We start from the raw sequence: 115343 nt of genomic DNA, 5'->3' as shown, positions 1-115343 counted from the left end.
TCATGATCGACCGCGGCGATTACTGGCAGTGCGGTTATTCGATTCCAAAAGACAGCCTCGACGCGCTCAAAGCGCGCGGCATCCCGCCTTTTCTGGATTTGCTGACTGAAGTCTCACCGTTTGAGCGTGAGCGTCTGGGCGAAGACATTCAGAGCTGGGACGACGTGCGCCTGCTGGTGATCCGCATCGACCGCCTCAGAGAATGGGCTAAACCCGGCCTGTTATGCATCGGCGACGCCGCCCACGCGATGTCCCCGATTGGCGGCGTCGGCGTAAATCTGGCGATTCAGGATGCCGTCGCGACCGCAAATATTGTCGCGCAACCGCTGAAAGCCGGGCGTCTGACGCTCCGTCACCTGAAACGCATCCAGCGGCGACGGACATTCCCGACGTGGGCAACGCAGACGTTACAGATTATGATCAGTAAGGCCGGGCAAAAACCCCGCAAGCGCGCCCCTTCCCGGCTTGAAAGCTGGCTACGGGGGAGGAAGTTCATTCCCTTCCTGTTCGGACGGCTGATCGGAGTCGGGTTTTATCGGGAGATCCCGAAGTTATGAGCGTGAGACGCACAATGCGTTTGCAAGCGGACTGAGTAGGTTTCGGTTTTTCAATTGCGGTGATCGCTCAGCGGCTCGCGCCGAAACCGACCAAAAGGGGAAAGTGCTTTTCTCCTTTTGGATTTCCCCACGCTTTTTCAACACGCGCTCCGCTCGCTGGCACTGTTTTAGTAACGCCTCTTATTGCCGCGAAAACTTGCCGCCAGACGGTGCCTTCGTTTCGGTGTTCGAGCCTTGGGTCCCGAAACTCTCACTCAGCAAGCTTTCAAAAATCACGCCGTATGAGCACCGCAAAAACCGCCTGGTGATGTCGGTCATACATCACAAATATCAATCCTCTCCCCTATTTCATCACCGATAATTGACAAGCGTCATTACGCCGGAACGGTTAATTGTTCAAAGTGCCCGCCTTTCACTTGGATCCAAATTTAATCTCGGGGAATACATGTATGACAGAGTTATTGATAGGTCTGGTGGTGGCCGTGTTTGTCGGGCGGTACATCATCAAGGGGTATTCACCCACCGGCGTACTGATGGTTGGCGGGTTAATACTGCTGATTATCAGTGCGTTAATGGGCCACAGCGTGTTGCCGGAAGGCACGAAGAGCACCGGCTGGAACGCCACGGACATCGTGGAATACGTCAAAATCCTGCTGATGAGCCGCGGTGGCGATCTCGGGATGATGATCATGATGCTGTGCGGTTTCGCGGCGTACATGACGCACATCGGCGCTAACGACGTAGTGGTCAAACTCGCATCACGTCCGCTACAGATGATTAACTCGCCATACATTCTGATGGTCGCGGCCTATATTCTGGCGTGTCTGATGTCGCTGGCGGTGTCTTCCGCGACCGGTCTCGGCGTACTGCTGATGGCGACGCTGTTCCCGATTATGGTGAATGTCGGCATCAGCCGCGGCGCGGCGGCTGCGATTTGTGCGTCGCCGGCGGCCATTATTCTTTCCCCGACCTCAGGCGATGTGGTGCTGGCGGCGCAGGCGGCCAACATGCCGCTGGTCGATTTTGCCTTCAAAGTCACCCTGCCGATTTCGATTGCCGCTATTGTGGCGATGGCCGTCGCGCATTTCTTCTGGCAGCGTTATCTGGATAAACGCGATACCGCCGTGGTAGATAGCGTGGATTCCAGCAAAGATGACGTCATTGAAACCAACGCCCCGGCGTTTTACGCCATTTTGCCTTTCACGCCGATTATCGGGGTGCTGATTTTTGACGGTAAATGGGGCCCGAATCTGCATATCATTACTATCCTGGTGATCTGCATGGTGCTGACTGCACTGATTGAAACAGTAAGAAACCGCAACGGGAAAGCCGTGTTTGCCGGGCTGGACGTCGCGTATCGCGGTATGGCGGATGCGTTTGCCAACGTCGTGATGCTGCTGGTTGCGGCTGGCGTTTTCGCGCAGGGTCTGAGCACCGTCGGCTTTATCAGCAGCCTGATCGGGCTGGCGCAAAACTTTGGTTCTGGCAGCATTATTATGATGCTGGTGCTGGTCACCATCACCGTCCTTGCGGCCATGACCACCGGCTCGGGCAATGCGTCGTTTTATGCGTTCGTGGAACTTATCCCGAAACTGGCGGCGAAAATGGGCATCAACCCGGGATATCTGGTGATCCCGATGTTACAGGCGTCCAACCTTGGTCGCACCATTTCACCGGTCTCCGGCGTCGTGGTCGCCGTGGCAGGTATGGCAAAAATCTCCCCGTTCGAAGTGGTAAAGCGCACCTCCGTGCCGGTTCTCGTGGGGCTGATAGTGGTTATTGTCGCCACAGAAATTCTGGTTCCGGTTCACTAATTCCCCTCCTTTTCTAATGCTGAAATCATTTGCGCTCTATCAAGGCGGCAACTGAGCAAATCCCCGGAAGCATACAAAAGTATGTGACCGGGGTGCGCGAAGGAAGCCAACGCCGAGACAGCGTGAAGGATGAAAGTATTGATCACATAAATACGATATGGGCTAATACCAACTCAGGTTAAGCTACTGCGCCTTGAAGGTCGGGGAAAAAGCCCCGTCTGAGTGATGGCGAAATCCGCGTAATATAGGCTTTTTATGTCGAATAATCCGGGCTACAAACGAATCGGCGGGTGGTTACTGGCCCCGATGGCGTATCTGATTGTCACGCTGCTGAGCGTTGTATTAATGCTGTTCCTGTTTTCAATGGCCATATTTATGCCGGAATCACGCGAATATTTAATCACCAATTCGCAGGCCTTTACGCTGCAATGGTATTTCTCCTTGGTAACCACGTTAGCGATGGGGTTATTTACCGTTGCGGTTCTCTGGCAATTTTGTAAGCGTGCCAGAGCGTTACCAAAAATGTATATTATCTGGTTGTTGTGTACGGTATTGCTGGCGGTAAAAGCCTTTGCATTCTCGCCGGTTACCGATGATCTGGCCGTGCGTAACTTACTGTTACCCTTATTGGCTGCTGCGGTGTTTGTGCCTTATTTCAAGCGCTCACTGCGGGTGAAAGAAACCTTCACGGAATAACCCTGAAGTTTTAATGTTTATTATGTCCGGGCAATTGTCATGACCTCTTACTTATTACTGTTTGTCGGCACCATGCTGGTGAATAACTTTGTTCTGGTGAAGTTCCTCGGACTTTGCCCGTTTATGGGCGTGTCCAAAAAACTGGAATCCGCCATCGGCATGGGCCTGGCGACCACGTTCGTGATCACCTTGTCGAATATCTGTTCGTGGATGGTCAACACCTTCATTCTGATGCCGCTGGGCCTGGTGTACCTGCGCACCATGGCGTTTATCCTGGTGATCGCTGTCGTCGTACAGTTCACCGAAATGGTCGTGCGTAAAACCAGCCCGTCGCTGTATCGCCTGCTGGGTATTTTCCTGCCGCTTATCACTACCAACTGCGCCGTGCTCGGCGTGGCGCTGCTTAACATCAACCAGCAGCTGAATTTCATGCAGTCCGCGCTCTACGGTTTTGCCGCCTCACTCGGTTTCTCGCTGGTGATGGTGCTGTTCGCCGCCATTCGTGAGCGCCTGGTTGTCGCTGACGTGCCTGCACCGTTCAAAGGTTCTTCGATTGCGCTGGTCACGGCGGGCCTGATGTCACTGGCCTTTATGGGCTTTACGGGTCTGGTGAAATTCTGATGTTTGAATTATGGGTAGCGATTGGTGCGCTGACCGCACTGGCTCTGGTGTTTGGCCTGCTGCTGGGTTACGCCTCGCGTCGTTTTGCCGTGGAAGGCAACCCGGTTGTCGATCAGATTGACGATATCCTGCCGCAAAGCCAGTGTGCGCAATGCGGTTATCCCGGTTGTAAACCTTACGCCGAAGCCGTGGCCAATGGCGACAACATCAACAAATGTGTGCCGGGCGGCGAAGCGGTCATGCTCAAGCTGGCCACCCTGCTCAACGTCGAGCCGCAGCCGATGGGCGAAGACGTCGCCGCCGCCGTGCCGGTGCGCAAAGTGGCGTATATCGACGAAAGCAACTGTATCGGCTGCACCAAATGCATTCAGGCCTGCCCGGTCGATGCGATTGTGGGCGCAACCCGTGCCGTGCATACCGTGATTACCGATTTATGTACCGGCTGTGACCTGTGCGTCGCACCGTGCCCGACGGACTGCATCGAAATGCTGCCGATCAAAACCACCACCGCAAACTGGAAGTGGGATTTGCAATCCATTCCGGTTCAGGTCATCCATGCGGAGTAACATGTTTAATCTGTTTGCCGCGCTCAAAAAAGACAAAGTCTGGGACTTCGACGGTGGTATTCATCCGCCGGAAATGAAGACGCAGTCGAGCCACGTTCCGCTGCGCAACGTGCCGTTGCCTGAGCGCTTTATCATTCCCCTTCAGCAGCATCTTGGCCCGGAGGGCGAGCTGTGTGTGAAAGCCGGTGACCGGGTTTTAAAGGGCCAGCCGCTGACGACAGGCCGTGGCCGCACCGTGCCGGTACACGCGCCGACGTCTGGCGTGATCACCGCCATCGAACCACATATCACCGCGCACCCTTCCGGCCTGAAAGAACTCTGCGTTCTGATTGAAGCCGACGGGCAAGACACCTGGTGCGAACGCAACATTGTGGCCGATTACCGCCAGCTTTCTGCCGGAGAGCTGAACCAGCGCATCAGCCAGGCCGGTATCGCCGGATTGGGCGGCGCAGGTTTCCCGACCGCCAGCAAACTCGCAGGCGGCCTGACGTCCACGCGCACGCTGATCCTCAACGCCGCCGAATGCGAACCCTACATCACTGCCGATGACCGGCTGATGCAGGAACACGCGGATCAGATCCTCGAAGGCACGCGCATTCTCTGTCATATGCTCAGCCCGGAACGCGTTCTCATCGGCATCGAAGACAATAAACCGGAAGCCATTGCGGCGTTTAAAACTGCGATTAAAGCTACGGCTCAGCAGGATCTGGCTAACGGTATCCGCTTCGAACTGCGCGTGGTGCCGACCAAGTATCCGTCCGGCGGAGCCAAACAGCTGACCAAAATTCTGACCGGCCTCGAAGTGCCGAAAGGTCATCACTCGTCGTCAATCGGCGTGCTGATGCAAAACGTCGGGACGGTTTACGCGATCAAACGCGCGATCCTCGACGGCGAACCGCTGATCGAACGTGTCGTGACGCTGACCGGTGAAGCGATGGCGAAACCCGGTAACGTCTGGGCACGTCTGGGTACGCCGGTTTCGCATCTGATGCAGGAAGGCGCGTTACAGCCGCAGGGCGATAAAAAGATGGTGATCATGGGCGGGCCGCTGATGGGCTTTACCCTGCCGTCGCTCGATGTGCCGGTCGTTAAGATCTCCAACTGCCTGCTGGCTCCGTCCGAATCGGAACTTGGCCAGCCTGAGCCGGAAGAAGCCTGTATCCGTTGCAGCCTGTGCGCGGAAGCCTGTCCGGCCGGTTTACTGCCGCAGCAGCTTTACTGGTTCAGCCGCGGCGAAGAACACGAAAAAGCGCGCAACCATAACCTGTTCGATTGCATCGAATGCGGCGCCTGTGCTTACGTCTGCCCGAGCAACATTCCGCTGGTGCAGTATTATCGTCAGGAAAAGGCCGAAATCCGTGCCATCGACAGCGAAACCGCCCGTGCGACCGAAGCCAAAGCGCGTTTCGAAGCCAAACAGGCGCGTATGGAACGTGACAAAATCGCCCGCGAAGAGAAACACCAGAAAGCCGCCGTTAAGCTGAGCGAAACGCCGGTGGACGACGCCCCGGTCGCCGGAGCCGCGGCTGAAACGGCGGAAGTGGATCCGCGTCAGGCCGCACTGGCCGCCGCCATTGCCCGCGCCAAAGCCAAAAAAGCGGCTGCCGCGCAGGAAATCCCGGTCGCGTCTGAACCGGTGCCTGAAACGCCGCCGACCGCAGAAGACGATCGCAAAGCCGCCGTGGCTGCCGCTATCGCCCGGGTAAAAGCGAAGAAAGCGGGAAATGGCGTGGTGGTGGAAGCCACCGACAGCGAGCTCAATGTGACTCCGCCAGCACCGGCAGAAGACGACCGCAAGGCCGCCGTAGCCGCAGCGATTGCCCGCGTGAAAGCGAAGAAAGCCGCCGCCGCTCAGGCCAATACTGACGAAGGCGTGACAACGTCACCGGCTGAACCTTCTGCTGACGACAAGCGTAAAGCCGCTGTCGCCGCCGCCATTGCCCGTGCGAAAGCTAAAAAAGCGGCGGCGCAGAGTGACGCCGAAGAGTCCGCTGCGGACAACGACGCATCTTCAGAACCAGACACAACACAACAAGAAAGCGATCCACGCAAAGCCGCCGTGGCTGCTGCGATCGCCCGAGTTAAGGCCCGTAAAGCCGCTCAGACAATGTCGAACGAGGAATAGATGGCCTTCAGGATCGCAAGTTCACCTTTTACACATAACCGCCAAAATACCAGCACCATCATGATGATGGTGATTCTGGCGTGTATTCCGGGTCTGATCGCTCAGATTTGGTTTTTCGGCTACGGAACACTGGTTCAGCTCGCCCTGGCTATCGTGATTGCTTTACTGGCGGAAGGTGCCGTTTTGCAACTGCGCAAACAGCCGGTAAAAAAACGTCTGGGCGATAACAGCGCCCTGCTGACGGCTATTTTGATCGGCATCAGCCTGCCGCCGCTCGGCCCGTGGTGGATGGTGGTGCTTGGCACGTTTTTCGCCATCATCATCGCCAAACAGCTGTATGGCGGTCTGGGGCAAAACCCGTTTAACCCGGCAATGGTGGGTTATGTTGTGCTGCTGATTTCGTTCCCGGTGCAGATGACCACCTGGCTGCCGCCGGACGCGCTGCAACATCATCACATCAGCTTCACCGATACGCTGCTGACCATTTTCACCGGCCACAGCGGGCAGGATCTGACCGCCTATCAGTTGCAAATGAACGTGGATGGCGTGACGCAGGCGACGCCGCTGGATGCCTTTAAAACCGGCTTACGCTCCGGGCATACAGCCGATCAAATTCTGGCAACACCGCTGTTTGGCGGCACGCTGGCGGGTCTGGGCTGGCAGTGGATTAACCTCGGTTTTCTGGCCGGTGGCCTGTTCCTGATGTGGCGTAAGATCATCAGCTGGCACATTCCGGTGGCAATGCTCGGTATGCTGGCGTTCTGCGCCGCCATCGCGTGGGGGCTGGCACCGGAAAGCTATTCTTCACCGCTGGTCGGCCTGTTCTCCGGTGCGACCATGCTCGGTGCCTTCTTTATCGCCACCGACCCGGTGACGGCATCCACCACGCCAAAAGGCCGTCTGGTTTTCGGTGCATTAATTGGTTTACTGGTGTGGCTTATCCGCACGTACGGCGGGTATCCTGACGGCGTGGCCTTTGCCGTTTTACTGGCCAACATTACCGTGCCGCTGATTGACCACTACACTCAACCACGTGTTTACGGGCATCGCTGAGGAAGAATTATGTTAGCTACAATGCGACGCCACGGCCTGATTCTGGCTTTCTTTGGCGCACTGATGACCGGCATGACCGCCATCGTAAACCTGCTGACCAAGCCAACGATTGAACATCAGGCGCTGTTACAGCAAAAAACGCTGTTTGATCAGGTGATCCCGGCCAGCGTTTACGATAACAACATGCAGAACGAATGTTACAACGTCACCGATGAATCACTCGGTACCGCTACGCCGCACCGCCTGTACCTGGCGCGCAAAGGCGGTGAACCGGTGGCTGCCGTGGTGGAAACTACCGCGCCAGACGGTTATTCCGGTGCAATCCAGCTGCTGGTTGCCGCTGATTTTCATGGCAAAGTCTACGGTTCCCGCGTGCTCGAACAACATGAAACGCCGGGGCTGGGTGACAAAATTGAAGTGCGTATTTCTGACTGGATCAAGCATTTCGCCAACGAAACCGTTAACGGCCCCAGCGACCCGCGCTGGGCTGTGAAGAAAGATGGCGGCGTGTTTGATCAGTTTACCGGCGCGACCATTACCCCGCGCGCTGTCGTGCGCTCGGTGAAACGCACGGCGTTATTTATCGGGACGGTGCCGTCTCAGCTTTCCCACCTCACCCCTTGTGGAGCCCGTGATGAGTGAAGCCAGAAAGATAATCGTTCAGGGTCTGTGGACCAATAACTCCTCGCTGGTCCAGCTGCTGGGGCTTTGCCCGCTGCTGGCCGTGACGTCCACGGCGACTAACGCCTTAGGTTTGGGGCTGGCAACCACGCTGGTGCTGACCTGTACTAACGGCATGATTTCCGCGTTCCGTAAGTGGATCCCGGATGAAATCCGTATTCCGATTTACGTGCTGATCATCGCATCGGTGGTCAGTACCGTTGAAATGCTGATCAATGCGTATGCCTTTGGTTTGTATCAGGCGCTGGGGATTTTCATCCCGCTGATTGTTACCAACTGTGTGGTGGTCGGACGTGCGGAAGCCTGCGCCGCGAACAGTCCGGTGCATCTGGCGGCGCTGGACGGCGCCATGACCGGCCTCGGGGCGACGTGCGCAATGTTCGTCCTCGGTTCGATGCGTGAAATTCTCGGCAGCGGCGTGTTGTTTAACGGCGCAGATTTGCTGCTCGGCGGCTGGGCGAAAGTGCTGCGCGTTGAAGTGATTCATTTGGATAACCCGTTCCTGCTGGCGATGCTGCCGCCGGGCGCGTTTATCGGTTTGGGCCTGCTGCTGGCGGCTAAATACCTGATTGATCAGCGCATGAAAGCGCGAAAAGCGGTGCAACACGTTGCCGCCGAAGACAGTTTGCCAAAGGGAAGTGTTCATGAATAAGGAAAAGCGCATTGAAATCCTCAGCCGTTTGCGGGACAACAACCCGCATCCCACAACCGAACTGGTGTACACCACGCCGTTCGAGCTGCTGATTTCGGTGTTACTTTCCGCGCAGGCCACGGACGTCAGCGTGAACAAAGCGACCGCGAAACTTTATCCGGTCGCGAACACGCCGGAGTCCGTTCTGGCGCTCGGCGTGGACGGTGTGAAGGAATACATCAAAACCATCGGCCTGTTTAATTCGAAAGCCGAAAACGTCATTAAAACCTGCCGGATTTTGCTGGAAAAACACAACGGCGAAGTACCGGAAGACCGCGCCGCGCTGGAAGCCCTGCCGGGCGTCGGGCGTAAAACCGCCAACGTGGTGCTCAATACCGCTTTCGGCTGGCCCACCATTGCCGTCGATACGCATATTTTCCGCGTCTGTAACCGGACGAAATTCGCGCCAGGTAAGACCGTCGATGACGTGGAAGAGAAATTACTGAAAGTGGTGCCGAAGGAATTTATGCTCGACTGCCATCACTGGCTGATTTTGCACGGTCGCTATACCTGTATTGCGAGGAAGCCGCGGTGCGGATCGTGTTTGATTGAAGATTTGTGTGAGAGTAAAGAGAAGGTTTATGCGGAGTGAAAGGGAGTGCCGCTGCGCGGTTCCTTTTCCCGGTGTTACTCAGCCTGCGGCCTCACCCTTCCGACCTCCCCCTTCGCAGGGGGAGGAGAAAGTCAAAATCAAATAAACGACTTCGCCTGCTTGAGCACCACATCACACGCTTTGGTTTTCACTTTCTCTTTCACCTGCGTCAGCCCGCTGCCGAGATTATTCAGGTCAACGCTCTGATCTTTACCGGTTTTCAGCAACCCGCCCAGCCCCTGCTGGTAGTCCTTGCTTTCAGCACCAGACGCGCTCTGGATCCCCAGTTTGTTCAGCAGCTGATCTTTCACGTTTTCGGTGCTGGCTTTAGAAAGTACGTTGTTTTTCACGCAATACTGCAATACACCGGCGACGTTGGTCGCGCTGGTGGAGGTCAGCGCTTTATCGCCGCCGTTGAGCAGTGAAGTCAGTGATGATGTGGTTCCCGTCCCTGAGGTTGTTCCCGCACTGTTCAGCCCGTCGGTGGCGGCCTGTTGCAGTTGTCCCAGCAGGTTATTTGATGCCTGTGCGGAGGCTGCCACTAACAGGCTGCCCGCGACGATGGTCAGAACGCCAGCTTTTAATGCTTTCATGTGCTACTCCATTCATTTCACTTATATATTGCGGGAAAGCTTGGTCTTAAATGATGAATTCATCAATAGGAAAATCGGAGAGAAACCGGCAATGCCGGTTTTATTTGATCGTCGACGGGGGGGCAAGCGGTTGTTGCTGCGTCAGCCACAGACCGGCGGCGGTAAAAAAATGCTGCGCCAGCGCCGTCGCCCTGCCCGGTTCGGCCACCACCAATGCTGCGTGGCGGGTCATAGGGGTGATGTCCAGCGGGCAGCGTTTAAGTGCCGGATGCATCTCGTCTATCAGATGCCCGCTCGGCACTAACGCACAGCCGATGCCGACAAACACGCCCTGCATCAGCTGAAATATCGAGGTACTTTCCAGACGCGGATGCAGTTCGAGTCCGGCCTGACGGAAGAAATTATCCAGATAGCGGCGGAAATAACGGCTCGGCTCGGACAGACACAAAGGCAACGCCGCGGCCTGTTCGGCGGTCATCAACCCGACATTGTCCAGTTCGGGGAAATGGTCCGGGTGATACACCACGTCCACGCCGCCATCATCAAGCGACACCAGCTGGAAACGCAGTTCGTTGAGGGTCGAAAATTCGAAAAAGCCGATGCCGACATCCACGGAATGGCTGCTCAGCGCTTCAATCAGCTGATCGGCGCTGACTTCCGAGACGCGGTAATCCAGCCCCGGATGCGCCTGGCTCACCGCTTTAATCAGCCGCGCCAGCGAAACGCTGCACTGTGGCATAACGCCGATGCGTAACGTCCCGCTCATGCCCTGCTTGAGGGATTCCACCTCCAGCTTCAGGCCTTCGTAAACCGCCACTATTTCGCGCGCCCAGCTCAGCACACGCAGGCCTTCGGCGGTGAATCCTTCGAAATTGTTGCCCCGGTTGATCAGGTTCAGCCCGAGTTCTTTTTCAAGATTTTTGAGCCGCATCGACAGCGTCGGCTGGCTGACAAAACTGGCTTCCGCCGCCCGCCCGAAATGACGTTCCCGTTCAAGATTGCAGAGATAAATAAGCTGTTTGATGTCCATTTTATTGAATATTCATTGAGTTACAGTGATTAATTCAGAACACAATGTGAACGGAATTGCCCGCGAAAAGCCACGTCCCGGATTACGCATACCGCATGATATCCCACATTCACGAAATTTGTTTTTCGGGATACGCGGGAAATCATGCCGGAATCACATTTACTTATCTTATAACTCGCAGATTATTCATACAGGCAGATTATTCAATAAAGACCGGGCGCTTTTCGCGAAGGGACTTCAGCCCTTCCCGCACAAGAATCAGCGCCATTTTTCCGTCGTGACCGGTGACCTGTGTTCCGGTGTCGTGACGGATGGCGTCGATAAAGGCTTCGGCTTCGCGCACGTAGGCTTCCTGATATAACTTCGTCCAGGACGGCATGGATTGCGCCTGAATGGTTTTGTCTTGCGTCACCACTTCAACATTATTGCTGTTCTGCCGGCCAACTTTGACAATGCCATGCGTGCCGAGAATTTCCGCGCGGGCATCGTAGCCGTAACGGACGTACTGCGCGCCGTCGATCATGCCGATGATGCCGTTGGTGAACTGCATCATGACGGCGCAGGTATCGTAATAGTCGGGGTATTCCGCGGCTTTTTCCGGTGACCGGAAATTATGGCCGATGACGTGGATCATGCTCACTTCGGCTCCGGCGTACCACCTGAGCGTATCGAGATCGTGGCTATTCACTTCAGCAACCGGCCCGCCACTTTTGGAAATATCGAACATCCACTCTTTAGGCTCGCTCGGCCCATGGGTCAGTGATTTTAGTAACGTCACTTCGCCGACAGTTTTATTTTCAATCACCTCCTTGCCCGTTTTAAAATTCTCATCAAAACGGCGCATAAAACCTAATTGTAATTTGACGTTATATTCCCGACATGCGTCGATCATGTCGTTGCATTCTTCTTCCGTTCCGGCCATCGGCTTTTCGCAGAATATATGTTTTCCGGCTTTCGCGGCGGCAACCACAATATCGCGGTGTAAATGCGTCGGTGTCACCACCACAATGGCATCAATATTTGCGTTTTTCAGGGCTTCGCGATAATCGGTATATTGATATTCCATCTGAAGTTCTTTCTGTACTTCCGCCAGATTCCCCTCGTCGGGATCGCATATTGCAATTAACCGGGCATGACGAAGATTACCGTTATAATTCCGGGCATGAATCATCCCCGCGCGGCCACAACCAATCAGACACACATTAATCATTTTATTCATTTTCAGCCTCAGTCAGGGCATATTTCGTTATTTACCGGCCTGTATCACAGGCCAGTTTTCTGAATACTATTTGGCAGCGAGAAGTTCATTAACGATTTTTATTCCGGCAGAGCTGCCCAGACGCGTTGCGCCTGCATCAATCATGGCAAGCGCGTCGCTCAGCGTGCGAATTCCACCCGCAGCTTTAACCTGAACGTGTTCGCCCGCGTGTTCTTTCATTAATTTGACGTGTTCAGCCGTTGCGCCCGCCGTGCCGAATCCTGTGGAGGTTTTAACAAAGCCCGGTTTCACTTCAGCAGCGATTTTGGCGACCTGAATAATTTCATCTGTCGTCAGGTAACAGGTTTCGAAAATGACTTTCGACACAATCCCGGCTTTATTGGCGACAGCCACCAGCGCCGCCATTTCTTCTCTGATATAAGCGTAGTCATGCTCTTTGACTTTGCCGACATTCAGCAGGTAATCGAATTCCTGCGCGCCATTATTAACGGCGTCCTGTGCTTCAAACACTTTGGCGGCAATGGTCATCTGCCCCAGCGGGAAACCAATCGCCGCGCCGGTCAGCACGGATGAACCTTCCAGCATTTGACGGCAGATGGCGACTGGCCAGGAGTTGATAGCAACAGACGCAAAACCGTATTCCTTCGCTTCATCACACAGTTTTTGGAAATCTTCTTTGGTCGCATACGCATGCAGATTGGTATGGTCAAAGAATGCGGCCAGTTTTTCAGCAGAGTATTTCATTTTCTATTCCTTAATCAGGTTTCAGTATTCAGGGAGTTGCCTGCCGGCAAATAAATTTATGGATTACGACAAAAAGGGATTCAGCCAGCTTCTTCCACCAGCGTAGATAAATACTGGCTTAGTATTTCGCTGGCCTCTTTTTCCTGTTCGCCTTCGCAGAGTAAAGTAATTGCTGAATTATGAACGATGCCGAGTTTCATCAGTGCCAGCATACTTCTGCCATCGGCCTCTTTTTCTTTATTCACCAGCCTGACATTACAGTCGAATTTTTTCGCCATTTTCGAAAATGTTGCGCAGGGACGACTGTGAAATCCCATGGGATTAATAAAGCGTATTTTCGATGCAATCATAACGTTCTGCCTCCTTATTAATGTTTTTAAACAGCCAGCGCGGATTTATTAAATTTCGCCTTTCGGTATAATCCGTAAATAATTCCACCGGTCAGTCCGCCGCTGAGAATAGCAATTACCCAAAGTAAACCGTGCGTGACGAGCGGAAGAATAATCAGCCCGCCGTGCGGGGCTGGCACCGCGACTTTAAAGAAGAAGGTCAGCGTGGCACCGATCGAGGCGCTCAGCATGAGTATCGGGATCACACGCAGCGGATCTTTTGCAGCAAAGGGAATCGCGCCCTCGGCAATAAACGTCGCACTGAGAATAAAGTTCACCAGCCCGGCGGCCTGCTCCTCTTTTTCGAAATACTTTCTGAACATCACAGTCGCAAAGGCAATCACCAGCGGCGGCACCATGCTGGCGGTCATGACGCCGGCCATAAATAATGCGTTGCCCTGCTCGGCCAGCAACATCGTTCCCGTCACATACGCAGCTTTGTTCACCGGGCCACCGAGGTCAAACGCGCTCATACAGCCAATCACAATGCCGAGCAATAACGGGTTCGCGTGTTCCAGCCCGGCCAGCCACACCATCATGCCTTTATTTAAAGCCGCGATGGTCGAACCGGCAGAAAGCATGAAGACGCCGACCACCAGAACACCAATCAGCGGCATCAGGAAGATAGACTTGAAACCTTCCAGCGAACGGGGAAATGAACGGGTGATATGCAGCATCCATTTCATGAAATAACCGGCGAAAAAGCCCGCGATAATGCCACCAAGAAAGCCCGCGCCGATATCGGTCGCCAGCAGGCCGCCGACGAATCCGGCTACAAAACCAGGGCGGTTGGAAATCGAGTACGCGATAAACGCGGTGAAGACCGGCACCATTAATGAAAACGAGAGTTTACCGAGTTTAAACAGGCTGGCGGCAATCGGGTTATATTGCGCGCTGGTCGGGTCAAATGAGTAAATCCCCCAGAAGAAGGAAATGGCGATTAACACACCGCCTGCGACCACAAACGGCAACATGTTCGACACGCCGTTCATCAGGGAAATATAGACTGACCGCCCCGCGCCCTGGCGCTCTGCTTTTTCGGCGGCAGGTTTTTCATTATCAGGCGTTGCGGTTTGTTCGTGCCGGTAAACGGCTTCTTCACCGGCCATCGCCCGGGCCACCAGTTCAGTGGCTTTTTTAACGCCGTGGCCGACCGATGCGCGGATTAACGGCTTACCGTCGAATCGTGTCATTTCCACCGCCTTGTCGGACGCCAGAATCACCATATCGGCCCGGGCGATTTCTTCTGCCGTCAGCGCGTTTTCAATGCCCACGGCCCCGTTGGTTTCAACGCGGATCCCCGCACCGGCTTTTTTTGCGGCATTTGTCAGCGCGGCTTCCGCCATAAACGTATGGGCGATCCCCGTCGGACATCCCGTTACTGCGACAAAAAACTTTTCTCTGGTCGACATGATTCTGGCTCCATAAGGGTGATTTCTCCGGCCTGTCATTTACTGCTGATTTACTCTGTTAATTATCGTTTACTATCGATATCAGTTAAATGCAGGCCAGAGCAGAATGTGAAGAGGTTAATCAACGTAACGGGTCATAATTTCAATGACCTGCGCTACATCCTTTGCCGCAGCAATCGGGTCACGGAAATCATCTTCCATAATCGCGCCAGCAAGTTTCATCAGGATCCTGATGTGTTCATCACCCGCGCTTTCTTCCGGAACGGCAATCATGAAGACGTACTGCGCCCGGTCATTTTCTTCGGCATCCCATAACACCGGCTTCACCAGTCGTGCAAAAGCGATAACCGGCAATGTAACCGCGTCACTCTTGCCGTGCGGGATTGCGAAGTCGTGGCCGACTGCCGTTGAGAACTCAACTTCTCTTTTACGGATGGCCGCCATGAAGTGATCGAAACCGCCCGGTTTCAGGCACCCGGTCGCTTCTATCTTTTTGCCCATCTGCCGCAGAACGTCGTCTTTATCCTGAACATCCAGATCCAACATCACGGTGTCTTCTGAAAAAATCCTCATACTGGCTTTCCCTTTTGCTGTTAATTATCGTTTGTTATCGTTTATACGTATATCAAGAGCAAAGCGATAATAAACGATTGACATCGCTAATTGCATGACTAAACTCACAAGAATTCACATTGAGTCGATTTTTTGATCAACACCCCGTTTAGCAAAAGACGCTCCGTCCTGTAACCATTGAGAGGCTGTTATGAAAGCAATTCAGTTATTTGCCAAAGGTGAACTCCGTTTAACCGATCTGCCTGAACCCGAAATCGCGCCAGACGAAGTGCTGCTGGCTTGTAAAGTCGGGGCGATTTGCGGTACCGATTTGCGGATGTTCGCCAACGGCCATCGCCAGTCACCACAGGCGCTAACGCTGGGGCATGAATTATCGGGCATCATTGAGAAAACCGGGGCGAACGTCAGCCCTGAATGGCGTGTGGGAATGCGCGTGGCGGTTGCCCCTAACTACGGGTGCGGCACCTGCGACAGCTGCATCAGCGGCAATACGCAAACCTGCAAGGAATTCCAGGCGTTGGGTATTCAGAAAAACGGCGCGTTCGCCCGTTATGTGGTGATCCCCGCCCGCGCCGTGCAGCAGGGAAATATCGTGGCGTTGCCGGATCACGTTTCGTTTGAAGAAGGCGCGCTGATTGAGCCTTTCTCCTGTGTTTATAATGCCTTTGAGCGCTGTCATACCCGCGTCGGCGATACGGTTCTGGTGATTGGCGCGGGGCCAATTGGCCTGATGCACGCCATGTTGCATAAAGCGGCGGGTGCCGGAAAAGTGCTGATCAGCGACATCAACCCGGAACGGCTGGCGATGGCGTGTCATTTTGATGCGGATTTTGTGCCCGTGAGCGGTACCGATACGCTGGCGGACGTCATGCGTATTACGCAAAATCGCGGCTGTGACGTGGTGATTACGGCGGCGTCGAGTGCGGAAATTCAGTCGCTGGCGTTTGAACTGACGGCGCTGAATGGCCGCGTGCTGTTCTTCGGCGGTTTGCCGCACGGTAAAGAAATGGTCAGCCTGAATACCAACATTATTCATTACCGGCAGATCACGGTGACGGGCATGAGCGGGCAGAATTTACGTCAGTATCGGGAAAGCCTGAGAATGATTTCCAATGGACTGATAAATCTGAAAGAAATCTTGACTCACAAGTACACTCTTGAACAATATGACGAGGCTTTCAGCGCCGCCCGTTCAGGGCAGGCGCTGAAAGTGGCCTTCGTTTTATAACCCGCCGGACACTGAGAAAAATCATGAACGATCATTCGGAAGATAAAGTTTTTTCACTCGAACGCCAGCAGGCCATTCTGGCGTTTGTGGAGGAAAACAAGAAAGCCACGGTCGCCGAACTTTGCCAGATCTTTAAAGTCTCGACTTCCACGATCCGTAATGATCTTCGTGAAATGGAAAAGAACATGCTGGTCACGCGGACGCACGGCGGCGTGCTGATCCGCAGTAAAACCGGCGTGGAGATGATGTCCACCGAAAAAGAAGTCTGCAATCATGATGCGAAAGTCATGGTTGCACAGCTCGCACTTGAGCAGATTGAAGACGGCGATACGCTGTTGCTCGATACCGGCACCACCACGCTGGAACTGGCGAAAATTCTGGGTGAACGCCAGCAACTGACGGTGATCACCAATGATCTAAAAATTGCCCTGACGCTGGAAGATTCGCCGGGCGTGGTAAATCTGTTCTTTATTGGCGGCGCGGTGCGCAAGCAACTTCATTGCGTGATCCCGTTTAGTAACGACAACAGTTTGTCTGATCTGATCATCGATAAAGCCATTATGGGCACCAACGGTTTTACGCTAAAAAATGGCGCGACAACCCCAGATGTGCGTCAGGCCGCGTTTAAAAAGAAGATGATTGCCTGTTCGACCAGCGTGATTTTGCTGGCAGATTCAACCAAAATCGGCCGTGACGCATTCGCCAAATTTGCCGATATCTCCGATATCCATATTTTCATCACTGACAGCATTAAAGATGACGTGCGCTCAGGGCTGGAAGCACAGGGAATGCTGGTCTGCGACGGCTCAGCGAAAAACCGCGGGTAATATTGCTATTGGGTAATCCTCCTAATTGTGCCATGCCGTTGAGCGCGAAACCGGCAGACATCAGGTTTTACGACTACGCTTAAAAACTGACACAAACAAAGGAGCACTAAAATGTCATCTCAAGAATTCGATAATGATGCAAATCGTCTGGCTGATAAGGTTGAAAACAAAGCGAACGAGTTTGCTGGCGAAGCGCAGAAGCAATTTGGGGACTTTGTGGACTCACCAAAACATCAGCTGAAAGGCGCGGCGCGAAAATACTCTGCTCAGGCAAGTGATGCAGTTTCAGATGTTGCAGAAAAGATTAAAGAAAATCCGCTGTCAGGATTGATCGCCGCTGGCGCTATCGGCGTTGTGCTCGGTTTGCTGCTTGGCCGCAAATAAGCCTTACGGTTATCCCGTGTTAAGCTTCAGCAAAAGAAAGCCCGTCGGGCTTTCTTTGTTTTATTGCCTCGTGAATCCCCCGCCGGTTCCCTCCCTTACGACGACGTCAGCCCGATAACACCGTGTACGCCCATATAAATTCCGACAACGCCAATCAGTACGCTTGAAAAATACGGTGCGCGCCGGGCAAGCGTATTGAATCCGCTCCAGCGTTTGGCAACCTGACGGACACTCACCGCCGCCCCCACACCCACGGTCACCAGCGTTAACGCCAGCCCGAGGCTGAAACAGACCACCAGCGCGGCACCCAGCGCCAGCGCTTTCAGCTGAATGCAAATCAGCAGCACGGTAATCGCCGCCGGACACGGGATCAGCCCGCCGGTCAGGCCGAAGAACAGAATCTGCCAGTTGGTGACTTTCTGGGTCGCAAACCGCCGCGCGATATCCCCCGCATGCGCCCTTTCGTGTGCGTCCTGATATTCCTGCGCTGCGACGTTAACGTGAAACCCTGTCAGGCTCGCCGGTTTGGCGTGAATCGCATGAGGTACGCTGGCCGCCTGAAGAATTCCGTGACCGTGATGGTGGTCATGTGGATGATCGTGAGGGTGATCATGAGCGCCGTGATCATGGGTATGCAGCACGCCGTTTTGCTGCTGTTTCCATGCGCTTTCTCCGCGATAAGTGCGCCAGAACATCCATGTGGCCGTCCCGACGATAATCATAGCCGAAATCAGCTGAAGCCAGGGTTCCGCCGATTCGGCAGTAAAACGGTGACTGATAACCATCCCGCCAAACGCAATCAGCCAGACGATGGCGGTATGCGAAACCGTAGCCGCCAGCCCCAGCATCACAGCCTGCCGGACAGTCCCTTTGATCGCGATGATGAATGCCGCCATCATCGTTTTCGAATGCCCCGGCTCCAGGCCGTGCAAAACCCCTAACAATATAGCGCTGGGAATAAATACCCAGGCATTCCCCTGCTGCAACAATGTGGCAAAGTCGTTCATCTTTATCATTCTCAATGGAAGTGGCGCAGACGATTGTACTCCCCCCCAGTATCATATACTACCCCCCAGTATCCTGAGGATGTTATGCTGTCCGCGTATTCACGGCCATCAGGGAGTTAACATGTCACATACCATTCGCGATAAACAGAAGCTGAAAGCGCGTACCAGCAAGATTCAGGGACAGGTTGTGGCATTAAATAAAATGCTGGATGAACCGCACGAATGTTCAGCGGTTTTGCAGCAGATTGCGGCAATCCGGGGCGCGGTCAACGGGCTGATGCGCGAAGTGATCAGGGGACATCTGACCGATCATCTGGTGCATGAAGAAGATGTGGCGAAGCGCGAGGCCGATCTGGATGTCGTGCTGAATGTGCTGAATTCTTACGTGAAGTGAATTGCGCCCATGAAAAAAGGGGCCAAAGCCCCTTTTCATTAGTGTCTGTCAGTCTTTATTTTCTGACCTGTTTGGTCGCAAAACCTTTGTTCAGCTTACGCCAGTACACCAGCCAGGTGATCAACGCGCACACCACGTAGAATACCAGGAAGACTTTCATCGCGCCCGCCGGTGAACCGGTCAGTGCCAGAGACGTCCCGAAGGCTTTCGGAATGAAGAAGCCACCGATCGCACCAATCGAAGAGATAAAGCCCAGTGCCGCCGCCGTGTCCGTGACGGCTTCACGCAGCGCTTCGTCGTCGGTTGCACCGCGCGCTTTCGCCTGATCGGTGGTGATTTTACGGAAGATCACCGCAATCATCTGGTAAGTCGAACCACTCCCCAGACCGGCCGTCAGGAACAGCACCATGAAGACGGCGAAGAAGGCCGGGAAGTGACCACCCGCGCCGTTCACCGGCAGGGTCAGGAACAGCAAACCGGCGAAAACAGCCATCAGAATGTAGTTCACCAGCGTCACGCGGATACCGCCCAGACGGTCAGACAGCATGCCGCCCGCAGAACGAGCCAGTGCGCCAACAAACGGACCGAAGAACGCGTACGAAATGATGTTTATTTCCGGGAACTGGGTTTTGGTCAGCATCGCAAAACCGGCAGAGAAGCCGATGAACGAGCCGAATGTCGCCAGATACAGCACGCTCATGATCCACAGGTGACCGCGCTTGAGTACCGGCAGTTGCTGGCGGATAGACGCTTTAGACGTCGCCAGGTCATTCATGCCAAACCATGCGGCAATCGTGCCGATAATCAGGAACGGTACCCAGATCCACGCCGCATTTTGCAGCCACATGTCAGCACCGTTCGCCAGCGTTTGTTTGTCACTGAACGCAGCAAACACGCCGAGAGAAATCACCAGCGGAGCAACCAGCTGCATTACGCTGACGCCCAGATTACCCAGACCGCCGTTAATACCCAGTGCGCCGCCCTGCTTCGTTTTCGGGAAGAAGAAGCTGATGTTGGACATGCTTGACGCGAAGTTTGCGCCGCCGAAACCGCACAGCAGTGCGATAATCAGGAACGTGTTGTAAGACGTGCTGACGTCCTGCACCGCGAAGCCCAGCCATGCGCACGGCAGAACCAGGAAGATGGTGCTGAGCGCCGTCCAGCGACGGCCGCCAAACAGCGGGATCATGAACGAGTACGGAACGCGCAGCAGTGCGCCGGAAACGGAAGGAATGGCGGTCAGCATGAACAGCTGATCGGTGGTGAAGTTAAAGCCGACTTTGTTCAGGTTTACCGACACCAGGCTGAACAGCATCCAGACGCAGAAACCCAGTAACAGACAAGGCACTGAAATCCAGAGATTCCGGCTCGCCACTTTATGCCCGGTTTTTTCCCAAAATGCCGGATCTTCCGGCCGCCATTCCTGTAGCAGGCGTGACGGCTTTTCCCTTGATGGAGCAGATGTTTGTGACATAAGTACCTCGTGTAGCAGCGCGTTATCGTTGTAATGACTGAGTTGTGTCGCACACACTAGGTAGAGCACCGCTTCCGCATGTTGATGCAAATCAACGCAACGGCAGGTGAAAAAAGGCGAAAAAAAGACCACGGATCCTTTGTGAGTATCGGGCGGGTTTCAGATAAAGTGCTAAGATTCATTGCGTTGGTCATTCAATCTCCCTTGAATTATCAGGGGCATCACTCCGATGGAAATAAAGGAGTAATCACAAAGAGGTATAGGGAAACTCCCCCTGATCATAAAAAATGCCACTCCGTAATTATATCGTTTCAGCTTTTCACGGTATTCACCGCTTCCGACACAGATCCAGGAACCCAGTTATGTTTAAACGCGCTTTGCCTTCTCTGTCGCTGGTCAGCCAGATCACCATGCTGATGCTGCTGCTCGGCCTGCTGGGCATTGGCGGAATGAGCATGGCCGCGTGGATGGCGGGAAGTATTGAAGGTAACGCCCACGCCATTAATAAAGCCGGTTCACTGCGCATGCAGAGTTACCGGTTATTGTCCGAAGTGCCGCTGAACGGCAAAAGCGCCGCGTATATCCGCCAGATGGAAATTGACCAGAACAGCGCCGATTTATTGCAGGCCGTCGAGCGTGAAAATCTCCAGCCGCAATTTTTTGCCCTGCGCCATTACTGGCAGACCACTTTGCGCGATCAGGTTCTGACGGCGAAACATCCGCAGGACGTCTCCGCGAATATGGCAGTGTTTGTCAGCCAGCTCGATACGCTTGTCGCCGAGCTGGAACATAAAACCGAATACCATTTACAGCAGATTGCGCTGATCCAGCGCGGTCTGGTGGCTTTCACCCTGATCCTGCTGGCGCTGACCATCTGGTTCCTGCGCCGCCATCTGCTGACGCCGTGGCGCAGCCTGCTTTCTCAGGCCAGCGCGATCACCGCCGGTGACTTCACCCGCCGCTATGAACGCAAACGCGTGGCGACCGGCAATGCGCATAACGAGATGGATATACTCGGTGATTCGCTCAACAGCATGTCGGTGGCGCTGGGTGAAATGGTCGATAACCTGGCGCAGCGCGTGGCGGAGAAAACCGCCGATCTGCAACAAAAAAACCGGGTGCTGGATTACCTGTACCGCGTCAGCCGCCAGCTGCACACCAGCGCACCGCTGGAAATGCGGATGCAGCCGGTGCTGAAAGAGTTGCAATCATTGACGCCGCTCAGTGGCGTGCAGGTGCGGCAATACGAAAATAACGGCGCGGAAGTGTTTAATGAATTCAGTCATGCGTCACCACGCCACCCGGTCAGCCCGAAAGTGGGCGAACATGCGGGCGAAACCGGGGAATCCCTGAGCTGGAGCCTGCGCGATGAGCGCGAAAACTACGGCGTTCTGCTGGCGCAGCTGCCGCCGGGGCAACATCTTAATGACGATCAGCAACAGCTGGTGAATACGCTGCTTGAACAGCTCACCAGTACATTAATGCTGGCGCGACAGGCTGAAGATCAGCAGCAGCTGATGCTGATGGAAGAACGTTCGGCCATCGCCCGCGAGCTACACGATTCACTGGCACAGTCACTCTCCTGCCTGAAAATTCAGGTGGCCTGTTTGCAGATGCATCAGGAAAGATTGTGTGAGGAGGATGCGGCGCTGTTACAGCAGATGCGCGAGGAACTGAGCACCGCGTACCGACAGCTGCGCGAACTGCTGACGACGTTCCGCCTGACGCTCAACACACCCGGCCTGCGGGCTGCACTGCAACATACGGTGGACGAATTCTCGCGCCGTATGGGGCTGGCGATAGATTTCGATTACCAGATACCGCCGCGATCGGTTCCGGCGAATCAGGGCATCCACCTGTTACACATCGCCCGCGAGGCGCTGAACAATGCCTATAAACACGCGAAAGCGACGCAGGTTTCCCTTTCGCTGCACGCCAGCAAAGGCGAAATCACCATGAGCATCTGCGACAACGGCGAAGGTATTTCCCCGGACGCAGAACGGCAAAATCATTACGGCCTGATCATCATGCAGGATCGCGCCAGCACATTACACGGCCAATGTCGGGTTGCCCGACGTCCGGACGGTGGCACAGAAGTCACGGTCCGTTTCCGTCCGGAAGCGTTACCCATTAATCCCCAGGAGCAAGTATGAACGACATCACCCCTTCCACCATTTTGCTGATTGACGATCATCCTATGCTGCGCAACGGCGTGAAACAGCTGATTGCGCTCGACGCCAGCCTGCAAGTCATTGGCGAAGCCAGCAACGGCGAACAGGGTGTCGAACTGGCGAAACAGCTCGACCCGGACCTGATCCTGCTGGATCTGAATATGCCCGGTATGAACGGGCTGGATACGCTCGACAACATGCGTCAGACCTCACTGTCTGGCCGCGTGGTGGTGTTCAGCGTATCCAATCATGAAGATGACGTGGTGACGGCGTTAAAACGCGGCGCGGACGGCTATCTGCTCAAAGACATGGAGCCGGAAGATTTACTGGCCGCCCTGCACAACGCCGCCGCGGGCAAAATGGTGCTGAGCGAAGCGCTGACGCCGGTGCTGGCGGCAAGTTTGCGTGAAAGCCGTCCGAGCGGCGATCGCGATATCCAGTCCCTGACGCCACGCGAACGCGACATCATCAAGCTGATTGCCGAAGGTTTGCCGAACAAGATGATTGCCCGTCGCCTGAACATCACCGAAAGCACAGTGAAAGTTCACGTGAAGCATTTGCTGAAAAAGATGAAGCTGAAATCCCGCGTCGAAGCGGCAGTTTGGGTATTGCAGAGTAACGTGATTTAACGTTTAGAAATTCAGCCCCGCGTCATCGCCGTATTGCGGTTGCGCCGTCAGCGGTGGGGAAACGGTCAGCGTGATCCAGTTTGACGTTACTTTCTGCGATTTACTGTCTTCCACCGTCACCGATAAACGGTAGCTGTTGGTGGCGCCCGGCGAATTGTCCCATTGCGGCACGATCACGCTCCAGCCTTCCGCGTTACGGTTATTAGCCGGCGGTGTCAGGCTCAGCGCCTGCGTATCGCCCTGCCAGCTCAGCGCGACAACGGAATTGAGCGCTCGCAGTTGCAGTTTCAGCGGCACCGTTTCGCCCGCTTGCAATGACCACGGCGGCGTCGCCAGATATACCGACAGGGTTTTCCGCTGTTTAAACTCCATCACCGGCATGTTATTGCGATCGACCCTATCAAACCGGCTGCCGCGCAGTGAACGCGCTGCGGCTACGTTGCGCGATGACAACTGCTGATCCAGCGGCACGCCCAGACGATAATTGAGCGTCAGTTTCACCACATCCTGATTATCGCCATCCTGTCCGGCCTGATGTTCTGCCATCACGGTCACCAGCGGCACCGGCGTGTAATTCAGCCCGAACGAAACCGCCGAAGGATTGCTCTGGCGCGTACCGTTGCCGAACAAATCCACCTGATTGCCAAAATACTGCTCGTAGCTCAGCGATGCCCCAAGCTGGCGGTAAAACGGCAAATAGCCTTTGGTGGTGATGTCGTAACCGCGCGCCTGACGCCGCAGTTGTGCAGACGTGCTGCTGTCCGCGCGATACGAGGTCAGCGGATGGTAATAGTTGGTGGAAAATCGCAGATAATCCGTCCAGGCTTCCGCGCCCAAACTTCCGCGTGTCAGCTGATGGTCGAAATCATTATCGATAAACGCGTTATAGCCAAGCATCCACGCGCCGGTATTAAAACGCTGGCCCAGACCGAAATTCCCCACCGTGGCATCCGCCGCGCTTTGCAGACCGATCTGGCTGTAGACCAGATTATTCTCTGAATTGTACAGCGGGCTGAAAAGCTGGCCGGAGCTGCCATCCAGATTATGACCGGTGACATCCAGCGTCGTGCTGACAGTGCCCAGCGGCGAAAGCAAACTGCTGGTTTCTTTTTGCACCAGTTTGGCGGCCTGGCTGAGCGCAATATTTTCCGCCTGCAAACGCAGCGGATCGTCGCTGTCTGATGTGGTCGTGCCGAGTTCTTTCAGCGTGGTGGCGAGCTGTTTTTCCGTCGCGCTCGGCGCATTGTCATTTTTAATGTACTGACTGCCGAGGCTGGGTAACACATTGGATTGCCGGATGTTTCCGGTATTGAAGGCGGACTGTTCATCACCCGCAGGCAGGAAACCGGAGAGATCATACGAAAGCCCCCGGGTGCCGGAAGCAACTTCAGAAGGGTCTGCCGTCAGCGCAGAGGCACTTCCAGCATAGAAAGCCAATCCCCCTGCCACGAGCAGAAAGAAGCAGGTTGAGCCCGCATAACGCTTCAATAAATAGGAAAAAAAATCTGTGACCTTTGTCATGCCTTACACATTTTAAACGTAAGGTTTGATCTTACCTGACAAACGACATATTTCAACCTTCATGCCATGAATGGCCACATAACCCTTTTCATAAAGTGGAATTATGCGGGGGTATTCCCTGCAATATGTACGGTTGAAATCCACGCACATCACAAAAAAACGTCTAAAATTACAACATTAAAAACCATTAGCACACATTTCATAACATTTTTAACAAATTAACCATTTATCTTTACAGGTCATTTTCATTTATCCTTAGCAGGTTAACGATTTATTCCGGTGCCACCCGACTGCTTTTGCAGAGCGCACCTGAATTCTGACCGGCATTTTTAATGGCAGCCGTCAGGCCGTAAAAAATGCTTCTGCACGCGTCCCTCTCCCCTTTTCTTCCGCCCGGAAGACGACGGGATGTGCGCCATTTATAGCTGCATACTGCTACATAAAAAACAGGGAACATCAATGAGCAAAAAAACGTTACCGGGCGTCACCCGCAGGCAAATTCTCTCGTTCACGGCAGCCTCCGCAGTATTGGGCGCGGCCAAGGCCGCAAACGCGGTAACCCTCAAAGGAACCCCCGTGTGGAGCCCCTTTGACGCCAGCCCGCCTCCGCAAATTGATATCGATGGCTGGGCGTTCTTCACCGACGCCGAAGCCGCCGCCATGGAAGCCATTGTTGACCGACTGGTACCCGCCGACAATCTGAGCGTCGGAGGTAAAGACGCCGGATGCGCAGTGTTTATCGACCGCCAGCTGGCCGGTTTCTACGGCACCTACGCCCGCCTTTACATGGAAGGCCCGTTCCAGGACGGCACACCGGAACAGGGCGACCAGTCTCCATTAGTTCCTCAGCAGCGATATCGTCTCGGCCTGACCGCGCTGGATAAATATACCCGGTCTCAGCACCAGAAGTTGTTCAAAGACTTGCCAGGTGACCAGCAGGATCAAATTCTGTCCGGTCTGGAAAACGGAAAAATTGCTCTCGATGGGATCGATTCCAAACTGTTCTTCGCCATTGCGCTCAAGAACACCATGGAAGGTTTTTTCGCTGATCCGATTTATGGCGGTAACCGCAACATGGTGTCGTGGAAAATGCTGGGCTTCCCCGGCGCACGCTACGATTACCGCGAATATGTCGGCAAACATAACCAGAAACTCGATCTGGAACCGCTGAGCATTTCAGGCGGCGACGCATGGAAAATGAAGAGCTAAGGGCAGAAAAACATTATGGCAAAGAAATTACCTAAAACCGACGTGGTGGTTATCGGGCTCGGCTGGGCCGGCTCGATCATCGCCAATGAACTGTGTGACGAAGGTCTCAACGTTGTGGCTATCGAACGCGGCCCGTGGCGTGATACGGCGCGCGATTTTAACGTAGCCACCGTCGCCGACGAACTGCGTTACAACTCCCGCCAGGAACTGATGTTACGCACGCGTCAGAACACTATTACTATCCGTAACAACCCGGCACAAACCGCCTTACCGATGCGTGAATGGGGCTCATTCCATCCGGGCAACGGCACCGGCGGCGCAGGCAACCACTGGGCGGGCATTACTTTCCGCTTCCAGCCGGACGAATTCCGCCTTAAAAGCCATCTGACCGAACGTTACGGCGCAAAAGCCATTCCTGAAGAACTGGTGTTGCAGGACTGGGGAACCGACTGGGAAGAAATGGAGCCGCACTACGCCTCGTTTGAACGCATCGCCGGGGTTTCCGGTAAAGCCAGCAACGTGAACGGCGAGCATCGCGATGGCGGTAACCCGTATGAAGGCATGCGCTCGATTGAATATCCGACCCGCCCGATGGATCAACCTTACGGCCCGACGCTGTTTGCCGAAGCCGCGCGCAACATGGGCTACAAAGCATTCCCGGTCCCCTCTTCGCTGATTTCCGAGCCTTACACCAACCCGCTCGGCGTCAAAATGGGGCCGTGTACATTCTGCGGTTTCTGCACCAACTACGGTTGCGCCAACTACTCCAAAGCCAGCGCCATCACTACCGTATTGCCGGCGCTGATCCGCAAAGAGAATTTCGAAGCCCGCACCAACTGTGAAGTGATGCAGGTGCTGAAAGATTCCACCGGCAAACGCGCGACGGGCGTGGTTTACATCGACTCTTCCGGCGACGAATGGGAACAGCCTGCCGATCTGGTGATCGTCAGCGCCTTCACCTTTGAAAACGTCCGCCTGATGCTGCTTTCCGGCATCGGTAAACCTTATGATCCGGTCACGTTAGAGGGCACTACCGGCCGTAATTACGCGTATCAGACGGCCAACGGCGTGCAACTGTTCTTCGATGACAAGAACTTCAACCCGTTCATCGGCGCAGGTGCGGTCGGGATGGGCATTGATGACTTTAACAACGATAACTTCGACCACAGTGGCCTCGGATTTTTCGGCGGCGGCAGTATCCGCGTCACGCCAATCGGTGGCGCGCCCATCGGCTACCGCCCTGTTCCGCCGGGAACGCCGAAATGGGGTTCCGAGTGGAAAAAAGCCACCGTGGCCAACTATCTCAGTTCGATGTCTATCGGTTGTGAGGCCAGCAGCTACACCACCAAAACCAACTATCTTTCACTCGATCCGAACTACAAAGACCGTCTGGGTCGCCCGCTGCTGCGTGTCACATTCGATTTCCCGGAAAACGATCTGAAAATGGCGGCGTATTGCACCGGTAAAGTGGCAGAAATTGCGAAAGCGATGAACCCGCGTCAGCTGGTTGCCAACCCGATGAAAGGCCACTGGAACGGTACGCCGTATCAGTCGTCTCACGTCGTCGGCGGATTTGTGATGGGTGCAGATCCGTCCACCAGTTCCGTGAACAAACACCTGCAAGTCTGGGACGTGCCGAACCTGTTTGTGGTCGGCGCATCGGCCTTCCCGCAGAACCCGGGATACAACCCGACCGGCACCGTCGGCGCACTGGCGTTTAAAGCCGCTCATGCGATCCGTAACTATTACCTGAAAAAACCGGGAGAGATGATCGCATGAAAAAGTTAACGTCATTCTCACTCGGCTTGCTGGCACTCAGCGTTTCCGGCCTGACGCACGCCGCCGGTGACGGCTCTTTCGAGCAGGTTGAACGGGGGCGCTATCTGGCCACCGTCGGCGACTGCGCGGCCTGTCATACCGCCTCAACGCCAGATGCCAAACCGTTCGCCGGTGGTGTGCCGATCGAAACGCCGTTTGGCCGTTTAGTCGGTGCCAACATCACGCCGGATCCGGAAACGGGTATCGGTAAATGGTCTTTCGACGACTTCCAGCGCGCGATGTCCGAAGGCGTGGGCCACGGCGGTAAACGTCTGTACGGCGCGATGCCGTTCACGGCGTATACCAAAGTGACCCGCGAAGATAACGCCGCCATCTGGGCGTATCTGCAAACCCTGCAACCGGTGCATCACGAAGTGGAAACCAATCAGTTGCCGTTCCCGTTCAACGTGCGCGCCAGCCTGATGGGCTGGAACTGGCTGAACTTCAAAAAAGGCGAATTCAAACCGCAGATGGATAAATCCGCGGAATGGAATCGTGGCGCGTATCTGGTTGAAGGGCTCGGCCACTGCGGCACCTGCCATACGCCGAAAAACATGATTGGCGGCGATAAAGACAGCGAGTTCCTGCAAGGCGCTGTGGTGGAAAACTGGGTTGCGCCGGACATCACCAGCAATAAACACACGGGTATCGGCAACTGGACGCAGGAAGATCTGATGCAATATCTGAAAACCGGTTCTAACCGTTTCGATATTGCCTCCGGCCCGATGGCAGAAGAAGTGACGAATTCGTCGCAGCACTGGACGGATGCGGATCTCAAAGCCGTCGCGGTTTATCTGAAAGACAGCGGTCACGACAGCGGCAGCACCGCGCCTTCTCCGGTCAAAGCCGAAGACAGCGCGATGGTCGCCGGTAAAAATATTTATGCCGACCGCTGTTCCGCCTGCCACACGCCGTCCGGCATGGTTCAGGAAGGGTTGTTCCCGCGCCTTGCCGATTCCGCGCTGATCAACCAGCCAAACGCGACATCCCTGATCCGCGTTGTGCTGGCAGGCAGCCGTCCGGTAGCGACCGACAGCAAACCGACCGCGCCGTCTATGCCGTCATTTGATGCCAATATGAGTGATACGGACGTGGCGAACGTGCTGACTTACATCCGTAACAGCTGGGGAAATGCCGCGGCACCGGTTTCGGCAAGCGATGTGAAAGATTTACGCGCAGAGCTGAAGAAATAACCCGGACGTCAGACAGGACAAAGGCCGCGAAAGCGGCCTTTTTTCTTACAGACGTTTGAAGATTTTGGCGCTGAACGGTCAGTGCTGAGAAGGCATCTGCATAATCTGCACTAACAGGTGATCGTTGTTCTGACTCAGCTGTACCAGATGTTTGCATTCCACTTTGATAGCGGTGAGCTGGTCGTCGGTCAGCGAGTACGGCAGGTTGATATCGATGCTGTACATATTTTGCTGCTCTGCCAGTTCAATCAGCCGGACGATGTTCGTTTCGTCACTGACCTGCGTGGAAACCACCTGCAACGCGAGTGCCCGCAAGGCTTCCTGCTTCGATTTATCTTTTTTTGAACGGGATTTCAGAACCATGCCGAAGAACGGCATCACGCCATAAATAGCGTCGACAAAACTCCATTTCTTTTTGCAGGATGCGGACAAATATTCCATGTAGTCAAAGGACGCTTTTTGACTGCGCGCATCGGGTACCAGGCGATTTTCATTCATCCCCGTTTCCTCTTCCTGGTCAGGGCCTGTTCATTTGAACGTCTGTACAGAACGTGCGAAGGTGTGCTCAGTGCTCTGCCTGCTGACAAAGAATCTGCCGGCAGATAGATAATGCAGATCAATTTATGAAGCTAAATTTATTCGTCTGTATAATGGCATAATTCAACAACACTTTGCCAGTCGGTTCAGGCGCTTTCCGTCACTGAAACGCACTTTGCTAGCATTTCAGAATTAAGCCAAAGTATTTAGCGGATATGGAATTTATGCCGCAAAAATGTCACGTTCTATTACGCTACCGCGATAGCGTCAGCAGACGTGTCACGCTATGCTACTCACCGGATTTCTTATAACAGCAAGCCAATGAATAGAATCGTTTTTGTAGAAGATGATGCAGAAGTCGGCAACCTGATCGCCGCCTATCTGGGTAAACATGATATCGATGTGCTGGTCGAGCCCCGTGGTGACACGGCGCAGGCGCGTATTGAGAAAGAAAAACCCGATCTTGTCCTGCTGGATATCATGCTGCCGGGCAAAGATGGCATGACGTTATGCCGCGATTTGCGCCCTATTTTCCCCGGCCCGATCGTGCTGCTGACCTCGCTCGACAGCGATATGAACCACATTTTGTCGCTCGAAATGGGCGCCAGCGATTACATCCTTAAAACCACGCCGCCGGCCGTTCTCCTGGCACGGTTACGGCTGCATTTGCGCCAGAACCCGGTGCAATCCACGCAAAATGAACAACCGGTTCAGACGCTGAAAAGCGGCAACGCCCTCCACTTCGGCCAGCTGTGCATTGATCCGGTGAACCGCGAAGTCACGCTGGTGGATGAAACCATCATTCTTTCCACCTCAGACTTTGATTTGCTGTGGGAACTGGCGACACACGCGGGACGCATCATGGATCGCGAAGCGTTGCTGAAAAACCTGCGCGGCGTGAGCTATGACGGGCTGGATCGCAGCATTGACGTGGCGATTTCACGCCTGCGCAAAAAACTGTACGACAATACCCTCGAACCTTTTCGCATCAAAACCGTGCGCAATAAAGGGTATTTGTTTGCTCCGAACGCCTGGGAGTCTCTGCAGGAATGAGAAAGCTTTTCGTTCAGTTCTTTCTGTTACTGCTGGTCTGTTTCCTGGTGATGGCGATGCTGGTCGGCCTGGTGTACAAAGTCACCGCCGAACGCACCGGCCGTCAGTCCATGAACGACCTGATGAAAAGCTCGCTTTACCTGATGCGCAGTGAGCTCAGGGAAATTCCGATTAAAGACTGGAACAAGACCATCAACACGCTGGATCTGAACCTGTCTTTCAAACTCCACATTGAACCGCTTGGAAAGCGCAAACTCAGCCCGGCGCTGGATCAGCGCCTGAAAGACGGCGAGATTATTGCCCTCGACGACGAATACACCTTTATCCAGCGTGTCCCGCGCAGCCATTACGTGCTGGTGGTCGGGCCGATCCCGTATCTGTTTTACATGCACGAAATGCGGCTGCTCGACCTGGGATTACTGATCTTCATCGGCCTGTCTCTCGCGCTGCCGGTTTTCCTGTGGATGCGTCCGCACTGGCAGGATTTGCTGCGGCTGGAAAACTCCGCGCTGCGCCTCGGTAATGGTCATCTCGACGAACGCATCGATTTTGATTCGACCTCCAGCCTCAACCGGCTGGGCGTCGCATTTAACCAGATGGCGGACAATATCAGCACGCTGGTCGCGAGTAAAAAACAGCTCATTGACGGCATCGCCCACGAACTCCGCACGCCGCTGGTACGTCTTCGTTACCGGCTGGCCATCAGCGAGAACCTGCCGGAGTCCGAACAAAACGCCATTAACCGCGACATCGGGCAACTCGAAGCCCTGATTGATGAGCTGCTGACCTACGCCCGTCTGGATCGCCCGCAGGTGGCGCTGAATCTGGAAAAAGTGAATCTGGCGCACTGGCTGGAAGACAAGGTGGATGATTTCCGACTGATCAACGCCGAACGCTCTATCCTTTATCAGGCGCCGGAAAACCTCGATTTCGGCGGCGTCGATTTACGGCTGATGGAGCGCGTGCTCGACAATCTGGTCAACAACGGCCTGCGTTATTCTCAGGAAATGCTGCGCATCAGCCTGTGGCTCGATGGCGAAATAGCCCATTTGCAGGTCGAAGACGACGGCCCCGGTATTCCGGAAGAAGAACGCGTACGCATCTTCGAACCCTTTGTCCGCCTCGATCCAAGCCGCGACCGCGCAACCGGTGGCTGCGGGCTCGGGCTGGCAATCGTCCACTCTATCGCCGTGGCGTATCAGGGACGCATTGCGGTTGAAAGCAGTTCACTCGGCGGAGCCAGCATGCGTTTCAGCTGGCCGGTAAAACCCCTATTCAATCTGGCTGTTGAACAGCCTGACCAAAACCAGGAAGGGAGCTAATAATGACCATCGCGTATAAAAAATTGCATGACACCTTCGCCCGTTTATCCCGCTTCGGCCATTTATCGGCGATTGCAGGCTGGGATGCAGCGGCCATGATGCCTCCGCAAGGCGGCCAGGCGCGCTCCGAAGCGCTGGCCGAACTGAGCGTGCTGACGCATCAGATCCTCACTGCGAAACAGGTCGGCGAATGGCTTGAACAGGCCGGTGGCGAGCAGCTGAACGATGTGGAACAGGCGAACCTGCGTGAAATGCGCCGTCATTATCAGCAGGCAGCACTGTTGCCGGAAAGTCTGGTACAGGCAAAATCACTGGCTGGCGCACGTTGCGAACAGGCATGGCGTATTCAGCGCAAGTCCAACGACTGGGAAGGTTTCTCCGATAACCTGAAAGAAGTCGTAAAACTGAGCCGTGAAGAAGCCAAACTGCGCGCAGAGGCCGCGGGTATCAGCCGTTATGACGCCCTGCTCGATTTATACGAACCGGGTATGACTTCGCAGAAACTCGACGCTCTGTTCGGCGACCTGAAGACCTGGCTGCCGGACCTGCTGCAAACCGTGGTGGAAAAGCAGAAAACCGAATCCCGCATTGCGCCGCAAGGCCCGTTTGACATCGAAAAACAGCGTCAGCTCGGCCTGAAAGTCATGGATCGTCTGGGCTTTAATTTTGATGCCGGTCGTCTGGACGTCAGCGCTCACCCGTTCTGCGGTGGTGTTCCGCAAGACGTGCGTATCACCACGCGTTACAACGAAAATGAATTCCTCAGCGCCATGATGGGCGTGATCCATGAAACCGGTCATGCACGTTATGAGCAAAACCTGCCGAAAGAATGGCTGGGCCAGCCGGTTTCCAACGCACGTTCAATGGGCGTTCACGAATCGCAAAGCCTGTTGTTTGAAATGCAACTGGGTTGCAGCGAACCATTCCTGAAGTCGGTATATCCGCTGGTTATTGAACAGTTCGGTCAGCGTCCGGGGCTGGACGAAAGCAACTTCATCAAGCTGAACCAGCGCGTCCAGCCGGGCTTCATCCGCGTTGACGCCGATGAACTCAGCTATCCGGCGCACGTCATCCTGCGTTATGAAATTGAAAAAGCGCTGATGGAAGGCGAAATCGAAGTCGACGATATCCCGGCCTTGTGGAACAGCAAGATGAAGGAATATCTGGGTATCGATACCGTGGGGAATTACCGCGACGGTTGTATGCAGGATATCCACTGGACCGACGGCGGTTTTGGCTACTTCCCGACCTACACGCTCGGCGCAATGTACGCCGCACAACTGTTCCAGTTCGCCAACAAAGCGATCCCCACTTTGCAGGAAGATATCGCCCGCGGCGACCTGACGGCGTTGTTCCAGTGGTTGCAGCAGAATATCTGGCAACACGGGAGCCGGTTCTCGACGGATCAGCTGATTAAAAATGCCACCGGGGAGACACTGAATCCGGGGTTCTTCAGGGCACATCTGGAGAATAGATACCTGTAAGGCAGCAGCCTGGCATTGAATTTGAATTTGAATTCAAATTCAAGACCTTGGGTTGTCACCCAAACGGGCCTCAGGGGTGGCTTATCGCCGCCACCCCTGAGAACCCCGGGCTCTTTCACTGCGCGCTGCCGCTGGCTGGCTATGTTTCAGGTGCCACAGCTATTGCCGCGAAAACTTGCCGCTGCGTTCGGCAAGCTTTCTGAATGCGGCCGGAAACTTTCTAATTCTCACCTCATTGCTGATTGTTATCTAAATAATGCAGTTGAATTTAGATAAGCCTCCAGCCGCGTTCAAAACGACGTTGAGCGAGTGGTGAGAAACAGTGAGAGTCTTTTTTCGAGCAGGTTCGAACCCGAAGCGAAAGTACCGCGCAGCGGCGGAGTTTGCGGCAACAAGAGGAGTTTCTGAAACATAGCCAGCGAGCGGTAGCGCGTGTTGAAAAAGCGTGGGGAAATCCAAAAGGGGAAACGCTTTTCCCCTTTTGGTCGGTTTCGGCGCGAGCCGCTGAGTGATAACTGTTATTGAAAAACCGAAACTTTCTCGGTCCAAATAATGTTAAGCCGCCAGTGCCGCAGCACCGGCACATAACTCACTGATTTCCCTGAAATCCCCAGTTTGTACATTCCGTTACACGCCGAAACCAATCACTCACGGACTTCGTGAGTGAACCCGCCTAGTATTCTTCATACCGGCCCCGCAGTGGGGTGGACACTTAAACGAAATTCCGAGGAATTAAAGATGAAAAAAGTATTAGCTCTGGTTGTAGCCGCTGCAATGGGTCTGTCTTCTGTCGCTTTCGCTGCTGAAACTACAGCAACTCCAGCGCCAGCCGCTGCTGCAACGACTACTGCTGCTCCAGCGCATGCTGCTAAGCACAAGACTCATAAGAAAGTAGCTCAGAAAGCTCAGGCTGCTAAAAAACACAAAAAAGCCGCTAAGAAAGCTGCTCCGGTAGCTCAGAAAGCGCAAGCTGCTAAAAAACACGTGAAACACGCTAAGAAAGCTGCTCCGGTAGTTCAGAAAGCGCAGGCTGCTAAAAAACACGTAAAACACGCTAAAAAAGCTGCTCCGGTAGCTCAGAAAGCGCAGGCTGCTAAAAAACACGTGAAACATGCTAAAAAAGCTGCTCCGGTAGCTCAGAAAGCGCAGGCTGCTAAAAAACACGTGAAACATGCTAAGAAAGCTGCTCCAGCTGCAAAAGCAACTCCAGCAGCATAAGTCGTAAAGAAGTCTTTGTGAGCGTATCTACTCACCATTATCAAGACTGATGACTTAACACCCGGTTCGCCGGGTGTTTTTTTCTCCGGTTCTTTATCTTGAGGTACTGATGGAAGATGCTGCGCCGCTACCTGTTCGAAATCACCCTTTGCTCTCTGATCCTCTGCGGTCTGATCACCCTGTTCTTCTACTTCTGATGTCATTGTGAAGTCCCCTGAGATGGCACCCGCCGTCTGCTCAAAAGATTGAGTTATCAGACAAATATATCCATCACGAAAGATAACCGTCTATAATCGTTCCATAATAACTGGTTCACGGGTTCTCCCTGTTTCAAGGTCAGAATGTTATGCGCATCGCGTTACCGCTGTTTTTGTGCTTTTTCTGTTTTACCGCCAGCCCTCTCGTTCATGCAGATTCTCCGGATGATGCAGATAGCGACGCACCTGCTATCAGCCTTAAAGAAAAAACCGCCCTGTTCTTCGGACACGATCAGCGCACTCCCGTTGCTGCCGCCGCACACTGGCCGTGGCAGGCAATTGGTCAGATTGAAACGGAAAGCGGCAATTTATGTACCGCAACCTTAATTTCTAAACATCTGGTTCTCACCGCAGGCCACTGTGTACTGGCGCCACCGGGGAAAATCGACAAAGTGATCGCCCTGCGTTTCATTTCGCATAACCAGAAATGGCGTTATCAGATCACCGCATTACAAACGCTGGTTGACCCTAAACTGGGCAAGAAACTAAAGGCTGACGGCGAAGGCTGGATTGTGCCACCGAAAGCGGCACCGTTTGATTTCGCGCTGATCCGCCTGACGGATGAAAAACTTGCGCTGCCGATCAAGCCATTACCACTTTGGGAAGGTTCGCGTGACGACCTGACCGCCGTGCTGAAACAGGAAGGCAGAAAGGTGACGCAGGCCGGATATCCGGAAGATCATCTGGATGATTTGTATGTCCATCAGGACTGTCAGATCACCGGCTGGGCGCAGCCTGGCGTGCTTTCGCACCGTTGCGACACACTGCCGGGCGACAGCGGTTCTCCGCTTCTGATCAAAAATGCAGAAGGCTGGTCGCTGATTGCGATTCAAAGCTCTGCACCAGCGGCGCAGGATCGTTATCTGGCTGACAACCGCGCGCTGGCCGTGCCGGCAATACGCGACGCCCTGAGCACACTGTCTTCCGGTGTGATCAGCGCCAGCTCTCCGGCCGCCCCTGCCGCGCAATAGTTTATTGAATCCGAAAACGAAAAAGGTCGCTGAAAAGCGACCTTTTTGATTTTTTAACTGGTCTAATCACTTAAATACCGTGCTATTTATGCAGCTTACTCACGAATGAGATTTTTGCGCAGAGGGTATGATGGTTCTGTTCTGCCCTAACAAGGTTTTCGAATACTGATGTCGTCTTGCCCGCACTGGTTGCGGGCTTTTTTTTGCCTGCAATTTGATACAGTTTAAAGCCCTTTACTCACCAGCTGCGCGGCCTTGACGAAGACTTCATCCTCAACGCCGTCGCCTTTCTGACGGCCAAGCTTTTGCAGTTCTTCAATCAGACTTTCGCGGTTTATGGGTGTCTGACCGGATATCAGCCCCATCACGGCGGCGCCGATCGCCAGACCAATTAAACCGGTTTGTTCTTTTTCATCAATCACAATATTCACCCTGGTAATAAGCCCGTTTCAAAATTAGCAGAAATTTTAAGCTTTTCACCAGGGTTGCATTCCGAATCCCATAATTTCCGACCCGCTGTTCCATTGTCTGCAATTTTGGATGTCCCTTTTCATGCTTCCGGAGTGTCCCTATTTTATCCGCCGGAACCTCGCTTTCAATCATGGCTGGCAAGCAATAATAAACTTCTGAAATATCCTCCCCAGCATTCGATTCATTGCTCTCTCATATCTCCGGGCGTACGTTTATTCAAATTTTCATAAACTCAAGGAAATTTTCGACTGCTCAAGCCCTTATATTTACAAGGCTGTGGCAACAGGCCAGAACCTCGAATCAGCTGAGATTAAGTGGTACCGCATTAATGATGCCGGTCAGGAAGTGGAATATTTCAACATGCTTTTGGGGAAAGTGCGGATAGTTTCGATTTCTCCGGCAATGGCCGCCAGCGATAACCCTCAGGATAACCATCTGGAAACCGTAGAACTGCGGTATGAGAAAATCACGTGGAAGCATAACGACGGCAATATCATCTTTGCCGATTCATGGAATGACCGTCAGACAGCTTAGTTTGAGAGGGACGAAAGTCCCTTTCTTTAATCATCGTAAAACCATCGCCCAACTTTAACAGCTTCAATAATCATTTCGACAGTTAGCGGTTTTAACTCTCGTTGTGGCAGTTTCTTTTGCCAAAAGGCTCTCTCCGCTTCGTAATAATTTAGCATGTCAAAATCTAAATAATCGACGCTGTACTTAGTGAAAACGTCCAAAAGCATGTCTTCGGCGTCTTCAGGAAGTAAGTTAAATTCCCCTTCGTTTATGCCCCAGTGTTTTTGAACAGGAACAATTTCAGGGTCACGCCAGCTCTTTCTGAAACCATAATGCTTGGTCAGATATTCACAAATTTCCGTTTCAAAATCCCTCTCGTCCATTAGAAATACGTCCATGCGATTCGGTGTTCAGGTCTTGCGATGAGGTTGTATTTGTTTCTGGTACTCCTGCCAACCATTTCAAGCATGATGACAATCTGCGCGTATCCCAACCACGGAATCCAGCGACCAATAAAAGGAGCCATCTTGCTAGTTGGAACAAGTTTTATTTTTGCTCCTTTTCCCATAGGAGCTGAGAGTCTTAAACCGAAAGGTATTCTTTTCTCTTTAAGTAAGGCGCGTGCCAGCTTAGATACAACGCTTGTTCCAGGTGTGTTGTTTATCGCGGAAAGTTTCCCCGATACAGGAATCCATGGCTGGCCACCTAAAATCATCGCTGTCGTGGTTACATCTAAACCAAGGTGTTCTGATAACCGTTCGACGTAGATGAGCAAGAATAATTCCTGAGCAGTTACATTCGCATGACCATGGTAGAAATAAGTTCCACTCAACTCTTCGGTAGTATCCATTCTCAATATCCATTTGATTAGAAGGGTTTAAGAATACGCCGCGCTTAAACCACTTTCAATAAATCGAATGAACGTCTCCATGTCTGGCTCATCAAGAGACTGCAAAAACAGCGATGAATGAAATGATAATGCGAAGGTCAAACTACTCGATGCAAAAATGGCACTATGAGGCATCAGCCCCAGAGTGCCACTAAGGGAAAACCGGTAATTTTAAAGTCAATAAATACAATTAATTACCGACTAACTGTTCCATCGTCTGCAAGATTCGTTTATCTGAAATCGGGTACGGCGTGCCCAACTGTTGGGCAAAATAGCTGACGCGAAGTTCTTCAATCATCCAGCGGACTTCCTTCACATCCTCGCTTTGCTGACGAACCGGCGGCAATTTGTTCAGCCATTGCTGCCACTGCTGCTGGATATTTTCGACTTTCAGCATCTGCGCGCGGTCGCGGTGAGCATCCATCGCCAGCTTGTCCATCCGCCGCTCGATAGCCTGCAAATAGCGCAACGTATCCGGCAGCCGTTTCCAGCCGTTTTGCGTGACGAACCCGCGATAAATCAGGCCGGACATCTGCGCTTTAATATCAGAAAGCGCCAGCGCCATCGTGATATCAATCCGCCCTTTCAGCCGTTTATTGATGTTAAAGACCGTCGTCAGGATCTGCTCAACCTGAATCGCGATTTGCACCACGGTGTCATTGAGATTAGCGCGCACATGTTCGTGGAGCTTCGCGAAATCTTCCTCACGCCACACCAGCCCGCCGGATTCCGCGATCAGTTTATCGATACCGCAGGAAATACAGTCGTCAATCAGATCCAGCACTTTGCCATAAGGGTTGAAATACAGCCCCAGCTTGGCTTTGTTCGGCAGCTTTTCATGCAGGTATTTCACCGGCGACGGGATATTCAGCAGCAGCAAACGCCGCAATCCGGTGAGCATCGCCTGTTGCTGTTCCAGTTCGCTGTCAAACAGGCGGATCGCGACGCTGTCTTTCTCATCGACAATCGCCGGATACGCTTTCACTTCATAACCGCCGCGCTTTTGCTCGTAGCGTTCCGGCAGCGTGCCGAAACTCCAGACATGCAAATCACGCTGCTCAATGCCATCATCCGCTACAGCAGACAGCGTCTGCTGTACCTGCTCTTTCAGGCCAGACTTCAGCGCTGTCAGATCCTTGCTTTCGCGCAGCGTTTTGTTTTTCTCATCAACAATGCGGAACGTCATTTTGAGATGATCGGGTACCTGATCCAGATGCCAGTCTTCACGGTCGATGGTCACCCCGCTCATCTTGCGCAGCTCTTTTTCCATCGCATCAAGCAGCGGCATTTCGAACGGTTTGATGCGTCCGAGCAGCGCATCGGCATAATTTGGCGCAGGCACAAAATTGCGGCGAACCGGTTTAGGTAATGACTTGATCAGCGCCATAATCAGCTCGCGGCGAATGCCGGGGATCTGCCAGTCAAAACCTTCCTCGTTCACCTGATTGAGCAGCGGCAACGGGATATGCACCGTGACCCCATCAGCGTCAGTGCCCGGCTCAAACTGATAGGTCACGCGCAGCTTGAGATTGCCCTGATGCCAGAAGTTCGGGTAATCGTGAGCGCTGATGTTGCCCGCGCCCTCTTTGATCAGCATGCTTTTTTCGAAGTTCAGGCTGTCCTGCGGCTGCTTTTTCCACCACGTATCGAAGTGCTTCGCCGACACCACTTCCTGCCCGATACGCTGCTCGTAGAACAGGAACAGCGTCTCGTCATCGACCAGAATATCGCGGCGACGTGATTTGTGTTCCAGTTCTTCGACTTCGGTACGCAGACGCAAATTGGCACGGAAAAACGCATGACGCGTCTGCCAGTCGCCTTCTACCAGCGCATGGCGGATAAACAGCTCGCGCGAGACCACCGGATCAATCGTGCCGTAATTCACCCGGCGCGCGGCCACCACCGGCAGACCGTACAGCGTGACTTTTTCCGTCGCCATCACCGCGCCCTGCGCTTTTTCCCAGTGCGGTTCGCTGTAACTGCTTTTCGCCAGATGTTGCGCCAGAGGCTCAATCCATTCCGGCTCAATGCGGGCGGCGATACGCCCCCACAGGCGGCTGGTTTCGACCAGTTCAGCCACCATCACCCATTTCGGCGGTTTTTTGAATAAACCGGAACCCGGGAAGACCGCGAAACGGGCGTTACGCGCGCCGGTATATTCCTGTTTATCCGCGTCTTTCTGCCCGATATGCGACAGCAAACCGGTCAGCAATGCGCAATGCACCTCGCGGTATTCCGCCGGTTCACTGTTCACCGGCAGCCCGAGTTCTTTCACCACCTGACGCAGCTGAGTGTAAATATCCTGCCACTCACGCACGCGCAGATAGTTGAGGAAGTCACTGCGGCAAAGCTTGCGGAACTGCGCCGAAGACAGCTCTTTTTGCTGCACTTTCAGGTGATCCCACAAATTCACGAACGCCAGGAAATCAGAATCTTTATCCGCAAAACGGCGATGTTTTTCATCAGACGCCTGCTGTTTATCCATCGGACGCTCACGCGGATCCTGGATCGACAGCGCGGCGGTGATGATCATCACTTCACGCACGCAGCCATTTTTCTGCGCTTCCAGCACCATGCGCGCCAGACGCGGATCGACCGGTAACTGCGCCAGCTGGCGGCCCAGCGGCGTCAGCGAGTAACGGCCATCGACCGCATTATTGATGGCGTTCAGCTCTTCGAGCAGGCGCACGCCGTCCTGAATATTACGTTTGTCTGGCGCTTCCACAAACGGGAATGCCGCGATATCGCCCAGCCCCAGCGACGTCATTTGCAAAATAACGGAGGCCAAGTTGGTACGCAGAATTTCAGGATCGGTAAATTCAGGGCGCGACAGGAAATCCTGCTCCGAATACAGACGGATACAGATACCTTCGGAAACGCGTCCGCAACGGCCTTTACGCTGGTTGGCCGACGCCTGCGAAACCGGCTCAATCGGCAGGCGCTGCACTTTGGTACGGAAACTGTAACGGCTGATACGCGCGGTGCCAGGGTCAATCACATATTTGATGCCCGGCACGGTCAGCGAGGTTTCCGCGACGTTGGTCGCCAGCACGATACGGCGGCCGGCGTGTGACTGGAACACGCGGTTCTGTTCGCTGTTCGACAGCCGTGCGTACAACGGCAAGATCTCGGTATGCGGCAAGTCCAGGCGGTTCAGCGCATCGGCGGTATCACGAATTTCCCGTTCACCGCTCATGAAGATCAGGATATCGCCCATGCTTTCGCGACCCAGTTCATCCACAGCATCGAAAATCGCCTGCAACTGGTCGCGGTCAACGTCGTCCGCATCATCCACAATCGGGCGATAACGCACGTCAACCGGATAAGTACGGCCGGAAACTTCAATGATCGGCGCGTTATTAAAGTGACGGGAGAACCGCTGCGGATCGATAGTCGCAGACGTAATAATGACTTTCAGATCCGGACGTTTCGGCAGCAACTGGCGCAGATAACCGAGTATAAAGTCGATGTTCAGACTGCGTTCGTGCGCTTCATCGATGATCAGCGTGTCGTACTGCATCAGCATACGATCCTGCTGGATCTCCGCCAGCAGAATGCCGTCGGTCATCAGCTTCACCAGCGTGTTATCGCTGACCTGATCATTAAAACGAACTTTATAACCGACGGTATTGCCGGGCGTGGTATCCAGCTCATCGGCGATGCGGTTGGCGACAGTACGCGCCGCCAGACGGCGTGGCTGCGTATGCCCGATAACACCTTTAATACCGCGCCCGAGTTCCATACAGATTTTCGGGATCTGCGTGGTTTTACCGGAACCGGTCTCACCGGCGACAATCACCACCTGGTGGTCACGGATGGCTTTAAAGATGTCATCTTTTTTCTGGCTGACCGGCAGATTTTCCGGATAGCTGATTTTTGGCCGCGACGCTTCACGGGCAGTGACTTTCTTCAGGCTTTCGGAAATGGCGTTCTGAAGCTCAGCCGTTAATGCTTCAACGGCCTGAGGGTTGGTGTTCTGATCAAAAGTCTTTTTGGCACCCTGCAAACGACGTTGCAGGCGTTGCCGGTCACGTAGCATCAGCCCGTCTAACTGCGCTGATAATGCCGCGAGCGGTGATTTCACGTTCGATATTCCTTGTTGCAAGTCAGCGGACTGAATGAGCAAAGCATCCGTCATCTGAAGTAGAAATGATGTGAGGCGGGTTCATACGAGCCTGTTTGCCAATATGTTAACACAAGCTATTGAGGATGAAGAAAGTTCGACGTTTTAAGCCTTTCGTGTCTTGTTCAAAAATACTGAACGGAGGTCTCGAAATATTGCGCTATCACTGAATAAGCTTTGTGAATAAAGTAAGTTCCATTCCGGGGAGGTTCAGGTTAAAAAATCTGCTCCCCTATGTTCACACAGTTAAGGAACTCAATAATGAGCAAAGTACTCGTTCTGAAATCAAGCATTCTGGCTAACTTCTCTCAGTCTAACCAACTGGCCGATTACCTGGTTGCACAGTATCAGGCCGCTAACAGCGGTTCTACCGTAACTGTTCGTGACCTGGCTGCTGACCCGATCCCTGTTCTTGACGGCGAGCTGGTTGGCGCACTGCGTCCATCCGACGCTCCACTGACTCCACGTCAGGAAGAAGCACTGGCACTGTCCAACACCCTGATTGAAGAACTGCAAGCGCATGACGTGATCGTTATCGCTGCACCGATGTACAACTTCAACATCCCTACTCAGCTGAAAAACTATTTTGACCTGGTTGCTCGTGCTGGCGTGACCTTCAAATACACCGAGAAAGGCCCTGAAGGTCTGGTGAAAGGCAAACGCGTTATCGTTCTGACCAGCCGTGGTGGCATCCATAAAGACACCGCAAGCGATCTGGTTGCCCCTTACCTGTCTCTGTTCCTGGGCTTCCTGGGCATGAGCGACGTAGAATTCGTTTACGCGGAAGGTATTGCTTACGGTCCGGAAGTGGCGACTAAAGCACAAACCGACGCGAAAGCAGCGATCGATGCAGCTATCAAAGAACTGGCTGCTGCATAACATCTGTTATCACAATCTGAGCCATCATTCATTTTAGAATCTTTCAGACCCGCTCAGATGAGGTTGTGATAAAACACTTGCGCGCCGAAAGGCGCGCTTTTTTTCGGGCCACGTCTGCCCTGCTTTTACTTCTGCAACCACTTCCCGTTAATGCCGCGCACGTACTCGCCTGATGCGGCTCTGGCGACCAGTTTTTGCCCGGCGAGCCTGGCGACGTCGTCGGTGCTGACGTTATTATCCTGCGCCACCTGCTGATATTGCTGTTTGCGCGCATCGTTGATTTTTGCCGCCAGCGCGACGCTTTCTGCATCCTGCTTCACGGGCGCCAGATAGCCGGAAAGCGTTTCGCCCACGCGCCCCTGCTGTTTGGCTTCATTGAGCGTTAACGCAAAAGCCTGGCTGCAAAACAGTAAACCGCTGGCCAGGATCATCAGGCTGAATCTTTTGAACAATACTCCGGACATACAGGCTCCTAGAACAAATCGCTTTGATTTTTCAGCAGGTTCTCGACATCCTTATCAACTTTGATATGAATTTCATGCTCGATTTTAACGTTCATGTTTATCGTGATCGGCTCTTTCGGCGCCGCCAGCTCGATGCGCGGAACACAGCCGCTGAGCATCATCACGCTGAGCGCCAGAGATGGCCCGACGAGTCGCAGTTTCATTGTTCCTTCCTCACTGTTTGTTCCTTTTTCTGTCCGGCAGAAACCGGACCTTTCGACAGCGCATCAGCAGGCAATGACACCTCCTGTTGCAGCCAGTCCTGAAGGTTGTCGCCAAAACGCAAACTGCGCCACAGCTGGTAAATGTTTTCCTGATGGGTGTAATTGAGCACGATTTCTCGCTTTTCCTTATCGCCGCCGTGAGTCGTATCGGTGTAGTTCACGCCGTCGACTTTCGCCGCCATCGTCAGCATGCCCAGATTATCGAGGCTAACCTGCGCGTCGGAACGGCTGATTTCCATGTAACGCAACAGACTCACCACCATTTTATTGGCAAAATTACCGCTGGCCATTGCATCGGCAAATTGCGGATCCAGACGCAACGTCAGGCCGCCGTCATTTTTGATCCACCCGTTCTGAATGATCCATTTTGGATTCTCAACAAACAGCGGCAGTTCGCCGTAAATCACGCCGGACATAGCCAGTTGTTTGGGTTTCAGCGCCGTAAACAGCTCGCTGAGATTGATTTTTTCCAGTTTCAGTACCGCCGCATCGTGTTGCGGCATTCTCAGCGCCGACAGGCTCAGATGCCCGCGCAGCATATCCACGCCCAGATTGGTGAGCGTCAGCGGTTTGTCTTCGCTCCACGGATAATGACCCTGTAAATCGGCGGTGATATTTTTCATCGCCACCAGATTATTAACCTCGCCAATACGCAGAGTGACGGGCTTTTTCACGCCGAGCTGCCAGATGGAATCCTGCAAACGGTACGGCAGACTGAAATCCAGTCCGCTCAGGTCGCCATCTTTCATCCACAGCCCGCCATTTTTCACCACCCAGTGACCACCGGCGACAAAACCCTGACCCCGTGCGGCGGAAAACGCCGACTGCGCGTAGAAACTCCCATCGCGCAGTTTGATGTTGAGATCTGGCGTCAGCAGTGTCTGGAAAGACGTCAGTTGCTGCTTCGGCCACCAGGCCTCTCCGCGCAGACGCTCGCCATCCCAGCGTCCGGTCAGCCGGATCGGGCCAATCGGTCTGGCGTCCAGCATACCGCGCATGCCAAAACGATCCGGGCTGTCGCCGCTGAGCTGCAATACCAGCGTTGCAGGCGGCAGATAACCGCCGTTGGTGAGCGCAATTTTCTTCGCCACCAGTTTGATGTCGCCTTTGAATACTGTCGGTAAATCAGGATATTGCGGTTTGAATCGCGCAGCCGGTGAGCGCAGCCAGACCAGGGGTTTATCCAGCGTCAGGCGCGGCGCTTCCACGTCGACCAGGCCGTAGTGCAGACGGTCGAAACCGGTCGAAAGGCTGTTAATGCTGATCCGGTTATCGTGCCATTGCCCTTTGCCGGACATATCCCAGCGACCGCTGAGCGGAGGCAGATGCCCGTTACCCCAGTAGTTGAAATCCCACTGCCCGGCGTCCGGCCAGAATTCCTGCGATTTACCGCTGAGGTGCAGATCGAATTTCCCCCAGAAACGGTGGCTGGCTTTCAGAATCGCCTGCAACGGCCCGCTCACGCCCTGCGCCGACACTTTCACACCCGCCAGCGGCCAGCGCGCGTCGCTGATGGTCAGCTCCGGCGTCGGTTTTCCCCAGGCGCGCAGCAGCGAACCACTGCGCAGTAAAAGCGTCGGGTTCAGCACGGAACCGCTCAGTTCGCCGGGCAATGAGGCGCTCAGAGACGTCGCCTGCAAATTTGCCTGCCCGGTCAGCCGGAAACCTAAATGGCTGTCGAGCAGCCCGATGCGCCCCGGCCCCATACTCAGCACTACGTTAGCTTTACCGTTGTGGCCCTGCGTCAGCACGTTAAGACGTGCAGTGATATTGGTCTGATCAAACGCCGGTGACCAGTCGCTGAGCGTCAGGTTAACGCCACCGGCCAGCGGCTGCGCGGCATACGGCCAGCGCCACTGCCCTTGCGAAATCTGCAATGCATTACCGTTGAGTTTCCACGGCAGAATCGCCAGCGGCTTATCGCTGCCTTTTTCCGTCAGCGTCAGTTCGCCTTCCGTTGTCTGCCAGCTGAGAAGAATGTCCAGCGGAGAAGGAACCTGCGCGGTTTGAATTTCTGCATGAAGCTCGCCGGATTCCGGCAGCTGATCGAACGTGGCGGGCAGAAGAAGTTTGCCGCTGAGCGTGACAGGTTGTTCGCTGCCGGGCGGGATCAGGCTAAACGAATGGATCGCCAGCGTACGGTCGGCACCGAGTACGGCGTCGAGTTTCAGCGCGTCGCCGCTCACGGTCAGATGCTGTACGCCGCCTTCGCTGCTGAGCTGAACTTGCCCCGCATAACGCTGCCAGGGCGTAACGGAAAGTTGCGTCACGTTGACGCGCCCGTCGGGCAGCAGATGTTGTAAATCCGCCACGGAAAGCGGCGTTGAGGCGTCACTTTTTGGCAGTTGCGCCAGACAGGCGGTATCGACTTTCAGCGCATCAATATTGAGCGCCCAGTGCCCGCCTTCTTTGCTCAGGCGTGCATTTTCCGCAGTCGCCAGCGCGCATTCACCGGCGGAATAACGCAGCCCCGGCAATTGCAATACGCCGTCCGACCAGTGCGGCGCACCGCTGAGCGTCAGTTGTGTTCCTTTCGGGAGCCAGTGGCTGGCAACCGGCGGCAGCCAGCGCGGCACCGTTTTCCATAACCCCCACATCAGCAGCGCGAGAATCACCACTATACTCAGGATAATTTGCGCGCTTCTCTTCAGTCCGTTCCTCATGACTTGCCTTGTTTTGCACTTAATCGTCTGACCGCCCGCAAGATATCATAATTAGCGTAACAACTGATGGTTGAAATACCAGTATCCGGCACCCAAATAGCACAGGAAAAATTGTCGGCACCCCGATGCTCTGTTAGTTTGGTGGCATATTGCGAATTGTTTCTGAAAATGTTTATTCCTTATAAAACAGTCGGAAACGGTTTCGTCAGAGATTCAAACTCACTGCGGAGAAACACCATGAAAGTGGCTGTCTACAGTACTAAAAATTACGACCGGAAATATCTGGAACTGGTCAATGAACATTACGGCTATGAACTGGAATTTTTCGATTTTCTGCTGTCCCCGCAAACTGCAAAAACCGCAGCCGGTGCAGATGCCGTCTGTATTTTCGTCAATGATGACGGCAGCCGTGAAGTGTTGCAGGAACTGGCTTCTCTGGGGATAAAAACGCTGGCGCTGCGCTGCGCGGGCTTTAACAACGTCGATCTTGAGGCGGCGAAAGAACTGGGCATTTCCGTTGTGCGCGTTCCGGCCTATTCACCGGAAGCCGTCGCAGAACACACCGTCGGCATGATGATGTGTCTTAACCGCCACATTCACCGTGCTTATCAGCGCACCCGCGAAGCCAACTTCTCACTCGAAGGGCTGATTGGTTTTAATATGTACCAGCGCACCGCCGGTATCATCGGCACCGGTAAAATCGGCGTGGCAACAATGCGGATTCTGAAAGGTTTTGGAATGCGGATTCTGGCTTTTGACCCGTATCCAAGCCCGCTGGCACTGGAGCTGGGCGCAGAATATGTCGATCTGGATACGCTTTACGCAGAATCCGACGTCATTTCCCTGCACTGCCCGCTGACGCCGGAAAACCATCATCTGCTTAACGCTCAGTCCTTTGCCAAAATGAAAGACGGCGTGATGATCGTGAACACCAGCCGCGGCGCTTTGCTGGATGCAACGGCCGCCATTGACGCGCTGAAAAAACAAAAAATCGGCGCGCTGGGTATGGACGTGTATGAAAACGAGCGCGATTTGTTCTTCGAGGACAACTCAAACGAAGTCATCCTCGACGACGTTTTCCGCCGCCTGTCTTCATGCCACAACGTGCTGTTCACCGGCCATCAGGCATTCCTGACCAGTGACGCGCTGACCAGCATTTCTGAAACCACGCTGATGAACATCGATCAGCTGATCAAAGGGCAGAACTGCCCGAACCTGCTGACGGCGTAGCCCTGTCATGATGTTCAAAGCCCGCTACGGCGGGCTTTTTGCTTGTTACAGAGACTCAACCTGGCGGCTCAACACCCTGCTCACCTCTGGCCCGTATCCTGTGATTGTCAGAACGTCGCCGCTCAGCGTGACGGATGAAAATGGCAGGCTGCTTTCCCCGTCCACCATGCCTTTGAGCGTAATAAAATCGGTGTTTTCCACCCGGTCATAGCCCCCGCGGTGATCGTGCCCGGCGAAATACGCGCGCACGTTATAGCGGCACAGCAATTCCACCAGCGTTTCGCAGTTCCACAGGTTATGCGTGTTCACCGGCGTCAGCGGGTAATGGCCGAACACCAGCACCGTTTCGCCCTGCGCACGCGCCTGTTTCAGGTTTAGCTCAATCCATTCCAGCTGTTTACGCCCTACCGCGCCATTCCACGGCTGCGCCTGCGACTGCTGGCATTCGGTCAGTTCATCGAGCATAAATTCTGCCAGCTGACGGTCTTCGCCGTTGGCATGATTGCAGTACAAACTGACGTCGTTGCCGTCAATGACCAGAAAACGGTAGCCCGGCAGGCTGAACTGGTAGTAGCTTTTCGGCAACCCCAGCGCTGGAGACTGCGCCGCCAGATGTTGGGAAATCACCTGCGCATCGTGGTTACCAATGAGCACGGCGTGCGGATGGCGCAACGCTTCGTAGCGCGCCAGCACCGCCTGATAACTGCTCCAGTCGCGATCCACCAGGTCGCCCAGCGTAACCACGAAATCGAGCTTTAAATCATTCAGCTCATTAATCGCGGTCGCCAGTTTATTCAGGCTGTTGCGGTAATGACGCTCTTTTTGTACATCGGCATCGGCATATTGCGGATCCGCAATCAGCCCGAAACGCAGCCTGACGCCTGAAACCGCCGCGTCATGCATATCCGGCAGCTGATACAAAGCACTCACGTTGCCCAGAGCCCGTTCCTGCGCTTGCGATAACAAAGGGGATGAGGTGATGACGGTCATAAGATGCTCCGGTTGTTCTTAACGAATCCCAGCCCGCATGAAAGATTGAACGAACTGACGTTGAAAAATAAGGAATAAGGCCAATAACGGCAGCACCGTCATCAGCGTTGCCGCGCCGATCAGCGCCCACTGCACGCCCTGTTCCGGCGCGGAAAACAGCTGAAGCCCGACGGTAATCGGCCGCACTTTTACGGAATCGGTAATGACCAGCGGCCAGAGGAAATCGTTCCAGTGAAAGCTTACCGACACCAGCGCAAATGCCACGTACACCGGTTTCGCCAGCGGGATATAGATTTTGCGCAGAATGTAAAAACGGCTGGCCCCTTCCACAATCGCGGCTTCTTCGAGCACCAGCGGAATGCTGCGGAACGTCTGGCGCAACAGGAAAATGGCAAACGCCGAGGCGAAATACGGTAGCGCTATCCCGAGGAGGCTATCGCGCAGGCCGAACGCGCCAATCGTTTTGTAGTTGTTGAGGATCAGAACGTCGGGGCTGATCATCAGTTGCAACAGTACCAGCGCAAAAATGATCCCCGCGCCTTTAAGTTTAAACCGTACCAGCGCGTAGGCAGCCAGCGTCGCTAAAATCAGCTGGCACACCACAATCATCAGCACCAGCAGCGTGGTATTGAGAAAATAGCGCCCGAACGGCGCGGCTTGCCAGGCGTTGATAAAATTCTGCAACGTCAGCGGTGCAAACAGGGAAAAACTCCCCTGTTCAGATGCCGGATGAATCGCGACCCAGACCGACACCAGCACCGGCAAAAACCACAAAAACGCCGCCAGCCAGATGGCAATATTCAGGCACAGGCGGCCTGCGGAAAACGTCCGCACCGGCGTTAACGTCATCGTCAGGCTGCTCATTGATAGTGCGTCCTTTTATCCAGCAGATTGAATTTGATCAGCGCAATCGTGGCAAGAATCGCCAGCAACACCACGGTCATCGCCGAGGCGTACGGCAAATCCCAGTAGCTGAACGCGGTGCGGTAGATATAGAACAGCAGCAGACTGGTGCTGTTATTCGGCCCGCCGTTGGTCATCGCAATCACCTGATCCACGATGCGGAAGGCGTTCATCGACGCATTGATCAGAATAAACAGCGTGGTCGGCATCAGCAGCGGCCACTGCACGCGGCGGAAAAAGTAGCGGCGCGACGCCCCTTCTATTTCGGCCGCCTCAGCCAGACGCGGATCGATTTGCTGCAACGCCGCGAGATAAAAAATCATAAAGAACCCGGCTTCGCGCCAGACGGAAACCACCATCAGGCTGTAAAGCGCGGTACCCGGTTCACCGAGCCAGTTAACGGCGGGCAGCGAAAACAGCGCCATCAGTTTGTTAAGCAACCCGAGTTGCGGCGTATAGAAAAACAGCCAGAGGTTGGCGATCGCCACCATCGGTAATAAAGAAGGGATGAAAAACGCTGCGCGGACCATCGCGTTACCGCGCAAACGGCGGTTGACCGCCAGCGCCATCATCAGCGCGAGCGCGACCGACAGCGGAATGGTGATCACCGCATAAAGCAGGTTGTTGCGCAGCGACAACATAAAGGTGTCGTCATCAAGCAGCGCACGGTAGTTATCCAGCCCGACAAACTGCGCCGGATGCCCGTTGCGTGCTGCGCTGAATACGCTTTCCCAAATCGTTGCCAGCGCCGGATAATGGGTAAACAACAGCAAAAAACCGAGCGCGGGCAAAATCAGCAGATAGCCGTAAATCTGCAAAGACAACCCGCGTGTGCGGGCTGCCGGTGCAACAGCGTGAAGCGTGCTGTGAGGAATGCTCATCCGCGAGCCTTACTGATACGGTTTCAACAGACGGTCCGCCTGTTTTTGTGCAGAACTGAGCGCATCGGCTGGCGTTTTCGCCTGCGTCACCGCCGCTTCAATCGCATGGTTCATCAGCTCCTGAATCTGCACGCTGTTGTATGTCGAGAGTTCCGGCTGTGAATATTTCAGCTGCTCACGCGCCACCAGTGCCTGCGGAACCTGTTTCACGTAATCCTGCATCACCGGCGTTTCCCACGCGGCAGGCGACGTCGCAACATAACCGGTCGCGATGCTCCAGCGCGCCGCCTGTTCCGGGGCGGAAACCCAGCGGATAAACTCCATCGCCGCTTTCTGCTGCTCAGGCGTCGCGTTTTTGAACACATACAGATTGCCGCCGCCGGTCGGGCTGCCGCGCTGGGTTTTCTCCGGCAACATCGCTACGCCGAACGGGAATTTGGCGTTGTCACGCACCGTCGTCAGGTTACCGGTGGTGGTCACCATCATGGCCGTTTTGCCGTCGATGAAATCCTGCGGCGTGGTGCCCCAGGCAATCGCGCCTTTCGGGGAAACCGCGTCTTTCTGCGCCAGATCCGTCAGCCATTGCAGCGCTTCCACGTTGGCTGGCGTGTCAAACGTGACGGCGGTGCCTTTGCCGTTATCCAGATGGCTGCCGTTAGTGGCGGCGATGCCCTGAAAATTCCAGTAACCGTTTGGCGTAGAAGGGATTTCGATGCCCCACTGTTTGACGTCGTTGCCGTCACGCACCACCAGTTTTTTACCGAAATCCACCACCTGCTGCCAGTTGGCCGGAGGTGTGTCGCCGTTCAGACCCGCTTTCTCAAACGCCTGTTTATTCCAGTACAACACCACCGTCGAACGCTGGAACGGAATGCTCCAGACTTTGTCCTGAATGTGACGGATAAAGGCCGGATAGAAGCCGTCGATCCACTTTTTCCCTTCCGCGTCATTAGCGAGATCGCTCACCGGCACGATCGCGCCCGCATCAATCAGTGAATAGGCCTCAATGTCACCGATCACCGCCATTTGCGGCGCGTTGCCTCCGCGAAACGCCGTCAGCGCTTTCGTTACCGTCGTTGCATAATCCCCGGTATACACCGGTTGAATACTGATATCCGGGTGCGTTTTCTGAAAATCTTCCACCAGCGTGTCGACCGTATGGCTGATTTTTCCGCCCACGGCAATCGGGTAGTACATCTGCAATTTCACCGGCTCCGCCGCAAAAGCAGAGGTTCCGGTGATCAGCAAAACAGCGGTAGCAAGGCGTGAAAAACGATGAATAAGTGACATGATTTTCCCTTCGGCAAGTGTTGTTGTAAGTGTAGAAAAATGAATTCACGACGATAAATGGCCGTCAGACGGCGACTCTCTGGCCGGAGGGCAAACAAAATTCCTCCGCGTCATAACAGCGCTTTCCGCCCGTCGTGAAAAAAAAATATTGTGCGCTGGACAGCCATTGCAGCCCGACCGGCTGGCCCTCGGCAAAACGTTTCATACCGGCCACTTTTACGGTCAGCGGCTCTGCGGCACCGGCGATGGAACATACCACCAGCGTATCGGCACCCATATATTCGTGGCTGATCACCTGCGCCGTCAGCCCGGCCTGCGTGGCGTCGGTCAGCTGAATATCTTCGGCGCGCAGCCCCAGGCTGAGCGAGGCGTCACCCGGCATTTCCACCACCGAAACCGGCATAGTGGCGAGATAATGATGTTCACCGCGACGCGTCAGCGGCAGGATATTCATCGGCGGCGCACCGATAAATTGTGCCGCAAAAATGCTTTCCGGGTTGTTGTAGAGATTGTCCGGCGTATCGTGCTGTTCGATGCGCCCGTCGTTTAGCAGAATGATTTTGTCAGCCATGCTCATCGCTTCGGTCTGATCGTGGGTGACGTACACCATCGTCAGACCGAGTTTTTTCTGAATCGCCCGGATTTCGCGGCGCATACTCTGGCGCAGTTTGGCGTCGAGATTGGACAGTGGCTCATCCATCAGGCACAGCCGGTTATTGGCGATCACCGCCCGCCCGAGCGCTACGCGCTGTTGCTGTCCGCCGGAAAGCTGCGCAGGTAATCTGTCCAGCAGCGGCTCCAGCTCCATCAGCCGGCTGACATCCGCCAGCCGCGAAGCAAATTGCCGCTTATCTTCGCCACGCGCCCGCAGCCCGAACAGCAGATTTTCCCGCACGCTCATGTGTGGAAATAAGGCATAAGACTGAAACACCATCGACAACTTACGTTGTGACGGCGTCAGCGCGGTGACGTCGGATTGCTGGAAATAAATCGCTCCGCTGTCGGCCGATTCCAGCCCGGCAATCGTGCGCAGCATGGTGGATTTTCCGCAGCCGGAAGGGCCCAGCAGCGCAATAAATTCGCCCTCTTCCACATCAAAACTGATGTCATTGAGCGCAACTTTGTTGCCCCAGGTTTTGTGTATGTGATGGAGTGATAAATAACTCATGTCCGTTGCCCGTCTCTGACCGGTGATGGGCATAACCTAGCGGGGTTAAGTGACGCTTTTATGAAATGTGGTTTTTTTCAATTGCATTGATGGCGGGATCGAGAAAGTTTCGGTTTCTCAATTGCATTGATGGCTTGAAGGAGAAAATTTCGGTTTCTCAATTGCGGTGATCACTTAACTCACTGCGCCGAAACCGACAAAAGAGAGGCCAGACGGCCCCTCTTTTGAATCTCCGCGTCTTTTTAACTGCGCGCTATCGCTTGTAAAGTATGTTTCAGCAACTCCGGCTATTGCCGCAAACGTCGCCGCTGCGCGGTACTTTCGCTTCGGGCTCGAACCTGCTCGAAAACAGACTCTCGCCGTTTCTCACCACTCACTCAACGTCGTTTTGAAAGCGGCCAGAGGCTATGTAATTCGGAAGATTTATGCAGGCTGATTTTGAATTGAAAAGCCTCCAGCCGCTTTCAGAAAGCTTGCTGAATGAGTGTTTCGAGACCGAAAGGCTCGAAGACCGAAATGAAGGTACCGCGCAGCGGCAAGTTTTCGCGGCAATAACGGTGGCGGCTGAAACATGGCCAGCCAGCGATAGCGCGCAGTGAAAGAGCCCGGGGGTCTTGGGGGCGGCGGCGATATGCCGCCCCCAAGTCGGTGTGGGCCGACGCCCACGACCTTGAACTTGAACTTAAACTTAAACCTGACGTAACCCCCGTACGGGCACCAACCCACAGGTTTACCGGGCTAAAGCACCGGGCTTAACCGTCCGCACGCTGCCGCTATACGCCGCCCGGCCTCAATCACCGTGGCGTTGTCTGTGGCAATCGACAGCCGGAAGTATGGCGACAAGCCGTACGCACTGCCCCCCACACCGGAAACGCCGTTTTCCAGCAGATAGTCCATCACATCGGCTTCGTTTTCGATTTTCGCGCCGCCAGGGCGGTAACGCCCGATCAGCCCCGCACAGCGGCAGAAGACGAAGAAACCGCCCTGCGGCTGTATCAGTTCCAGCCCGTCAACGCCGGAAAGGATGCCCGTGATGTCATCGCGCCGCTGCTGATAGGCCGCCACCTGTGGCGCGAGGAAATCCAGCCCGCCGGTGTACGCCGCCAGCGCCGCGGCCTGGCTGACAGAACTCGCGCCCGAACTGATTTGCGACTGCACCACGGTCATCGCGGTGATCAGATCTTTTGGCCCGGCACCGAAACCGATACGCCAGCCGGTCATGGCGTAGGTTTTAGACACACCACCGACCAGCAAACTGCGTGCCTGAAAATCGCCTGCCACGTTCAGCAAATTACGGTGTTCGCGGCCATCAAACAGAATGTGTTCGTATAAATCATCGAGCATAACCCGCACCTGCGGATGTGCACGCAGCACAACGGCCAGCGCCTGTAATTCTTGCGCTGAATACACCGCACCGCTCGGATTCCCCGGATGATTGAGCACCAGCCAGCGCGTACGCGGCGTAATGCTGGCCGCCAGTTGCTCCGGCGAAAGTTTATAACCCTGCTCCAGATGGCATTCCACAAACACCGGCGTGCCGCCGTTAAAACGCACGCTGTCCGGGAACGTCGGCCAGTACGGCACCGGCACAATCACTTCATCGCCGTCGTTTAACGTCGCCGCAAACGCGTTGAAAATGACCTGCTTCGCGCCGTTGGCAATCATCAGATTATCAATGCCAAATTCCAGGCGGTTTTCCTGCTGCAATTTTCGCTGCACCGCCTCTCGCAGTGCACGTATCCCGGGCGTTGGCGTGTATTTGGTCTCCCCGCGTGCAATCGCCTCATACGCCGCCTGCTTAATGTGCTCCGGCGTATCGAAATCCGGTTCACCGGTGGTGAGATCCAGAATATCGACACCGGCCTTTTTCAGATCATTAGTGCGCTGCTTTGCCGCCGCGTTGGCCGAAAGCGAAACGCGTTGCACGCGCTGTGACAACGAAATCGTCATACCGTTATCCTTATATCAGAGCGCGGGTAAACCCAGGTTTTCGCGCAATGTGCTGAATTCATACTCTTCGCGGAACAACCCGCGACGGCGTAATTCCGGGATCACCCGCTCGACAAACAGCGAAAGCTGCTCCGGCATGATGGCTGGCATAATATTGAAACCGTCCGCGCCGCCCTGCTCCAGCCAGTGCTGGAAATCATCGGCGATATCTTCGGCGGTTCCCACCAGCACGCGGTGTCCGCGTGAACCGGCAGCAATCGCGGCCAGTTCACGCAGGGTCAGATTTTCGCGGTAGGCCAGATCGGTCAGCAGTTTCACACGGCTCTGATTGCCTTCTCCGGCAGGCACATCCGGCACCGGGCCGTCGAGCGGGAACTGGCTGAGATCCATATTAAAGCGGGTCGAAAGCTGACGAATGCCGTTATCGATATCCACCAGCGAGTTGAGTTCACGCCAGGTTTCACGCGCTTCTTCCCGCGTGCGCCCCACGATCGGCATCACACCGGGCAGGATCAGCACATGATCCGGATTGCGCCCTGCGTCTTTCACCTGCTGTTTCTGCGAACGGTAAAACGTCTGCGCTTCTTCCAGCGTCGCGGCGGCGGTAAACACCACTTCGGCGGTGGCGGCCGCCAGCTTCTGGCCGTCAGCGGAAGAACCGGCCTCGATAATCACCGGACGTCCCTGCGGTGAACGGGTGATATTCAGCGGCCCCTGCACCTGGAAATATTTCCCGCGATGATTAACCGGCTGAATTTTTTCATTCACGAAATACTGGCCGCTGTCTTTGTCCGGCGCGACGGCGCCTTCCTGCCAGCCTTCCCACAGCTTAAACGCCACGTCGAGAAACTCGTGCGCGACGGCGTAACGCTCGGCGTGCATCGGCATATCTTCACGACTGAAATTGCGCGCCACGTCGGTGGAAAACGATGTCACCACGTTCCACGCCGCACGGCCATGACTGATGTGATCCAGCGACGAAAAGCTGCGCGCCAGATTAAACGGATCGGTAAACGTGGTAGAGGCCGTTGCCGCCAGCCCGATATGACGGGTCTGCACTGCCAGCGCCGCCAGCAACGTCAGCGGCTCGAGGCGCGCCATAGTAGAAGGCAGGCGGTAAACGCTGGTCGCCAGCGCGTCACCGATGAAAAACATATCGAACTTGCCTTCTTCGGCTTTTTTGGCGATCCACGTCAGCCATTCAACGTCCGTGGGCGAACCGAGCTGTCCGGTTAAACGCCAGCCGCTGACGTGATGCCCGAGCGGTTGAACAAACAGGCCGAGGCGCAGCTTTCTGGTGTTTTCTGAAGAAGAAGTCATGAAATGTTCCTAAGAATAATGTTGATTTTCTGTCGCCCGCAGGGCTTTTTCGATGTGTTCAGCGGCCATGGAAAACGGCAGGCGCGCCGCGTTTTCGGCGGAGAACTTCACTTCACGGGCAATAGATGAAAGGATTTCATCGCGGTTACCGTTGAATTCCGGCAGCGCCAGCGGCGCATCGTACTGCCGCAGCAGCGCCAGCAGTTCCGGCTCCGGTTCGCCGTTGTCACTTTCCATCAGCGACTGCACCAGCAGGCCGAGACCGACCTTCTCGCCGTGCAGCCAGTCGTGCAGTTCAGGCTGATGGGTAAAACGGTTGTGAATGGCGTGCGCCACGCCCGGTGCAGGCGTTTCATCGCGCATGCTGTTTGCCATGCCCGCCGCCGCGATATTGGCGTCGATCACTTTAATCAGCGCCGGTGTCACTTCATGGCGGGCGTTATCAAGCACCGCCTGCGCCCCGTATTTCTCAAAGGTTTCCACCGCCAGTTTTGCCGCCTGAATTTTGAGATTCAGCGCCAGGCTGTCGTCGCTTTTCTGTTTATACGGCCGGAATTCGTACCACTTCGCCAGTGCGTCCACGATGCCCGCTTTCAGATAACGGACGTCGTTTTGCGCGATGACTTCGCTGTCGACCAGCACCATCAGCGGCATACGCGATAACGGCTGGCTGCGGACGTGCCCGCCGTGCGCGTTGTAAATAATGCTGACCGGCGACCAGGCGGCGCAGGTGGCGGCCACCGTCGGCAGCGTCACCAGCACAATGTCATCAATCAGATTCGCGATGGCTTTCGCGCAGTCCAGCACGCGTCCGCCGCCGATACCCAGCACCAGCGTGGCGTTTTGTGCCCGCACGGCGTTGAGATGCGTTTCAATCGCGGCATCGGTGCATCCGGTGGTCAGGAAATTCACCTGCCAGCGGATCCCCGCCTCACGCAGGCTGTTTTCCAGCTGCGGATTCACCGACTGCCAGGCTTTCGGGCTGGTGATAATGGCGATTTCATTCGAGTGAACGGCAAGAAGTTCGCCGGTGCGGGCACGCAGCCCCGGCTGATGGTGATAGGTTTGCGGTGATTTTATAGCGAACACGATGATGCCCTATTCTCTGGTCAGTAATTGAATAAACTGCCTGCCCGTAATAAACAGGAATTCGGATATTGGATATATTAAGTCGTTATATAAACATCGTACGAGAATTGAAATAATAAACAAAGTTCTGATTGCGGATCCTTATTCACTAATTCGCAATAGAATAGATGAATTTTAGCTATAGCATCAAAAACCCTTGCATCCTGTGCTGGATCAAAGAAATGATAGCGCTGTAAAGGGTTAATTTAATAAACAAAAACAGAAATATCGGCAACAGTATTATCCCGGTATTTATTATTGTTTTTGCCAAACTCATTAATTAACCCTCAGAAAAACAGAGATTATTATGGCCTCACATCCGATTGATTTTCTTTTACTTGGCAATAATTTTGGCACACCGGAAATGCGGGAAATCTGGTCAGAGAAAAATCGTCTGACGCAGCAAATAAATGTCGAAGTGGCGCTGGCATTAGCCGAAGGCGAACTCGGGGTGATCCCGCAACAGGCAGCACTGTCGATAGCGGAACTGGCCGACCCCAGCCAGCTGAATATTGACGACATCGCCGCGTCCGGTGCGCAGATGAAACATTCGCTGATGCCGGTGCTGACGGCGCTGCAAAAACAGTGCGGCGATGCCGGGGAATACATTCATTACGGCGCGACCACGCAGGATATCGTCGATACCGCCACGGTTTTACAGCTCGCCCGGACAATGAAAGTGATCGTGCGTGACGCCACCGCGCTGGCGGACGTGCTGAAAAATCTGGCGCGTGAGCATCAGTACACCCTGATGGCGGGCCGAACCCACGGAATGCAGGCGCTGCCGACCACGTTCGGCTTTAAAGTCGCCGTCTGGCTGGATGAATTTATCCGCCATCTCGACCGCCTTCAGGCCATCACGCCGCGTCTGCTGACCGGCAATCTCAGCGGCGCGATCAGCACATATGCCGCGCTCGGCGAAGCAGGCCCGGAAGTCGAACGCCGCACGCTGGCACGCCTGAACCTGAATACGCCGAATATCGGCTGGCAGGCAGCGCGCGACCGTTTTTCCGAATACGCCAGCACGGCGGTGCTCATCAGCGGCACGCTGGGCAAAATCGGCAACGAACTTTATAACCTGATGCGCACCGAAATTAATGAAGTCGAAGAACCGTTCAGCGCGGGGAAAATCGGCTCGACCACCATGCCGCATAAACGTAACCCGGCCGCCATCGAAGGCTTAGCCAGCCTGACCGCCCCGCTTTTACACAGCGCGTCGCTGATTTATCAGTCGATGCACGTCGAGCACGAACGCGATGCCATGAGCTGGCGCGCGGAGTGGATCGCCCTGCCGGAAATCTCGATTTACCTTTCTGCCCAGCTGCAAAATGCCCGCGCTATTTTATCCGGCCTGACGGTCAATAAAGCCCGCATGCTGGCGAATTTGCAGATGCAGGACGGCCTGCTGCTGTCGGAAAAGGTCATGTTTGAAGCCGGTAAAAAACTCGGCAAACAGACGGCGCATCATCTGGTTTACGAGTGCGCTATGCAGGCGTTCGAGAACCGTCTATCTTTTAAAACCGTGCTTTTAGCACACCCGGTTCTGGCCGCCAGCATCTCAGAAGAAGATCTGGACCACTGGCTGGATCCGGCAAATTACATCGGCTGTGCGCCGCAAAAAGTGGATGACGTGATCCGCTTCGCCGAACAGTCCGGTCATTTATCATCTCCGGAGAAACCTGCGATATGACCCCACATTTCCGGCGGCTCAGTTCAGACGACAGGCACGAATATCTGTCGCTGATGCTGGCCGCATACGCCCCGATTAAAGCCCTCGGCATTCAGTTTGATGCGGCCACCGCCGATCTGGCGCGGGTGACAAAACATCTCGATGAACATGCGGTATTTGGCCTGTTTGACGGCCAGCGCATGGCAGCCTCGGTCACTTTGCGTTTCCCGTGGGGCACCCTGCCGGGCCCGATGGGTCTGCCGCATATTGGCTGGTTCGGCACGCACCCGGAATACACAGGCCAGAATCTCGGTAAACGGCTGCTGGAATGGCTGGAAGACCACATTCTTATCGGCGAACTCAAAGCCCCGGCGTATTCGCTTGGCACCGCTACCAGCCATCCGTGGCTGCGCGAAATGTATATCAAACTGGGTTTTCAGCCGGTCTTCGAAAGAGACCTCGGCAAAGGCCATATCACGCTGTATCTGAAAAAGATCCTCGACGAAGAACGCCATGCCGGATGGCTGGCGCGTCAGCCCGCTTAAGGAGTTTTACATGTTGAATACCGGTCAGGAACATCAGGCGCTGGCGAAATTCATTGAGGATTTTCGCCATAACATGCACCGCCATCCTGAGCTTTCCAATCAGGAATTCGAGACCACGGCGCGCATCAAAGCCGTGCTGGAAAGTCATCAGATCCGCGTTCTGAATCTGCCGCTGAAAACCGGTCTGGTGGCCGAAATTGGCGGCCAGAAAGCCGGTAAGCGGGTGGTGTTACGTTCGGATATTGATGCCCTGCCGATCGAAGAAAAATCGGGCGTGGAATACACCTCGGAAAACCCCGGCGTCATGCACGCCTGCGGCCATGATTTCCACACTTCGGCGGCGCTCGGCGCGGCGATTTTACTCAAAGAACGCGAGGAAACGCTTGCTGGCACCGTGCGCATTTTATTCCAGGCAGCAGAAGAAACCGGCCACGGCGCACCGGCGCTGATTGAAACCGGCGCGCTCGACGACGCCGCCGTCATCTTTGGCATTCACAACGACCCGACGTTGCCGGTCGGCATTATCGGCAGCAAAGACGGCGCACTCACCGCAGGCGTTGACCGTTTTGCCATCACCATTTCAGGCACCGGCAGTCACGCCGCCCGCCCGCATGAAGGCAATGACCCGATTATTATTGCCGGGCAAATTATCGGCGCATTGCAGACGCTGATTGCGCGCAACGTGCCGTCAGATCACAACGCGGTGGTGTCCGTCACGCAGGTTCACAGCGGAAGTACGTGGAACGTGATCCCCGATTCTGCCTGGCTCGAAGGCACGGTGCGTTCGTTTAATCAGGACACCCGCGAGCTTATTGAACGCCGTTTACGTCAGGTGCTCAAAGGCATCGCCAGTGCCTTTGATACGCAAATTGAACTCGACTGGCAGCCCGGCCCGCCGTCGGTGGTGAATACCGCTGAATGGGTGGATTTTGCACTGGCGCAGGCCGCCGGTTCGGGCTTTGAAGCGCGTCGCGTGGAAGCCAGCCCGATTGGCGAAGATTTCGCCTTCTATCAGCAAAAACTGCCCGGCGCATTCCTGATGATCGGCTCCGGCGGCCCGTTCGCACTGCACCACCCGGAATTTCGCGTCGATGACCGCGCGCTCTTCCCGACCGCACATTATCTCGCGCAGCTGGCCGTTAACGCCCTTGAACATCTCAACCCGCAGGCCTGAAACAGGAAAAAAACATGACACTGACTTCATCGCTGGCAAAGCTTATTGTCAGTGCGCGTCCCTCCGCCGAAGCGCGTGAAAATGCCCGCGAAGGATTGCTCGATTTTCTGGCCGTCACCCTGCCCGTTGTGCGCGGCGAAGCCGGCGATTCCGGGCTGAAAAGTTTGCAACAGGTTTACCGTGCAGACGATGCACAGACGCGCGCCGTGTTACTGGGTTACGCCGGACATGCGCTGGATTTCGATGATTTTCACCCGGACTTTCGCGGTCATCCCGGCGTGGTGATTTTGCCTGCTTTGCTGGCGCTGGCGGCCGATCGCCCAGACATCAGCGGCGAGCAGTTTCTCAATGCCTGGGTGACGGGCGTGGAAACCGCCGGTCGCCTCGGGCTGGCCGCCGGTTCGCAGCATTACAAACTGGGTTTCCACAATACCGCCACGCTCGGCACGATTGCCGCGGCGGCGGCCTGTGCGCGGCTGGCCGGCGCCAGCGAACCGGAAACGGCCCTTATTCTGGGGACGGCGGCTACGCAGGCGGGCGGTTTACGCGCGCAGTTTGGCAGCGCGGTTAAACCGCTGCACGCCGGGCTGGCGGCGCAAATTGCGGTCACGGCCACCCTGCTGACGCTGGCCGGTTTTCACGGTCAGTCAGAAAACGTGCTCGACAGCTTTTTCACTGCTTATTGCGCCGGTCAGCAGCAGCCGGAAAAACTCACCGAAAGCTGGGGCGCGCCGTGGCGTATCGTCTCACCGGGGCTGGAATTCAAACCGTATCCGACCTGTGGCGGCACGCACAGCGCCGCCGATGCCGCACGGGCAATCCGCCAGGACTGGCTGCAACAGGGGGATCCGCTCAGCGACCTGATAAATGCGGTGGAGCGGATTGAAGTGTCTTTCCCGCCGGGCGGTGATATTGCAGCGTCAGTGCGCGAGCCGTCGAACGGTATCGAGGCACGTTTCAGCCTGGAATACGTGATTGCCGCCAGCCTGCTGCGCGAGGCCTTGCTGATACAGGATTTCTCAGAAAACCCGCCGGATGCCGAAATTGCCGCGCTGGCCGCCCGTGTCACGCGTCATCCGGATCTTAGCGCCCCGCCGGATGAGCTCAACCCGGCTGCTCGTTTTCATCAGGTTACGGTATTTTTACGCAACGGAGAAACGCGGCAAAAACGCTTTACGCGTCAGCAAAGTCTGGCGATTGCGTTCGATTTACCGGGGAAATTGCGCGCCTGTTTACCGGATATGACGGAAGCACAGCGGGCCAATATTGTGGCACTGAGCAGGCTGGAAAGCCGCGACAGTTTGCCGCAGCTGTGTGATTTACTTTTCAGAGCAGACTCTACAATACGGTAGACAGGAAATTGCGGACACGGACGTTCTCCGCTTCATCCAGCACGGCTTTCACCGGCCCCGACGCCACGATTTTTCCGCCTTCCATAAAGATCACGTTATCGGCGACTTCACGCGCAAAGCCAATTTCGTGCGTCACGATCACCATGGTGATCCCCGAATGCGCCAGCTTTTTGATGACCTGCAACACTTCGCCCACCAGTTCGGGATCGAGCGCCGATGTCGGTTCATCAAACAGCATCACTTCCGGATCCATCGCCAGCGCACGGGCAATCGCCACGCGCTGCTGCTGCCCACCGGAAAGCTGCTGCGGCCAGTCATCTTCGCGGCTGGCTAACCCCACCTGCTGCAACAGTGCACGGGCTTTGGTCAGCACCTGCTGGCGGTTTTGTTTCTTCACGCGTAACGGCGCATCGGTAATGTTTTGCAGCACCGTGCGGTGCGGGAACAGATTAAATTGCTGAAACACCATACCGGTACGGCTGCGCTGAGCGGCGATTTTCCCGCTGCTCAGTTCATAAAGCGCATTGCCTTTTTGCCGGTAGCCGACCAGTTCGCCACCGATACGGATGGTGCCGCCGTCGAGTTTTTCCAGATGATTAATGCAGCGCAGCAACGTGGATTTCCCGGAACCGGATGGCCCTAAAATCACCGTCACCGAACCCGCCGGAATATCCAGGCTGATTTCGTCGAGAATGGTGTTTCCTGAAAAACGTTTGGTGACTTTTCGAAACTCAATCGCCTCACCCATGGCTGGTTTCTCCTGCATTCAGGCCGGTATTCACCGCCCGCGGCGTCTCGTCACGCGGTTTAGATTTACGCTTCACCTTGCGCAAACTGCTGCGGCTGAAATGACGCTCGACGTAATACTGAATCACCGAAAGCAGCGACGTCAGCACCAGATACCACAGCGTCGCGACCAGCAATAACGGGATCACTTCATACGTGCGCTGATAAATAATCTGCGCGGAAAACAGCACGTCTTGCAGTGAAATCACCGACACCACCGCGGTGGTTTTCAGCTGACCGATCACTTCATTACCGGCTGGCGGCAGAATCGCCCGCATCGCCTGCGGCAACACGGTATGGCGGAATATGGAAGCAGGCCGGTAACCGAGGGCACGCGCGGCTTCAATCTGGCCGGTGCCCACGCTCTGGATCCCCGCACGGATAATCTCAGCGGCATAGGCCGACTGGTGCATCACCAGCGCAATCACGGCGGCGCTGAACGGGCTGATTAATGAGTTGGCCGACGCACTCCAGATTTCCCCTACCCAGGGCAGTGAAAACGAAATGGTGGGATACAGGGCGGCAATGTTGTACCAGAGAAACAGCTGAACCAGCATCGGCACACCGCGGAAAAACCAGGTATATCCCCAGCTCACGGCGACCAGCACCGGATTGGACGATAACCGCATCAGCGCCAGCACGGTGCCACCGGCAAAGCCGAAAATCACCGAAATGGCAGTCAGCTGCAACGTCATCAAAACACCCTGCAAAATCGACGGACCGGTGAAGTTTTCTGCAATCACTGACCATTCAAAACGCGGGTTGTTGAGCATTGAATGGGCGGCAGCGCCCAGCACCAGAACGACGATCAGGGCGCTTATCCAGCGCCCGATGTATTTCTTACCGACGATCCGCAGCTCTTCCGGCTGCTGACCGTGTGTTTCAGTGCTCATCCGAAAATCTCTTCATTACGCTTGGATTCTTTCACTGCGCCAAAGCCAATCGACCATTTATCGAGGATCTTCTGATAAGTCCCGTCTTTAATCAGCGAGTTAAGCGATGCCTGAACGGCCTCTTCCAGCGCAGATTGTTTCGGGAACGCAACCGAAACCGGTGCGTCATCCACATGAATCGTGCCGGAGAGCGCCAGCGGTTTCACCTGGCTGACCTGATACGTCAGGCCTTCATACGGGCCAAAGAACATCGGCACGCGACCACTGACCACGGCCTGCACGCCCGACGGACGGTCCGGGAAAACGGCAATTTTGATTGGCTGTTTGCCTGCATCCGTACAGGTTTTGCTGGCCGCTTCGAGACGTCCGATTTGCGTCGTGCCCGCACCGGCACCGATTTCCTGCCCGCAAACGGCATCAAAAGACGTAAACGGCGCGATATTGGCGTCTTTGCGGGAGATCACGCCCAGACGCGACGCATCGTAATAGCTGACAAAATCGACCTGCTCGAGGCGTTTTTGGGTGGCGTTGATATTGGAAAGCGCCACGTCATAGCGGCCTGATTTCAGCCCGGGAATAATGTTGTCGAAACCGCCGGTATCCTGCCAGCGCACTTCCACCCCCAGACGTGCCGCAACGGCATTCATCACGTCAATTTCACGGCCCGCGAGGGTTTTATTGTCTTCCTGGAAAAACGTGGTTGGCGGCGTATTCGGGTTGGTGCCCGCGACAATATATCCGCGTTTGGCAATATCGGCTGGCAGTTTACTTTTCAGCGATTCATCGGCGGATACATGGAAAGTGGTAGCAGACGGAACAATTTGCCCGGCTGCCCATGCAGTCGATAAATTCCCGGCAATCAGCAGCGGGAGCAATAACTTGGATAATGTCATGACGGGACCTTTTTCCTGGTGTAATACCTGTGAAAAACCACAAATATAATGTGGTAAAAGCGACAAGGTCATTGCTGTTTATATTTCATATCTGAATTAACGCCCGACCTGCCGATAGAACTGATTTTGCGGGTATATACCTTTTGGTGACAAATGAGAAAATGAGATAAGGATTTCACAAATATGGGAATGGTTATTACGCGGGCGCGTGGGTAATTCAAAGCCTTGGGTTTCCCCACAAAAACTTCAAAACCTTGGGCTCGCCGCTCAAACTGGTCCAGAGAGCGCGTTAAGCGCGCTGCCGCTGGCTGGCACTGTTTCAGGTGCCACAGCTATTGCCGCGAAATCTTGCCGCTTTCAAAACGACGTTGAACCTGAACCTGACGTAAACCTCTTACGGGCGGCGAACCCACAGGTTTTCCAATTTCCGCAACTCCATAGCTACTATTGTTCTTTTACATCCCTTCCCCCTGACTTTAATAATCGTTGTTAATGATGTGTTGCGATTACAAGGGAAAACGATGGGATACCGCATAAGTTTGCTGGAAAAAAGTCCGCTGGATGAACATGAGGATGCCGCCGGGGCGCTGCGCCGGACGCTGGAACTGGCGAAGCTGGCGGAACGCTGGGGCTATCACCGGTTCTGGCTGGCGGAACATCACAACACCGACAAACTCGCGATCTCCTCGCCGGAAATTGTCATCGCCTGGATCCTCGCGCATACGCAAAAACTGCGGGTCGGCTCAGGGGGCGTGATGCTGCAACATTACAGCCCGTATAAAGTCGCAGAGAATTTTAATCAGCTGGCGTCACTCGCGCCCGGTCGTGTCGATATCGGTATCGGCAAAGCGCCGGGCGGATTGCCGCTTTCTACCCACGCGCTGCAATACGCTGTCGATCCGGTGCGCAAAGGCGAGTTTGCGGATCAGCTGCGTCAGCTCGATGACTGGCTTTCTGTGCCGGTTCGCGGGCGCGGCGTGGATTCCCTTTCGGCCACGCCACAACCGCCGCAGTCGGCATCGCGCTTTCTGCTTGGCGCGAGCGAACAAAGCGCCCGGCTGGCGGCCAGTCTCGGCTGGGAATTTGTTTTTGCGGCGCACCTTAATGCCGACGAACGCGATATTTCCAGCGCCCTTTCCGCTTATTCCTACGACAGCAACGGGCGACGCGCCCTGCTCGCCGTGCCGGTGATTGTCGCCGACACCGCCGCTCAGGCCGCGCGTCTGGTGGATAACACCCAGCGTTACCGTGTGACCGGCAGCGACGGCCAGAGCGTAAATGTTGGCAGTCTCGAACAGGCGGAAACGTATATCCGGCAATCCGGCGCAGCGTCGCATCAGATTGAAGAACGCCAGTCTGACGTGCTGCACGGCACCGGCGAGGATGTTCACCGCCAGTTAGAAGCGTTGCAGGCCCGTTACGGCGTGGAAGAATTCATTATCGACACACCGGTCGCACAGCCACAGGCGCGCCTGCGTTCACTCGAACTGTTAGCCGCGTCCAGCATGGCGCTGGCATAAGGAACCGAACATGAGCCATCTGATCCGCCTTGCCCAGGAATCTGAAGCCGCGGCGCTGCATTCGCTGCTGCAAAAAGCCTATGAACCGCTGCTCGAACACGGCATCCATTTCACTATCACCCGCGCCAGTGTGGAGGATGTGCGGGATGTGATCCGCAATGAAACCACTTATGTACTGGAAAAAGACGGCGAACTGACGGCCACGCTGACGACCCGTTTTCTGTGGACACCGGCGAAAAATCATCTCGCGCCCTGGCCTTTTGTTCACTGGTTTGCCGTGGCGGAACATGCCAAAGGGCAAGGTTTTGGCAGCGAGATTATCCGTTATGTCGAAGAGACCTTTTTGCGCGACACGCTGAAATCCCCCGCCGTGTATCTGGCGACAGCCATCAAACACCCGTGGCTGACGGATTTGTATCAGCGCCGGGGTTACGAGCCGTTTCATACCGCGACTAATCCGCTGGGCGTCGAGCTGGTTTATCTGCGAAAAGTGCTGATTCAGCAGGCTTTCGACGCGCAGGAACAGGCCCCGCTGGTGCGCTCCATCGCGGAATTACGCACGCTGGTGTGATCGCGTATTAACGCTATTTAATTCATCAATGTTCTATTTCCAAGAGCCGTCCATGTAAGGGAAAGAAAATGACTCAAAAACAAAAGATACGTCTTGGCGCTATTATTCAGGGTGCGTCGGGAAATATGTCCGCATGGCGGCATCCGGATGCCATTGCCGACGCCAGTATTAATATTCAGTTCTGCCAGCAATTAGCGCAAAAAGCCGAACAGGCAAAATTTGATTTTTTATTTGTGGCTGACGGTTTGTTTATTACTGAGAAATCGATTCCGCATTTTCTTAACCGTTTTGAACCGATTACGTTGCTTTCCGCGTTGTCGCTGGTGACACAAAAAATCGGACTGGTCGCCACGCTTTCCACATCGTACAGCGAGCCGTTCACCGTCGCGCGCCAGTTCGCCAGCCTCGATCATCTCAGCGGCGGCCGCGCAGGCTGGAACGTCGTGACTTCTCCGCTGGAAGGGTCTGCCAAAAACTTCTCACGCGACAAACACCCGGAACACGACGAGCGTTACCGCATTGCCAGCGAATACGTCAGCGTGGTCAAAGGCTTATGGGATTCCTGGGAAAAAGACGCGTTTGTACGCAACAAAGCCACCGGCCAGTTCTTTGCGCCGGACAAACTGCATACGCTTAATCACCACGGCAAATATTTCTCGGTACAGGGCCCGCTGAACGTGGGGCGTTCTCCGCAGGGGCGTCCGGTCGTGTTCCAGGCCGGTGCTTCCGAACAGGGAAAAGCGTTTGCCGCTGAAGCTGCCGACGCGATTTACACCCGTCAGGAAACGCCGGAGCTGGCACGCGAATTCCGCGAAGATGTCCGCCGTCAGCTGGTCAAAAATGGCCGCGACGCCGACGACATCCGCGTCTTTCAGGGCATCAGCGTCATTATCGGTGACACCGTCACGGATGCCGAGCGTAAATATCAGGAAACCGCGCAACTGGTGACGCTGGAAAGCGCGCTGGATTATCTGGGCCGTTACTTTGAGCATCATGATTTCGCGCAGTACGACCCGGATGCGCCGTTCCCGGACATCGGCGATTTAGGCCAGAACAGTTTCCGCAGCACTACTGATGAGATCAAACGCAATGCGAAAGAGCGCGGACTGACATTACGGCAAACCGCGCTGGAAGCGGCCACGCCGCGCCCGACATTTTTCGGCACCGCCGAACACGTCGCCGACGGGCTGGAGCACTGGTTTACATCAGGAGCAACGGACGGGTTTATCGTTCGCGGTGGCACGCCGACGGCGTTTGATGACTTCACTGACTCCGTCATTCCAATTTTACAGGCACGCGGGTTGTATCGTACCGAGTACGAAGAAGGGACGCTTCGCGGGAATCTGGGGTTACGGGAGCCGGAGAATCAGTTTGCTGAGGTTGTGCATTCCGGTGCACTGACGGTTTAAATTTTTGCTGAGACCGCAGCAAAAGGCGGTTTTTCACTTGCAGTGAGGGGTAGTAAATTGATCGAGAAGATTTCGGTTTTTCACTTGCAGTGAGGGGTAATAAATTGATCGAGAAGATTTCGGTTTTTCAATTGCAGTGATCGCTCAGCGGCTGACGCCGAAACCGACCAAAGAGGGCTATGACGCGCCCTCTTTGGAATCTGCGCGTCTTTTTTACTGCGCGCTCCGCTCGCTGGCTAAGTTCCAGTAACTCCGGCTAGTGCCGCAAACGCCGCCGCTGCGCGGTTCTCTCGCCTCGGGTTCGAACCTGCTCGAAAAAACACTCTCGCTGTTTCTCACTCCTTACTCGACGTCGTTTTGAAAGCGGCCACAAATTTTCTAGTTCGCAACCTTACCGCTGATTGTGATTTATAAAATGAACAGACGTTTCGACTAGAAATTAAGTAAGAAAAGAGAATGCCTTAATTATGCTTCTGGCCGCTTTCAGAAAGCTTGCCGAACGAAGTGTTTCGAGACCTATGGCTCGAAACCGAGAAAGGGAACCGCGCAGCGGCAAGTTTTCGCGGCAATAGTTGCGGCACCTGAAACAGTGCCAGCGAGCGATAGCGCTTGTTGAAAAAGCGGGGAGAGATGCAAGAGAGGGAAAGCACTTCCCTCTCTTGGTCGGTTTCGGCGCAGTGAGTTAAGTCATCACAGTTATTGAAAAACCGAAACTTTCTCGATCTTTCGACATAGTCACACTGCAAGTGAAAAACCGAAACTTTCTCGATCTTTCGACATAGTCACACTGCAAGTGAAAAACCGAAACTTTCTCGATCTCTCGACAGCCTCACACTGCAAGTGAAAAACCGAAATCTTCTCGATCAACGATCAACTGTCAGCCCTCACTGCAAGTGAAAATCCGATTTTAAAGCGGTCCGGGCAAGCCAAGATTTGCCCGAAAATCCCCCCCGTTGTAATCGCGGTCGATTAGCTCCCGTTTCCGCAACTCCGGCAATAACCCGTTCAACAGTAAATCCTCCTGATCCGCCTGACCCAATCCATGTAATGAAATCACATCCAGCACACCCGCGCGGTAGCGCTCTTCTATGGCGTCCGCCAGCGATTCCGGCGTTCCGGCGACAAACCAGTGGCCGGTTTCCTGTGCCTGGATGATCAGTTCGCGCAGCGTCAGCCCCTGTAAGGCGAAACGTTTGAAGATTTCCGCACGCCCGCGACGGCGGTTGACCTGTTCGACGTCCGGCAGTAACCGCAGCGGGATCGGCTGATCCAGCGGGGAATCGCGCAGGTCTATTTCGCCGCCCAACATATCCGCGACTTTGAGCCGCCCCTGCTGATAATCAATCCGCTCGTGCTTTTCGAACAGACGACGCGCCACGTCTGACGGGCTTTCGCCGATGATCGAATGGAACGAGTTCATGATCAGTGGCCGGTTTTCGCGGCGGCCAGACGCATCGGCGTGATGATGCACGCGCTCAACAAAGGCTTTGGCATCTTCCAGCGTCGGCTGCGAGGTGTAGATCACTTCGGCGTATTTCGCACCGAGTTTCAGGCCTTCTTCGGATTGCCCGGCCTGAAATTGTACCGGCCTGCGCTGTGGCGGCGGCGGTACATTCAGCGGGCCCTGTACGCGGAAAAAATCCCCGTGATGATTAATCGGGTGCAGTTTACGCGGGTCAATTTTCACCGAACCGTTCTTACTGCGCGTCACCGCGTCCGGCTGATTGGCGTCAAATAAAGCATTGATGACCTGGATAAATTCCGTCGCGCGGGCGTAACGCACTTCCGGCGCGGGGAGCTGAATGTCACCAAAGTTTTCCTCACCCACCGAGGACGTCACGGCGTTCCAGCCCGCCCGGCCACCGCTGACGTGATCAAGCGTGCCAATCAGTCGCGCCAGATTGTACGGGTGCTGATAGGTGGTTGAAACGGTGGCGATCAGCCCGATTTGTGACGTCACCTGGCTGAGCGCGGCGAGTGTGACAATCGGATCCTGACTGCCGGTTGAACCGGAAAGCCCGTCGGGATCCGCCTGCAATAAATCGGCGGTGAAAAGCGCAGTGAATTTCTCTTTCTCCGCTTTTTTAGCCAGCGTAACAGCACGGGAGATACCGGTATCCGGGCGCGGATCATCAGAGGCGTAGATCGCGCTCCCTGCTCCGGCCAGGGTTTTTAAACGTCTGCGGGATGAACTGGTCAAACTGATCTCCTTTAACGGGAAAGATAAACCTGCGTTAAAAATAGAGAACAGAGGTGATTAAGCCACGAAGAAAAAAGCATTTCATAATCCTGAATATGGATAAGCCGGATTTTGCTGATTATTCCCTGGTTGATCAAAAAAATAATTTTTCGCTAAGTCATTTATTTTCGCTGATAAGCAAATATTGTGATTTTACAACTTAGTAACCTGCCCTTAATAATTCCTTTCAGCCGCCGGTTAATAGCGCGGCATCCTTATTATTTATGCGCTTATTCGAATAATTCATGATTAATGACCTGACGGGAAATGTATGAAATCTTTTGCTGGTGTGCGTTCTCTTTCTGCTTTAACACTTCTGGTGCTTTCTTCCGGGCAGTCGCTGTATGCCGCTGAACAACCTCAGCAAGGCGGAAGCCTGACGTGGGGCGTCGAAACCGAGCCCAATACGCTGAATCCGCAGTTAAACGGGCAATCCAAAGCCGAGCTTATCCTGCGCGTTGCCTATGAATCACTGCTGGCGCGCACGCCGGACGGCGCGTATATCCCGTGGCTGGCGACCGGTTATCACGTTTCCGGTGACGGCAAAACTTACACCTTTACCCTGCGCGATGACGTGAAGTTTTCCAACGGGGAAAAACTGACGTCCACCGCCGTGGCAGAAAACTTCCGTCATGCACAGGATCCGGCGTATTGCGCGGGTTCGAGTATTTGTGCGCTGGCCGGGCGAATCGATACCATCGCCACACCGGACGAGCACACGGTTACCCTCACGCTGAAGCAGGTTTACAGCCCGTTCCTCTCGTTTGCTTCCGGCCTGAAACTGATCTCACCGTCGTCGTGGACATCGCCGCAACTGAAAGCCGGTGGCACAGATATCGCAGGCACCGGCCCGTTCATTCTTAAGCGTTATGAGAAAGGCCAGCAGATTGAATATGTGCGCAACCCGGATTACCACTGGGCGTCGTCGAATGCGAAACATCAGGGCCCGGCGTATCTCGAAAGCGTCACGTACCGTTTCCTGCCGGAATCTTCCGTTCGCACCGGCGCGCTGCTTTCCGGTCAGGTGGATGTCATTGAAGGCGTGTCCGGCAACGATGCGGGCGAATTCAAGGACAACGCGGATTTCAGCTATCAGCACGCGCTGAACACCGGCACGCCGTATTCGCTGTTCCTGAATGTGCAATATGGCCCGACGCAGGAAGTGAAAGTACGACAGGCGATTTTGCAGGGGCTGGATATTTCTCCGATCCTTCAATCGATTTATCGCGGCGAACGCACGCGCGTCTGGGGCATTACGTCGCCGGTTGACCCGTTGTATGACGCCAGCCTGACCGGCAAATACGGCAATAATCCGGCGCTGGCTAACCAGCTTCTGGACGAAGCAGGCTGGAAAACCAAAGGCGCTGACGGCATCCGCACCAAAGACGGCAAGCCACTGAGCATCGAAATTATTCAGGCACAGGCCACCGTGCGTGACCAGCGTGACGTCCTGTTGCAGGCCTTGCAGGCACAGGCACGGCAACGGCTGGGCGTGGATCTGAAAATCCGTTACGTCGATTCCGGGACCTATACCGAAGTCAGAAAATCCGGTCAGTTTGGCTCAATTGCCAACTCCAATACCGACACCGACGGCATCGATATCGAGAACCATTACCTGCCGGTCAATGCCGGTGGTTCGATCAACTACAGCCGCACCGATGCACCGGAAATCATTCCGCTGCTGAAAGGTGCGTCGCAAACGCTGGATAACGCAGAACGTAAAACCTTCTACAGCCAGTTGCAAAACTTTGCCGTATTGCAGCAGGCGCTGGCGATCCCGCTTTACGAGCCGGAAGACCAGATTGCGGCGGCGTCTTACGTTCACGGCGTGGGTTTCAGACCGTTCAAACAGATGCCGGAAAACGCCTACGACGTCTGGCTGAGCAAGCATTAATCAGAAGTAAGGAGCTTTATTATGTCGGCTGAAAGTACCTTTATTCCCCCGCAGCGGCCTAAGTCAGCGCCTTCATGGTGCGGTCGCGTTGTCCGGCGGTTGCTGAGCGGCATGCTGGTGCTGTGGGCCGCGGTCACGCTGTCTTTTATCAGCGTGTATCTCGCGCCGGGCGATATTGTCAGTTTGCTGATGGGCGAACAGGTACAAACACCGGCGATTGAAGCGGCGATCCGCGCCGAATGGGGGCTGGATCAACCCTTGTATATGCAATATCTGCACTATCTCTGGCGCGTTTTGCACGGTGATTTTGGCCGTTCTTATATGCTCAATACCGACGTCAGTTCGCTGGTGCTATCGCAGCTGTGGCCGACTCTCAAACTCACCGGACTGGCGCTGGTCGTCAGCCTGATGTTTGCCGTGGTGATGGCAGTGACGACCGCGCACCGTCGCTGGGGGCAACGCATTGCGGGCGGCATCGAGCTGGTTCTGGCCTCGACGCCCTCTTTCTGGCTCGGCATCGTGCTGCTGTTTATCTTCAGCTTTACGCTGCGCTGGTTCCCGGTGGCGGGCGACCGCAGTTTTTCCTCGCTGGTATTACCGGCGTTATCCCTCGGACTGGCGCAGGGCGCGGTGGTTTCTCAGGTATTGCGGCGCGGGCTGGAAGATGCGCTCGACGAACCCTTTGTGCTGACGTTGCGCGCGTGGGGGCTGGGCAACCGCATTATCCGTTTACGCCACGCGCTGCGCCACGCCGCTCTGCCCGCCGTCACGCTGACCGGCTGGCTGATTGGCGGTTTGCTCAGCGGCGCGGTGATCACCGAGCAGGTGTTTGGCCGCCCCGGTTTGGGCAAAATCACCGTCGACGCCGTTCTGGGTAAAGACCTGCCGGTGGTGCTGGCGGTGGCGATTTTCTCCGCGCTGGTGTACGTCGTGCTCAGTACGCTGGTGGATATTTTATATCTGTTTATCGACCCGCGCCTGCGGGATAACGGCCAGAATGACGGAGAAAATGCATGAGCCAGTTGCTGATTTCAGGCGGCGTGAAGCGCCGGTTTTCCACCGGTTACCTTCTCGCTGCCGTGTATTTGCTGCTGGTCGCTTTGGCGGTGATTTTCCCCGCGTGGCTGACGCATTTCGACCCGCTGAACGCCGATCCGGTTAACGCGCAACTTCCACCTACCGCTGAACACTGGCTGGGCACCGACCAGCTCGGGCGCGACGTGCTGGCGCGCATCATTTACGGCAGCCGGTATTCCCTGCTGATCAGCCTCGCGGCGATGGCCGTGGCGGTCAGCATAGGCAGCCTGCTCGGCTTACTCGCCGGATTATTCAAAGGCCCGCCCGATGAGCTGATCAGCCGCGCCGTGGACGTGGTTTCCGCGTTCCCGGATTTACTGCTCGCACTGATGCTGATTGCGTTCACCGGCCCCGGCACCACCAATCTGATCTTCGCGCTAGGCGTCGCTTCTGTGCCTCGCTTCACCCGCGTGGTGCGGGCACAAACCTTTGTGGTGATGTCCTCCGGTTACGTGGAACAGGCGCGCACGCTGGGCCTCAAACGCCACGTTCTGGTCTGGCGGCATGTGCTTCCGCATGCTATCGCGCACGTTCCGGCGCTGGCAACGCTCGGGCTGGGCACCGCAATTATCGGCACGGCAGGTTTAAGTTTTCTCGGCATGGGGCCGCAACCGCCGACCGCAGAATGGGGGCTGATGCTGGCCGAAGGCCGTAATTATCTGCGCAATGCGTGGTGGATTGGCGTCTGGCCGGGCGTGGCGATCACCCTGACGGTAATTTCTGTGAACACGCTTGGCCGCTACTGGCAGGCCACTTTTGAAGGGAAACAGCCATGAGCGACGCACTGTTTATTGATATCCGCAATCTTTCGATCACCTTTCCCTCAGCAGACGGCGAAAAACCGGCCGTCAGCGGCCTGAATTTACAGCTCAGACGCGGGGAATCCATCGCGTTCGTCGGCGAGTCCGGCTCAGGTAAAACCGTCACCGCCCGCAGTCTGCTGGGGCTACAGGACGCCAAAGCGCGTATCACCGCTGACCGTTTTGTGATCGACGGGCAGGATATGCTCGGCGCCAGCCAGCGCCGCTGGCGTAAAATTCGTGGCAGCAAAATTGGCTATGTCTTGCAGGATGCGCTGGTGTCGCTTGACCCGTTGCGCCGCATCAGCCAGCAGCTACGTGATGCGTTGCAGGCGAACCGTGCCGGTAAGCCGCACGAGCTGCATCCGCAAAGCATTTCGCTGCTCCAGTCGGTGGGTATTCCTGATGCTGAAAACCGGCTGACGGCGTATCCGCATCAGCTTTCCGGCGGGCTTCGTCAGCGTGTGCTGATTGCCACCGCGCTGGCCGGGAAACCCGGTTTGCTGATTGCCGATGAACCCACCACGGCGCTGGATATGACGGTGCAGAAGCAGATTCTGGATCTGCTGCAACAGCGCCGTGACCGGGGCGAAAGCCTGCTGCTGATCAGCCACGACCTTTCCGTGGTCGGGCAACTCGCCGACCGGATCCTGGTGATGCATCAGGGCAAAGTGGTGGAAGAAGGCACGGGCGAAAAACTGCTGAGCAGGCCGGATCACCCGTATACCCGCCAGCTGCTCGCCGCCATTCCCGGCCCTGTCACGCGCGGGCTGAAACTCTCCGGCCAGAGCGGCAGGCCGCTGCCCGTCAAAAATATCGCCACCGGCGAACCGGTGCTGGACGTGCGCAATCTGAGTAAGCATTACGCGGGCAAAGCCGTGGTTAAGCACGTCAGCCTGACGCTGGCGGCGGGCGAAACGTTGGGGATTGTAGGTGAATCCGGCTCGGGGAAAACCACGCTGGCCAGAATGGTGCTCGGCCTGACTGAACCCGGTTCCGGTACGATTACTATTCAGGGGCAGCGCTGGAGTCAGATCCCCGAATCCGTCCGCAGACTGCAACGCCGCGGGATTCAGCTGATCGCACAAGATCCGCTCAGCTCTTTTGATCCGCGTTATAACGTGGAAAAAATCATCGGGGAAAGCCTCGACAGCGTGGGCATTTTTGGCGATGAACGACGTCGCCGTATCCTTCAGTTGCTCGATGAAGTGCAGCTCGGTGAAGGATTTTTACGGCGGTATCCGCGTGAACTTTCCGGCGGCCAGCGCCAGCGTGTTGCGATCGCCCGCGCTTTTGCGCCGAATCCTGCATTACTCGTGGCCGACGAGCCGGTGAGCGCGCTGGACGTTTCCGTACAGGCGCAGGTGCTGGATTTACTGGCCGAAATGCAGGCGGAACACCGCACCGCGCTACTGTTTATTTCGCACGATCTCGGCGTAGTACATCATCTGGCGGACAGGGTGATGGTGATGAAAGACGGCAGCGTGGTCGAGCACGGACAGGTCGATGACGTCTTCCACCGCCCTGCTCATCCGTGGACCCAAAAGCTGATTAATGCCCTGCCGGTGGTGAGTTCAAACCGGCAAACGGCGGCAGCGTTTTAAACACCGTTCAGACAAGCCGCTTGCCGTCTTTATCCACCACGCATTCGCCGTCTTCTTTGGTGAACGCGCCTTTCTGCGCATCCGGAAGAATATCCAGAGCCTTCTCTGACAGGCGGCACAGCGCGGTCCCGAGCGGCGTCACCACTACCGGGCGGTTCATCCGGATTGGATGCAAAAGTATCGCGTCAATGCGCTGCGCATCGGTGAAGTCCGGATTATCCAGCCCGAGTTCGCCATAAGGCGCGGTGTTAACGCGTAGCAGTTCCCTGACAGAAATGCCCATCGCGGCAATCGGTTTCACCAGTTCTTCACGCGAAGGCGGCGTTTCCAGGTACTGTCAGCGAGGTAAAGAAGCTGGAAAATCTTGCGAAAACAAATTCAATAAGTTCAGAAGCGGGCTTTCTATCAAGGTCAGGAACGTTATTTAACCCTGATTCATCGGATAAGATATGGCTACCCGCATTTCAGGGTGGCCATGTTTTCTTTGCCTTCTAAGCTAGTCAATGGCATCACACACAGCGCAATTCTTGGAACTCATCTGTTGTAGGTTACCGCGAAAGAAAGGAAAGCCATCAGGAACTCTCTGCCCGTGTGAATCAGGCGAAAATATGAGATTTCACAGATGGCTTAATGGTCTGTTACGCCCGCGATGCCTGACGGCGTTTAATCGATTTGCCCGCAACGTACGCCAGCGATGCACACAGCAGGTAGTACATCAGGCCGACAAACAGGAAGATCTCTGCCGGGTAGATTTGCACCCGGTTATTCACCTGCCCCGCGACGGTGGTCAGCTCCGGCACATTGACGATAAACGCCAGCGAGGTGTCTTTCACCAGCGAGATCAGCAACCCGAGATACGACGGCAACAGGTTCGGCCACGCCTGCGGCAGCAGGACATTGAGCAAAACCTGGCTGTAACTCATGCCGGACGCAATCCCCGCTTCGGTTTGCCCGCGCGGCAGTGACTCCAGCCCGGCCAGCGTGGAGTGCATCACCGCCGCCGAGGTAAACCAGGCAAGTGCGATAATCACCGTCAGCGGGCCGGGGATCGAGCCGCCAAACACCACCGGCAGCAGGAAATACAGCCAGAAAATCACAAAAATCAGCGGGATGCCGCGAATAAACGACGCCCACAAAAACAGCAATTTTCGCGTCCAGCCACCGAAACGCCAGGCTAACGCGGCCATTGCGACGCCCAGCACTAACGCCAGCACGCCAGCAGAAACGGCCATGATCAGCGTGAGTAAAACGCCGCCCGGTTCGCCGTCGGCCAGCCTTCCCCACAGCATGTAGGTGAAGTTATCGTGCAGAACCGACCAGTCAAATTCCATCGTTCACCTCCGCCTGCGGCCTTTGTTGCGGGCGTTTCGGGCCAAATACTGTCATCAGCCCGCCAAGGATCATCCCCAGCGCCAGATACAGCAACGTACCGACCGCAAAACCTTCAAAGGCGTGCGCGTTGTAACTTTCAATCTGACTGACCTGATACGTCAGCTCGGAAAATCCGATGCCGGTCGCCAGCGAGGAAAGCTTCATCAGGTTGAGATATTGCCCGGTGATCGGCTGCCAGGCGTTGGTCAGCGCCTGCGGTAACAGGATCGAAAGCAGCAACGTTTTGCGGCTGAAGCCCTGTGAAATCGCGGCTTCGGTCTGGCCTTTCGGCACCGAATTCAGCCCCGCCTGCACTTCTTCCACCAGAAACGCGGCGGTGAATAATCCCAGCCCCCACGCGGCGCACACAAATTCCGGTGTGAGCCACGCAATATTGCCGGGGAAGACCGCCCACGCATGGGTATCGCCGATGTAAAAACGCCAGCTTTGCGGCAGTGCGCCATACGCAGCGAAATACCAGAAAAGCAGCTGAACCAGCAGCGGCGTGTTGCGGAAAACCGACACAAACGCCGCTACCGCACCGCGCGCCAGACGCGACTGACTCAGGCGCAGCGCGATCAGTAACACCACCAGAAGTGTCGCCAGCACACTGCCCGCCATACTGACGTAAAGCGTGGTGAGAAAGCCGGAAATAATCCACTGCAAAGGCTGGCCGGTGAGCACGCCAGCCCAGTCAGGATGCCAGATCATTGCCCCGCTCCTGTTTCAGGATGCAGCGGGAACAGGACTTTTTGCAGAAAACGTTGCGCACGCGGATGCTGCGGACGCAGGAAGAAATCCTCCGGTTCCGCCTGTTCCAGGATCTCGCCGCCGTCCATGAAAATCACCCGATCGGCAATTTCACGGGCAAAACTCATTTCGTGCGTCACCACAATCATCGTGATGCCGCTTTTCGCCAGTTCCTGCATAACCAGCAGGACTTCGCCGATCATCTCCGGATCCAGCGCCGACGTCGGTTCATCGAACAAAATGATGTCCGGATCCGTCACCAGCGCCCGGGCAATCGCCACGCGCTGCTGCTGTCCGCCGGAAAGCTGCTCGGGATAATGCTGCGCTTTGTCCTGCAAACCGACGCGGGTCAGGAGCGCCAGCGCCTTCCCGCGTGCATCACTTTTCTTCCAGCCGTGGACTTTAATCAGCGCGAGGCTGACGTTGTCCTGCGCGGTCAGATGGGCGTACAGGTTGAACTGCTGAAACACAAAACCGATGTGCGTACGTAATTCGCGTAGCGCCGGTCCGTTCAGGCCGCGCGTCGGTTTGTTGTGGATGAGAATTTCGCCATCAGTGACGGTTTCCAGCTGATTAATCAGGCGGATGAGCGTGGATTTCCCCGAGCCGGACGGCCCGCAGACCGCCACCACATCGCCGCTGGCGACGCTCAGACTGACATTCCGGATCACGGGGTGATGACCGAAAGATTTACTGACCTGACGAAATTCAACCGCCGTGGTTTTAGCGGCGTTTGAATGTGAAAAAACCGCAGACGTCGCTGCGGTTGATAAGGAGTCTTGCTGCATGTGCATTACCTTGCATAAAGCGGATTATTTGGCTTCAATCTTGAACAGACGTGGCTGCGGAGATTTTGTCTGCGGGCCAAACCAGACGTTATAAATGCTCACCGCCTGACCGTTTTTCTCCAGATTCAGCAGCTCGTCATTCACCACTTTCAGCAGGCTGGTTTCGCCTTTTTTCACGCCAACGCCAATCTCTTCTTTGCTCAGTAATTCAGGCAAGACTTTGTATTTTGCCTTGTCCGGCGCGCCATCCAGCAATCCGGCCAGAATGGTGCTGTCCTGCGTAATCGCCTGCACGTTGCCGTTACGCAGCGCAGAAAGTGCCAGAGGTATATCGTCGTAAGACAACACGCGCGATTGCGGGAAGCGGTTATGCAATTCCTGCTCGCCGGTGGTGCCTTTCACCGCGCCGATACGCGCCGTGGCGTAGGCGTCGAGTTTATCCGGTGAACTGGCCGGCACCAGGAACTGCTGGCCGGTCACGAAATAAGGGAGGGAGAAATCGACCACTTTCGCGCGTTCCGGCGTGATGGTGATATCCGCCACAATCAGATCGGCTTTGCCGGACTGCAATAACGGAATACGGTTCGCCGGATTGGTCGGCACCAGTTGTAATTTTACGCCCAGCGTTTTCGCCAGCGCTTTCGCAAAATCAACGTCATAACCGACGATATCGTGCGTTTTGGCATCCACAGAACCGAACGGTGGATTGGAATCAAACGTAGCCACTTTCACCACGCCGGCTTTTTTGATATCAGCCAGCTGATCTGCATGGGCTGCAAAAGTTGAAACTGCGCTGAGCGCCAAAAACAGACCGGCGGAAACAACGCTTTTATTGAATTTATTTTTGATTACTGAAGAAGCAGCCATAGTTTTTCCTTATAAGTCATCTTAAGAGGGCTCGCGCCCTAAATTTATAATCTGGCAGGTAAATAACGTTTTTGTTTTGTAGGTCAGAGAATTGCATATAGGAACGGGCGGCTGCCACTAACAAAAAAGGATATAGATGGATGATTAATGCATAAGGGTTGGATCTGATTGGCAAGATGCGGGGGCGCATCTCTGGTCAAAGCCTGGGCTCGTGGCCAAAACCCATAAAAAAAGCGTCCTGTTAGCGCTCAGCGACCTGAACGCTAACGGACGCCTTCATCCGTAATCTCTCTGTACTGACGTATTTCACTCATGTCATAAAAGCTAATGCAGCTTGTATGCCAACTTTACCGTCCTAACAAATTCAGAACGTTAGCCAGGAAAAATTTTAGCACTGGTGATTTTTTGCACCAAAAATGTCCGTTATGCCCTGCCGGAAGGCAATAATTCCCCCGGTTGCTGAGGCTCTTCGAACACTTCACCGGATTTGCGGCGTTGCTCGAGAATGACCAGCACTTCAGCGTGTTTGTCTTCGGTGAAATCGAAGAACCACATGAAGCCAATGCGGATTAATGAGCCGATTGCGGGCAACAGGCTGATACCGAAGAACAAGCCATTCATCACGCTTTCCGTCTGGTGAGCGGCCTGCGGAACGTAATGAATCGCGGTCAGGAATATCCCTACCAGTCCGCCGCCGACAGCAACGGACATCTTCCCGGTAAACGTCTGGCCGGAGAACGTGATCGCCGCGCAGCGTTTATTGGTTTTGTATTCGGCATATTCGATGGTGTCGACAATCATCGCGGAGGTAAACAGGTTGCTCATCATGACAAATACCGTGCTGAGGCCCAGCAGAATAAACAGCCAGGTCATGTTGTGATATCCGCTGAACCACAAGATGACGCGCACCACAATATCCAGTGCGCAAAGCACAATAAACAGGGAACGTTTTTTATAACGCCGCGTTAATAACGGTGCAGTCAGACAGGCAATCGCCGCTAATATCCCCATCACACCAATTGCCGCCTGTAATGCACCATCGCCCATATTATAAATAAAGAAATAGATGTAAATGCCGTTGGCAATATTGTGCAGGACACAGAAAAAGAATGCCGCCAGAACAAAGAAAAGTGGCCGGTTATTTTTCAGGTTATGAAACGTATCGCGCATGGTGACTTTTTCACTGCTTGGCGGTACACGTTCTTTGATATTCCAGAACCCGTTAATCATCAGCAGCAAGCCGATCACCATCATCACCACAGTCGCCATAAAGTAACCGTGATCGCCGGAGCCCGGCGCGAAAAATGCCGTCAGCCGCGGGAAGAAGATCGACGCGCAAGCGATACCGGCGTTCACGCCCAGCACGGCGGCGGTGACCGCTTTGGTGCGCTCTTTCGGCTCCGAGCTCATCACCGAACTCATCGACCAGAAAGGAATATCCGAAATGGCGTACAACGTGCCCCATAATATATAAGTTGCACCGGCGTAGAGAATTTTCGTCCCCATCGGCGCATCAATATTATAAAACGACGCCAGCGTGACCAGCGTAATCAGGAAAGGCGCCAGCAACATAAAGTGACGAAATTTCCCGAAGCGGGTTTGGATGGTGTCCATGACGCTGGCAAATAACGGATCGTGTATGGCATCCCACGCGCGGGCGACCAGAAATATCGTGCTCGCCGCCAGCGCGGAAATACCCAATACATCGGTGTAGAAATAGTTAATAAAGGAACCCACTAATCCGAAACTGAAGCATTGCCCCAGCCCGTAACCAAAATAAGACCACAATTCCCTGGACGGGATTTTCATTGAAATCGTCATTTTTATTCAGCCTCGCACTTCCCTGTGCAACATGTTGAAGGGTTATTTCATACGCGTTAAACGGCGGACAAGATCCATTTCAGCGCGGCGGAACGGGATACCGTATTCGTCCAGCACATCGTGGAACCACAAATGGGCGTAATCATGATTGCCCTTACGCACTACCGGCCACGGCAGCGTGGTCTGGGTTTTTCCGCGCACCAGCCCCCACTGATAACACCCGGCGTTGAAGGCGCTGAACAGCGGCAATTGCTCTTCGAAAACGCTGCCGACGTGGCGCGCCAGCCATTCGGTACACAGCATCGGGCGGTTGAATTTCTGCCAGAAACGCAGCGCCTGCAGAAGTTTTGGCGTGGCGACGTAGGCATGAAAGCTGATGACATCAGACAGTTTTGCCGCTGCGACATCAATCGGGTGCGTAAAAAACTCACTTTCCGGCTGATCCAAATCCTGCGAGAAATGCCACGCACCGACGGTCAGCGGTTGCTGCGGGTCTTCCTCACGTGCCCAGACAAACGCCTTTTGCATCAGATCGAGCGAGAAAACTTCCAGCTTTTCGTCATACAACACTTCTTCCAGCCCGGTCGCAAACGTGCCGCGGTTACCCGGTTCGTTGTACAAATCCCAGATAGCGATACGGGTGTCAGTGCGAAAATGGCGGATGAGGTCGCGCACATAATCCTCAATTTGCGGCCACATTTCGCGGTTACACACCACGTCGCGCCCCGGACTCGCTGCCGCCTGGCTGTTATGTTTTCCCGGCTCCGGCGCTTTTTGCGGCCCGAGATACGGCTCATCGCCAGAAAAACCGCAGTCGTCCATCAGCGTCAGCATCACTTTTATCTGATGACGTGCCGCGATACTCAGGAACTGATCGATGCGCGCCAGCAACCCGTCGCGGTCAACCTGCCAGACAATAAACGGCAAATTGATGCGCAGCTGGTTGTAACCGGCGTCGTGCGCCCAGCCCAGTTCCTGGTCGATAGTCGGCGCATCGAATGTTTCGCGCTGCCAGAGTTCCGTCCAGTTCACCGCCGTGCGCGGTAAGTAGTTGAATCCGCAAATCCATCCCTGCTGTTGGCTCCACTGTGCTGCCTGCTGTTCATTCCATTGCTCTTTCATCGTTTTTTCCTCGCATTATCGTTCATTGACTAATATTATTAGCTAATGTTTATTACCTGACTGGCATTGCTGCAAATCCGTCATGCGGGTTCTGCTGGTGAGATCACACTCTTTTTAGCCAGCCTGCGTGGTGGTCTGGCAAAAAAGACCGCTGTGATATAGTGAAAAAGGAGAGATAAATGGCAGACGGGAAAAGGGAAATGGAGAAGAAAAACAAAGTCACGATGAGTGATATTGCGCGGGAAGCCGGGGTTTCGCAGGCCACCGTTTCACTGATTTTAAACAATTCACGTTCCGTCAAACTCAGCGAAGAAACCCGTGAACGCGTGTTTAATACCGCGCTCTCGCTGGGTTACAAAAAAATGCCAGCCCCCCACCGGGACAACGGTCAGGAAGAAATTGCACTGCTGATCAACGGGATGCCCAGCTATGACCCCTTTGTTGATGCCCTCAGCGAAGCCCGGGAAGCCGCGTGGCGGCATGATACGCTGCTGACGATTTACGATTACGGCGACGACGCAGAACTGGCCGTGCGGATCATCGCACAACTCAATCAGCGGCGTTGTGCAGGCATAATTATTGCGTCGCCCGTTACGCACTCCATTGATTTTTCTCCCTTTGTTAACCAGACGACGTTACCGGTTGTCCTGCTGAATGTGTATGACCGCGCGTATCCGCTGCTGCCCACTTTCCTGCCTGACGACCGTGCAAACGCGTTGCAAATTACACGCCATCTTATTGATCAGGGGGCCACGCGAATCGCACACATCATGGGTGATAACTGGATGGAAGCGTGTGAAAAGCGTCTCGAAGGTTACCGCGAAGCCCTGACGCAGGCGGGAATGACGCCCGACGACCGGCTGGTGCAGGCCACCAACTGGTCACTCAATGAAACCTATCGCGCAACGTTGCAACTGATGGATCAGCCCGAACCACCGGATGCGATTTTCTGCTCCAGCGACTGGATGACCATCGGTTGTTATCAGGCGCTGACCGAACTGCATCTGCGAATTCCGCAGGACATTCTGGTCGCCGGATACGACGATCAGCGCATCGCCGATCAGATGACGCCAAAACTCACCAGCGTCCAGTTGCCGTATAACGAATTAGGCCGGATGGCAGTGGAATATTTGTGCTCCGGCGAAGACGCCGCCACGCGCGTTATTATGGCGGGGAAATTGAAGGTTCGGGCGAGTACGGTCAGGTAAATTATCTGTTTTAATGACGATTAAAGTATGACATTGATAATAGACAAAAAAACAAACTAAGGGGTTCAATACCCCTTTCACTAAATAATACTGATTACATACTTTGATAAATCAGAACTTAACATACCCCATAAAATATTATCTTATGCGCGTTATTGTGAAATCAGGCATGTTTTATTTTAGTTAGAAATAATAATTTACCTGCCCAGTCAGAATGACTTTATAAGGAAATATTTTATGTCATGGAATAAAACGGCTGCCGTTGCACACGCACGCTGGCGTGCAGGCTCGACATCTACAGGTAATTGCGCGACATTTACATGAGAAGCCATTGAAGCCGGTGGCGTCAATATCGGACATACTCACGACGCCAGAAACTATGGAAGCCTGCTTGAAAGTGCAGGATTCAGACCCTTAGGTTCCGGTGAGGATCCACGGGAAGGTGACGTTGTGATCATTCAGCCTTATGCAGGAGGGCGTCCCGAAGGACATATGGCAATCTTTGACGGACAAGTCTGGTATTCTGATTTTCGTCAAAGGGATATGTGGGCCGGTCCGGGTTACAGAAACGCCCGCCCACACTATGTCATTTACAGGAAAAACTAATGCGCTCCTTTATTTTAATGATAATGCTCAGTCTTGCCGGTTGCGCTACGCACCAGAGCGCAGAACAGCGAGTTGAAACTTTTTACAGGCAGCATCTGAATAGCTTAGTGAAACCTGATCAAGACATGAACATTAATTCACCACTGAATGATGAATATATCGCTGTCGATACACGCCATCGAATTTCTGAAATACTCGCCATTCCCGAACAGGAAATCATAAGCTCCGATTATTTCACTTATACTCAAGATTATGCGCCCGAATGGATTGATAAACTTAGCGTGACTAACATTCATGATTTTATGGGCGGCAAGTTGGCCGATGTGAATATAGGTATTGAAGAAGGCAAAACGCTAAAACTAGCTGTGTACCTTAAAAAAGAAGATGAGGAATGGAAAATATATCGCGTGCACAATGTCAGCGATGATGACGAGCAGAATATCTTTGATGATTACGCCATTTCATCTGCCCGTCATTATGCGGATAACAATTAAACAATCGTCATCTTTTGAATTTTAAAGGCCAGAGTATTCTGGCCTTTGACGTAATAACTACCCCAAATCCCCTCCGTTACTGGCTATCACTTTTTTGTACCAGTAAAACGATTTCTTACGGGTTCTTTCCAGCGTGCCGTTGCCACTGTCGTCACGGTCAACGTAGACAAAGCCGTAGCGTTTGCTCATTTCGCCGGTGGAGGCGGAAACCAGATCGATGCAGCCCCACGAGGTGTAGCCGATGACCGGGATGCCGTCGGCGATGGCTTCGCCCATTGCTTTGATGTGTTCGCGCAAATAACTGATGCGGTAATCATCGACGATTTCGCCCTGCGCGTTGATTTCATCTTTTGCGCCGAGGCCATTCTCCACCAGGAATAACGGTTTCTGGTAGCGGTCGTACATCATGTTCATGGTGATGCGCAGGCCAAGCGGGTCAATGCCCCAGCCCCATTCGCTGGCTTCGATGTGCGGGTTTTTCAGTGATTTTACGATGTTCGCCGCGCTGCTGTTGTTGTCGTTCATGTCAGCGGACGCACAGCGCGAGGCGTAATAACTGAAGGACACGAAATCGACGGTGTTTTTGAGAATTTCGTCATCACCCTGCTGTTTATCGATGACGATGCCTTTTTCAGCGAATACGCGGCGGGTGTAGGACGGATAAGCGCCACGCGCCTGAACGTCGATAAAGAACAGGTTTTCGCGGTCTTTTTGCAGCGCCGCCCAGACATCTTCCGGCTTGCAGGTGCGCGGATAGAAATTCCCGCCCGCCAGCATGCAACCGATCTGATTTTCAGGGTTCACTTCATGGGCAATTTTCGTGGCCAGCGCGCTGGCAATCAGCTCATGGTGCGCCGCCTGATATTTGACCTGCTCCTGATTTTCGCCCTCTTCGAACACTAAACCCGCGCCGGAGAACGGGCTGTGCAACAGGATATTGATCTCATTAAACGTCAGCCAGTATTTCACCAGCCCGTCGAACGCCTCAAAACAGGTGCGCGCATAACGGGCGAAAAACTCGACCATTTTGCGGTTCCGCCATGAACCGTACTCAATCACCAGATGCATCGGCACATCGAAATGACACAGCGTAACCAGCGGTTCGATGCCGTATTTTTTACACTCGGCAAAAACGTCACGGTAGAACGCAATGCCTTCCGCATTCGGCGTTAACTCATCGCCATCAGGATACAGACGGCTCCAGGCAATTGAAGTACGGAATACGGTGAAGCCCATTTCGGCCATCATCGCGATGTCTTCTTTATAACGATGATAGAAATCAATCGCCTGATGACTCGGGTAAAACTCTGTTGCGTCCAGACGGAAGCGCTTTTCCTGACCGGTTTTTACCGCCAGACGGTGCGCACCGTGCGGGATCATGTCGACCGTCGTCAGGCCTTTGCCGCCTTCAAAACTGGCACCTTCGGCCTGGTTTGCGGCAATCGCGCCGCCCCATAAAAAGCCGTCAGGAAATAAAGATGCTGCCATGAATTATTTCTCCTTTAATGTGAACGCGCTGCGTCGGCTGCCACCGGCAACGGCGCAGGCGTTGTGATCTCTGCCGTTTTGCCCTCTTTCGGCGTCACGGTTTCCACGGGAATATCTTCAAATCCGAGTAACAGGGTGATGACAAACGAAAGCACCACCGCGAGGATCATGACGCCCGCCACCCAGACAAGGGTCATCGGATTGGACGGGTCGAAGAACTGGACGCTGGTAAACAGGCCCGGCGACGCCATCGAATGGCTGGCGAGGCCGCCTAAACCGGCAATACCGCCGCAGATAAAACCGCTGATTAAGCAGGCGATGAGCGGACGTTTAAGCCGCAGCGCCACGCCGTAAAGCGCAGGTTCTGAAATCCCGGCCACAATCGCGGAAGCCGCCGCTGCCAGCGCGGTCTGGCGCAGCTCCGGGTTTTTCGTCCGCCACGCCACGGCCAGCGATGAACCGCCCAGTGACAGGTTTGCGCCGATTTCTGACGGCATCACCATGCCTTCTTTGCCGGTTTCAGCAATGGTCTGAATAATGGTTGGCGTGAACACGCGGTGCATGCCAGTCATCACCAGCAGCGGCCAGGCCGCGCCCATAATCGCCACCGACAGCCAGCCGAGATAGCTGTGAACGGTGTATACCACGGCGGAAATACCGGTACCAATCCAGATGCCCAGCGGCCCGATCAGCACGATGGCGATCGGTGCGGCAATCAACATGATCAGCATCGGCTTGAGGAAATTTTTGGTGACGACCGGCGTAATACGATCCACCCATTTTTCGATGTAGGACAGCAGCCACGTCATGCACAGCGCGGGGATCACGGTGTAGGTGTATTTCACCGCCGTGACGGAAATGCCGATGAATTCAACTTTCTGCCCCTGCGCGGCTTTCGCCATCAGGTCGATAAACGCCGGATGCACCAGGATCCCGGCAATCGCAATCGCCAGCGACATGTTGGTTTTGAATTTCACCGCCGCCGACGCGGCCACCATCACCGGCAGGAAGAAAAACGCGCCGTCGCCGATGGTATTGAGGATCACCAGCGTTGAAGCGCCCTTTTCAAACACGCCAGTCATATCCAGAATCATCGCCAGCAGTTTGACCATCGAACCGCCGATAATCGCCGGGATCAGCGGCGACATGGTGCCAATCAGCGCATCGAGAATTCCTGCACCAATCCGCTTGAGCGTAATTTTGTTTTTGGCCGGTGCATCGCTGGCCGCCGCAAAGCCTTCCGGAAGCAGTTTCAACACTTCGGCGTAAGCCTGCGACACGTTATTGCCGATGATCACCTGGCACTGTTTTTCATTGCGCACTACGCCCATCACGCCGGTGATGGATTTCAGCGCCGCCGCGTCCACGACGGATTCGTCGTTCAGCACGAAGCGCAGGCGCGTCATGCAATGCGTAACCGCAACCACATTATCCGCGCCGCCGATGGCATCGACGATTGACCTGGAAATTGCTGCAAAATTTTTAGCCATGAGTGATAACTCTCTCGGATTCATAGGGTTATGAATAATTATCTTTCCGGGAAGCCTTTTTTATGAAACGTAGCGGGCTTTTTCCGAAACAGTAGGTAACCGGTTTCACACGAGAATGTTCAGTTCTTCTTCTGACTTCAATAAATAAATACAACACCGTTTCATTTTTGTGATGACGATCTCCTTGCGAAGTGAAATCGTCTCAGCACGCGCGGAATGTGTAGAATGACGAATAATTTTTCTCATCCGGAAGGTGCCTGATGTCGACAATGCAGGAAGTTGCAGCCAAAGCGGGCGTCTCGAAAGCCACGGTTTCCCGTGTGCTTTCCGGCAAGGGTTATGTGAGCCAGGAAACCAAAGATCAGGTCTATAAAGCCATTGAGGAAGCGGGCTACCGGCCCAATTTACTGGCAAGAAATCTGGCAACCAGCAAATCGATGTGCATCGGGCTGGTGGTGACGAATACGCTGTATAACGGGCATTATTTCAGTGAATTAATTTCTCAGGCTGCGAAAAAACTCGACGCCAACGGACGCCAGCTGATTCTGGTGGATGGTAAACACAGTGCGGAAGAAGAACAGGACGCCATTCAGTTTTTGCACGATTTGCGCTGCGACGGCATTATTATTTATCCGCGTTTTTTATCGGTCGATGAAATGGATTTGCTCATCGACAAATATAAAAAACCGGTGATGGTCGTGAACCGCAAATTACGCAAACATCAGAGCCACTGTATTTATTGCGACCACAAAGGGTCGAGTTTTAATGCCACACAGGCGCTTATTGAACGCGGACATCGGGATATTGCGTTTATCACCGGTTCGATGGATTCCCCGACCGCCATTGAACGGCTTTCCGGTTATCGCGACGCGCTGACGGCATCCGGTTTACCGGTAAAAGAATCGCTGATCGTTAAGGGAAAATGGTCACCGGCCAGTGGCGCGGCGGCGGTGGAAACGTTGTTGTCGTCCGGGCTATCCTTCACCGCCCTGCTTACCAGCAATGACGAAATGGCGATCGGTGCGATGAAGCAGCTCAGCATCGCCGGAATTGCCGTGCCTGCGCAGGTTTCGGTGATCGGGTTTGATAATATCCCGACCGCGCCATTTCTTATTCCGGCACTGTCGAGCGTGAAAGATCCGGTGAGCGACATGGTCAGCGAAGTCATCAGCCAGATTATTTCCATGCTCGATGGCGGCTATTTATCCGAAAAGAATAAGTTTGTGTCTGAGCTTATTTTGCGCGAGTCAGTGACCGACGGCCCTTATAAAGTCGTGCAGTAATTCCCGAAAGTTTACCGGCGCGCTTGCAGGAAATACCGTAAGCGCCCTGCACCTCCCTCAGCTTTACGTAAACGCAGTTTAAATTTTCCGTTAAACCCCCTTTATTAAGCCTTATCCGAATTGTCGTTTTCCCGTTTGCCCCGCAAAGTCTGTGTGTTATCAGAAAACACCGTCAAAACGGGAACGGGGAATACAATGATTAAGTCAGGAATAGTTGTTCTGTGTGCGTTGCTGGCGACCGCCAGCCTGAGTGCTTACGCTGAAGGCCCGCACAACGGGCCGGTCAGTCAACCGCAGCCGGTTCATAAAGTTCACAAGCCTGTCGTGAAACACAAAAAACCGCATCATCAGGTTAAACCTGCGCCGGTTCACCCTAAAGCGAAGCCAAAACCACCGGTGAAGCACGAACCCAAACCGCCGCGTCCGTAACCAAAATTTAACAGGCCGCAATAGTTTGCGGCCTTTTTATTTAACACATTGGATCCCCTCATATTTCCCTTAGCTTTTTATGCCATTCCGCTAAAGTTTCATTCCTGTTGCGCCGATAACGAATCTGGTCACTCAAACTCAAAAGTGCAATTTAACTTAAGTCCGATCTTTTAGCTAAAAACGCTTAATTTTAAGCATGTTAGAAGCAAAATTTGGCGAACTAAGAATTATCTTATGCTAACGTTTCATGAGCACATCACAGCAAAAATGCGTCGGGACAGGCGCACTATTTAGCCGCACTCTGATTTGGACGGAATCCGGGCAGAGACGGCAGGCTACCAGGCAAAAAAAATGAGCGAAGATTCTGATGTACTGTATCGGTTGCTGGTCCAACGCGTAGAAGATTACGCCATCTATATGCTGACACCGGACGGCACCATTGCGAACTGGAATGCCGGCGCGCAGCGGGCAAAAGGCTATACGCCTGAAGAAGTCGTGGGGAAGCATTTTTCATGCTTTTACACGGAAGAAGATAAGAAAAGTGGCTGGCCGCAGCACGGTCTGGAGACCGCGCGTTCAACGGGCCGCTATGAATCTGAGGGCTGGCGACAGCGCAAAGATGGCTCGCTTTTTTGGGCGCACATCATTATTGAAGCCCTGCGCGAAGCCGGTGAAATCATTGGTTTTGCCAAGATCACCCGTGACGTAACGCAAAGGCGTGAAACCGAAAAAGAGTTGCTGAAGGCCAAAGAACTGGCCGAATCCAACAGCGAACAGCTCTCTTCTTTATCGCAATTTCTGAACACGGTGATCGCCAATATTCCCTCTTCCGTGATCGTTGAAAATGCCGTTTCGCGGGAAATTCTGCTGGTGAACCGTCAGGCCGAACGCCTGCTGGGGATTTCGCGCGAGAAAATGCTCGGCAAACGCCCGCAGGATTGCATGGGATTCGGGCTCAGCAACTTTATTAATAAGCAGTCGGACGAATGTCTGCGCGCTGAAGGTGTGCATAAAAGCGAGCAACAACTGCTGACGGCCATCGGCGACCGTACGCTGCAAACCACCAGTTCGGTGATCCGCGGGCACGATCCTCAAACCAGTTATGTGATGATGATTGCTGACGACGTGACCGATCAGCAGGCCGCGCATGCGCGTATCCATCACATGGCGCACCACGATAATCTGACCAGCCTGCCCAACCGCATTCTTTTCAGCCAGCGTCTTAACGAAGCTTTGCAGCGCGACAGCTATACGCACAGCCACACGGCTACATTGTGTCTGGATCTGGATAATTTCAAAAACGTGAATGACGCGCTCGGCCATCAGGTCGGCGATGAACTGCTGCGGGCGATTTCCAAACGTCTGCGGATGACGCTGCGCGATGACGACACGCTGGCGCGCATCGGTGGTGACGAGTTTGCCGTCGTGCTGCCCGGCCTGAAAGATATCTCCGCGGCGCATCAGATTTCCAAACGCCTGATTGAATCCGTGCGTCCGCCGGTCATTATCGACGGTCACTCGCTCTCGGTCGGCCTGAGTATCGGCATCGCACTGGCGGATTCCACCGAGAACACGCCGGATCAGCTGCTGCGTTGCGCGGATATGGCGCTGTACGAAGCCAAACGTAATGGCCGCAACCGGTACGAAGATTTCCGTATTGAAATGGACGCCGCCGCCCGCAAACGCCGCGTGGTCGAAATGGACTTGCGCGACGCGATTACCTGCAATCAGCTGCGTCTTTACTACCAGCCCATTACCGATGCCAAACACGATGCGGTCATTGGCTATGAGGCGCTGATGCGCTGGCATCACCCGCAAAACGGGCTGATTATGCCGGTAGATTTCATCCCGATTGCCGAAGAAACGGGCCTGATCCACAGCCTTGGATCTTTTGCGTTACACGAAGCCTGCCGTGAAGCCACAACCTGGACCGGCTCGCAGACCGTCGCCGTGAACCTCTCACCGATTCAGTTCAAAAACAGCGGACTGGTTTCTGTGGTGGAATCCGCACTTGAAGCGTCCGGGCTGGATCCGTCACGGCTGGAAGTGGAAATTACCGAGTCCGTATTGCTCGACAATACGCTGGGCAATATCGATACCCTGCGAAAACTGAAAGCGCTGGGCGTGCGTATCGCGCTGGATGATTTCGGCACCGGTTATTCGTCGCTGAGTTATCTGCGCTCGTTCCCGTTCGACAAAATCAAAATCGACCGGTCGTTCATCAACGATATGCAGGACAGCCGTGAAGCGCTGGCGATCATCCGCGCCATCACCGGCATGAGCCGCAGTCTGGATATTCAGACCACGGCAGAAGGCGTCGAAACCCCCGAGCAGTTCAGGCGTCTGAAAGAAGAAGGTTGTAGTTTGTTCCAGGGATATTATTTTGGACGGCCTCAGCCCTCAGAATCCCGCCTGACTGGGTTTACACCTCTCTGATGATAGGCATTAGACAGGGTATTTGCCGGAAATGATCGCTGGAAAAAGGGCGCAAAAGGCTATCATTTCTGACGATTGTTTTTACTCTTCCCCTTCGCCGGGGGAGAGTAAAGAGCAAAACCATAATGCCCCGGCAATTCCCTCCCTTCGCTGACCTGAATCCACTCATCTCCACTTGCGACACCCTCACCATAGTTCACAAACTTGCAGACGATCTGACTGCCCGTGCCTGCCGCGACGTGCGAATTATTCCTTAATACCCGTCCCGACCCTTTCCTTCTTTCGTGAAGCAACGATATAGCGAACCATTAGCCCACTTATTACGCTTATTTGATCTACTTCTCATACCGCAGAATCACGCACCATTACGATCCGTTAACATTAATTTAACGCACTACACTTGTGCATATCAGCGTAATATCAATACGTTATGAATACGGAAACCGATCTTCCGCTTAAAGAGCGTATTTTTTATTCGTTTGAAATTAAAAACAAATTCTCCTTTCTGCAAAACTTTTTCACGAACCATTACAGAATTGGTTCAGAAAATGCAAAGGACTGATTAACGAGTTAATACCCAGCGGGAAACTGAACAATGCCAACAAACGCCGGGGCGCTGCCCCCTTCTAACGGAACGTCGAATTCAGCGCTGGAACAGCTGCGTCAACTGATACAGCAGCATCCGGATCAGACTCAGCCACTGCCGGCAGAGCGCGATCTGATGCAGATGTTTGATGCCGGACGCCGTGAAATTCGCCGTGCGCTGGATGTGCTGGAAGAGGAAGGCCGCGTGTGGCGCAAACAGGGGAAAGGCACGTTTACCGGCCCGAACGGTCCGGCGCAGCCGCTGAGTTTACAGGCGCTACCGAAACAATCGAATTTGCAGGAAGTGATGGAAGCCCGTCTCCAGATTGAGCCGGGGCTGGCAAAATATGCCGCCCTGCGCGCCACGCCGGAGCAAATTCAGCTGATGCGCCGTTTGCTGGATCGCGTGAACAGCATTTCCCGCGATGACGCGGATCAGATTGAACTCTGGGACAGCGCGTTTCACCGTGCGATTGCCGATGCTGCCGGTAACCGTCTGCTGCTCGGGCTTTTCGACGCTGTCGATGCCATTCGCCGTGATCCGAGCTGGCAGGCGGTACGTGATGCAGCGCGAAATCAGGAACGTCTGAGCCGCTACGACGATCACCATCACCGCATTGTTGAACACATCGCCGCGCGCCAGCCCAAAGAAGCTGCGCGTGTGATGCGCGAGCATCTTCTTGCCCTGCAACAGGCATTCCTTTCCACCCTGAATGACGATGAGGATTTCACTGATGACTGACCCGGACGGCTCCGTCACGCCGCTGTTACAGATCGACAATTTACAGGTGCAGTTTTCCGGCTCTCCGGCCACAGTCCTGGACGGTATTTCCCTGCAACTGGAGGCCGGTAAAACGCTGGCGCTGGTGGGGGAATCCGGTTGCGGAAAAAGCGTGACGTCGCTGGCGCTCATGGGATTATTGCCCGCCAGCGCGAACGTGTTAGACGGCGAAATTCACCTGAACGGGACGTCCCTGCGCGGGCTTTCTGAGCGTCAGTACGCGGATTTGCGCGGTGAGGAACTGGCGATGATTTTTCAGGAGCCAATGACGTCACTGAATCCGGCGCTGCGGCTGGGCGATCAGCTGGCGGAAGCTGTGATGCGTCACCAGAACACCGATAAAAAACAGGCGCGTGCGCAGGCGCTGGAGATGCTTAAAAAAGTACAAATTCCGGCACCGGAACTGCGGATGGATGCCTATCCGCACCAGCTTTCCGGCGGGATGCGTCAGCGCGTGATGATTGCGATGGCGCTGATCAACCGCCCGCAGCTGCTGATTGCCGATGAACCGACCACCGCGCTGGACGTCACGATCCAGGCGCAAATCCTCTCTTTGCTTAACCGGATCCAGGAAGAAACCGGCAGCGCCCTGCTGCTGATCACTCATGATCTGGGGGTGGTCGCCGAAGTGGCTGACAGTGTGGCGGTGATGTACGCCGGACAAATCGTGGAACAGGGCGCGGTTGAAGCTATTTTTAACAATCCGCAGCACCCTTACACCATCGGGCTGATGGGGTCGATGCCCTCGCTGGCATCGCGTCAGGGCGCACTTTCTACCATTCCCGGCGCGGTTCCGCTGCCACGCGATATGCCAAAAGGCTGCCGTTTTTCGACACGCTGCCCGTTTGCGGATACCCGTTGTCATCAGGAAAGGCCGCCTTTGCGCGCGCTGCATAAGTCTCCTCACCGCGTGGCCTGTTTCTACGCACCGCTGGAAAACTTTTTCGCATTATCAGCGGAAGGAGCCTGCGCATGAGTCCAGTACCTCGCCCCATTCTGGAAGCCGCCGGGCTGAGCAAAATCTTCAAAGGCCCGGCGTCAGTGTTCAGTAAACCTAAAATTGTTCAGGCGGTCGATCGTGTTTCGCTGCGCGTCTGGCACGGTGAAACGCTGGCGATCGTCGGGGAATCCGGTTCCGGGAAATCCACACTCGGCCGGTTGTTGTTGCAGTTACTCAGCGCCAGCGAAGGCGACGTTTTTTATGAAGGCAGGAATCTGCGGCAGTTTTCTACCGAACAGATGAAAAACCTGCGCCGTGATTTACAGATTATTTTTCAGGATCCGTTTGCGTCACTTAATCCGCGCATGACGGTGGAAGAGATCGTCGGCGAACCGTTGTGGCTGCACAACATTGTCAGCGGTAAAGCCGACCGTCAGGCGCGGGTGCGCGAGTTGCTGACCACTGTCGGCCTGCCCGCCGCTTTCAGCAACCGTTATCCCCATGAGTTTTCCGGTGGCCAGCGTCAGCGTATTGGTATTGCCCGCGCACTGGCCTCTTCTCCGAAACTTCTGCTCGGCGATGAGCCGGTTTCTGCGCTGGATGTTTCGGTGCAGGCGCAGGTCGTGAATCTTCTTGAAAACCTGAAACAGCAGTTTGGCCTGACGATGATTGTCGTCGCCCACGGTCTGGCGGTGATCCGCCACATGAGCGACCGCGTGGCGGTAATGTATCTCGGGCAAATCGTCGAACTGGCCAGCACGGACGATATTTTTGATCAGCCGCTGCATCCTTATACCCAGGCGCTGATTGCTTCTGCACCACTGCTGACGCCCGGCGTAAAACGCCCGGTGCCGCTGCTTCAGGGGGATATGCCCAATCCGTCCAGTATGCCTTCCGGTTGCCGGTTTCATACCCGCTGCGCGTACGCCACCGACGAATGCCGGCAGGTCGAACCGCCGCTGGAAACCGTCAGTGTTAACCGCATGGTGGCCTGCCACCGCTGGAGCGAATTACAGCGCGACCGGACTTCCGCGCTGGTTCCTCCGCCGTCTGCCGCTTTTATCTTACGGCGTGCGCTGTTTGAACAGGCGAGCCAGTCACGGCTTTCATCCTCCGATCCAACTTCAACATTAACTTCAACTCTGGGAACCCGACCATGAAATTTGCACCCCGCTTAAGCGCCTGCATTCCGGCGTTACTGTTGCTGACCACCGCCAGCCTTGCGCATGCGGAAAGCACCCTGCGCATCGGTCTTGGCAGCGATCCGGACATGCTCGATCCCGCCACAGCACGCACCTATTACGGGCGTTTTGTGTTCAGTGCGATGTGCGAACGGCTGGTGGATGTCGATCAGCATCTGCAAATCGTGCCGGGCCTGGCAAAGGACTGGACGTTCAGTGATGACGGTAAAACGCTGACGATGAATCTGCGCGAAGGCGTGACGTTCCATGATGGCGAAAAATTCGATGCGGCAGCGGTTAAATTCAATATTGAGCGCTATCTGACGCTGCCGGGTTCCCTGCGCAAAAGCGAGCTATCTTCGGTGGATTCCGTGGAAGTGACGGCGCCGTACACCGTAGTTTTCCACCTGAAAACCGCCGATGCCGCCCTGCTGATGCAACTGACCGACCGCGCAGGCACGATCCTCGCACCTGAAGCGACGGCAAAAGGCAACGTGGCCGCGCATCCGGTGTGCTCCGGCCCCTATGAATTCGTCAGCCGCGTGCAACAGGATCGCATCGTATTAAAACGCTTTGATAATTACTGGAACAAAGGCGCCTATCACTTCGACAAAGTGGTGTTCCTGCCCATCCCGGATGCGTCCGTGCGTCTCGCCAACCTGCGCGCGGGCGATCTGGATATCACTGAAGGGATTGCAGCCAGCGATACGGCGACGGTCAAAGGCGACAGCAATCTGCAACTCGCCAGCACCACCGGCCTCGGTTATATGGGGCTGACGATTAACGTCGGCAATGGCACTGCCAATACCAATACGCCGCTGGCGAAAGATGCCCGCGTGCGTCAGGCGCTGTCGCTGGCGATTGACCGCGACGCCATCAATCAGGTGGTATTCCAGGGGCAATATACCCCGGCGAATCAGGCATTTTCGCCTGCCAGCCCGTATCACGCCGATATTCCGGTTCCCAAACGCGACATTGAAAAGGCAAAAAAATTACTGGCCGAAGCCGGAGTGAAGACGCCGCTGACTATTGATTTCCTGGTGGCGAATAACCCGACGTCCCAGCAGGTCGCACAGGTACTTCAGGCGATGGTCAGCGAGGCGGGCATCAACCTGAATCTGCAAATGACCGAATACGCCACGTTGCTTGACCGCCAGCAAAGTGGCGCTTTCCAGATGAGTATGTCCGGCTGGTCTGGCCGTCCGGATCCTGACGGCAATATTTTCTCGTTCCTGAGCACCAAAGGCGGCCTCAACGATGGCAAATACAGCAACCCGAAAGTCGATCAATGGTTGCAGGAAGCGCGGCTGACCAGCGATGTGGCGCAGCGTAAAGCGCTATACAAACAGGTGGTTGAGCAGGAAAACATCGACGATCCGCTGGTGTATCTGTACTTCGAACCGCGCATTTTCGGTATCAGTAAGAAAGTCACCGGTTTTGTACCTTACGCCGACGGTCTGATCCGGTTGCAGGGTCTGGCACTGAACAAATAATTGCCGAGGATTTGCGATGTTAGAACTGGTGGTTAAAAGGCTGATATCAGCCGTACCGACGCTGTTTCTGGTCACGCTAATGGTTTTTTCGATGCAGAAATTACTGCCGGGCGACCCGATCACAGCGATGGCGGGCGAGGAACGTGATCCGGCGGTCATTGCCCAGCTGCGCGAGCAATACCATCTCAACGATCCGATCCCCAGCCAGTATTTCCACTGGGTTGGCAACGCGCTTCGCGGTGATTTTGGCACGTCGCTGCGCACGCAGGAACCGGTGTTGCAGCTGATTGCCAGCAAACTGCCGGTGACGCTGGAACTGTCGATGCTGGCGATGATTGTCGCGCTGATCATTGGCATCACGATGGGCGTGCTGGCGGCGGTCAATAAAGGCACCTGGATTGATAACGGCGCCAACTTTCTGGCGCTGTCGGGGATTTCGATCCCCCATTTCTGGCTGGGGGTGCTGCTGATTATGTTCTTCTCGGTCAAGCTGCACTGGCTTCCGGCGTCCGGTTATGTGCCGTTCTCGGAAGACCCGCTGCAAAACCTGAAAACCATGCTGCTGCCTGCGGCGGTGCTCGGCACAGGGCTTTCCGCCACGCTGATGCGCCATACCCGCGCGGCGATGATTACGGTTCTGAAAGCGGATTACATCCGGACGGCACGCGCCAAAGGGTTGTTGCCGAAAAAAGTCATCATGAAACACGCACTGCGTAATGCGCTGGTGCCGATCATTACGCTGACGACATTGCTGTTCGGCGAACTGCTGGGCGGTGCGGTGCTCAGCGAGCAGGTTTTCACCATTCCCGGCTTCGGCAAGATGATTGTTGATTCCGTTTTTAACCGTGATTACGCGGTGGTTCAGGGTGTGGTGATGGTCGTGGCGGTCGGTTTTCTGCTGATGAATCTGCTGGCCGACGTGCTGTATGTTCTGGTTAATCCACGTATGCGGAGAGCCTGAAATGAGTGTTTCCGTTATTTCCGTGACAACGTCACTCAGCATCCGCGAGCCAAACCGCGTTCTGCGTAAGTTTTTGCGCAATAAAAGCGCGGTCATCGGCGCGATCCTTGTGCTGACGTTCGCTTTGCTGGCACTTCTGGCACCGTGGATATCACCGTTTGATCCGATAAAAGCCAATTTCATGGAGGTGCGAAAAGCGCCTTCCGCCCTGCACTGGCTGGGCACCGACGAACTGGGGCGCGATATTTTGTCACGTCTGTTCTGGGGCGCTCGCACGTCGCTGATGGCCGGTTGCGTGTCGGTGATTATCGCGATTGTGATTGGCGTTCCGCTGGGGTTGATTGCCGGTTACTGGCAGGGCTGGCTGGACGGGATTATTTCACGCGTCGTTGAAGCGCTGCTCTCCTGTCCGTTTCTGGTGCTGGCGATTGCGCTCGGCGCATTTCTCGGGCCAAGCCTGGGGAATGCGATGATTGCCATCGGGCTATCTGCGATGCCGATTTTTGCCCGTCTGACACGCGCGCAGGTCATGAGCATCCGCAATGAAGAATACATCGAAGGCGCGCGGGCGATTGGCCTGCCAGACCGCTGGATTTTGCTGAAATATGTGCTGCCCAACGTGCTGTCGCCAATTCTGGTGCAGGCCACGCTGGCGGTGGCGTCGGCCATCATTACCGAAGCCAGCCTGTCGTTTCTCGGGCTGGGGCAGCAACCGCCGGACGCCTCGTGGGGCGCGATGCTTAATACCGCGCGCAGCTTCCTCGAACAGTCGCCGTGGATGTCGATTTTCCCCGGTCTGGCGATTTTTATGACGGTACAAGGTTTTAATTTGCTGGGTGACGGGCTGCGTGATGCGCTCGATCCCCGCTCTGAATAACGCGTTTTCTAAAAGGAATAATGATGTCTGAGAATTACGATTTTAACGCCGCTTATCCTACCCTGCGCCCGACGATGATGGGGGCCAATGCGGTCTGCGCCTCCCAGCCGCTGGCAGCACAGGCCGGGATGAAAATGCTGATGCTCGGCGGAAACGCGGCCGATGCGGCCATCGCCACCGCCATCGCGCTGACCGTGCTGGAACCCAGCGGTAACGGCGTGGGCAGCGACGCTTTTGCGATTATCTGGGACGGTAAAAAAGCTCACGGCCTGAACGCATCGGGCCGCTCACCGGCGGCGTGGACGCCGGAGTATTTCGCCTCTAAAGGCTATGAAACCGTGCCGACCTATGGCTGGGACGCCGTCACCGTGCCGGGCGCGGTTTCCGGCTGGGTGGCGCTGGCAAAACGTTTTGGCACCCTGCCACTGACCACGCTGGCACAACCCGCGGTCGATTACGCCCGTAACGGTTTTCCGGTATCGCCGCTGATTGGCCGCCTGTGGGAAATTGCGGTGAAAAAACTGCACAATCAGCCGGGTTTTATGGAATGTTTCGCGCCGGAAGGTCGTGCGCCAAAAATCGGCGAAATCTTCCGTAATCCTCAGCTGGCCGATACGCTGGAGCTGATCGCCAAAACCGAAGGCGAAGCGTTCTACCGCGGCGAGCTGGCCGATAAAATGATCGCCCACAGCCGGGAATTTGGCGGTGCGATAACTCACGATGACCTGGCGAATCACAAAGCCGACTGGGTGGAAACCCTGCAACAATCGTTCGCAGGCGGTTCGGTTCACGAACTGCCGCCAAACGGTCAGGGTATCGCCACGCTGATTGCGTTGGGCATTCTCGGTAAGCTTAACATCGGCGATAAACCGGTGGATTCCGTCGAAACCACGCATCTGTGCATCGAAGCAATGAAACTGGCGCTGGCCGATTTGGATCAGCACGTCACCGACAACGACCACATGCAGTTCGACCCGCAACTGTTCCTGAACGATGCGTATCTGGAAGAACGTGCGCGCCTGATTGACCGCACGAAAGCCAGCGACGTGACCTACGGCGCACCGCGTCCGGGGGGCACGGTTTACCTCACCACCGCCGATTCCAGCGGCATGATGGTATCGTTTATTCAATCCAACTACATGGGTTTCGGTTCCGGCGTTGTCGTACCGGGAACCGGCATCAGTATGCAAAATCGTGGCTGCGGCTTTACGCTCGATCAGCAGCACGCCAACTGCGTCGCACCGAATAAACGCACGCTGCACACCATTATTCCGGCGTTTGCGCAGGACGGCGAAGGCAAACCGCTGATGTCCTTCGGCCTGATGGGCGGCCCGATGCAGGCGCAGGGACATCTGCAACTGGCGCTGCGTATTATGCTGTACAAGCAAAATCCGCAGGCCGCCATCGATGCGCCGCGCTGGCGGATTAACGGTGGCCGTCAGGTCGCGATGGAAGCCACGTATGACCACAATACGCTGGCCGCGCTGCGGGCGATGGGGCATGAGCTGATTGTCGAAGATCCGCTTGGCGGCCATTCGTTCGGCGGCGCACAAGTGATTGTGGTGAATCCGGCAGGCGGGTATCTGGCCGGGACGGAATCCCGCAAAGACGGTCAGGCGCTGGTGATGTAGTTTTGGCTTTACCTTGTTCATCCCCCTGCAAAGGGGGATGTTCAGACCGGACACAACATGAAAGCAAGCGACTGCCTGTACGGCAGTGAACCAGGCCAAAGCGGTCGTTCTGTGTCACCGTGTTTTCTAAGCTGCCTGTGCGGCAGTGAACTTCCAGGGACAGAAAGTCCTGGTCTATTTCTATTTCTAAGCTGCCTGTGCGGCAGTGAACAGTTAGGTTTTGGGGTTTAGACTTTGAACTGCCTAAGATTATTCCTCTTTGGGAAGAAATACCCTCTTTTTTTGACGGGGTTGGCGATCCATTGAAATCAATGAGTTAGCGAAAGTGCGAAAAAGAGGGTCATTTCGGAGATGGCATTGATACCCCACTTTCCTTAGCAGAAAGGGGAGCCGAACGGGCTTTTTTGCTCCTCCCACTTCGCAGGGGAGTTAACTCCCTCTTTGTGACTCCCCTTCCAAATCTTCGCTAAAACGATGTAATTCGATCCCATCGCTATAAAAATTTGAAACGCCGTTCTATAAATGGAGTGTTGAGTACTTTGCACTTTCATATGGAGAACGAATATATGACCCGTCCACTGTTTCATGGCGTGATCCCACCGGTCGCAACAATCCTGAATGAAAACGAACAGCTTGACCATCAGGGCATGGCGCGCCTGATTGATTTTGCGATTGAAGGCGGCGTAAACGGCCTGTTTTTCCTCGGCAGCGCGGGAGAATTTGCGCATATGTCCCGCGAACTGCGGCATGAAGTCGCCGAATTTTGCACCAGACACGTTGCCGGACGCGTGCCGGTGCTGATCGGAGCTGCGCATCCCGGCACGGCGGAAACGCTGGCGTTTGCCCGGCACGCCAGAAGCGTCGGCGCGGACGGCGTGGTGGTGGTGAATCCCTATTACAATCCGCTGACCGAAGAAGCGCTGTATCTGCATTACCGCACCCTTGCTGAAAACGCGGGTCTGCCGGTGATTATGTATAACTATCCGGCGCTGACAGGTCAGCCGCTGCCCGTCAGTCTGATCAAACGCCTGGCGCTGGATTGCCCGAACATCGTCGGACTGAAAGACACCGTCGACAGTCTCAATCATATTCGCGAAACGATACAGGCAGTGAAACCTGAACGCCCTGATTTCGCGGTATTTTCTGGTTATGACGAATATCTGTTCGGTACGCTAATCCTCGGCGGGGACGGTGCTATTCCCGCCAGCGCCAACTTTGCGCCGCACCTCACTTGCGGAATTTACCGCGCTTTCAGAGAGAAAGATTTCGCCACTGCGGTAGAACTGCAACAGCGGTTATCTTTCCTGCCGCCGCTCTACACGCTGGATACGCCCATTTACAACGTCATCAAATACGCCATCTCGCAGGTCGGTATCGACGTACCTGTTTATTCGCTGAAACCGGCGTTGCCGCTGAGTAGTGATAAACAAAAAATTGTGCGTGATATTTTGAAACAAGCCGGCGTCAGTGTCGCCGGTTAAGCCCTCTGCGCCTCCCCCTCCGTAACGGGAGGCGAAAACCCTCAATCTAAATCGAAATCATTACTATTCCGCTTTAATATTCGATACTCTATTCCCATGATTTACAGAGCCGAATGACGTTTATAACGCAATGATGCAAACACTCCTCGACAGTTTCCGCGAAACGCCGGTCAGCTGGGTTGCCGATACTTTCAAACCTATGTCGCCGCTGGTGACGAATGCCGTGCCGATGTCGCACCTCACGACGGCGGAAGGCTGCGCCAGCGTGCTCAAACGCTATCTGGACGCCAATGCGGCCGATGCCGCAAAGTGCGATACCCGCCGCGCACGTATCTCAATGTGGTCACAATGGTATTTCGCTACCCTGCTGCCAAGCTGGGTAATCGTTTCCCTGCGCCACGGCTGGCAGCTACCTATCGCCGCTGAAAATGTCTATCTGTGTATGCAGGAAGAAGGCTTACCGGCGCAGATTTATCTGGATGGCGAAGGCGAAGCGCTGATTTCACAGGAGCCCATGGCGCGGTTTGACGTGATGATCGAGCAGCAGCTGCGCCCGATTTGCGAAGCACTGGCAGAATTCTCCGGGCTGAAACCGGGTATTTACTGGAGCAATGCGGCGATACGCGTTGGCTGGGGCGTGAAACAGGCGGAACTGGTTGATGCTGATATTTCTGACGGTATGACGTTGATGGAATCACGCGAGCTGCGCTACGGCGGCAAAAACCCGTTGTTTCAGCCGATGCGCGCCGAAGACCCTTCCGATCCTGACAGCCCGGAGTATCGCAAACAATGCTGTCTGCGCTACGATCTGGCCGATCACGCCATGTGCCCTTCCTGCCCGTTATTGCTAGCAGAACGCAAATCCGGCAAAAGACGTAAAACTCTCGCGGAGTAATTTGCAAATCTGCCAGCCACTTACAAAAGCTGAATAAACTTAGCGTAAAAAATGATTGGATCTTAGCAGCGGATAATTATATGAATTGGGTTATATAGACCAACGAGGCATTCATCATGACAATGAAAAAACCTAAGAGCTGGCCATCCGCTCTTAACTCGCTGGCCTCAGAGGTGATTGATACTCTGGCGCAACCCGTTAACCGCGTATGGAACACGTTAACCGGCAATCAGCAGCCGCTCAGAGCAAGGATTGTTCATCGTTATGCGATTCCGTCTACCCGCACCATCAGCGTAACGGAAGGGTTCTTCGGATTTATTCCGGTAGAATCTTATGAGAACGAACGTTTTATTCTGGAAGTCGCCTACGCCGACAAACAGTATCAGGTAGAAGTCCCGCGGGCTTATTACCAGAAAAGTAATATCGGCGACGGTATCGATATCCACACGCTGTAACGCCCTCTTCTTTAAACAGGCTGCATCTTCACGGGCGCAGCCTTTTTTTATGCCCTGAACTCTGCCGTTTCTGCCAAAAAATCTGCCTTACCCCACAGATTCCGCTTTTATTTTGTTCAAAACATGAAAATTATTGACATAATAATCACCTGAATTTAGAAAATTATTTACATTCTATTCCCGCCGTTTCTCTCCTTTTATGAGGTTAATGATGACCCGCACCGGACAGCTTTCCCCTGCCTCTGCCAGCCAGTCACGCCGCGCGTTAGTCGCCGGTTCAGTGGGCAACTTTATCGAATGGTACGAATTTGGCGTTTACGGTTATCTGGCGACACTGATCGCCGGTAACTTTTTCACGCTCGAAGGCCAGACCGGCATGACCGGTTTGCTTCTGACGTACGCGTCGTTTGCACTGGCCTTTTTCTGCCGCCCGATTGGCGCCATTATCTTTGGCCGCATCGGCGACCGCATTGGCCGTAAGCCCACGCTGATTGCCGTGGTATTACTGATGACCCTCGCCACAGCCATCATCGGTATCCTGCCGACTTACGCACAAATTGGCGTCGCCGCGCCGCTGTTACTGACGCTGATGCGCATGTTCCAGGGCCTGTTTGCAGGCGGTGAATTTGGCGGCGCAGTTTCGCTGATGACAGAATTCGCCCCGAAAGGCAAACGCGGAATTTACGGCGCGTGGCAGTCTTTCACCGTTTCACTCGGCCTGCTGACCGGCGTGGCGCTGGTGGCCATTCTGGTTCAGTGGCTGCCGGATGCTGAAATGAAAGCCTGGGGCTGGCGCATTCCGTTCCTGCTGGCCCTGCCGATGGGGCTGGTGGCGCTTTATCTGCGCCTTAAACTTGACGAAACACCGACCTTTATTGCCAGCCAGAAACCGGAAAAAAACGCACCGCGCACGGCGGAAGAAAAAGCCTCAACGCTGGCAACCGCCAAAGCTATCGCGCTGGGGATTGGCCGCATGATGGGCTGGTCGGCGGGCGGTTACACCTTCCTGGTGGTGATGCCGTCGTATCTGCAAACCTCGCTTCACGCCACGTTTTTGCAGGCGCTGGTCGCGACCGTGCTGGCGAACGTCGGTTTCGCGATTGCGATCCTGCCATCGGGCTGGCTGAGTGACAAAATCGGCCGCAAAATAGTGATGATGATTGCCGTGCTGACGGTGATTATTCTCAGCTTCCCGCTGCTGCATCTGCTGCAAAACCCGGAAAGCAGCCTGCTGGCAAAAGGCGTCGCCGTGCTGATTGCCGGTGCAACCATCGGCATGATTGCAGGCCCCGGCCCGGCGATGCTGGCGGAAATGTTCCCAACCCGCGTGCGCTATACCGGCCTCGGGCTGTCGTATTCATTGTCGAACGCCGTGTTCTCCGGCTGCGCGGGGCTTATCATCACCGGCCTGATTAAAGAAACCGGGAATCTGGATATTCCGGCGTATTACGTGGTGGCAACCTGCGTGGTCAGCCTGTTTGCGCTGATGACGCTGCGCAAAGACGACCATCTTCGCGAACTGGAAAAATAACCGATGAATCTGCAATCGCGATTACAGGCTTTGCAGGGCAGCTTTTCACCGGCTGAAAAACGGATCATCACCCTCATTATGCTGAGCCCGCCGGATGTCGCAAAATTGAGCGTAACGGCACTGGCGCAGCTTGCGCAAACCAGTACCGCCACGGTGGTGCGAACCAGCAAACGATTAGGGTTTGAGGGGTACCCCGCGCTGCGGCTGGCGCTGGCGGCAGAATTGCCCCTTGCGCTACCGCACGCTGAATCGCCACTGGCGGCAGACATTAATGAAACCGATTCGCCGAAGCAAATCCTGCATAAGCTGCTGGCGTTTGAGGTGGAAGGCGCGACGGCGACGGCGCAGTTGCTGAAAGGCGAATCGCTGGAAGAAACCGTTGCGGCGCTGGCTAAGGCGCGACGGATTGACGTCTACGGCGCAGGCGCGTCTTCGCTTGTAGCACAGGATTTTTGCCAGAAACTGCGCCGCATCGGCCTTATCGCCCAGACGTTCGGCAGCACCGATGAAAGCCTGGTCAGCGCCTGTCAGTTAACGGCGGCGGATGTCGCGCTGGCGATTTCCCATTCCGGCGAAACGGCGGGCGTGCTGGACGCCCTGCTGCATGCGAAAAACGCCGGTGCGGCAACGCTCGCCATCACCGCCAATGGCCGGTCACCGCTGGCGCGCAAAGCCGACATTGTGCTGCTCACCAGCAGCCGCGAACTGGGTTTCCGCGCCGCCGCGATGGCGAGCCGCACCAGCCAGTTGCTGATTATCGATTGCCTGTATATCGGCGTCGCGCAGCGTTTACCCGGCGCGAGGGACGCCTTACGCAAAACCCATGACGCCGTGCGCCAGCGCCGCCGCTGATATTCCGGCACTTCACCACGCGCCTTCTATACTTCATAAAACACCCCGTTTTATGCGTTTATCTGAGGGCAGCCATGTTCACCCACCGTTTGGTTTTTCCTGCCAGCGTGCTTCGCGGACGCGGAGCGATTAAACATTTAGGCGCAATGTGCGGACGTCTCGGCCAGCGGACGTTATTGGTCGGCGGTAAACGGGCAATTGCCAGCGTGGAAGCCAAAGTCGCCGATCAGCTCGAACAACAGATGGTCAGTTATCTCGGCAGTGAAATCTTCAACGGCGAATGTTGCCAGCAGGAAATCAACCGGCTGGCGGACATTTTCCGCACACAGGGCGTTGAAGTGATTATCGCCACCGGCGGCGGAAAGGCGCTGGATACTGCCAAAGCGGCGGGCGTCGCCTGCAATATTCCGGTCGTCACGTTGCCGAGCATCGCGGGCACCTGCTCCGCAGTCACCTCGCTGGCGTTTCGTTATCATGAGGACGGCGAGTTCCGCGACATGGTTCCGCTTCCCTGCGGCCCGGCGGCAGCGGTGATCGACGCTGATTTGCTCGCAGCTTCTCCGCTGCCGTGGCTTTCAGCCGGTATCGGCGACACGCTGGCAAAATGGTACGAATACCGTGCCATCAGTGACCTGACCCGGCTCACCGGCCTTGCCGGTGTTGCGAGAACCAACAGTGAACTTTGCTATACGCTCATCGAACACTTCGCCGCCGACGCCTGTTTCGCGGTGCAGGACGGCAAAGCCAACAACGCGCTCGAACAGGTTCTCGATGCGATTTTCCTCTACGCCGGACTGACGTCCATTATGAGCAACGGCGCACACACCGGCGCATCCCACGCGTTATACGAAGGTTTCACCGCCTGCGCTAAAACCCGCCACGTCGCCCACGGTCTGCTGGTAGGCTACGGGAATCTGTGCCTGCTGGCACTCGAAGGCCGCAGCGATGAAGAGCTGCAAACCGCCTTAGCCCTGGCGCGTGCCAGCGCGATCCCAACGCAGCTGTCACATATCGCGCAGGGCCTGACGGAGCAGGATCTGGCAGTGATTATCGACCGGAGTCTGAGTACGCCGGATATGGCAAACATGCCGGGGGATGTCTGTTTCGCAGATGTGAGGGGGGCGATTGAGAGAGTTGAAGGGCTCGCCGCCCAAACGGGTCTTGGTTTTAAATAACCGAAACTTTCTCAGTCCGCCGACAGCCCCCGCTGCAAGTCAGAAACTGAAATCGTCTTGAACTGCTATTGAAACCACCTCCAGTTCGAAACTGTTATACCTGATTATCACCATACTGTTCCTGTTATACCTACTCCCCTTCATGGTTAAATCCTCTTTCATCATCTGCTATAAAAATAGGTCCTCTCATGTTGGGTTTAGATGCCTTCGAACTGGCGCGTATACAGTTCGCTTTCACCGTTTCTTTCCATATAATTTTCCCCGCCATCACCATCGGGCTGGCCAGTTTTCTGGCGGTGCTTGAAGGGATGTGGCTTAAAACCAAAAAAGAGGAATATCGCGACCTCTATCATTTCTGGTCAAAAATCTTTGCCGTGAATTTCGGCATGGGCGTGGTTTCCGGGCTGGTGATGGCGTATCAGTTCGGGACTAACTGGAGCTTTTTCTCATCATTTGCAGGCAGCATTACCGGCCCCCTGCTGACTTACGAAGTATTGACCGCCTTCTTCCTTGAAGCGGGTTTTCTGGGCGTGATGTTGTTCGGCTGGAACCGTGTCGGCCCCGGTCTGCACTTTTTCGCCACCTGTATGGTCGCGCTCGGCACGCTGATGTCCACGTTCTGGATCCTCGCGTCTAACAGCTGGATGCAGACGCCGCAGGGCTTTGAGATCGTCAACAATCAGGTGGTGCCGGTGGACTGGCTGAAAGTCATTTTCAACCCGTCGTTTCCCTACCGTTTGCTGCATATGACCACCGCCGCATTCCTGTCATCGGCGTTTTTCGTCGGCGCGTCTGCCGCCTGGCATCTGCTTAAAGGGCGCAATACCCCGGCGATGCGCACCATGCTGTCGATGGCAATGTGGATGGCGCTGATCGTTTCTCCGGTTCAGGCGCTGATTGGCGACGCGCACGGGCTGAACACGCTGAAATATCAGCCCGCGAAAATCGCGGCAATTGAAGGCCACTGGGAGAATAAAAACAGCGAGCCGTCGCCGCTGATTCTGTTTGGGTATCCGGATAAGGAACGCGAGGAAACGCGTTATTCGCTGGAAATCCCCTATCTCGGCAGCCTGATCCTCACGCACAGCCTGACGCAGCAAATCCCGGCGCTGAAATCATTCCCGAAAGAAGACCGGCCTGACCCGACCATCGTTTTCTACAGTTTCCGCATTATGGCCGGGCTCGGCATGCTGATGATCGTGCTGGGATTGTGGAGCCTCTGGCTGCGCTGGCGCGGTAATCTTTATGAAAACAGAGCGTTTTTGCGGTTTGCATTACTGATGGGGCCGTCTGGTCTGATTGCCCTGCTGGCGGGCTGGTTTACCACTGAAATTGGCCGCCAGCCGTGGGTGGTTTATGGTCTGCTGCGCACGAAAGACGCCGTTTCCAGCCACGGCGAGATGCAGATGAGCATCAGCCTGCTGCTGTTCGTGGTGATTTATTCCTCGGTGTTTGGCGTCGGTTATCTCTACATGATGAAGCTTATCCGCAAAGGGCCGCAGCCGCATGAGGGTCGGAGTCAGGATCACGGCGGACCGGGGCAACATCGCACACCGGCGCGTCCGCTGTCGGCTATTAAAGAACCGCTGAACGACGAAGGAGTCTGAAAATGGGTATCGATCTTCCGCTGATTTGGTTTTTGATCATCGTCTTTGGCGTGATGATGTACGTGGTGATGGACGGCTTTGATCTGGGCATCGGCCTGCTGTTCCCGCTGGTGAAAGCAGAGCATGAGCGCGATGTGATGATGAACACCGTGGCGCCTGTCTGGGACGGTAACGAAACCTGGCTGGTACTCGGCGGTGCGGCGCTGTTTGGCGCGTTTCCTCTGGCGTATTCCGTGGTGCTCGACGCGCTGACTATTCCGCTCACATTAATGCTGTTCGGCCTGATTTTCCGCGGCGTGGCCTTTGAATTTCGCTTCAAAGCCAGTGCGGCAAAGCGCCACGTCTGGGACAAATCGTTTATCGCCGGTTCAGTGCTGGCAACGTTTTGTCAGGGCGTGGTGCTCGGCGCGGTCGTCGGCGGCATTCCGGTGGCTAACCGCGCCTATGCTGGTGGCGCGCTGGACTGGCTGACGCCGTTCAATCTGTTCTGCGGCTTCGGGCTGGTCGTGACCTACGCCCTGCTCGGCTGTACGTGGCTGATTATGAAAACCGAAGGCCGCCTGCAGGAAAGCATGCACCGCTGCGCAAAACCGCTGCTTTTCACCTTTCTGACCGTGCTGGTGATCATCAGTGTCTGGACGCCGCTGACGCACGCCGCCATCGCCACGCGCTGGTTCAGTGTGCCGAATCTGTTCTGGTTCCTGCCGGTTCCGGTGCTGGTGTTACTGGTGGCGTTCTGGATGTTGCGCGCGGTAAACCGTCAGGCACACCACTCGCCGTTCCTGCTGACGCTGGTGCTGATTTTCCTCGGATATACCGGCCTTGGGATCAGCATCTGGCCGAACATTATTCCCCCGTCCGTCTCCCTCTGGGAGGCGTCCGCTCCGCCGCAAAGTCAGGGATTCATGCTGGTCGGCGCGCTGTTTATTATCCCGATTATTCTGGTTTATACCTTCTGGAGCTATTACGTGTTCAGAGGGAAAGTAACGCCGGAACAGGGCTATCACTGAGATGCGGAGGAGTAAATGAAGAAGCTCATCAGGGAAATGGATGATGAAACCGTTATCCGTCAGCCTTTCTGGAAACGCGTCGGCTGGATGGCGACTATCTGGCTGGGCAGCGTACTGGCGCTGTTTGTTGTCGCCTCGGTGTTTAAATTGCTGATGGCCGCAGCGGGAATGCGCACGCACTGATTTATTGACGTTTATCCAAACAAAAAACCTCCGTCAAATTTGGCGGAGGTTTTCTTTATTGCAGATAACGACAGCGGATAACGACAGCCAGTCAGCGCAGCAGGTTATCGAGACGATCGTCGTCGATGCCGTCCGGCTCAAGGTGCGCCGTCACATCGGCAAACTTGAACAATTTGCCCACCGCCATTTCGGCCGCGTCGCCGATATCGTGCCCGATATCCACGCTCAGGTTGCCGTCAACTTCCACATGGAACTCCACAAAAACGCGGTCTCCGCCGTTACGGGTGCGGATATCATGCACGCCTTTCACGCCGCTCACGCTCAGCACAGCTTCTTTGACACGTTTACGGTCATCGGCGCTCAGCTCCCGGTCCAGCAACTGCGTCAGCGCATCCGCCGCCATGCCGCGTGCATTCCAGATCATATAGAAAGAAATCAGCAACGCGCCGATGGAGTCAGAACGCGTCCAGCCAAAATAGCGTTCGAAAATCAGCGCCAGCAGCACGGCGATATTCACCGCAACGTCGGTGATGTAATGCGCGCGATCAGCGGCAATCGCCGTGGAACCGGTGCGCTTCACCACGTACGTTTGCATCAGCACCAGGCCGGTCGCCGCCACACAGCTGATGATAATGACCCAGATCCCCAGCCCGAGTTGCGCCAGCGGCGCCGGGTTAATAATGCGCCCGATGGATTCCCCGCCGAGCACCAGCCCGGCCGCACCCAGCAACAACGCCTGAACAAAAGCGGCGACGGCTTCGGCTTTGCCGTGCCCGTAACGGTGCCCTTTGTCGGCAGGACGCAGCGCGTAACGCACGCCAATCAGCGTCACCATGGACGCCAGCACATCGACCAGCCCGTCTGCTGCCGACGTCAGCAAAGCAATAGAGCCCGTCGCCACCCACGCCCAGACTTTGATGCACACCAGCACCAGCGCCACGCAGACAGAAACCAGAGAAGCGATACGCGTCAGCCCTTTATAGGAAGGGGCCGGGCGACTCATGAATGGCTCCGGACAAGCCGGTTTTTTTGAGAATTATTCACAGGAATTCCTGAAGCAGAGGATCAACTAAATTTGATAAATACAAATACCAGTCCGGCATTATAACCCATTTTCATTTTTTAAGACCTTCCCTATGGTTTGGATCTTCGTGCCCTGACTAAGGTTTATTGACCTATATTTACTTGCATTTACATCAATACAATCTAGCTTAAAACAAGATTTCTTTGTTCCGGCGCGCGGTCGCCGATAACCAGAAGAGCACTATGACAAACGATAACAATGCAAAACCTTCCGCGTCAGATGACGCACGTTCCGAACAGTCAGAACTCGACTCCAGCCAGGTGAAATCAGGAGAAGGCCACACACAGGACAATAAATCTTCCCATAACGACGCCGGAGAACCGGACGAGAAACGCAAAGGCCCCGGCAAAAAGCCGCTGATTATTCTCGGTATTGTTGTAGTTGTCATGCTGGTCGTGGCGCTGGTTTGGTGGCTGATGACCAAAGATCAGATCAGCACCGACGATGCCTTTACCGAAGGCGACGCCGTGACCATCGCACCGAAAATCGCCGGTTATGTCACTAATCTGGCGGTGAAAGATAACCAGTTTGTACATAAAGGCGATCTGCTGGTCGAAATCGATCCCCGTGATGCCACCGCGCAGCGCGATGCCGCGCAGGCGCAGCTTGGGCTGGCGGTTGCCCAACTGCATCAGGCGCAGGTTCAGTATGATCTGGCGAAAGTGCAGTATCCGGCGCAGCTGGCGCAGGCAAAGGCTCAGCAGACGCGTGCGGAAGCCAACTTACTTAACGCTACGGCAGATTTCCGTCGTCAGCGTGGTGTCGATCCGCGGGCAACCACGCAACAGAATATCGATACGTCCAACGCGCAGGTGCGTTCAGCCGCCGCAGACCTGGAAAATGCCAAAGCGCAGGTGCAGGTCGCCGCGCAGGTTCAGCTGAATATTCGTCAGGCCGAAACCAACGTTGAAGCCCGTCAGCAACAGGTTGAACAGGCCAAAGCGCAGCTCGAAAACGCCACACTGAATCTCTCGTATGCGCAGGTTCGCGCACCGTTCGACGGCTACGTCACCAAACGTAATGTGCAGCTCGGTACGCTGGTGCAGGCCGGTTCGTCGCTGTTCTCGGTGGTGTCGAAAGAGATCTGGATCGCCGCCAACTATAAAGAATCGCAGCTTGAGCGCATGCGTCCGGGCAATAAAGTTGAAATCACCGTGGATGCGTTCCCGGATATCAAACTTCATGGTCACGTCGACAGTATTCAGCAAGGCACCGGCTCGCGCTTCTCGGCCTTCCCGGCCGAAAATGCCACCGGTAACTATGTGAAAATTGTGCAGCGCGTTCCGGTCAAAATCGTCATCGACAGCGGCCTGGATGAAAATCATCATCTGCCGCTCGGCCTGTCTGTTGAACCGACGGTGACCGTCGAATGAATGAAGATCGCAGCTACTGGAAACCCAAGGCCAATCCGTGGGCAGTTGCCGCCGTCGTAACCATTGCGGTGTTCATGGAAATCCTGGACACCACCATCGTTAACGTGGCGCTGCCGCACGTCGCCGGTTCACTGTCCTCCAGTTATGACGAATCGACCTGGGTTTTAACGTCATATCTGGTGGCCAACGGCATTGTGTTGCCGATTTCCGCGTTCCTCAGCCGCGTGATGGGCCGCAAAACCTACTTTCTGATCTGTATCGCGATGTTTACCGTTTGCTCTTTCCTGTGCGGTATCGCCACTGAGCTGTGGCAGATGATTTTGTTCCGCGTGTTGCAGGGGTTCTTCGGCGGCGGTTTACAGCCGATCCAGCAATCGGTGCTGCTGGATTATTTCAAGCCGGAAGATCGCGGCAAGGCGTTTGGCCTTTCATCGATTGCCATCATCGTGGCCCCGGTTGTCGGGCCGACGCTCGGCGGTTACATCACCGATAATTTCAGCTGGCGCTGGGTGTTTCTCATCAACATTCCGGTGGGGATTATCGCCCTGCTGGCGATTTATCAGTTGCTGGAAGATCCGCCGTGGGAGCGTAAAGCCAAAGGCAAACTCAGTATTGATTACATCGGTATCGGGCTGATTGCGCTCGGGCTGGGCTGTTTGCAGGTCATGATGGACCGCGGTGAGGACGACGACTGGTTTAAATCCGGCTTCATCGTCACCTTTGCGGTGCTGGCGGCAACCGGCATTGTCGGCGCGATTTACTGGCTGCTTTATGCCAAAAAACCGGTGGTCGATCTGCGCTGTATGAAGGATAAAAACTTCGCGGTCGCCGGTTTACTGATGGCCGGTATGGCGATGATTTTGTACGGCAGTTCGGTGGTGATTCCGCAGCTGGCGCAACAGCAGTTAGGCTATACCGCCACGCTCTCCGGGCTGGTGATGTCGCCCGGCGCGGTGCTGATTGTGTTGTCGATCCCGCTGGTGCTGAAACTGATGCCGATTGTGCAGACGCGTTACATCATTGCTTTCGGCTTCTTCCTGCTCGCCGCGTCGTTTATCTATTCTGCCACGCTGACGCCGGACGTCGATTTCACAACGCTGGTGATGTACCGCAGCGCGCAGTCGATCGGGCTGGGCTTCCTGTTTGTGCCGCTGACGACCATCGCGTTCATCACTATTCCGCAGCGGATGAACGCTGACGCCGCCGCGCTGTTTACCATGTTCCGTAACGTCGCAGGCTCGATCGGGATTTCGCTGGCAACGGCCGGTGTGACCGAACGAACGCAGGCACACAGCGCACACATGGCGCACAACATGTCGCCGCTGAATGAACAGTTTAATCAGGCCGTCAGCAAAAGTGCCGCCGCGATCCGCGATTTCGCCCACGTCGCCGGCGACCCGATGCAGCTCGCCACCGTGAAGATGTATCAGGAAATGATCTCGCAATCGCGCATCCTGGCTTACATCGATGTGTTCGGCTATTGCGCCATCGTCGCTGTTATTTTGATCCCATTTTGTTTCCTGCTTTCGCCGGTTAAGAGCGAAGGTAATGCCGGAGCACATTAAGTTGAATACGACCCGGAAGTTAAATAAGACCACGCTGTTTACCGTTTCGGCTCTCACGCTGGCGCTGGCGGGCTGCTCAGTGGGCCCTGATTACCAGAAACCGAATCCGGTCACGCCGGGCGCTTATAACGACATGACGAAGCCGAAAGACGCCGACGGCGCCTCTATCGCCCTGCCGTCAGAGCCGAATCCGTTATGGTGGAAAGCGTTTAACGACCCGCAGCTCGACAGCCTGATCACCCGTGCGATTGCCGGGAATATCTCCCTGCAACAGGCGGTGCTGCGCATTGCCGGTGCCCGCGAACAGGTCAAACAGGCAGAAGGCGCCTGGCTGCCGTCGGTTCAGGGCAGCGCGAAAGCCACGCGTCAGCAGCTTGGCCTGAAGGGCATTCTGGATTCCAGCGGGGCTTCACAGCAGCTGAACGATCTCAGCCCGGAAGCGTCCAGCGCCATTGATACGGCGACACGCCCGGTCAATCTGTATCAGGGAAGTTTCGATGCCAGCTGGGAGCTGGATCTATTTGGCGGCACGCGGCGTCAGGTTGAGGCCGCGAATGCGCAGACGCAGTCTTCCGTCGAACAGCGTAACGATGCGCTGGTGTCGCTGGAAGCCGAAGTCGCCCGCACGTATCTGCAACTCCGCGGTGCGCAAAGCGTGACGGCGGCGATTCAGACGCAAATCGACGTGGCGCAGCAGACGCTGGATCTCACGCAAAATCGCCAGAAGAACGGCCTTTCGCCACAGCTGGATGTCGAAAATGCCCGCGCACAGCTGGGTTCATTGCGCGCCCAGTTGCCGCAGTATCAGGCGCAGGAGCGTCAGGCGATGAACGGACTGGCTGTTCTGCTCGGCCAGACGCCGGGCTCGCTGGATGCTGAACTGACCGCACCAAAACCGATGCCTGCCCTGCCCGCCGCCGTCCCGGTTGGCGTCCCGTCGCAGCTGGCGCGTCGTCGCCCGGACGTGCGCAAAGCCGAAGCCGATCTTCACGCGGCGACGGCCAATATCGGCGTCTCCGTCGCGCAGATGTTCCCGAGTATTTCCCTCACCGGTCAGTTCGGGATGCGTAACACTGACGTCAGTTATCTCGACAACTGGAGCAGCCATTTCTACTCTTTCGGCCCGCAGGTCACGCTGCCGATCTTCCAGGGCGGACGTCTGGTTTCCAGCGTGCATCTTTCCCGTGCGCAGCAGGCCAATGCCGCGCTGAATTATCGCCAGACGGTGCTGACCGCGCTTCAGGACGTCGATAATGCGCTGGTGAATTACCGCACGGATCAGGATCAGGTGAACGGATTAGACCAGACGACCGAAGCGTTACAGACGGCGTTTGATCTCGCCAGCGACAGTTACCGTCAGGGACTTTCGACGTTCATCAACGTGCTCGACGCCCAGCGCCAGCTCGCGCAGGCGCATCAGCAATCCGCCGAAGCGAAGGTGAAAACCAGCACCGATCTGGTGTCACTGTACAAAGCCCTCGGCGGCGGCTGGGAGCCCTACCAGAACGTCGATTTGCCGACCTACACCGTGTTTGGTCCGGCGGCAACGACGGATGTGAAAGTCAAAACGACGTCGGGGATAACGCCGTAAAGGCGGTTTAATGTGACGAGATAAAATCCGAAGGCGTGACCGGGGCAGGTAAAGAAAAATTCTGCCTCATTCGCTCAACTTCGTTTACCGGCGTCAGCCCGAATAAACGTTTAAATTCGCGGCTGAACTGAGAAACGCTTTCGTAACCCACCTGCACACCCGCTGCTGAAGCCGTGAGATTATTGCGTAACATCAGTAATCTGGCCTGATGCAGACGGGTGGATTTCAGATACTGCATCGGCGACGTATCGGTAATGCTTTTGAAATGACTGTGGAAAGTCGGCAGGCTCATTCCCGCCTCTTTCGCCAGCGCATTCACATCCAGATGCGTAGCG

At 55.1% G+C, this 115343-nt stretch carries 103 protein-coding genes and 3 pseudogenes (2 of these 106 cut by a window edge); 65 read left to right on the top strand and 41 right to left on the bottom strand.

Translation table 11 applies throughout. The features are described from left to right. From GW579_RS02900 to nth, 10 genes are all read left to right on the top strand, one after another. Positions 1-557, top strand: partial view of an FAD-dependent oxidoreductase gene (locus GW579_RS02900; RefSeq protein ID WP_152326147.1) — the 3' end only. Its footprint begins 652 nt before the window's first position; only the last 557 of its 1209 coding nucleotides appear in the window; its start codon lies beyond the left edge, outside the window; its stop codon occupies positions 555-557. Positions 558-1006: 449 nt separating this feature from the next. After that, positions 1007-2371 carry an anaerobic C4-dicarboxylate transporter DcuC gene (gene dcuC, locus GW579_RS02895; protein WP_165057418.1) on the top strand — a complete coding sequence of 455 codons (1365 nt, stop codon included), beginning with the start codon at positions 1007-1009 and terminating at the stop codon, positions 2369-2371. Between the two features lie 255 nt (positions 2372-2626). After that, the gene (locus tag GW579_RS02890) at positions 2627-3067 is read left to right on the top strand and encodes a DUF2569 domain-containing protein (RefSeq protein WP_165057416.1); all 441 of its coding nucleotides are present in this window, start codon (positions 2627-2629) and stop codon (positions 3065-3067) included. Between the two features lie 39 nt (positions 3068-3106). Further along, on the top strand, positions 3107-3688 hold the full coding sequence (gene rsxA / locus GW579_RS02885; RefSeq protein WP_101078861.1) for an electron transport complex subunit RsxA: 582 nt from the start codon (positions 3107-3109) through the stop codon (positions 3686-3688). Further along, positions 3688-4254 carry an electron transport complex subunit RsxB gene (rsxB, locus tag GW579_RS02880; protein ID WP_152326144.1) on the top strand — a complete coding sequence of 189 codons (567 nt, stop codon included), beginning with the start codon at positions 3688-3690 and terminating at the stop codon, positions 4252-4254. The genes rsxA and rsxB overlap by 1 nt, the downstream gene beginning before the upstream one ends. Before the next feature lies 1 nt (position 4255). Next, positions 4256-6379 (top strand): electron transport complex subunit RsxC, encoded by a 2124-nt coding sequence (gene rsxC / locus GW579_RS02875; protein ID WP_165057415.1) that lies wholly within the window; start codon positions 4256-4258, stop codon positions 6377-6379. Next, positions 6380-7432, top strand: a complete 1053-nt coding sequence (rsxD, locus tag GW579_RS02870; protein WP_152326142.1) for an electron transport complex subunit RsxD — start codon at positions 6380-6382, stop codon at positions 7430-7432. A 9-nt stretch (positions 7433-7441) separates the two neighbouring features. Beyond that, a complete protein-coding gene (gene rsxG / locus GW579_RS02865; protein ID WP_165057413.1) occupies positions 7442-8074 on the top strand; it encodes an electron transport complex subunit RsxG in 633 nt (210 codons plus the stop codon). Beyond that, positions 8067-8765 carry an electron transport complex subunit E gene (locus tag GW579_RS02860; protein WP_152326140.1) on the top strand — a complete coding sequence of 233 codons (699 nt, stop codon included), beginning with the start codon at positions 8067-8069 and terminating at the stop codon, positions 8763-8765. The genes rsxG and GW579_RS02860 overlap by 8 nt, the downstream gene beginning before the upstream one ends. Continuing rightward, entirely contained in the window at positions 8758-9396 is a 639-nt protein-coding gene (gene nth, locus GW579_RS02855) for an endonuclease III (protein ID WP_165057411.1), read from the top strand. The genes GW579_RS02860 and nth overlap by 8 nt, the downstream gene beginning before the upstream one ends. Positions 9397-9494: 98 nt before the next feature. On the opposite strand, the gene GW579_RS02850 is transcribed toward nth, so the two are convergent. The 7 genes from GW579_RS02850 to GW579_RS02820 form a co-directional block, all read right to left on the bottom strand. Next, positions 9495-9989: a YjjA family protein gene (locus tag GW579_RS02850; RefSeq protein WP_165057409.1), complete on the bottom strand. Its 495-nt coding sequence runs from the start codon at positions 9987-9989 to the stop codon at positions 9495-9497. Positions 9990-10089: 100 nt separating this feature from the next. Beyond that, a complete protein-coding gene (locus GW579_RS02845) occupies positions 10090-11019 on the bottom strand; it encodes a LysR family transcriptional regulator (protein WP_152326137.1) in 930 nt (309 codons plus the stop codon). 199 nt (positions 11020-11218) lie between these two features. Then, complete coding sequence (locus GW579_RS02840; protein WP_165057407.1) at positions 11219-12238, bottom strand: Gfo/Idh/MocA family oxidoreductase; 1020 nt, start codon at positions 12236-12238, stop codon at positions 11219-11221. 66 nt (positions 12239-12304) lie between these two features. Further along, positions 12305-12982 (bottom strand): deoxyribose-phosphate aldolase, encoded by a 678-nt coding sequence (gene deoC, locus GW579_RS02835; RefSeq protein ID WP_152326135.1) that lies wholly within the window; start codon positions 12980-12982, stop codon positions 12305-12307. Positions 12983-13062: 80 nt separating this feature from the next. Continuing rightward, entirely contained in the window at positions 13063-13332 is a 270-nt protein-coding gene (locus tag GW579_RS02830; protein ID WP_152326134.1) for an HPr family phosphocarrier protein, read from the bottom strand. A 26-nt stretch (positions 13333-13358) separates the two neighbouring features. Continuing rightward, a complete protein-coding gene (locus GW579_RS02825; RefSeq protein ID WP_165057405.1) occupies positions 13359-14783 on the bottom strand; it encodes a PTS fructose transporter subunit IIC in 1425 nt (474 codons plus the stop codon). 117 nt (positions 14784-14900) lie between these two features. After that, the gene (locus GW579_RS02820; RefSeq protein ID WP_165057403.1) at positions 14901-15356 is read right to left on the bottom strand and encodes a PTS sugar transporter subunit IIA; all 456 of its coding nucleotides are present in this window, start codon (positions 15354-15356) and stop codon (positions 14901-14903) included. Between the two features lie 190 nt (positions 15357-15546). On the opposite strand from GW579_RS02820, the gene GW579_RS02815 reads away from it, so the two are divergent. From GW579_RS02815 to GW579_RS02805, 3 genes are all read left to right on the top strand, one after another. Next, entirely contained in the window at positions 15547-16584 is a 1038-nt protein-coding gene (locus GW579_RS02815; protein WP_152326131.1) for an alcohol dehydrogenase catalytic domain-containing protein, read from the top strand. A 23-nt stretch (positions 16585-16607) separates the two neighbouring features. After that, complete coding sequence (locus GW579_RS02810; RefSeq protein ID WP_165057401.1) at positions 16608-17411, top strand: DeoR/GlpR family DNA-binding transcription regulator; 804 nt, start codon at positions 16608-16610, stop codon at positions 17409-17411. A gap of 111 nt (positions 17412-17522) precedes the next feature. Beyond that, a complete protein-coding gene (locus GW579_RS02805; protein ID WP_165057399.1) occupies positions 17523-17795 on the top strand; it encodes an ElaB/YgaM/YqjD family protein in 273 nt (90 codons plus the stop codon). 95 nt (positions 17796-17890) lie between these two features. On the opposite strand, the gene GW579_RS02800 is transcribed toward GW579_RS02805, so the two are convergent. Further along, positions 17891-18802, bottom strand: a complete 912-nt coding sequence (locus GW579_RS02800; protein WP_165057397.1) for a nickel/cobalt efflux protein RcnA — start codon at positions 18800-18802, stop codon at positions 17891-17893. A gap of 121 nt (positions 18803-18923) precedes the next feature. Between GW579_RS02800 and rcnR the strand changes: the two genes are divergently transcribed. Beyond that, on the top strand, positions 18924-19196 hold the full coding sequence (gene rcnR / locus GW579_RS02795; protein ID WP_152326127.1) for a Ni(II)/Co(II)-binding transcriptional repressor RcnR: 273 nt from the start codon (positions 18924-18926) through the stop codon (positions 19194-19196). A gap of 55 nt (positions 19197-19251) precedes the next feature. Here rcnR and GW579_RS02790 read toward each other — a convergent pair whose 3' ends face one another. Beyond that, on the bottom strand, positions 19252-20670 hold the full coding sequence (locus tag GW579_RS02790; RefSeq protein ID WP_152326126.1) for a NarK family nitrate/nitrite MFS transporter: 1419 nt from the start codon (positions 20668-20670) through the stop codon (positions 19252-19254). Positions 20671-21032: 362 nt separating this feature from the next. Between GW579_RS02790 and narX the strand changes: the two genes are divergently transcribed. Together narX and narL are read left to right on the top strand one after the other, a co-directional pair. Then, the gene (gene narX, locus GW579_RS02785; RefSeq protein WP_165057395.1) at positions 21033-22823 is read left to right on the top strand and encodes a nitrate/nitrite two-component system sensor histidine kinase NarX; all 1791 of its coding nucleotides are present in this window, start codon (positions 21033-21035) and stop codon (positions 22821-22823) included. Beyond that, a complete protein-coding gene (gene narL / locus GW579_RS02780; protein ID WP_152326124.1) occupies positions 22820-23470 on the top strand; it encodes a two-component system response regulator NarL in 651 nt (216 codons plus the stop codon). The genes narX and narL overlap by 4 nt, the downstream gene beginning before the upstream one ends. Before the next feature lie 3 nt (positions 23471-23473). On the opposite strand, the gene GW579_RS02775 is transcribed toward narL, so the two are convergent. Beyond that, positions 23474-24907 (bottom strand): YchO/YchP family invasin, encoded by a 1434-nt coding sequence (locus tag GW579_RS02775; protein ID WP_235937310.1) that lies wholly within the window; start codon positions 24905-24907, stop codon positions 23474-23476. A gap of 543 nt (positions 24908-25450) precedes the next feature. On the opposite strand from GW579_RS02775, the gene GW579_RS02770 reads away from it, so the two are divergent. From GW579_RS02770 to GW579_RS02760, 3 genes are read left to right on the top strand one after another with little or no spacing between them, the layout of a single operon-like run. Next, positions 25451-26200: a gluconate 2-dehydrogenase subunit 3 family protein gene (locus GW579_RS02770; protein ID WP_165057391.1), complete on the top strand. Its 750-nt coding sequence runs from the start codon at positions 25451-25453 to the stop codon at positions 26198-26200. A gap of 15 nt (positions 26201-26215) precedes the next feature. Continuing rightward, complete coding sequence (locus GW579_RS02765; protein WP_165057389.1) at positions 26216-27979, top strand: GMC family oxidoreductase; 1764 nt, start codon at positions 26216-26218, stop codon at positions 27977-27979. Continuing rightward, positions 27976-29211 (top strand): c-type cytochrome, encoded by a 1236-nt coding sequence (locus tag GW579_RS02760; protein WP_165057387.1) that lies wholly within the window; start codon positions 27976-27978, stop codon positions 29209-29211. Before GW579_RS02765 ends, GW579_RS02760 begins: the two co-directional genes overlap by 4 nt. 78 nt (positions 29212-29289) lie before the next feature. Here GW579_RS02760 and GW579_RS02755 read toward each other — a convergent pair whose 3' ends face one another. Next, the gene (locus GW579_RS02755) at positions 29290-29709 is read right to left on the bottom strand and encodes a hypothetical protein (RefSeq protein ID WP_104922006.1); all 420 of its coding nucleotides are present in this window, start codon (positions 29707-29709) and stop codon (positions 29290-29292) included. Positions 29710-30069: 360 nt separating this feature from the next. On the opposite strand from GW579_RS02755, the gene rstA reads away from it, so the two are divergent. The 6 genes from rstA (at position 30070) to GW579_RS02730 (ending at position 36053) form a co-directional block, all read left to right on the top strand. Further along, positions 30070-30801, top strand: a complete 732-nt coding sequence (rstA, locus tag GW579_RS02750; protein WP_165057385.1) for a two-component system response regulator RstA — start codon at positions 30070-30072, stop codon at positions 30799-30801. Beyond that, positions 30798-32123, top strand: coding sequence for a two-component system sensor histidine kinase RstB (rstB, locus tag GW579_RS02745; protein WP_152326118.1), 1326 nt, complete (start codon positions 30798-30800; stop codon positions 32121-32123). Before rstA ends, rstB begins: the two co-directional genes overlap by 4 nt. Positions 32124-32125: 2 nt before the next feature. Next, positions 32126-33607 (top strand): carboxypeptidase M32, encoded by a 1482-nt coding sequence (locus GW579_RS02740; protein ID WP_165057383.1) that lies wholly within the window; start codon positions 32126-32128, stop codon positions 33605-33607. Between the two features lie 738 nt (positions 33608-34345). Continuing rightward, positions 34346-34825 (top strand): acid resistance repetitive basic protein Asr, encoded by a 480-nt coding sequence (gene asr, locus GW579_RS02735; protein WP_165057381.1) that lies wholly within the window; start codon positions 34346-34348, stop codon positions 34823-34825. 116 nt (positions 34826-34941) lie between these two features. Continuing rightward, positions 34942-35022 carry a small membrane protein YdgU gene (ydgU, locus tag GW579_RS24005; RefSeq protein ID WP_455567028.1) on the top strand — a complete coding sequence of 27 codons (81 nt, stop codon included), beginning with the start codon at positions 34942-34944 and terminating at the stop codon, positions 35020-35022. Between the two features lie 149 nt (positions 35023-35171). After that, positions 35172-36053, top strand: a complete 882-nt coding sequence (locus GW579_RS02730) for a trypsin-like serine peptidase (protein ID WP_165057379.1) — start codon at positions 35172-35174, stop codon at positions 36051-36053. Positions 36054-36277: 224 nt separating this feature from the next. Here the strand turns inward: GW579_RS02730 and GW579_RS02725 are convergent, their stop codons facing one another. Continuing rightward, positions 36278-36475: a hypothetical protein gene (locus GW579_RS02725; protein ID WP_165057377.1), complete on the bottom strand. Its 198-nt coding sequence runs from the start codon at positions 36473-36475 to the stop codon at positions 36278-36280. 280 nt (positions 36476-36755) lie between these two features. Here GW579_RS02725 and tssD point away from each other — a divergent pair. Continuing rightward, positions 36756-37058: pseudogene (gene tssD / locus GW579_RS02720) on the top strand (type VI secretion system tube protein TssD); the annotation flags it as partial. 26 nt (positions 37059-37084) lie between these two features. Here tssD and GW579_RS02715 read toward each other — a convergent pair. The 3 genes from GW579_RS02715 to hrpA form a co-directional block, all read right to left on the bottom strand. Continuing rightward, positions 37085-37420 (bottom strand): DUF1493 family protein, encoded by a 336-nt coding sequence (locus tag GW579_RS02715; protein WP_165057375.1) that lies wholly within the window; start codon positions 37418-37420, stop codon positions 37085-37087. Continuing rightward, complete coding sequence (locus GW579_RS02710) at positions 37420-37887, bottom strand: STM2901 family protein (RefSeq protein ID WP_165057373.1); 468 nt, start codon at positions 37885-37887, stop codon at positions 37420-37422. Before GW579_RS02710 ends, GW579_RS02715 begins: the two co-directional genes overlap by 1 nt. 229 nt (positions 37888-38116) lie before the next feature. Beyond that, positions 38117-42010, bottom strand: coding sequence for an ATP-dependent RNA helicase HrpA (gene hrpA, locus GW579_RS02705; RefSeq protein WP_165057371.1), 3894 nt, complete (start codon positions 42008-42010; stop codon positions 38117-38119). Between the two features lie 300 nt (positions 42011-42310). Here hrpA and GW579_RS02700 point away from each other — a divergent pair, with 300 nt between their 5' ends. After that, positions 42311-42928, top strand: a complete 618-nt coding sequence (locus GW579_RS02700; RefSeq protein ID WP_152326109.1) for an FMN-dependent NADH-azoreductase — start codon at positions 42311-42313, stop codon at positions 42926-42928. 125 nt (positions 42929-43053) lie between these two features. Here the strand turns inward: GW579_RS02700 and GW579_RS02695 are convergent, their stop codons facing one another. The 3 genes from GW579_RS02695 to GW579_RS02685 are packed head-to-tail and all read right to left on the bottom strand — an operon-like array spanning position 43054 to position 46318. Next, positions 43054-43392: a YdbL family probable chaperone protein gene (locus GW579_RS02695; protein WP_235937309.1), complete on the bottom strand. Its 339-nt coding sequence runs from the start codon at positions 43390-43392 to the stop codon at positions 43054-43056. Between the two features lie 8 nt (positions 43393-43400). Continuing rightward, the gene (locus tag GW579_RS02690) at positions 43401-43595 is read right to left on the bottom strand and encodes a YnbE family lipoprotein (protein ID WP_152326108.1); all 195 of its coding nucleotides are present in this window, start codon (positions 43593-43595) and stop codon (positions 43401-43403) included. After that, positions 43592-46318 (bottom strand): YdbH family protein, encoded by a 2727-nt coding sequence (locus GW579_RS02685; protein ID WP_165057369.1) that lies wholly within the window; start codon positions 46316-46318, stop codon positions 43592-43594. Before GW579_RS02685 ends, GW579_RS02690 begins: the two co-directional genes overlap by 4 nt. A 237-nt stretch (positions 46319-46555) precedes the next feature. Here GW579_RS02685 and GW579_RS02680 point away from each other — a divergent pair, with 237 nt between their 5' ends. Further along, the gene (locus GW579_RS02680) at positions 46556-47548 is read left to right on the top strand and encodes a 2-hydroxyacid dehydrogenase (protein ID WP_165057367.1); all 993 of its coding nucleotides are present in this window, start codon (positions 46556-46558) and stop codon (positions 47546-47548) included. A 45-nt stretch (positions 47549-47593) separates the two neighbouring features. On the opposite strand, the gene GW579_RS02675 is transcribed toward GW579_RS02680, so the two are convergent. The 5 genes from GW579_RS02675 to GW579_RS02655 form a co-directional block, all read right to left on the bottom strand. Next, entirely contained in the window at positions 47594-48538 is a 945-nt protein-coding gene (locus GW579_RS02675) for a metallophosphoesterase (RefSeq protein WP_165057365.1), read from the bottom strand. A gap of 18 nt (positions 48539-48556) precedes the next feature. Next, complete coding sequence (locus GW579_RS02670) at positions 48557-49402, bottom strand: carbohydrate ABC transporter permease (protein WP_193333125.1); 846 nt, start codon at positions 49400-49402, stop codon at positions 48557-48559. Continuing rightward, on the bottom strand, positions 49399-50322 hold the full coding sequence (locus GW579_RS02665) for a carbohydrate ABC transporter permease (protein ID WP_152326104.1): 924 nt from the start codon (positions 50320-50322) through the stop codon (positions 49399-49401). Before GW579_RS02665 ends, GW579_RS02670 begins: the two co-directional genes overlap by 4 nt. A 9-nt stretch (positions 50323-50331) precedes the next feature. Continuing rightward, positions 50332-51612, bottom strand: a complete 1281-nt coding sequence (locus GW579_RS02660; RefSeq protein ID WP_165057363.1) for an ABC transporter substrate-binding protein — start codon at positions 51610-51612, stop codon at positions 50332-50334. A gap of 64 nt (positions 51613-51676) precedes the next feature. Then, positions 51677-52780 (bottom strand): ABC transporter ATP-binding protein, encoded by a 1104-nt coding sequence (locus tag GW579_RS02655; RefSeq protein WP_165057361.1) that lies wholly within the window; start codon positions 52778-52780, stop codon positions 51677-51679. 425 nt (positions 52781-53205) lie between these two features. On the opposite strand from GW579_RS02655, the gene GW579_RS02650 reads away from it, so the two are divergent. Continuing rightward, a complete protein-coding gene (locus GW579_RS02650) occupies positions 53206-53379 on the top strand; it encodes a hypothetical protein (protein WP_165057359.1) in 174 nt (57 codons plus the stop codon). A gap of 139 nt (positions 53380-53518) precedes the next feature. Here GW579_RS02650 and GW579_RS02645 read toward each other — a convergent pair whose 3' ends face one another. Genes GW579_RS02645 through GW579_RS02635 form a run of 3 tightly spaced genes read right to left on the bottom strand, consistent with a single transcriptional unit; the run spans position 53519 to position 57139 of the window. Continuing rightward, positions 53519-54730, bottom strand: coding sequence for an aminotransferase class I/II-fold pyridoxal phosphate-dependent enzyme (locus GW579_RS02645; RefSeq protein ID WP_152326101.1), 1212 nt, complete (start codon positions 54728-54730; stop codon positions 53519-53521). A gap of 15 nt (positions 54731-54745) precedes the next feature. Beyond that, positions 54746-56050, bottom strand: a complete 1305-nt coding sequence (locus tag GW579_RS02640) for an LLM class flavin-dependent oxidoreductase (RefSeq protein ID WP_165057357.1) — start codon at positions 56048-56050, stop codon at positions 54746-54748. A gap of 9 nt (positions 56051-56059) precedes the next feature. Further along, a complete protein-coding gene (locus tag GW579_RS02635; protein ID WP_165057355.1) occupies positions 56060-57139 on the bottom strand; it encodes an iron-containing alcohol dehydrogenase in 1080 nt (359 codons plus the stop codon). Between the two features lie 346 nt (positions 57140-57485). Here GW579_RS02635 and purB point away from each other — a divergent pair, with 346 nt between their 5' ends. The 4 genes from purB to GW579_RS02615 are packed head-to-tail and all read left to right on the top strand — an operon-like array spanning position 57486 to position 61918. Then, complete coding sequence (purB, locus tag GW579_RS02630; protein WP_152326098.1) at positions 57486-58868, top strand: adenylosuccinate lyase; 1383 nt, start codon at positions 57486-57488, stop codon at positions 58866-58868. Then, positions 58865-59392 (top strand): GNAT family N-acetyltransferase, encoded by a 528-nt coding sequence (locus tag GW579_RS02625; protein ID WP_152326097.1) that lies wholly within the window; start codon positions 58865-58867, stop codon positions 59390-59392. Before purB ends, GW579_RS02625 begins: the two co-directional genes overlap by 4 nt. Before the next feature lie 10 nt (positions 59393-59402). Then, positions 59403-60566, top strand: a complete 1164-nt coding sequence (locus tag GW579_RS02620; RefSeq protein WP_165057353.1) for an amidohydrolase — start codon at positions 59403-59405, stop codon at positions 60564-60566. A gap of 14 nt (positions 60567-60580) precedes the next feature. Then, entirely contained in the window at positions 60581-61918 is a 1338-nt protein-coding gene (locus tag GW579_RS02615) for an MmgE/PrpD family protein (protein ID WP_165057351.1), read from the top strand. On the opposite strand, the gene GW579_RS02610 is transcribed toward GW579_RS02615, so the two are convergent. From GW579_RS02610 to GW579_RS02600, 3 genes are read right to left on the bottom strand one after another with little or no spacing between them, the layout of a single operon-like run. Beyond that, the gene (locus GW579_RS02610) at positions 61905-62666 is read right to left on the bottom strand and encodes an amino acid ABC transporter ATP-binding protein (protein ID WP_152326094.1); all 762 of its coding nucleotides are present in this window, start codon (positions 62664-62666) and stop codon (positions 61905-61907) included. The two genes, GW579_RS02615 and GW579_RS02610, sit on opposite strands and share 14 nt — an antisense overlap. Beyond that, positions 62659-63597: an amino acid ABC transporter permease gene (locus GW579_RS02605; RefSeq protein WP_228389045.1), complete on the bottom strand. Its 939-nt coding sequence runs from the start codon at positions 63595-63597 to the stop codon at positions 62659-62661. Before GW579_RS02605 ends, GW579_RS02610 begins: the two co-directional genes overlap by 8 nt. Beyond that, positions 63594-64490, bottom strand: coding sequence for an ABC transporter substrate-binding protein (locus GW579_RS02600; RefSeq protein ID WP_152326093.1), 897 nt, complete (start codon positions 64488-64490; stop codon positions 63594-63596). The genes GW579_RS02605 and GW579_RS02600 overlap by 4 nt, the downstream gene beginning before the upstream one ends. A 521-nt stretch (positions 64491-65011) precedes the next feature. Here GW579_RS02600 and GW579_RS02595 point away from each other — a divergent pair. The 3 genes from GW579_RS02595 (at position 65012) to GW579_RS02585 (ending at position 67990) form a co-directional block, all read left to right on the top strand. Then, positions 65012-66010, top strand: coding sequence for an LLM class flavin-dependent oxidoreductase (locus tag GW579_RS02595; RefSeq protein ID WP_165057349.1), 999 nt, complete (start codon positions 65012-65014; stop codon positions 66008-66010). Positions 66011-66020: 10 nt separating this feature from the next. After that, positions 66021-66581, top strand: a complete 561-nt coding sequence (locus GW579_RS02590; protein ID WP_152326091.1) for a GNAT family N-acetyltransferase — start codon at positions 66021-66023, stop codon at positions 66579-66581. A gap of 68 nt (positions 66582-66649) precedes the next feature. Beyond that, the gene (locus GW579_RS02585) at positions 66650-67990 is read left to right on the top strand and encodes an LLM class flavin-dependent oxidoreductase (protein ID WP_165057347.1); all 1341 of its coding nucleotides are present in this window, start codon (positions 66650-66652) and stop codon (positions 67988-67990) included. A 907-nt stretch (positions 67991-68897) separates the two neighbouring features. Here GW579_RS02585 and GW579_RS02580 read toward each other — a convergent pair. After that, positions 68898-70190 carry an NtaA/DmoA family FMN-dependent monooxygenase gene (locus GW579_RS02580; protein WP_165057346.1) on the bottom strand — a complete coding sequence of 431 codons (1293 nt, stop codon included), beginning with the start codon at positions 70188-70190 and terminating at the stop codon, positions 68898-68900. A gap of 310 nt (positions 70191-70500) precedes the next feature. Between GW579_RS02580 and GW579_RS02575 the strand changes: the two genes are divergently transcribed. The 4 genes from GW579_RS02575 to GW579_RS02560 are packed head-to-tail and all read left to right on the top strand — an operon-like array spanning position 70501 to position 75604. Continuing rightward, on the top strand, positions 70501-72123 hold the full coding sequence (locus tag GW579_RS02575) for an ABC transporter substrate-binding protein (RefSeq protein ID WP_165057344.1): 1623 nt from the start codon (positions 70501-70503) through the stop codon (positions 72121-72123). Positions 72124-72144: 21 nt separating this feature from the next. After that, positions 72145-73140 carry an ABC transporter permease gene (locus GW579_RS02570; RefSeq protein WP_165057342.1) on the top strand — a complete coding sequence of 332 codons (996 nt, stop codon included), beginning with the start codon at positions 72145-72147 and terminating at the stop codon, positions 73138-73140. Then, positions 73137-73976: an ABC transporter permease gene (locus tag GW579_RS02565; RefSeq protein WP_165057340.1), complete on the top strand. Its 840-nt coding sequence runs from the start codon at positions 73137-73139 to the stop codon at positions 73974-73976. The genes GW579_RS02570 and GW579_RS02565 overlap by 4 nt, the downstream gene beginning before the upstream one ends. Beyond that, positions 73973-75604, top strand: coding sequence for a dipeptide ABC transporter ATP-binding protein (locus GW579_RS02560; RefSeq protein WP_165057338.1), 1632 nt, complete (start codon positions 73973-73975; stop codon positions 75602-75604). Before GW579_RS02565 ends, GW579_RS02560 begins: the two co-directional genes overlap by 4 nt. Before the next feature lie 7 nt (positions 75605-75611). Here the strand turns inward: GW579_RS02560 and GW579_RS02555 are convergent. The 7 genes and pseudogenes from GW579_RS02555 to GW579_RS02525 form a co-directional block, all read right to left on the bottom strand. Next, positions 75612-75938, bottom strand: a pseudogene (locus GW579_RS02555) (ArsC/Spx/MgsR family protein); the annotation flags it as partial. Between the two features lie 304 nt (positions 75939-76242). After that, on the bottom strand, positions 76243-76935 hold the full coding sequence (locus GW579_RS02550; RefSeq protein ID WP_165057336.1) for an amino acid ABC transporter permease: 693 nt from the start codon (positions 76933-76935) through the stop codon (positions 76243-76245). After that, positions 76925-77686, bottom strand: coding sequence for an amino acid ABC transporter permease (locus GW579_RS02545; RefSeq protein ID WP_152326083.1), 762 nt, complete (start codon positions 77684-77686; stop codon positions 76925-76927). The genes GW579_RS02550 and GW579_RS02545 overlap by 11 nt, the downstream gene beginning before the upstream one ends. Continuing rightward, positions 77683-78513, bottom strand: a complete 831-nt coding sequence (locus GW579_RS02540) for an amino acid ABC transporter ATP-binding protein (protein ID WP_152326082.1) — start codon at positions 78511-78513, stop codon at positions 77683-77685. Before GW579_RS02540 ends, GW579_RS02545 begins: the two co-directional genes overlap by 4 nt. Before the next feature lie 24 nt (positions 78514-78537). After that, a complete protein-coding gene (locus GW579_RS02535) occupies positions 78538-79380 on the bottom strand; it encodes an ABC transporter substrate-binding protein (protein WP_165057334.1) in 843 nt (280 codons plus the stop codon). A gap of 423 nt (positions 79381-79803) precedes the next feature. Next, the gene (locus GW579_RS02530) at positions 79804-81201 is read right to left on the bottom strand and encodes an MFS transporter (protein ID WP_165057332.1); all 1398 of its coding nucleotides are present in this window, start codon (positions 81199-81201) and stop codon (positions 79804-79806) included. 42 nt (positions 81202-81243) lie between these two features. Continuing rightward, positions 81244-82323 (bottom strand): cellulase family glycosylhydrolase, encoded by a 1080-nt coding sequence (locus GW579_RS02525; RefSeq protein ID WP_165057330.1) that lies wholly within the window; start codon positions 82321-82323, stop codon positions 81244-81246. Between the two features lie 200 nt (positions 82324-82523). Between GW579_RS02525 and GW579_RS02520 the strand changes: the two genes are divergently transcribed. From GW579_RS02520 to GW579_RS02515, 3 genes and pseudogenes are all read left to right on the top strand, one after another. Further along, positions 82524-83531: a LacI family DNA-binding transcriptional regulator gene (locus GW579_RS02520; RefSeq protein WP_165058690.1), complete on the top strand. Its 1008-nt coding sequence runs from the start codon at positions 82524-82526 to the stop codon at positions 83529-83531. A gap of 237 nt (positions 83532-83768) precedes the next feature. Next, a pseudogene (locus tag GW579_RS23790) lies at positions 83769-84137 on the top strand (hypothetical protein). Then, positions 84137-84631 (top strand): DUF3828 domain-containing protein, encoded by a 495-nt coding sequence (locus tag GW579_RS02515; protein ID WP_165057328.1) that lies wholly within the window; start codon positions 84137-84139, stop codon positions 84629-84631. The pseudogene GW579_RS23790 and the gene GW579_RS02515 overlap by 1 nt, the downstream one beginning before the upstream one ends. Positions 84632-84688: 57 nt before the next feature. Here GW579_RS02515 and GW579_RS02510 read toward each other — a convergent pair whose 3' ends face one another. After that, a complete protein-coding gene (locus tag GW579_RS02510) occupies positions 84689-86119 on the bottom strand; it encodes a 6-phospho-beta-glucosidase (protein ID WP_165057326.1) in 1431 nt (476 codons plus the stop codon). Between the two features lie 14 nt (positions 86120-86133). Next, positions 86134-87609, bottom strand: a complete 1476-nt coding sequence (ascF, locus tag GW579_RS02505; protein WP_152326075.1) for a PTS cellobiose/arbutin/salicin transporter subunit IIBC — start codon at positions 87607-87609, stop codon at positions 86134-86136. Positions 87610-87869: 260 nt separating this feature from the next. On the opposite strand from ascF, the gene GW579_RS02500 reads away from it, so the two are divergent. From GW579_RS02500 to GW579_RS02410, 19 genes are all read left to right on the top strand, one after another. Then, positions 87870-88892, top strand: a complete 1023-nt coding sequence (locus GW579_RS02500) for a LacI family DNA-binding transcriptional regulator (protein WP_152326074.1) — start codon at positions 87870-87872, stop codon at positions 88890-88892. 195 nt (positions 88893-89087) lie between these two features. Beyond that, positions 89088-89321 (top strand): hypothetical protein, encoded by a 234-nt coding sequence (locus GW579_RS02495; protein WP_165057324.1) that lies wholly within the window; start codon positions 89088-89090, stop codon positions 89319-89321. A 351-nt stretch (positions 89322-89672) separates the two neighbouring features. Then, positions 89673-91757 (top strand): sensor domain-containing protein, encoded by a 2085-nt coding sequence (locus GW579_RS02490; protein ID WP_165057322.1) that lies wholly within the window; start codon positions 89673-89675, stop codon positions 91755-91757. Positions 91758-92352: 595 nt separating this feature from the next. Continuing rightward, entirely contained in the window at positions 92353-93084 is a 732-nt protein-coding gene (locus tag GW579_RS02485) for a FadR/GntR family transcriptional regulator (protein ID WP_152326071.1), read from the top strand. Next, a complete protein-coding gene (locus tag GW579_RS02480) occupies positions 93077-94099 on the top strand; it encodes an ABC transporter ATP-binding protein (protein WP_165057320.1) in 1023 nt (340 codons plus the stop codon). The genes GW579_RS02485 and GW579_RS02480 overlap by 8 nt, the downstream gene beginning before the upstream one ends. Continuing rightward, on the top strand, positions 94096-95223 hold the full coding sequence (locus GW579_RS02475; RefSeq protein WP_165057318.1) for an ABC transporter ATP-binding protein: 1128 nt from the start codon (positions 94096-94098) through the stop codon (positions 95221-95223). Before GW579_RS02480 ends, GW579_RS02475 begins: the two co-directional genes overlap by 4 nt. Beyond that, the gene (locus tag GW579_RS02470; protein ID WP_152326068.1) at positions 95220-96737 is read left to right on the top strand and encodes an ABC transporter substrate-binding protein; all 1518 of its coding nucleotides are present in this window, start codon (positions 95220-95222) and stop codon (positions 96735-96737) included. The genes GW579_RS02475 and GW579_RS02470 overlap by 4 nt, the downstream gene beginning before the upstream one ends. Positions 96738-96753: 16 nt before the next feature. Further along, positions 96754-97698, top strand: coding sequence for an ABC transporter permease (locus tag GW579_RS02465; protein ID WP_165057316.1), 945 nt, complete (start codon positions 96754-96756; stop codon positions 97696-97698). Position 97699: 1 nt separating this feature from the next. Continuing rightward, on the top strand, positions 97700-98575 hold the full coding sequence (locus GW579_RS02460; protein WP_165057314.1) for an ABC transporter permease: 876 nt from the start codon (positions 97700-97702) through the stop codon (positions 98573-98575). 23 nt (positions 98576-98598) lie between these two features. Next, a complete protein-coding gene (locus GW579_RS02455; RefSeq protein ID WP_165058688.1) occupies positions 98599-100206 on the top strand; it encodes a gamma-glutamyltransferase family protein in 1608 nt (535 codons plus the stop codon). 566 nt (positions 100207-100772) lie between these two features. Then, positions 100773-101687 (top strand): dihydrodipicolinate synthase family protein, encoded by a 915-nt coding sequence (locus GW579_RS02450; protein WP_165057312.1) that lies wholly within the window; start codon positions 100773-100775, stop codon positions 101685-101687. Between the two features lie 130 nt (positions 101688-101817). Beyond that, complete coding sequence (gene fhuF, locus GW579_RS02445; RefSeq protein WP_165057310.1) at positions 101818-102582, top strand: siderophore-iron reductase FhuF; 765 nt, start codon at positions 101818-101820, stop codon at positions 102580-102582. A 116-nt stretch (positions 102583-102698) separates the two neighbouring features. Beyond that, entirely contained in the window at positions 102699-103037 is a 339-nt protein-coding gene (locus GW579_RS02440; RefSeq protein ID WP_104922154.1) for a hypothetical protein, read from the top strand. 211 nt (positions 103038-103248) lie between these two features. Next, positions 103249-104568 (top strand): MFS transporter, encoded by a 1320-nt coding sequence (locus tag GW579_RS02435; protein ID WP_165058686.1) that lies wholly within the window; start codon positions 103249-103251, stop codon positions 104566-104568. Positions 104569-104571: 3 nt separating this feature from the next. Continuing rightward, positions 104572-105420: a MurR/RpiR family transcriptional regulator gene (locus GW579_RS02430; protein WP_165057308.1), complete on the top strand. Its 849-nt coding sequence runs from the start codon at positions 104572-104574 to the stop codon at positions 105418-105420. A 74-nt stretch (positions 105421-105494) separates the two neighbouring features. Continuing rightward, positions 105495-106595, top strand: coding sequence for an iron-containing alcohol dehydrogenase family protein (locus GW579_RS02425; protein WP_165057306.1), 1101 nt, complete (start codon positions 105495-105497; stop codon positions 106593-106595). A 188-nt stretch (positions 106596-106783) separates the two neighbouring features. Further along, a complete protein-coding gene (locus tag GW579_RS02420; protein WP_165057304.1) occupies positions 106784-108202 on the top strand; it encodes a cytochrome ubiquinol oxidase subunit I in 1419 nt (472 codons plus the stop codon). Between the two features lie 2 nt (positions 108203-108204). Beyond that, positions 108205-109212, top strand: a complete 1008-nt coding sequence (cydB, locus tag GW579_RS02415; RefSeq protein ID WP_165057302.1) for a cytochrome d ubiquinol oxidase subunit II — start codon at positions 108205-108207, stop codon at positions 109210-109212. Positions 109213-109248: 36 nt separating this feature from the next. Next, entirely contained in the window at positions 109249-109395 is a 147-nt protein-coding gene (locus GW579_RS02410) for a DUF2474 domain-containing protein (RefSeq protein WP_152326361.1), read from the top strand. Between the two features lie 91 nt (positions 109396-109486). Here the strand turns inward: GW579_RS02410 and GW579_RS02405 are convergent, their stop codons facing one another. Continuing rightward, positions 109487-110398 (bottom strand): cation diffusion facilitator family transporter, encoded by a 912-nt coding sequence (locus GW579_RS02405; protein WP_165057300.1) that lies wholly within the window; start codon positions 110396-110398, stop codon positions 109487-109489. A gap of 263 nt (positions 110399-110661) precedes the next feature. Here GW579_RS02405 and GW579_RS02400 point away from each other — a divergent pair, with 263 nt between their 5' ends. From GW579_RS02400 to GW579_RS02390, 3 genes are read left to right on the top strand one after another with little or no spacing between them, the layout of a single operon-like run. Next, positions 110662-111852: an HlyD family secretion protein gene (locus tag GW579_RS02400; protein WP_152326057.1), complete on the top strand. Its 1191-nt coding sequence runs from the start codon at positions 110662-110664 to the stop codon at positions 111850-111852. Beyond that, positions 111849-113417 carry a DHA2 family efflux MFS transporter permease subunit gene (locus GW579_RS02395; RefSeq protein ID WP_165057298.1) on the top strand — a complete coding sequence of 523 codons (1569 nt, stop codon included), beginning with the start codon at positions 111849-111851 and terminating at the stop codon, positions 113415-113417. The genes GW579_RS02400 and GW579_RS02395 overlap by 4 nt, the downstream gene beginning before the upstream one ends. Position 113418: 1 nt before the next feature. Next, the gene (locus GW579_RS02390) at positions 113419-115008 is read left to right on the top strand and encodes an efflux transporter outer membrane subunit (protein WP_235937308.1); all 1590 of its coding nucleotides are present in this window, start codon (positions 113419-113421) and stop codon (positions 115006-115008) included. Positions 115009-115015: 7 nt separating this feature from the next. Here the strand turns inward: GW579_RS02390 and GW579_RS02385 are convergent, their stop codons facing one another. Next, positions 115016-115343, bottom strand: the end of a protein-coding gene (locus GW579_RS02385; protein WP_165057296.1) for an AraC family transcriptional regulator. Its footprint extends 614 nt past the window's final position; only the last 328 of its 942 coding nucleotides appear in the window; its start codon lies off the right edge, out of view; the stop codon is at positions 115016-115018.

Origin of the sequence: Rahnella contaminans (genome assembly GCF_011065485.1) — a bacterium.
GTDB lineage: Bacteria > Pseudomonadota > Gammaproteobacteria > Enterobacterales > Enterobacteriaceae > Rahnella > Rahnella contaminans.
This window is presented reverse-complemented; position numbering and strand designations above follow the sequence as displayed.

Coding starts and splice junctions, on each gene's coding strand:
- rsxD (WP_152326142.1), top strand. CDS start 6,380: ATGGCCTTCAGGATCGCAAGTTCACCTTTTACACATAACCGCCAAAAT.
- GW579_RS02640 (WP_165057357.1), bottom strand. CDS start 56,050: ATGACTTCTTCTTCAGAAAACACCAGAAAGCTGCGCCTCGGCCTGTTT.
- GW579_RS02680 (WP_165057367.1), top strand. CDS start 46,556: ATGAAAGTGGCTGTCTACAGTACTAAAAATTACGACCGGAAATATCTG.
- GW579_RS02760 (WP_165057387.1), top strand. CDS start 27,976: ATGAAAAAGTTAACGTCATTCTCACTCGGCTTGCTGGCACTCAGCGTT.
- GW579_RS02740 (WP_165057383.1), top strand. CDS start 32,126: ATGACCATCGCGTATAAAAAATTGCATGACACCTTCGCCCGTTTATCC.
- GW579_RS02860 (WP_152326140.1), top strand. CDS start 8,067: ATGAGTGAAGCCAGAAAGATAATCGTTCAGGGTCTGTGGACCAATAAC.
- asr (WP_165057381.1), top strand. CDS start 34,346: ATGAAAAAAGTATTAGCTCTGGTTGTAGCCGCTGCAATGGGTCTGTCT.
- GW579_RS02535 (WP_165057334.1), bottom strand. CDS start 79,380: ATGGCTGCTTCTTCAGTAATCAAAAATAAATTCAATAAAAGCGTTGTT.
- GW579_RS02625 (WP_152326097.1), top strand. CDS start 58,865: ATGACCCCACATTTCCGGCGGCTCAGTTCAGACGACAGGCACGAATAT.
- rsxA (WP_101078861.1), top strand. CDS start 3,107: ATGACCTCTTACTTATTACTGTTTGTCGGCACCATGCTGGTGAATAAC.
- GW579_RS02450 (WP_165057312.1), top strand. CDS start 100,773: ATGACCCGTCCACTGTTTCATGGCGTGATCCCACCGGTCGCAACAATC.
- GW579_RS02815 (WP_152326131.1), top strand. CDS start 15,547: ATGAAAGCAATTCAGTTATTTGCCAAAGGTGAACTCCGTTTAACCGAT.
- GW579_RS02490 (WP_165057322.1), top strand. CDS start 89,673: ATGAGCGAAGATTCTGATGTACTGTATCGGTTGCTGGTCCAACGCGTA.
- GW579_RS02515 (WP_165057328.1), top strand. CDS start 84,137: ATGCGCTCCTTTATTTTAATGATAATGCTCAGTCTTGCCGGTTGCGCT.
- GW579_RS02830 (WP_152326134.1), bottom strand. CDS start 13,332: ATGATTGCATCGAAAATACGCTTTATTAATCCCATGGGATTTCACAGT.
- GW579_RS02715 (WP_165057375.1), bottom strand. CDS start 37,420: ATGGACGAGAGGGATTTTGAAACGGAAATTTGTGAATATCTGACCAAG.
- cydB (WP_165057302.1), top strand. CDS start 108,205: ATGGGTATCGATCTTCCGCTGATTTGGTTTTTGATCATCGTCTTTGGC.
- GW579_RS02575 (WP_165057344.1), top strand. CDS start 70,501: ATGAAATCTTTTGCTGGTGTGCGTTCTCTTTCTGCTTTAACACTTCTG.
- GW579_RS02805 (WP_165057399.1), top strand. CDS start 17,523: ATGTCATCTCAAGAATTCGATAATGATGCAAATCGTCTGGCTGATAAG.
- GW579_RS02595 (WP_165057349.1), top strand. CDS start 65,012: ATGGGATACCGCATAAGTTTGCTGGAAAAAAGTCCGCTGGATGAACAT.
- GW579_RS02605 (WP_228389045.1), bottom strand. CDS start 63,597: ATGAGCACTGAAACACACGGTCAGCAGCCGGAAGAGCTGCGGATCGTC.
- dcuC (WP_165057418.1), top strand. CDS start 1,007: ATGACAGAGTTATTGATAGGTCTGGTGGTGGCCGTGTTTGTCGGGCGG.
- deoC (WP_152326135.1), bottom strand. CDS start 12,982: ATGAAATACTCTGCTGAAAAACTGGCCGCATTCTTTGACCATACCAAT.
- GW579_RS02620 (WP_165057353.1), top strand. CDS start 59,403: ATGTTGAATACCGGTCAGGAACATCAGGCGCTGGCGAAATTCATTGAG.
- narL (WP_152326124.1), top strand. CDS start 22,820: ATGAACGACATCACCCCTTCCACCATTTTGCTGATTGACGATCATCCT.
- GW579_RS02790 (WP_152326126.1), bottom strand. CDS start 20,670: ATGTCACAAACATCTGCTCCATCAAGGGAAAAGCCGTCACGCCTGCTA.
- rsxG (WP_165057413.1), top strand. CDS start 7,442: ATGTTAGCTACAATGCGACGCCACGGCCTGATTCTGGCTTTCTTTGGC.
- GW579_RS02530 (WP_165057332.1), bottom strand. CDS start 81,201: ATGACGATTTCAATGAAAATCCCGTCCAGGGAATTGTGGTCTTATTTT.
- fhuF (WP_165057310.1), top strand. CDS start 101,818: ATGATGCAAACACTCCTCGACAGTTTCCGCGAAACGCCGGTCAGCTGG.
- GW579_RS02510 (WP_165057326.1), bottom strand. CDS start 86,119: ATGGCAGCATCTTTATTTCCTGACGGCTTTTTATGGGGCGGCGCGATT.
- GW579_RS02495 (WP_165057324.1), top strand. CDS start 89,088: ATGATTAAGTCAGGAATAGTTGTTCTGTGTGCGTTGCTGGCGACCGCC.
- GW579_RS02480 (WP_165057320.1), top strand. CDS start 93,077: ATGACTGACCCGGACGGCTCCGTCACGCCGCTGTTACAGATCGACAAT.
- GW579_RS02440 (WP_104922154.1), top strand. CDS start 102,699: ATGACAATGAAAAAACCTAAGAGCTGGCCATCCGCTCTTAACTCGCTG.
- rcnR (WP_152326127.1), top strand. CDS start 18,924: ATGTCACATACCATTCGCGATAAACAGAAGCTGAAAGCGCGTACCAGC.
- GW579_RS02825 (WP_165057405.1), bottom strand. CDS start 14,783: ATGTCGACCAGAGAAAAGTTTTTTGTCGCAGTAACGGGATGTCCGACG.
- GW579_RS02810 (WP_165057401.1), top strand. CDS start 16,608: ATGAACGATCATTCGGAAGATAAAGTTTTTTCACTCGAACGCCAGCAG.
- purB (WP_152326098.1), top strand. CDS start 57,486: ATGGCCTCACATCCGATTGATTTTCTTTTACTTGGCAATAATTTTGGC.
- GW579_RS02700 (WP_152326109.1), top strand. CDS start 42,311: ATGAGCAAAGTACTCGTTCTGAAATCAAGCATTCTGGCTAACTTCTCT.
- GW579_RS02455 (WP_165058688.1), top strand. CDS start 98,599: ATGTCTGAGAATTACGATTTTAACGCCGCTTATCCTACCCTGCGCCCG.
- GW579_RS02405 (WP_165057300.1), bottom strand. CDS start 110,398: ATGAGTCGCCCGGCCCCTTCCTATAAAGGGCTGACGCGTATCGCTTCT.
- rsxC (WP_165057415.1), top strand. CDS start 4,256: ATGTTTAATCTGTTTGCCGCGCTCAAAAAAGACAAAGTCTGGGACTTC.
- GW579_RS02695 (WP_235937309.1), bottom strand. CDS start 43,392: ATGTCCGGAGTATTGTTCAAAAGATTCAGCCTGATGATCCTGGCCAGC.
- GW579_RS02420 (WP_165057304.1), top strand. CDS start 106,784: ATGTTGGGTTTAGATGCCTTCGAACTGGCGCGTATACAGTTCGCTTTC.
- rstA (WP_165057385.1), top strand. CDS start 30,070: ATGAATAGAATCGTTTTTGTAGAAGATGATGCAGAAGTCGGCAACCTG.
- GW579_RS02765 (WP_165057389.1), top strand. CDS start 26,216: ATGGCAAAGAAATTACCTAAAACCGACGTGGTGGTTATCGGGCTCGGC.
- GW579_RS02550 (WP_165057336.1), bottom strand. CDS start 76,935: ATGGAATTTGACTGGTCGGTTCTGCACGATAACTTCACCTACATGCTG.
- GW579_RS02690 (WP_152326108.1), bottom strand. CDS start 43,595: ATGAAACTGCGACTCGTCGGGCCATCTCTGGCGCTCAGCGTGATGATG.
- rstB (WP_152326118.1), top strand. CDS start 30,798: ATGAGAAAGCTTTTCGTTCAGTTCTTTCTGTTACTGCTGGTCTGTTTC.
- GW579_RS02610 (WP_152326094.1), bottom strand. CDS start 62,666: ATGGGTGAGGCGATTGAGTTTCGAAAAGTCACCAAACGTTTTTCAGGA.
- GW579_RS02820 (WP_165057403.1), bottom strand. CDS start 15,356: ATGAGGATTTTTTCAGAAGACACCGTGATGTTGGATCTGGATGTTCAG.
- GW579_RS02615 (WP_165057351.1), top strand. CDS start 60,581: ATGACACTGACTTCATCGCTGGCAAAGCTTATTGTCAGTGCGCGTCCC.
- GW579_RS02525 (WP_165057330.1), bottom strand. CDS start 82,323: ATGAAAGAGCAATGGAATGAACAGCAGGCAGCACAGTGGAGCCAACAG.
- GW579_RS02430 (WP_165057308.1), top strand. CDS start 104,572: ATGAATCTGCAATCGCGATTACAGGCTTTGCAGGGCAGCTTTTCACCG.
- GW579_RS02590 (WP_152326091.1), top strand. CDS start 66,021: ATGAGCCATCTGATCCGCCTTGCCCAGGAATCTGAAGCCGCGGCGCTG.
- GW579_RS02540 (WP_152326082.1), bottom strand. CDS start 78,513: ATGCAGCAAGACTCCTTATCAACCGCAGCGACGTCTGCGGTTTTTTCA.
- GW579_RS02665 (WP_152326104.1), bottom strand. CDS start 50,322: ATGAGCATTCCTCACAGCACGCTTCACGCTGTTGCACCGGCAGCCCGC.
- GW579_RS02670 (WP_193333125.1), bottom strand. CDS start 49,402: ATGAGCAGCCTGACGATGACGTTAACGCCGGTGCGGACGTTTTCCGCA.
- GW579_RS02845 (WP_152326137.1), bottom strand. CDS start 11,019: ATGGACATCAAACAGCTTATTTATCTCTGCAATCTTGAACGGGAACGT.
- GW579_RS02500 (WP_152326074.1), top strand. CDS start 87,870: ATGTCGACAATGCAGGAAGTTGCAGCCAAAGCGGGCGTCTCGAAAGCC.
- GW579_RS02565 (WP_165057340.1), top strand. CDS start 73,137: ATGAGCCAGTTGCTGATTTCAGGCGGCGTGAAGCGCCGGTTTTCCACC.
- GW579_RS02435 (WP_165058686.1), top strand. CDS start 103,249: ATGACCCGCACCGGACAGCTTTCCCCTGCCTCTGCCAGCCAGTCACGC.
- GW579_RS02425 (WP_165057306.1), top strand. CDS start 105,495: ATGTTCACCCACCGTTTGGTTTTTCCTGCCAGCGTGCTTCGCGGACGC.
- GW579_RS02410 (WP_152326361.1), top strand. CDS start 109,249: ATGGATGATGAAACCGTTATCCGTCAGCCTTTCTGGAAACGCGTCGGC.
- nth (WP_165057411.1), top strand. CDS start 8,758: ATGAATAAGGAAAAGCGCATTGAAATCCTCAGCCGTTTGCGGGACAAC.
- GW579_RS02770 (WP_165057391.1), top strand. CDS start 25,451: ATGAGCAAAAAAACGTTACCGGGCGTCACCCGCAGGCAAATTCTCTCG.
- GW579_RS02460 (WP_165057314.1), top strand. CDS start 97,700: ATGAGTGTTTCCGTTATTTCCGTGACAACGTCACTCAGCATCCGCGAG.
- GW579_RS02655 (WP_165057361.1), bottom strand. CDS start 52,780: ATGAGTTATTTATCACTCCATCACATACACAAAACCTGGGGCAACAAA.
- GW579_RS02675 (WP_165057365.1), bottom strand. CDS start 48,538: ATGACCGTCATCACCTCATCCCCTTTGTTATCGCAAGCGCAGGAACGG.
- GW579_RS02660 (WP_165057363.1), bottom strand. CDS start 51,612: ATGTCACTTATTCATCGTTTTTCACGCCTTGCTACCGCTGTTTTGCTG.
- GW579_RS02395 (WP_165057298.1), top strand. CDS start 111,849: ATGAATGAAGATCGCAGCTACTGGAAACCCAAGGCCAATCCGTGGGCA.
- GW579_RS02400 (WP_152326057.1), top strand. CDS start 110,662: ATGACAAACGATAACAATGCAAAACCTTCCGCGTCAGATGACGCACGT.
- GW579_RS02465 (WP_165057316.1), top strand. CDS start 96,754: ATGTTAGAACTGGTGGTTAAAAGGCTGATATCAGCCGTACCGACGCTG.
- GW579_RS02730 (WP_165057379.1), top strand. CDS start 35,172: ATGCGCATCGCGTTACCGCTGTTTTTGTGCTTTTTCTGTTTTACCGCC.
- GW579_RS02470 (WP_152326068.1), top strand. CDS start 95,220: ATGAAATTTGCACCCCGCTTAAGCGCCTGCATTCCGGCGTTACTGTTG.
- GW579_RS02800 (WP_165057397.1), bottom strand. CDS start 18,802: ATGAACGACTTTGCCACATTGTTGCAGCAGGGGAATGCCTGGGTATTT.
- GW579_RS02560 (WP_165057338.1), top strand. CDS start 73,973: ATGAGCGACGCACTGTTTATTGATATCCGCAATCTTTCGATCACCTTT.
- GW579_RS02485 (WP_152326071.1), top strand. CDS start 92,353: ATGCCAACAAACGCCGGGGCGCTGCCCCCTTCTAACGGAACGTCGAAT.
- ascF (WP_152326075.1), bottom strand. CDS start 87,609: ATGGCTAAAAATTTTGCAGCAATTTCCAGGTCAATCGTCGATGCCATC.
- rsxB (WP_152326144.1), top strand. CDS start 3,688: ATGTTTGAATTATGGGTAGCGATTGGTGCGCTGACCGCACTGGCTCTG.
- GW579_RS02710 (WP_165057373.1), bottom strand. CDS start 37,887: ATGGATACTACCGAAGAGTTGAGTGGAACTTATTTCTACCATGGTCAT.
- GW579_RS02650 (WP_165057359.1), top strand. CDS start 53,206: ATGCAGGCTGATTTTGAATTGAAAAGCCTCCAGCCGCTTTCAGAAAGC.
- GW579_RS02570 (WP_165057342.1), top strand. CDS start 72,145: ATGTCGGCTGAAAGTACCTTTATTCCCCCGCAGCGGCCTAAGTCAGCG.
- GW579_RS02520 (WP_165058690.1), top strand. CDS start 82,524: ATGGAGAAGAAAAACAAAGTCACGATGAGTGATATTGCGCGGGAAGCC.
- GW579_RS02755 (WP_104922006.1), bottom strand. CDS start 29,709: ATGAATGAAAATCGCCTGGTACCCGATGCGCGCAGTCAAAAAGCGTCC.
- GW579_RS02890 (WP_165057416.1), top strand. CDS start 2,627: ATGTCGAATAATCCGGGCTACAAACGAATCGGCGGGTGGTTACTGGCC.
- GW579_RS02645 (WP_152326101.1), bottom strand. CDS start 54,730: ATGACGATTTCGTTGTCACAGCGCGTGCAACGCGTTTCGCTTTCGGCC.
- GW579_RS02685 (WP_165057369.1), bottom strand. CDS start 46,318: ATGAGGAACGGACTGAAGAGAAGCGCGCAAATTATCCTGAGTATAGTG.
- GW579_RS02840 (WP_165057407.1), bottom strand. CDS start 12,238: ATGAATAAAATGATTAATGTGTGTCTGATTGGTTGTGGCCGCGCGGGG.
- GW579_RS02475 (WP_165057318.1), top strand. CDS start 94,096: ATGAGTCCAGTACCTCGCCCCATTCTGGAAGCCGCCGGGCTGAGCAAA.
- GW579_RS02585 (WP_165057347.1), top strand. CDS start 66,650: ATGACTCAAAAACAAAAGATACGTCTTGGCGCTATTATTCAGGGTGCG.
- GW579_RS02600 (WP_152326093.1), bottom strand. CDS start 64,490: ATGACATTATCCAAGTTATTGCTCCCGCTGCTGATTGCCGGGAATTTA.
- ydgU (WP_455567028.1), top strand. CDS start 34,942: ATGCTGCGCCGCTACCTGTTCGAAATCACCCTTTGCTCTCTGATCCTC.
- GW579_RS02545 (WP_152326083.1), bottom strand. CDS start 77,686: ATGATCTGGCATCCTGACTGGGCTGGCGTGCTCACCGGCCAGCCTTTG.
- GW579_RS02850 (WP_165057409.1), bottom strand. CDS start 9,989: ATGAAAGCATTAAAAGCTGGCGTTCTGACCATCGTCGCGGGCAGCCTG.
- narX (WP_165057395.1), top strand. CDS start 21,033: ATGTTTAAACGCGCTTTGCCTTCTCTGTCGCTGGTCAGCCAGATCACC.